The sequence below is a fragment of the Paenibacillus endophyticus genome, from assembly GCF_014192395.1.
GTDB classification, from domain to species: domain Bacteria; phylum Bacillota; class Bacilli; order Paenibacillales; family Paenibacillaceae; genus Pristimantibacillus; species Pristimantibacillus endophyticus.
In genome coordinates, this window is sequence record NZ_JACHXW010000005.1 from 1 (window position 1) to 115,343 (window position 115,343).

At 48.1% G+C, this 115,343-nt stretch carries 112 protein-coding genes and 1 riboswitch (1 of these 113 running past the window's edge); of the genes, 17 read left to right on the top strand and 95 right to left on the bottom strand.

Annotation, left to right across the window (positions count from 1 at the left end; translation table 11 throughout):
• Positions 1-317: 317 nt before the first annotated feature.
• Together FHS16_RS09665 and FHS16_RS09670 are read right to left on the bottom strand one after the other, a co-directional pair.
• Positions 318-713: a GNAT family N-acetyltransferase gene (locus FHS16_RS09665; protein ID WP_246431693.1), complete on the bottom strand. Its 396-nt coding sequence runs from the start codon at positions 711-713 to the stop codon at positions 318-320.
• Complete coding sequence (locus FHS16_RS09670) at positions 714-1,238, bottom strand: YfiT family bacillithiol transferase (RefSeq protein ID WP_183561424.1); 525 nt, start codon at positions 1,236-1,238, stop codon at positions 714-716.
• A gap of 270 nt (positions 1,239-1,508) precedes the next feature.
• On the opposite strand from FHS16_RS09670, the gene FHS16_RS32245 reads away from it, so the two are divergent.
• From FHS16_RS32245 to FHS16_RS09685, 3 genes are read left to right on the top strand one after another with little or no spacing between them, the layout of a single operon-like run.
• Entirely contained in the window at positions 1,509-2,108 is a 600-nt protein-coding gene (locus FHS16_RS32245) for a collagen-like protein (protein WP_221226311.1), read from the top strand.
• Positions 2,109-2,125: 17 nt separating this feature from the next.
• Positions 2,126-2,338 (top strand): hypothetical protein, encoded by a 213-nt coding sequence (locus tag FHS16_RS09680; RefSeq protein ID WP_183561426.1) that lies wholly within the window; start codon positions 2,126-2,128, stop codon positions 2,336-2,338.
• Positions 2,339-2,368: 30 nt separating this feature from the next.
• The gene (locus FHS16_RS09685; RefSeq protein WP_183561428.1) at positions 2,369-2,590 is read left to right on the top strand and encodes a hypothetical protein; all 222 of its coding nucleotides are present in this window, start codon (positions 2,369-2,371) and stop codon (positions 2,588-2,590) included.
• Between the two features lie 65 nt (positions 2,591-2,655).
• Here FHS16_RS09685 and FHS16_RS09690 read toward each other — a convergent pair whose 3' ends face one another.
• The 5 genes from FHS16_RS09690 to FHS16_RS09710 all read right to left on the bottom strand — a co-directional run bounded on the left by FHS16_RS09690 (position 2,656) and on the right by FHS16_RS09710 (position 6,819).
• Entirely contained in the window at positions 2,656-3,090 is a 435-nt protein-coding gene (locus FHS16_RS09690) for a hypothetical protein (RefSeq protein WP_183561430.1), read from the bottom strand.
• 232 nt (positions 3,091-3,322) lie between these two features.
• Positions 3,323-4,078, bottom strand: coding sequence for a phosphoribosylformimino-5-aminoimidazole carboxamide ribotide isomerase (gene hisA / locus FHS16_RS09695; protein ID WP_183561432.1), 756 nt, complete (start codon positions 4,076-4,078; stop codon positions 3,323-3,325).
• Between the two features lie 53 nt (positions 4,079-4,131).
• Positions 4,132-4,521 carry an MmcQ/YjbR family DNA-binding protein gene (locus tag FHS16_RS09700; protein WP_246431694.1) on the bottom strand — a complete coding sequence of 130 codons (390 nt, stop codon included), beginning with the start codon at positions 4,519-4,521 and terminating at the stop codon, positions 4,132-4,134.
• A 239-nt stretch (positions 4,522-4,760) separates the two neighbouring features.
• The gene (locus FHS16_RS09705; protein ID WP_183561434.1) at positions 4,761-5,600 is read right to left on the bottom strand and encodes an aldo/keto reductase; all 840 of its coding nucleotides are present in this window, start codon (positions 5,598-5,600) and stop codon (positions 4,761-4,763) included.
• A 25-nt stretch (positions 5,601-5,625) separates the two neighbouring features.
• A complete protein-coding gene (locus FHS16_RS09710; protein ID WP_183561437.1) occupies positions 5,626-6,819 on the bottom strand; it encodes an MFS transporter in 1,194 nt (397 codons plus the stop codon).
• A 160-nt stretch (positions 6,820-6,979) separates the two neighbouring features.
• Between FHS16_RS09710 and FHS16_RS09715 the strand changes: the two genes are divergently transcribed.
• Positions 6,980-7,342, top strand: a complete 363-nt coding sequence (locus FHS16_RS09715; RefSeq protein ID WP_246431695.1) for a winged helix-turn-helix transcriptional regulator — start codon at positions 6,980-6,982, stop codon at positions 7,340-7,342.
• A gap of 51 nt (positions 7,343-7,393) precedes the next feature.
• On the opposite strand, the gene FHS16_RS09720 is transcribed toward FHS16_RS09715, so the two are convergent.
• Entirely contained in the window at positions 7,394-8,590 is a 1,197-nt protein-coding gene (locus tag FHS16_RS09720) for an oxalate decarboxylase family bicupin (RefSeq protein ID WP_183561441.1), read from the bottom strand.
• 222 nt (positions 8,591-8,812) lie between these two features.
• Between FHS16_RS09720 and nagZ the strand changes: the two genes are divergently transcribed.
• Positions 8,813-10,108 (top strand): beta-N-acetylhexosaminidase, encoded by a 1,296-nt coding sequence (gene nagZ / locus FHS16_RS09725; protein ID WP_183561443.1) that lies wholly within the window; start codon positions 8,813-8,815, stop codon positions 10,106-10,108.
• Between the two features lie 93 nt (positions 10,109-10,201).
• On the opposite strand, the gene fabI is transcribed toward nagZ, so the two are convergent.
• From fabI to FHS16_RS09830, 21 genes are all read right to left on the bottom strand, one after another.
• The gene (gene fabI / locus FHS16_RS09730; RefSeq protein ID WP_183561445.1) at positions 10,202-10,978 is read right to left on the bottom strand and encodes an enoyl-ACP reductase FabI; all 777 of its coding nucleotides are present in this window, start codon (positions 10,976-10,978) and stop codon (positions 10,202-10,204) included.
• 167 nt (positions 10,979-11,145) lie between these two features.
• Positions 11,146-12,018 (bottom strand): DinB family protein, encoded by an 873-nt coding sequence (locus FHS16_RS09735; protein WP_183561447.1) that lies wholly within the window; start codon positions 12,016-12,018, stop codon positions 11,146-11,148.
• A 36-nt stretch (positions 12,019-12,054) separates the two neighbouring features.
• Positions 12,055-12,513 (bottom strand): GNAT family N-acetyltransferase, encoded by a 459-nt coding sequence (locus FHS16_RS09740; protein ID WP_183561450.1) that lies wholly within the window; start codon positions 12,511-12,513, stop codon positions 12,055-12,057.
• A gap of 122 nt (positions 12,514-12,635) precedes the next feature.
• Positions 12,636-13,586 (bottom strand): ADP-ribosylglycohydrolase family protein, encoded by a 951-nt coding sequence (locus FHS16_RS09745; protein WP_183561452.1) that lies wholly within the window; start codon positions 13,584-13,586, stop codon positions 12,636-12,638.
• 165 nt (positions 13,587-13,751) lie between these two features.
• The gene (gene add, locus FHS16_RS09750) at positions 13,752-14,813 is read right to left on the bottom strand and encodes an adenosine deaminase (protein WP_183561454.1); all 1,062 of its coding nucleotides are present in this window, start codon (positions 14,811-14,813) and stop codon (positions 13,752-13,754) included.
• A gap of 65 nt (positions 14,814-14,878) precedes the next feature.
• Entirely contained in the window at positions 14,879-15,262 is a 384-nt protein-coding gene (gene uraH / locus FHS16_RS09755) for a hydroxyisourate hydrolase (RefSeq protein WP_183561456.1), read from the bottom strand.
• Positions 15,259-16,218 carry a factor-independent urate hydroxylase gene (gene pucL, locus FHS16_RS09760; protein WP_183561458.1) on the bottom strand — a complete coding sequence of 320 codons (960 nt, stop codon included), beginning with the start codon at positions 16,216-16,218 and terminating at the stop codon, positions 15,259-15,261. The genes uraH and pucL overlap by 4 nt, the downstream gene beginning before the upstream one ends.
• Before the next feature lie 17 nt (positions 16,219-16,235).
• The gene (gene uraD / locus FHS16_RS09765; RefSeq protein ID WP_183561460.1) at positions 16,236-16,736 is read right to left on the bottom strand and encodes a 2-oxo-4-hydroxy-4-carboxy-5-ureidoimidazoline decarboxylase; all 501 of its coding nucleotides are present in this window, start codon (positions 16,734-16,736) and stop codon (positions 16,236-16,238) included.
• Complete coding sequence (locus tag FHS16_RS09770) at positions 16,733-17,218, bottom strand: nucleoside deaminase (RefSeq protein ID WP_183561462.1); 486 nt, start codon at positions 17,216-17,218, stop codon at positions 16,733-16,735. Before FHS16_RS09770 ends, uraD begins: the two co-directional genes overlap by 4 nt.
• Complete coding sequence (locus FHS16_RS09775) at positions 17,215-17,715, bottom strand: (2Fe-2S)-binding protein (RefSeq protein WP_183561464.1); 501 nt, start codon at positions 17,713-17,715, stop codon at positions 17,215-17,217. Before FHS16_RS09775 ends, FHS16_RS09770 begins: the two co-directional genes overlap by 4 nt.
• A complete protein-coding gene (gene pucD, locus FHS16_RS09780; protein ID WP_183561466.1) occupies positions 17,702-19,999 on the bottom strand; it encodes a xanthine dehydrogenase subunit D in 2,298 nt (765 codons plus the stop codon). The genes FHS16_RS09775 and pucD overlap by 14 nt, the downstream gene beginning before the upstream one ends.
• A gap of 23 nt (positions 20,000-20,022) precedes the next feature.
• Entirely contained in the window at positions 20,023-20,949 is a 927-nt protein-coding gene (locus FHS16_RS09785; RefSeq protein WP_183561468.1) for an FAD binding domain-containing protein, read from the bottom strand.
• A 20-nt stretch (positions 20,950-20,969) separates the two neighbouring features.
• The gene (locus FHS16_RS09790; protein ID WP_183561470.1) at positions 20,970-21,899 is read right to left on the bottom strand and encodes an ABC transporter permease; all 930 of its coding nucleotides are present in this window, start codon (positions 21,897-21,899) and stop codon (positions 20,970-20,972) included.
• Positions 21,900-21,916: 17 nt separating this feature from the next.
• A complete protein-coding gene (locus FHS16_RS09795) occupies positions 21,917-23,047 on the bottom strand; it encodes an ABC transporter permease (protein WP_183561473.1) in 1,131 nt (376 codons plus the stop codon).
• Positions 23,044-24,579: an ABC transporter ATP-binding protein gene (locus FHS16_RS09800; protein ID WP_183561475.1), complete on the bottom strand. Its 1,536-nt coding sequence runs from the start codon at positions 24,577-24,579 to the stop codon at positions 23,044-23,046. Before FHS16_RS09800 ends, FHS16_RS09795 begins: the two co-directional genes overlap by 4 nt.
• Before the next feature lie 113 nt (positions 24,580-24,692).
• Positions 24,693-25,850 (bottom strand): BMP family ABC transporter substrate-binding protein, encoded by a 1,158-nt coding sequence (locus tag FHS16_RS09805; RefSeq protein ID WP_183561477.1) that lies wholly within the window; start codon positions 25,848-25,850, stop codon positions 24,693-24,695.
• A 299-nt stretch (positions 25,851-26,149) separates the two neighbouring features.
• Positions 26,150-26,812, bottom strand: coding sequence for a nucleotidyltransferase family protein (locus FHS16_RS09810; protein WP_183561479.1), 663 nt, complete (start codon positions 26,810-26,812; stop codon positions 26,150-26,152).
• The gene (locus FHS16_RS09815) at positions 26,757-27,782 is read right to left on the bottom strand and encodes an XdhC family protein (protein WP_183561481.1); all 1,026 of its coding nucleotides are present in this window, start codon (positions 27,780-27,782) and stop codon (positions 26,757-26,759) included. Before FHS16_RS09815 ends, FHS16_RS09810 begins: the two co-directional genes overlap by 56 nt.
• A gap of 66 nt (positions 27,783-27,848) precedes the next feature.
• On the bottom strand, positions 27,849-29,174 hold the full coding sequence (locus tag FHS16_RS09820; RefSeq protein WP_183561483.1) for a 5'-deoxyadenosine deaminase: 1,326 nt from the start codon (positions 29,172-29,174) through the stop codon (positions 27,849-27,851).
• A 470-nt stretch (positions 29,175-29,644) separates the two neighbouring features.
• Positions 29,645-30,616, bottom strand: a complete 972-nt coding sequence (locus tag FHS16_RS09825; protein WP_183561485.1) for a serine hydrolase domain-containing protein — start codon at positions 30,614-30,616, stop codon at positions 29,645-29,647.
• A 17-nt stretch (positions 30,617-30,633) separates the two neighbouring features.
• The gene (locus FHS16_RS09830) at positions 30,634-32,040 is read right to left on the bottom strand and encodes an MDR family MFS transporter (protein WP_183561487.1); all 1,407 of its coding nucleotides are present in this window, start codon (positions 32,038-32,040) and stop codon (positions 30,634-30,636) included.
• A 554-nt stretch (positions 32,041-32,594) separates the two neighbouring features.
• Here FHS16_RS09830 and FHS16_RS09835 point away from each other — a divergent pair.
• A complete protein-coding gene (locus FHS16_RS09835) occupies positions 32,595-33,212 on the top strand; it encodes a DedA family protein (protein WP_183561489.1) in 618 nt (205 codons plus the stop codon).
• A gap of 271 nt (positions 33,213-33,483) precedes the next feature.
• Positions 33,484-34,935 (top strand): SulP family inorganic anion transporter, encoded by a 1,452-nt coding sequence (locus FHS16_RS09840; RefSeq protein WP_183561491.1) that lies wholly within the window; start codon positions 33,484-33,486, stop codon positions 34,933-34,935.
• A gap of 158 nt (positions 34,936-35,093) precedes the next feature.
• On the opposite strand, the gene FHS16_RS09845 is transcribed toward FHS16_RS09840, so the two are convergent.
• Entirely contained in the window at positions 35,094-35,375 is a 282-nt protein-coding gene (locus tag FHS16_RS09845; RefSeq protein ID WP_183561493.1) for a hypothetical protein, read from the bottom strand.
• A gap of 16 nt (positions 35,376-35,391) precedes the next feature.
• Positions 35,392-35,832, bottom strand: coding sequence for a DUF6376 family protein (locus tag FHS16_RS09850; protein WP_183561495.1), 441 nt, complete (start codon positions 35,830-35,832; stop codon positions 35,392-35,394).
• A 122-nt stretch (positions 35,833-35,954) separates the two neighbouring features.
• Between FHS16_RS09850 and FHS16_RS09855 the strand changes: the two genes are divergently transcribed.
• Entirely contained in the window at positions 35,955-37,367 is a 1,413-nt protein-coding gene (locus FHS16_RS09855; RefSeq protein ID WP_183561497.1) for a hypothetical protein, read from the top strand.
• Here FHS16_RS09855 and FHS16_RS09860 read toward each other — a convergent pair.
• The gene (locus FHS16_RS09860; RefSeq protein WP_183561500.1) at positions 37,351-37,938 is read right to left on the bottom strand and encodes a hypothetical protein; all 588 of its coding nucleotides are present in this window, start codon (positions 37,936-37,938) and stop codon (positions 37,351-37,353) included. The genes FHS16_RS09855 and FHS16_RS09860 overlap by 17 nt on opposite strands.
• A gap of 143 nt (positions 37,939-38,081) precedes the next feature.
• The gene (locus tag FHS16_RS09865) at positions 38,082-40,307 is read right to left on the bottom strand and encodes an MMPL family transporter (protein WP_183561502.1); all 2,226 of its coding nucleotides are present in this window, start codon (positions 40,305-40,307) and stop codon (positions 38,082-38,084) included.
• A 133-nt stretch (positions 40,308-40,440) separates the two neighbouring features.
• On the opposite strand from FHS16_RS09865, the gene FHS16_RS09870 reads away from it, so the two are divergent.
• Positions 40,441-41,064: a TetR/AcrR family transcriptional regulator gene (locus tag FHS16_RS09870; protein ID WP_183561504.1), complete on the top strand. Its 624-nt coding sequence runs from the start codon at positions 40,441-40,443 to the stop codon at positions 41,062-41,064.
• Positions 41,065-41,081: 17 nt separating this feature from the next.
• Positions 41,082-41,369 carry a DUF3817 domain-containing protein gene (locus FHS16_RS09875; RefSeq protein WP_138751472.1) on the top strand — a complete coding sequence of 96 codons (288 nt, stop codon included), beginning with the start codon at positions 41,082-41,084 and terminating at the stop codon, positions 41,367-41,369.
• A gap of 109 nt (positions 41,370-41,478) precedes the next feature.
• On the opposite strand, the gene cysI is transcribed toward FHS16_RS09875, so the two are convergent.
• The 6 genes from cysI to FHS16_RS09905 all read right to left on the bottom strand — a co-directional run bounded on the left by cysI (position 41,479) and on the right by FHS16_RS09905 (position 49,250).
• Positions 41,479-43,203 (bottom strand): assimilatory sulfite reductase (NADPH) hemoprotein subunit, encoded by a 1,725-nt coding sequence (gene cysI, locus FHS16_RS09880; protein WP_183561506.1) that lies wholly within the window; start codon positions 43,201-43,203, stop codon positions 41,479-41,481.
• Between the two features lie 54 nt (positions 43,204-43,257).
• Positions 43,258-45,120 carry an assimilatory sulfite reductase (NADPH) flavoprotein subunit gene (locus FHS16_RS09885; RefSeq protein ID WP_183562102.1) on the bottom strand — a complete coding sequence of 621 codons (1,863 nt, stop codon included), beginning with the start codon at positions 45,118-45,120 and terminating at the stop codon, positions 43,258-43,260.
• A gap of 389 nt (positions 45,121-45,509) precedes the next feature.
• Complete coding sequence (locus tag FHS16_RS09890; protein ID WP_183561508.1) at positions 45,510-46,298, bottom strand: undecaprenyl-diphosphate phosphatase; 789 nt, start codon at positions 46,296-46,298, stop codon at positions 45,510-45,512.
• Positions 46,299-46,348: 50 nt separating this feature from the next.
• Entirely contained in the window at positions 46,349-47,662 is a 1,314-nt protein-coding gene (locus tag FHS16_RS09895; RefSeq protein ID WP_183561510.1) for a hemolysin family protein, read from the bottom strand.
• Positions 47,663-47,695: 33 nt separating this feature from the next.
• Complete coding sequence (locus FHS16_RS09900; protein ID WP_183561512.1) at positions 47,696-48,055, bottom strand: Lin0512 family protein; 360 nt, start codon at positions 48,053-48,055, stop codon at positions 47,696-47,698.
• A gap of 46 nt (positions 48,056-48,101) precedes the next feature.
• Positions 48,102-49,250 (bottom strand): DUF3900 domain-containing protein, encoded by a 1,149-nt coding sequence (locus FHS16_RS09905; RefSeq protein WP_183561514.1) that lies wholly within the window; start codon positions 49,248-49,250, stop codon positions 48,102-48,104.
• 327 nt (positions 49,251-49,577) lie between these two features.
• Here FHS16_RS09905 and FHS16_RS09910 point away from each other — a divergent pair, with 327 nt between their 5' ends.
• Positions 49,578-49,826, top strand: coding sequence for a hypothetical protein (locus tag FHS16_RS09910; protein WP_183561516.1), 249 nt, complete (start codon positions 49,578-49,580; stop codon positions 49,824-49,826).
• Positions 49,827-50,391: 565 nt separating this feature from the next.
• Here FHS16_RS09910 and FHS16_RS09915 read toward each other — a convergent pair.
• The 16 genes from FHS16_RS09915 to FHS16_RS09990 all read right to left on the bottom strand — a co-directional run bounded on the left by FHS16_RS09915 (position 50,392) and on the right by FHS16_RS09990 (position 67,800).
• Entirely contained in the window at positions 50,392-51,474 is a 1,083-nt protein-coding gene (locus tag FHS16_RS09915) for a nitric oxide synthase oxygenase (RefSeq protein WP_183562104.1), read from the bottom strand.
• A 5-nt stretch (positions 51,475-51,479) separates the two neighbouring features.
• Positions 51,480-52,328, bottom strand: coding sequence for an EcsC family protein (locus FHS16_RS09920; RefSeq protein WP_183561518.1), 849 nt, complete (start codon positions 52,326-52,328; stop codon positions 51,480-51,482).
• A 202-nt stretch (positions 52,329-52,530) separates the two neighbouring features.
• The gene (locus FHS16_RS09925; protein WP_246431696.1) at positions 52,531-54,606 is read right to left on the bottom strand and encodes a HelD family protein; all 2,076 of its coding nucleotides are present in this window, start codon (positions 54,604-54,606) and stop codon (positions 52,531-52,533) included.
• 80 nt (positions 54,607-54,686) lie between these two features.
• The gene (locus FHS16_RS09930) at positions 54,687-54,983 is read right to left on the bottom strand and encodes a DUF1294 domain-containing protein (RefSeq protein WP_183561520.1); all 297 of its coding nucleotides are present in this window, start codon (positions 54,981-54,983) and stop codon (positions 54,687-54,689) included.
• A 47-nt stretch (positions 54,984-55,030) separates the two neighbouring features.
• Positions 55,031-57,544 (bottom strand): ATP-dependent helicase HrpB, encoded by a 2,514-nt coding sequence (hrpB, locus tag FHS16_RS09935; protein WP_183561522.1) that lies wholly within the window; start codon positions 57,542-57,544, stop codon positions 55,031-55,033.
• A gap of 28 nt (positions 57,545-57,572) precedes the next feature.
• Positions 57,573-58,397: a hypothetical protein gene (locus FHS16_RS09940; protein WP_183561524.1), complete on the bottom strand. Its 825-nt coding sequence runs from the start codon at positions 58,395-58,397 to the stop codon at positions 57,573-57,575.
• A 29-nt stretch (positions 58,398-58,426) separates the two neighbouring features.
• Positions 58,427-59,377: a magnesium/cobalt transporter CorA gene (gene corA, locus FHS16_RS09945; RefSeq protein ID WP_183561526.1), complete on the bottom strand. Its 951-nt coding sequence runs from the start codon at positions 59,375-59,377 to the stop codon at positions 58,427-58,429.
• 98 nt (positions 59,378-59,475) lie between these two features.
• On the bottom strand, positions 59,476-60,186 hold the full coding sequence (locus FHS16_RS09950) for an adenosylcobinamide amidohydrolase (protein ID WP_183561528.1): 711 nt from the start codon (positions 60,184-60,186) through the stop codon (positions 59,476-59,478).
• A 207-nt stretch (positions 60,187-60,393) separates the two neighbouring features.
• Positions 60,394-61,482, bottom strand: coding sequence for a threonine-phosphate decarboxylase CobD (gene cobD / locus FHS16_RS09955; protein WP_183561530.1), 1,089 nt, complete (start codon positions 61,480-61,482; stop codon positions 60,394-60,396).
• 21 nt (positions 61,483-61,503) lie between these two features.
• Positions 61,504-62,316 (bottom strand): adenosylcobinamide-GDP ribazoletransferase, encoded by an 813-nt coding sequence (cobS, locus tag FHS16_RS09960; protein ID WP_183561532.1) that lies wholly within the window; start codon positions 62,314-62,316, stop codon positions 61,504-61,506.
• Complete coding sequence (cbiB, locus tag FHS16_RS09965; RefSeq protein ID WP_183561534.1) at positions 62,298-63,278, bottom strand: adenosylcobinamide-phosphate synthase CbiB; 981 nt, start codon at positions 63,276-63,278, stop codon at positions 62,298-62,300. Before cbiB ends, cobS begins: the two co-directional genes overlap by 19 nt.
• On the bottom strand, positions 63,275-63,865 hold the full coding sequence (cobU, locus tag FHS16_RS09970; RefSeq protein WP_183561537.1) for a bifunctional adenosylcobinamide kinase/adenosylcobinamide-phosphate guanylyltransferase: 591 nt from the start codon (positions 63,863-63,865) through the stop codon (positions 63,275-63,277). Before cobU ends, cbiB begins: the two co-directional genes overlap by 4 nt.
• A gap of 11 nt (positions 63,866-63,876) precedes the next feature.
• On the bottom strand, positions 63,877-64,947 hold the full coding sequence (gene cobT / locus FHS16_RS09975; protein ID WP_183561539.1) for a nicotinate-nucleotide--dimethylbenzimidazole phosphoribosyltransferase: 1,071 nt from the start codon (positions 64,945-64,947) through the stop codon (positions 63,877-63,879).
• Between the two features lie 30 nt (positions 64,948-64,977).
• A complete protein-coding gene (locus FHS16_RS09980; protein WP_183561541.1) occupies positions 64,978-65,760 on the bottom strand; it encodes a heme ABC transporter ATP-binding protein in 783 nt (260 codons plus the stop codon).
• The gene (locus FHS16_RS09985; protein WP_183561543.1) at positions 65,757-66,794 is read right to left on the bottom strand and encodes a FecCD family ABC transporter permease; all 1,038 of its coding nucleotides are present in this window, start codon (positions 66,792-66,794) and stop codon (positions 65,757-65,759) included. Before FHS16_RS09985 ends, FHS16_RS09980 begins: the two co-directional genes overlap by 4 nt.
• Before the next feature lie 4 nt (positions 66,795-66,798).
• Positions 66,799-67,800 (bottom strand): ABC transporter substrate-binding protein, encoded by a 1,002-nt coding sequence (locus FHS16_RS09990; RefSeq protein WP_183561546.1) that lies wholly within the window; start codon positions 67,798-67,800, stop codon positions 66,799-66,801.
• Positions 67,801-67,939: 139 nt separating this feature from the next.
• Positions 67,940-68,081, bottom strand: a riboswitch (cobalamin riboswitch).
• Positions 68,082-68,286: 205 nt separating this feature from the next.
• Here FHS16_RS09990 and FHS16_RS09995 point away from each other — a divergent pair.
• The gene (locus tag FHS16_RS09995; RefSeq protein WP_183561548.1) at positions 68,287-68,730 is read left to right on the top strand and encodes a FixH family protein; all 444 of its coding nucleotides are present in this window, start codon (positions 68,287-68,289) and stop codon (positions 68,728-68,730) included.
• A gap of 3 nt (positions 68,731-68,733) precedes the next feature.
• Here FHS16_RS09995 and FHS16_RS10000 read toward each other — a convergent pair whose 3' ends face one another.
• A complete protein-coding gene (locus FHS16_RS10000) occupies positions 68,734-69,420 on the bottom strand; it encodes a sulfite exporter TauE/SafE family protein (RefSeq protein ID WP_183561550.1) in 687 nt (228 codons plus the stop codon).
• Positions 69,417-71,696 (bottom strand): heavy metal translocating P-type ATPase, encoded by a 2,280-nt coding sequence (locus tag FHS16_RS10005; protein ID WP_183561552.1) that lies wholly within the window; start codon positions 71,694-71,696, stop codon positions 69,417-69,419. The genes FHS16_RS10000 and FHS16_RS10005 overlap by 4 nt, the downstream gene beginning before the upstream one ends.
• 185 nt (positions 71,697-71,881) lie before the next feature.
• Here FHS16_RS10005 and FHS16_RS10010 point away from each other — a divergent pair, with 185 nt between their 5' ends.
• Positions 71,882-72,091, top strand: a complete 210-nt coding sequence (locus tag FHS16_RS10010; RefSeq protein WP_183561554.1) for a hypothetical protein — start codon at positions 71,882-71,884, stop codon at positions 72,089-72,091.
• A 90-nt stretch (positions 72,092-72,181) separates the two neighbouring features.
• On the opposite strand, the gene FHS16_RS10015 is transcribed toward FHS16_RS10010, so the two are convergent.
• The 10 genes from FHS16_RS10015 to lepB form a co-directional block, all read right to left on the bottom strand.
• Complete coding sequence (locus FHS16_RS10015; protein ID WP_183561556.1) at positions 72,182-72,586, bottom strand: hypothetical protein; 405 nt, start codon at positions 72,584-72,586, stop codon at positions 72,182-72,184.
• Between the two features lie 148 nt (positions 72,587-72,734).
• The gene (gene map / locus FHS16_RS10020; protein ID WP_183561558.1) at positions 72,735-73,481 is read right to left on the bottom strand and encodes a type I methionyl aminopeptidase; all 747 of its coding nucleotides are present in this window, start codon (positions 73,479-73,481) and stop codon (positions 72,735-72,737) included.
• Positions 73,482-73,628: 147 nt separating this feature from the next.
• Positions 73,629-73,940, bottom strand: a complete 312-nt coding sequence (locus FHS16_RS10025; RefSeq protein WP_183561560.1) for a rhodanese-like domain-containing protein — start codon at positions 73,938-73,940, stop codon at positions 73,629-73,631.
• Between the two features lie 332 nt (positions 73,941-74,272).
• The gene (locus FHS16_RS10030; RefSeq protein ID WP_183561563.1) at positions 74,273-74,584 is read right to left on the bottom strand and encodes a YbjQ family protein; all 312 of its coding nucleotides are present in this window, start codon (positions 74,582-74,584) and stop codon (positions 74,273-74,275) included.
• 80 nt (positions 74,585-74,664) lie between these two features.
• Positions 74,665-75,003, bottom strand: coding sequence for a DUF3889 domain-containing protein (locus tag FHS16_RS10035; protein ID WP_183561565.1), 339 nt, complete (start codon positions 75,001-75,003; stop codon positions 74,665-74,667).
• A 174-nt stretch (positions 75,004-75,177) separates the two neighbouring features.
• Positions 75,178-78,207, bottom strand: a complete 3,030-nt coding sequence (locus tag FHS16_RS10040; protein ID WP_183561567.1) for an efflux RND transporter permease subunit — start codon at positions 78,205-78,207, stop codon at positions 75,178-75,180.
• A 25-nt stretch (positions 78,208-78,232) separates the two neighbouring features.
• Positions 78,233-78,922: a response regulator transcription factor gene (locus tag FHS16_RS10045; protein WP_183561570.1), complete on the bottom strand. Its 690-nt coding sequence runs from the start codon at positions 78,920-78,922 to the stop codon at positions 78,233-78,235.
• Positions 78,900-80,378, bottom strand: coding sequence for a sensor histidine kinase (locus FHS16_RS10050; RefSeq protein WP_183561572.1), 1,479 nt, complete (start codon positions 80,376-80,378; stop codon positions 78,900-78,902). Before FHS16_RS10050 ends, FHS16_RS10045 begins: the two co-directional genes overlap by 23 nt.
• A gap of 171 nt (positions 80,379-80,549) precedes the next feature.
• Positions 80,550-81,458: a DUF4184 family protein gene (locus tag FHS16_RS10055; protein WP_183561574.1), complete on the bottom strand. Its 909-nt coding sequence runs from the start codon at positions 81,456-81,458 to the stop codon at positions 80,550-80,552.
• An 18-nt stretch (positions 81,459-81,476) separates the two neighbouring features.
• Positions 81,477-82,019 (bottom strand): signal peptidase I, encoded by a 543-nt coding sequence (lepB, locus tag FHS16_RS10060; protein WP_183561576.1) that lies wholly within the window; start codon positions 82,017-82,019, stop codon positions 81,477-81,479.
• Between the two features lie 168 nt (positions 82,020-82,187).
• Here lepB and FHS16_RS10065 point away from each other — a divergent pair, with 168 nt between their 5' ends.
• Positions 82,188-83,399: an MFS transporter gene (locus tag FHS16_RS10065; protein ID WP_183561578.1), complete on the top strand. Its 1,212-nt coding sequence runs from the start codon at positions 82,188-82,190 to the stop codon at positions 83,397-83,399.
• The gene (locus FHS16_RS10070) at positions 83,396-84,001 is read left to right on the top strand and encodes an HAD family hydrolase (RefSeq protein ID WP_183561580.1); all 606 of its coding nucleotides are present in this window, start codon (positions 83,396-83,398) and stop codon (positions 83,999-84,001) included. The genes FHS16_RS10065 and FHS16_RS10070 overlap by 4 nt, the downstream gene beginning before the upstream one ends.
• Here the strand turns inward: FHS16_RS10070 and FHS16_RS10075 are convergent.
• Positions 83,969-85,699 (bottom strand): ATP-binding cassette domain-containing protein, encoded by a 1,731-nt coding sequence (locus FHS16_RS10075; protein WP_183561582.1) that lies wholly within the window; start codon positions 85,697-85,699, stop codon positions 83,969-83,971. The two genes, FHS16_RS10070 and FHS16_RS10075, sit on opposite strands and share 33 nt — an antisense overlap.
• The gene (locus FHS16_RS10080; RefSeq protein WP_183561585.1) at positions 85,686-86,537 is read right to left on the bottom strand and encodes an ABC transporter ATP-binding protein; all 852 of its coding nucleotides are present in this window, start codon (positions 86,535-86,537) and stop codon (positions 85,686-85,688) included. Before FHS16_RS10080 ends, FHS16_RS10075 begins: the two co-directional genes overlap by 14 nt.
• Positions 86,538-86,659: 122 nt before the next feature.
• Here FHS16_RS10080 and FHS16_RS10085 point away from each other — a divergent pair, with 122 nt between their 5' ends.
• The gene (locus FHS16_RS10085; protein WP_183561587.1) at positions 86,660-87,274 is read left to right on the top strand and encodes a biotin transporter BioY; all 615 of its coding nucleotides are present in this window, start codon (positions 86,660-86,662) and stop codon (positions 87,272-87,274) included.
• A 100-nt stretch (positions 87,275-87,374) separates the two neighbouring features.
• On the opposite strand, the gene FHS16_RS10090 is transcribed toward FHS16_RS10085, so the two are convergent.
• From FHS16_RS10090 to FHS16_RS10110, 5 genes are all read right to left on the bottom strand, one after another.
• Positions 87,375-88,463 carry an anti-sigma factor C-terminal domain-containing protein gene (locus FHS16_RS10090; RefSeq protein ID WP_183561589.1) on the bottom strand — a complete coding sequence of 363 codons (1,089 nt, stop codon included), beginning with the start codon at positions 88,461-88,463 and terminating at the stop codon, positions 87,375-87,377.
• A complete protein-coding gene (locus FHS16_RS10095; RefSeq protein ID WP_183561591.1) occupies positions 88,456-88,959 on the bottom strand; it encodes a sigma-70 family RNA polymerase sigma factor in 504 nt (167 codons plus the stop codon). Before FHS16_RS10095 ends, FHS16_RS10090 begins: the two co-directional genes overlap by 8 nt.
• Positions 88,960-89,119: 160 nt before the next feature.
• Positions 89,120-89,614: a YlbF/YmcA family competence regulator gene (locus tag FHS16_RS10100; RefSeq protein ID WP_183561593.1), complete on the bottom strand. Its 495-nt coding sequence runs from the start codon at positions 89,612-89,614 to the stop codon at positions 89,120-89,122.
• Between the two features lie 23 nt (positions 89,615-89,637).
• The gene (gene miaB / locus FHS16_RS10105) at positions 89,638-91,236 is read right to left on the bottom strand and encodes a tRNA (N6-isopentenyl adenosine(37)-C2)-methylthiotransferase MiaB (protein ID WP_183561595.1); all 1,599 of its coding nucleotides are present in this window, start codon (positions 91,234-91,236) and stop codon (positions 89,638-89,640) included.
• 67 nt (positions 91,237-91,303) lie between these two features.
• Complete coding sequence (locus FHS16_RS10110; protein ID WP_183561597.1) at positions 91,304-91,906, bottom strand: TetR/AcrR family transcriptional regulator; 603 nt, start codon at positions 91,904-91,906, stop codon at positions 91,304-91,306.
• 188 nt (positions 91,907-92,094) lie between these two features.
• Between FHS16_RS10110 and FHS16_RS10115 the strand changes: the two genes are divergently transcribed.
• Positions 92,095-93,588, top strand: coding sequence for an MDR family MFS transporter (locus FHS16_RS10115; protein WP_183561599.1), 1,494 nt, complete (start codon positions 92,095-92,097; stop codon positions 93,586-93,588).
• Positions 93,589-93,960: 372 nt separating this feature from the next.
• Here the strand turns inward: FHS16_RS10115 and pduL are convergent, their stop codons facing one another.
• The 21 genes from pduL to FHS16_RS10220 form a co-directional block, all read right to left on the bottom strand.
• Positions 93,961-94,536: a phosphate propanoyltransferase gene (gene pduL / locus FHS16_RS10120; protein ID WP_183561601.1), complete on the bottom strand. Its 576-nt coding sequence runs from the start codon at positions 94,534-94,536 to the stop codon at positions 93,961-93,963.
• Positions 94,537-94,626: 90 nt separating this feature from the next.
• Positions 94,627-95,493 (bottom strand): 2-oxoacid:ferredoxin oxidoreductase subunit beta, encoded by an 867-nt coding sequence (locus FHS16_RS10125; protein ID WP_183561603.1) that lies wholly within the window; start codon positions 95,491-95,493, stop codon positions 94,627-94,629.
• Positions 95,471-97,228: a 2-oxoacid:acceptor oxidoreductase subunit alpha gene (locus FHS16_RS10130; RefSeq protein ID WP_183561605.1), complete on the bottom strand. Its 1,758-nt coding sequence runs from the start codon at positions 97,226-97,228 to the stop codon at positions 95,471-95,473. The genes FHS16_RS10125 and FHS16_RS10130 overlap by 23 nt, the downstream gene beginning before the upstream one ends.
• Positions 97,229-97,511: 283 nt before the next feature.
• Positions 97,512-98,453, bottom strand: coding sequence for a dipeptidase (locus FHS16_RS10135; RefSeq protein WP_183561607.1), 942 nt, complete (start codon positions 98,451-98,453; stop codon positions 97,512-97,514).
• Between the two features lie 209 nt (positions 98,454-98,662).
• Positions 98,663-98,923, bottom strand: a complete 261-nt coding sequence (locus FHS16_RS10140; protein ID WP_006036664.1) for a stage V sporulation protein S — start codon at positions 98,921-98,923, stop codon at positions 98,663-98,665.
• 137 nt (positions 98,924-99,060) lie between these two features.
• Positions 99,061-99,855, bottom strand: coding sequence for a TIGR00282 family metallophosphoesterase (locus tag FHS16_RS10145; protein WP_183561610.1), 795 nt, complete (start codon positions 99,853-99,855; stop codon positions 99,061-99,063).
• 91 nt (positions 99,856-99,946) lie between these two features.
• The gene (rny, locus tag FHS16_RS10150) at positions 99,947-101,488 is read right to left on the bottom strand and encodes a ribonuclease Y (protein ID WP_183561612.1); all 1,542 of its coding nucleotides are present in this window, start codon (positions 101,486-101,488) and stop codon (positions 99,947-99,949) included.
• A gap of 181 nt (positions 101,489-101,669) precedes the next feature.
• Positions 101,670-102,374, bottom strand: coding sequence for a RecX family transcriptional regulator (locus FHS16_RS10155; RefSeq protein WP_312890828.1), 705 nt, complete (start codon positions 102,372-102,374; stop codon positions 101,670-101,672).
• 80 nt (positions 102,375-102,454) lie between these two features.
• Positions 102,455-103,507, bottom strand: coding sequence for a recombinase RecA (recA, locus tag FHS16_RS10160; protein WP_183561615.1), 1,053 nt, complete (start codon positions 103,505-103,507; stop codon positions 102,455-102,457).
• Between the two features lie 252 nt (positions 103,508-103,759).
• Entirely contained in the window at positions 103,760-105,010 is a 1,251-nt protein-coding gene (locus FHS16_RS10165; protein ID WP_183561617.1) for a competence/damage-inducible protein A, read from the bottom strand.
• 91 nt (positions 105,011-105,101) lie between these two features.
• Entirely contained in the window at positions 105,102-105,677 is a 576-nt protein-coding gene (pgsA, locus tag FHS16_RS10170; RefSeq protein WP_169083019.1) for a CDP-diacylglycerol--glycerol-3-phosphate 3-phosphatidyltransferase, read from the bottom strand.
• A complete protein-coding gene (locus tag FHS16_RS10175; RefSeq protein WP_183561619.1) occupies positions 105,674-105,817 on the bottom strand; it encodes a hypothetical protein in 144 nt (47 codons plus the stop codon). The genes pgsA and FHS16_RS10175 overlap by 4 nt, the downstream gene beginning before the upstream one ends.
• 154 nt (positions 105,818-105,971) lie before the next feature.
• Complete coding sequence (locus FHS16_RS10180; RefSeq protein WP_183561621.1) at positions 105,972-106,466, bottom strand: YajQ family cyclic di-GMP-binding protein; 495 nt, start codon at positions 106,464-106,466, stop codon at positions 105,972-105,974.
• A gap of 30 nt (positions 106,467-106,496) precedes the next feature.
• Positions 106,497-107,411, bottom strand: a complete 915-nt coding sequence (locus FHS16_RS10185) for a helix-turn-helix domain-containing protein (protein WP_183561623.1) — start codon at positions 107,409-107,411, stop codon at positions 106,497-106,499.
• A gap of 18 nt (positions 107,412-107,429) precedes the next feature.
• Positions 107,430-108,197, bottom strand: coding sequence for a DUF3388 domain-containing protein (locus FHS16_RS10190; protein WP_138751528.1), 768 nt, complete (start codon positions 108,195-108,197; stop codon positions 107,430-107,432).
• A 190-nt stretch (positions 108,198-108,387) separates the two neighbouring features.
• A complete protein-coding gene (locus FHS16_RS10195; RefSeq protein ID WP_183561625.1) occupies positions 108,388-108,639 on the bottom strand; it encodes a DUF3243 domain-containing protein in 252 nt (83 codons plus the stop codon).
• A 108-nt stretch (positions 108,640-108,747) separates the two neighbouring features.
• A complete protein-coding gene (ymfI, locus tag FHS16_RS10200; RefSeq protein WP_183561627.1) occupies positions 108,748-109,494 on the bottom strand; it encodes an elongation factor P 5-aminopentanone reductase in 747 nt (248 codons plus the stop codon).
• Positions 109,491-110,777: an EF-P 5-aminopentanol modification-associated protein YfmH gene (gene yfmH, locus FHS16_RS10205; protein WP_183561629.1), complete on the bottom strand. Its 1,287-nt coding sequence runs from the start codon at positions 110,775-110,777 to the stop codon at positions 109,491-109,493. Before yfmH ends, ymfI begins: the two co-directional genes overlap by 4 nt.
• Positions 110,778-110,779: 2 nt before the next feature.
• Positions 110,780-112,072: an EF-P 5-aminopentanol modification-associated protein YfmF gene (gene yfmF, locus FHS16_RS10210; protein ID WP_183562111.1), complete on the bottom strand. Its 1,293-nt coding sequence runs from the start codon at positions 112,070-112,072 to the stop codon at positions 110,780-110,782.
• Between the two features lie 129 nt (positions 112,073-112,201).
• Positions 112,202-112,987 carry a spore cortex-lytic enzyme gene (gene sleB, locus FHS16_RS10215; protein ID WP_183561631.1) on the bottom strand — a complete coding sequence of 262 codons (786 nt, stop codon included), beginning with the start codon at positions 112,985-112,987 and terminating at the stop codon, positions 112,202-112,204.
• A gap of 118 nt (positions 112,988-113,105) precedes the next feature.
• Positions 113,106-115,343, bottom strand: partial view of an FtsK/SpoIIIE family DNA translocase gene (locus FHS16_RS10220; RefSeq protein WP_183561633.1) — the 3' portion only. 444 nt of this gene lie beyond the right edge of the window; only the last 2,238 of its 2,682 coding nucleotides appear in the window; its start codon lies off the right edge, out of view; its stop codon occupies positions 113,106-113,108.

Genomic DNA, 115,343 nt, shown 5'->3' on the forward strand with positions numbered 1-115,343 from the left:
CTCCTGTACAAAATGGTGGTGTGGTAACTTCCATTTTACACGAAGCCTTCATGGGCCTTTTGTTTTTTTAGGTGTCGCACTTCATTTTACAATCCATCATATCAAAAAATAATGCTATGTAATATGCCGTCAGTTCCATATTAACCTTTTGGCGGAGTTGTTCAAGTATTTTCTACTACTCGTTTACTATAGAAACGAACAGGCAGCTTCGATATAAGAATGAAGCCACCTGCTTGTTTCTTGGCGATTAACGTACACCATTCAGCTTCATAAAGAAATGCACATTTCCTAATTAAGGAGAGAAACATAGGCTAAGCTTAGCTCTCTCTTGGGATAAGAAAACATTTGTCTGTGTTTGTAAATCCGATGCGCGGATAATATTCCGTTGCGGTAGGTGCCGAAAGAAGGACAACCGATACGGATGGACCAAGCGCAGCTCTTGCATGCTCAACTAATTGCTTCCCGATACCTAGCCTTTGATAAGCGCGGCTCACGGCAAGGTCCGAGAGGTAACAGCAATAGACAAAGTCCGTTAAGCACCGAGCAATGCCCACTAGCTTGCTGCCATCCCAAGCCGTTATGATCAAGTCTGCATGCTCAATCATCTTCTCCAAGCGAGCTAAATCCTGAAAAGGTCTTTTTATTCCTGAGTTCTCGAACACTAGTGATAAATCAGCAGCCGTAATCATTCGATCTGAATAATAGTTGATCAATTATTGATCCATCCTTTCCCTAGCAGCAAGGATATGCGCAACATGGTGATTGCCATGCCAAGCATAATGGCCAAGCGTATAATCTAAGTGCAACGTTTCTTTCGATTCCGGATGATAAAAAGCTTTTTGAAAATCTTCTTCTGTCAACGACTCAAGCAACGTGACCCATTTTTTATGCAATTGCGTAATGAGAATAAGGGACGGATCGATATCAGCATCCACAGAATCAGGCAGCTCTGCGAAACGATCCTCGTAATAAGGCCTTATTGTAGGCGTCTCCTCCGTCAGTGCAAGCTTGAACCGAATATAGCTATTCATATGACTATCAGCGATATGATGGACAACTTGGATGATGCTCCAGCCTCCCGTACGATAAGGTGTTTGCAGCTCCGAGCCTTGCAGACCTGCAACGCTTTCTCTCAATCGCTTAGGCAGCTGTTCGATTTGGCTTATCCAGGCCCGTCGTTGGTCTGCCGTTACTTTTCCAATTAAGCTGTATTGGCCAATGGGGTATTTTTCATCCATATGAATCCTACTTTCTCCACATTATTTTTGTTCGTCTTCCTAATCAGCCTCATTATTTTCATGATTATACAGCTTAAACCGTTTTCTGAATAGTCCGTCTTTTAAGTTATCAAAATGCTGCCTTGTCCAAGAAAAGGGTATTGTTTCAAAACTATGAAATAAGGCCTAACTATCGCAGCAGCTCCTATAATTGGTGTAATCCCTAGTCCGTTTCAGGTCTCTTTCGGATACATATATAGAAGGCAGTAGCGATTTAGGAGGGATAATATTTTGATAGCTTCATCCAAATCTACGCGGGTCCAGCGCCGAACCTCGGGATTGAACAAGAAAAAAACGGCATGCTGCAAGAAAAATCTAAAACCGAAATCATGCTTGAGACACAAACGCCGCTTTGTCGTAGGACCAAGAGGATTACAAGGACCAGCAGGGGCTGCGGGCAAGAGTGGACCGCAGGGCGCAATCGGCCCAGCTGGCACCCCCGGAACTTCAGGCACAAACGGACTAAGTGGTGCTGTTGGAACACAAGGGATACAAGGCTTGCAGGGTTTGGCTGGAGCAGCTGGAGCAGTTGGCCCTCAAGGTCCGCAAGGTCTTCAAGGACCACAAGGTATTCAAGGTGTACAGGGGCCGCCCGGAACGCCCGGAACGCCCGGTTCAACCGATTTCACCGAGCTGATAGCTGTCCTTAACGGATTTTTGGAGCTAGGCTCCGTCATTAACGTGATGACACCAGGACAGCCTACCGGATTTGCCGGAACGGTTGCTGCCGTACTGGAGACTATTGTTCGGATCGCATCTCTTTCTGGTACCCAAATGACGATTCCACTTGGCTACATTACGAATATCGAGCTTTTAACCCAGCCCACCTAGAAAAGAGGTATCCTCGCATGTCGACAACGCTTTCCGGCGATTTGCTTCCCTTGCTGGGCAAGGAGGTTTTCGTTATGACCAACGGTTATGGCCAAGTTGCCATCATTGGCAGGCTGGATCAGGTAGGAAATGACTTCATACTTGTGTCCTTCGAGCAAGAAAAATTCCTCTACGAAATCCGTATCTTTTATGCGAACATCGTTTATGTTCACGAGAATCCTGTTGAATGATACGGAGCATCATGGAAAGGAAGACGGATTATGGCGATTATAACGAACGGACGTCTCATTCTCCCAGGCACTGCATTTTACGGATTGTTAAAAAGCAATCAAGGCCAAGCAATAAAAGTCACGACATCAAACGGGATAAAATCCGGAGCTTTACTTGCGTTTAATGCTAATTTCCTTACATTGGCTAATGCAACGGGTGAAACCACCTACGTGTTAACATCAGAGTTAATCACATTTTCATTCCCCTCATAAGCGAAAGGCTGGTAAAGCAGGTGATTAACCTAGCTGAACCAGCCTTTTTATGAAATAATGTCCATTCATGACAGCATTTGCTCAGCCACATAATTAGCTATGGCAAGATGCAAACCATCGAACAGTCCTTCGCTCTCCCAAATAACTTTAAATCCCATTGAAAGAGCAGCTCCCAGCTCACCTTCCAGAGGATGCCTCAACCATTCTTCCCCTGCGACGCCGTAATCAGCATCGATGCCGCTTGCGTATACGGCTTTGATCGATGAGAGCATCCCATGCTCTTCTACGGAAGCTTGCTCGAGCGGTTCGAATGGGAATTGATGAAGAATCGCTTCAATCGTCTTGTTCTTTTTGTCCGTAATGAGCAAGAAGCTCAAATTCGCATTTTCCTCGTTTTCGTCGTCAGCGCATGGTCCAACCAAAGCGATTCCTTCGATTTGTGATTGCGTCCCTGCCCACTGTACGAATTCATACATGAGCTTGTAATGATCTGGTCTCACCGCTTCATCACCTTCCTGCTTGCCCCTACATTATTCAAAGCCAAACATCTTTATAGTCGATTTTGTCCCAAGCATTCAGCGAATTGCCTTGAAGACTCTCATTATGTCCTACGATTTGAACAGAATTACATCCACTATCCATTTCTCCCTCGCTACCAAAGCCGATATGAAAAACTAGCCAACCAGAAGGCAGCTAGCGAAGAGGCTTAGCGCAATGGGATCCATCGACCATTTAGGCTTGCTTATTTTTGCTGTAAGCTACTACTTCTTGATAAGGCAAATGTCCGCCAAATATATCAAGCGCACTGCCGATTGTAATGTCCAGCTTCCCATTCGACAGCTCATCGAATTGGTCCATATCCTCGATGGATCTGGCTCCTCCTGCGTAAGTCGTCGGAATGCCTACCCAATCTGCCAGTGCGCTTACGAGACTTTGCTGAATGCCTCGCTGCTTTCCTTCCACGTCCACGGCATGTACCAAAAACTCGTTGCAATACTGCTCAAGAAATCGAATATTGTCTGAGTTTACTTCGAAGTCGCTGAACTGTTTCCATTGATTTGTTACAACGAACCATTTGCCGTCCTTCTCTTTGCAGCTAAGATCGATAACTAAGCGGTCAACCCCAACCTCCGATACGATCTTAGAGAGATGCTCCTCGTTAAGTTGTCCATCCTTAAAAATATAAGAAGTCACGATGATATGGGATGCCCCTTTTTCCAAATAAAAAGCAGCGTTGTCCGCTGTAATGCCGCCTCCTATTTGCAAGCCGCCGGGGTATTGCTCCAGTGCGCGAACGGCCGCTGCCTCGTTGCCGCCTCCGAGCATTATGACATGCCCTCCCGTCAACGCATCCTTCTTGAAGAGCTCTGCATAAAAAGCCGAATCCTGCTTCGAAACAAAATTTTCGATGATTTCCGTATTTAATGTCTCTCCGACAATTTGTTTTACTTTGCCGTCATGCAAATCGATACAAGGTCTAAACTTCAATGTCATTCCTCTATTCTTTATATGCTATGTACGCTTGTTTTCTAGCCGCCTGCTTATTTCAACATCGCAATAAACTTCTTTGGTGCTCTCGTTAGATAAGCTTCCTGAATGACCCCAACAAGCTCATCCCATCCGATGCTTCGATCTAATCTAACGCCAATCCATCCCAAATGCCCGACATAGGCTGGACGGAAATATACGGATGGTTCCGAATCGATTAGCATAGCCTGCATACCCGGCGGTGCGGCGCACCAAAGGGCAACTTTTCCATCGTTGTGGTGATTATGGCGATATTGCACGAATGACTTTTTCTCGGCAACAAAAAAGCTTGGAGCTCCATGGCTCAATTTTTCACTCGTGCCTGGGAATGACATACATAACGCCCTCACGCGCCCCAGTATTTCACTATACGCATCAAGCTCGCCAGCATCATCATGCTTCAAGCGGAATCCCTCCATACGAATCGATGAGTCATGAACATATTTTATCACATGAAACAAGCTTTGCGCTTCTTAATTCAAGCCACTTGCCAGATTCACATACAAAAAAGCCAAGCAGGGTTAGAAAGTGACCCCTTTCATAGATTCCGAGGCCACTCCCATTATTACCTGCCAGGCTTTTTGTTTGTTACTGAATACATCGTTCTCCTCTTACTTGTTCCATTTCCATTGTTCCATTTCCATTAAAAATCAAAATGATCAGGATCCGGTCCGACACGGACATTTTCGTTCATGCCGGCGATAAGCTCCATATCTGCTTCTGATAGCTCAAAATCGAAAATAGCCGCATTTGCCATAATTCGCGCTTCGTTGGTCGATTTCGGTATAGTCACAACACCGGTTTGCAAGTCCCATCGCAAAATAATTTGCGCAACCGATTTATCGTATTTTGCTGCAAGTTGGAGCAGAAGCGGGTTATCGAGCAATTGGCCCTGCATAAGCGGCGACCATGCTTCTAGCTGAATGCCCTGCTGCACGCAATAATTTCTTAGCTCAAGCTGCGCCAGCCGCGGATGATATTCCACTTGATTGACCATTGGCTTAATGTTGGCAGCCTGCATGAGCGTTTCAATGTGGTGGGGCTGAAAGTTGCTTACACCGATTGCCTTTACGCGGCCTTGCTCATACAGATGTTCCAATGCTCGCCAAGCTTCAACGAACCTTCCTTCTACGGGCCAGTGGATCAAATACAAATCAAGATATTCTAAACCTAGCTTGCTTAAGCTTGTCTCATATGCAGCCAGCGTGGATTCATAACCAAGATCGGCATTCCATACCTTTGAGGTAACGAAGAGCTCGGATCGATCAATCCCTGCTTGACGCAGCCCTTGCTCAATGCCACGCCCGACTCCTGCTTCGTTTCCGTAAATGGCCGCCGTATCCATGCTTCGATAACCGTTTTGAATTGCTGTGGCAACGGCAATCTCAAGCTCAGCCCCTTCCTCCACTTTGAAGACACCTAGTCCAAACCATGGCATGCGGACCCCATTGTGCAGCGTTGTCGTTGATTGTAAGTTTTTCATTGCATATGAACCTCCTAAGTTATGTTTAAACTGCTTTTGTTCTCTCTTTTTGTTCGAGCTTCATGCTCCAGCCTGTCAAAATAACGGCAGCTACTACCATAATGCCGCCAAACCAAGGGGTATGAATCAATCCCATTGCATCGGTAACGACGCCGCCTAAATAAGCGCCGATCGCGATTCCTGCATTAAATGCTGCTATATTAATGGCGGAGGCAACATCCACCCCGCCAGGCATAATCCGCTCAGCCAGCATAACCACATAAACTTGAAGTCCAGCCACATTCATGAAGTGAAAGAGTCCCATCAATATGATCGTAAGCAGCGCCGCAACCTTGAACGAGACGGTGAATGTTAGTACAAATAGAACTATCGCTTGAATGATGAACATGTAGAACAATGCTTTAAGCGGATTTCGGTTAGCAAGTCTGCCGCCGATCATATTGCCAATTGCGATTGCAATACCGTAGACGAGCAAGATCAACGTGACATGCTTCTCTTGAAAGCCGGATATTTCTTGGAGCAACGGGGCTAAATAAGTAAAGACGGCAAATGTCCCGCCATAGCCTAGCGCCGTAATTAAAAACATGAGCAAAAGCCGCCCGTTCGTGAACAGCTTGAACTGCTCGCGCATCGTAATTGGCGTTCCTTTCCGCAAATCAGACGGAACAAGTATGCTGTTGGCAATAAAGGCTATAAGACCTACAATGACAATCGCTACGAAAGCGGCCCTCCAGCCGAGCTGCTGCCCAATATACGTTCCGATTGGAACGCCGGTAATCGTTGCAACGGTTAAGCCTGTGAACATGATAGCGATTGCGCTTGCTCTGCGATTCTGAGGAACCACATCAGCAGCGATCGTGGAACCGATTGACATGAACACGCCATGTGACAAAGCTGATATTATTCTCGCTATAAGCAGCAGCTCAATGGTTGGCGCCGCCGCCGCAGCCGCATTGCCAATCATGAAGATCACCATGATCCATAGCAGCAGCGCCTTCCTCGGTATTTTTGTCGATACGGATGTAAGGATCGGTGCGCCAAAGGTAACGCCTAAGGCATATAATGTAACCGTTAAACCTGCTGTCGTAACCGAAATATTCATATCCTCCGATATAAGCGGCAGCAGGCCGACGCTAATAAATTCAGTCGTTCCGATAGCAAATGCGCTGACTGCCAGTGCAAGCAAGGCTAACGTACTTCTTCTTTTCTCTAATGTCATGATGCTTCTCCCCAATCCCTTTCTAATGATGCAAAAAGTTGTAGCTTAGATCGGCCGATGAATGTTATTATCGTTTATGCAATGAAAAATAACCAGTACGTACTTAAAAGTACTATAGGTACTTATTAGTACCTGTATCAAGCTATAGGGGAGAATGACATTGATCAAGAAGAAGTACAACGTACCCGTGGAAGCAACACTCGAGGTTATAGGCGGCAAATGGAAGTGCATCATTCTCTGCCACTTAACGCATGGCAAAAAACGGACGAGTGAGCTTAAGCGTCTGCTTCCGGAAATTACCCAGAAAATGCTTACTCAGCAGCTTAGAGAGCTTGAAGACGACAGCATTATCGAAAGAATCGTATATAATCAGGTGCCTCCCAAGGTCGAGTATCAATTGACTCCTTACGGGCAAAGCTTAAAAAGCATTTTAGATTCGCTTTCCGCATGGGGAGAGCATCATTTGATCAAGGTTTTCGGTGATAAGCATGATGTCCTCGAGGAGAATATCTTCAACAAATAAAACCATTTCCTGCATGCCTTCGGGCAGCTGGAAATGGTTTTAAAAAGCGCATTATTTGACGGGGTAGCCGTACCCCGGGTATTTAACGACCGGCCATTTTTCTTTTCGCAATGCATCCAGCAATTGATCACCGACATTCAAATTGCTTTGAACGAGCTCTCGTGGCGTCAATGCCATCCATTGGTTCAACGATACATCGACAAAACGATCACTTTTGAACATTTCCAAAAACCATAACGATTGATCGCCTGTGTTCTGAATGTAATGACCAAAGGCGAAAGGCACGTAGCCGACATCTCCCGCTCGGTAATCAAAGGTTCGGGCAGCTCCGTTTCCAGCAAAGACCGTCATGCGTCCTTGACCGGACAAGTAATACTGCCACTCGTCATTGTTGGGATGCCAGTGCAGCTCCCTCATCCCGCCGGGTTCCACCTCTACCAAGGCCGCCGCAATCGTCTTTGAGATCGGGAAATTAGTCGAGTCCACGATGCGCACGGTCCCGCCAGACGTTCGTAGGGGTGTTTGCGCAAGCAATCTATGCTTGAAGCTAAGCGGAATGGTGCCATATGGAGAAGGCACCTGCTGGCTCTCGATCGATCCTGGAATTTGATCCTGGTATATGTATACCTGATCAGGAGGAATATGCGTGAAAGCTTTCTCCGGAACGCCGAAATTTGCTGACAGCACATCCTTTGGCGTATGAGCAAACCAATCGGAGATGGACAACGTATTAAGGTCGGAGAAGCTCCCGTCATCGAATACGAGTAAAAACTCACATCCCTTCTCCAAGCCTTGAATGGAATGAGGGATGCCTGGAGGGAAATACCATAGATCGCCTTCTTCGATATCCGCAATGAAGTTCCGGCCTACTTGGTCGACAGACGTGATTCTTGCGCTGCCAACGAGCATATAAGCCCATTCAGCCTGCTGATGCCAATGCAATTCCCTCACACCGCCGGGAGTCAGACTCATATTGACTGCGGCGATTGTAGTCGAAATGGGAAAGTCGCGGACGGTAACCTCTCGAGACCATCCGCCATTGTTGAGCTGCATATGCGTATCCGAGAATGAAAACTTCAGGTTCGGTAAAAGCCCCGAATCGGTAACAGGCGGAACCAGCATGTTCGGATTCTCCATATCCCGCATAATGTCACGTGGACCAAGGTCTATGTTGCCCGCCCCGTCGCTCGGCCTGATTGGCTGAGGGATTTGTCCGAGCATAGCCTGTTCTCGTTCATCTTCTTCCATTTTAGTCCTCCTTTTACTCTATAAATAAGCCCCAATTTGCTTATTTGACCTCTACAACCTATGTTCGACATCATTGAAATATGCTCAGGCCATTGCTGCTCCGGCCATAATTGTCTTCATGAACCTGCAACATCCTAAATCGTCCAAGCGTCAGAATGAATGACCATGCAGTGGTATGCATACTGCCGATCAAGGGGATATTGCAAAAAGGAGGTTATATTGATGATCAAGCAACTCATTGCCAGTTTCTCGCTCCTCATGCTATGCATCGGATGCGGACAGAATAACGTTACTAATAACATGGCATCTCCAGTGCCTACCGCAAGCCCCACTACTGCACCGGTACAGTCGCCTGCCACCGTACCTACCGCAAGCCCCACTACGGCACCGGTGCAGTCGCCTGCCACCGTACCTACGGCAGCCAATGATCCGCTCAAAGAAAAAATAGCTTCGATGACGTTGGATGAAAAAATTGGGCAGCTCGTGCTGGTCGGCGTGGAAGGAACTACTTTGCAGGCTCCCACGACCGAGCTGATTGATACCTATCATGTAGGCGGTTTTATTCTCTATAAAAACAACATTACCGATCCTAACCAAACGCTTAAGCTGCTAAATGCGTTGAAGGAAAGAAATACAAAAAATGCAGCACCGCTTTGGCTAAGCATCGATCAAGAAGGCGGAAAAGTAAGCCGCATGCCTGATAACTTTGTAAAAATACCGCCTGCTGCCACGATTGGCAAAAGAGACAATGCCGCTTACACGCGCGGAGTCGGTTCGGCGCTTGGTACCGAAATTCGCTCTCTAGGCTTTAATATGGATTTCGCTCCGGTTCTAGACATTAACAGCAATCCTGACAATCCTGTTATTGGAAACCGATCCTTTGGTTCAGATGCCAAGACGGTTACGACTCACGGTATCGAAACGATGAAAGCCATCCAGTCTGAACAAGTGGCAGCGGTAGTGAAACATTTTCCAGGGCATGGCGATACTTCTGTTGATTCCCATCTAGATTTGCCAGTCGTAAACAAATCTATGGCCGAGCTTAAAGCATTCGAGCTGCTTCCGTTCGTGGAGGCAATCAACCAGCGAGCCGATGCCATCATGGTCGCTCATTTGCTCATTCCTAAACTCGACAAAACGTATCCCGCTTCCTTATCCAAAACCATTGTAACCAATCTGCTTCGTGAGGAATTAGGTTATGACGGAGTCGTCATTACCGATGATATGACAATGGGCGGCATAACGGAGCATTTCGACGTAGGAGAATCAGCGGTCAGATCGATCCAAGCGGGTACAGATATTATCCTGATCGGTCATGATTACGACTTGCAAATATCTGTAATCAAAGCATTGAAGCTTGCCGCACGCGATGGTGCTATTGCTAAGGAAATGCTCGATAAAAGCGTGTATCGCATATTGAGCCTCAAACAAAAATATAAACTGCAGGACAAGTCCATCGCCTCTGTTGATCTGAAAACGGTCAACAGCCAAATCAATCAGGCTTTGCAAGCCAAATAAACCAAACAGGCACAGCCCGCTGATGAGGGCTGTGCCTGTTTTTCACCTCGTTCTCTGAGGATTGCGATTCAAAGAAACGATGTAACCAATCTTCTATAATCCAAGGATATGGTAGCCTGCATCGACATGCAGCACCTCGCCTGTTATGCCTCGGGACAAGCTGCTCAGCAGAAACATCGTTGCATCGCCAACCTCATCCTGATCAATGTTGCGGCGAAGCGGGGCTCTTTCTTCAATCGTAGACATTATGTCGTTAAAGCCGGAAACGCCTTTAGCAGCAAGCGTGCGAATCGGACCTGCCGATATCGCATTTACACGGATTCCATACTTGCCCAAATCCTCGGCAAGATACATGACGCTCGCTTCTAGCGCCGCTTTCGCTACGCCCATTACATTGTAATTTTTCACTACGCGCTCAGCGCCGATATAAGTTTGAGTAACGATGCTTCCGCCCTCGGTCATCAGCTTCTTCGCTTCGCGAGCGGTTGCAACCAATGAATAGGAGCTTGAATTTTGCGCCAGCAAATAACCGTCTCTAGTCGTATCAACGTATTCACCCTGAAGCTCGTCCTTCTCTGCAAAAGCAACCGAATGCACAAGTCCGTGAATCATCCCTGTGGTTTTCTGAATTTCGTCAAATGCGGCGATAATGCTGGCATCATCAAGCACATCACAAGAAACCTTTTGCAGCGCTTCGATTTGATGCTGCTCGAGCAGCTTATTCAGCTTATCCAAGGATCTTTCCTTGCGATACGTGAAGATCAGCTTTGCTCCTTGCTTATGCAGCGCTTTAGCAACTCCCCAAGCGATGCTTCGATCATTGGCCACTCCCATAATTACAACTACTTTGTCATTCATTAAGTTAGACATGCTGCTCCTCCTAGTCTTTCGTCCTAACGTTGGAATCGTATATGTTTAACCTTCGCAATAGCGCAGTTATACGCTTTCGTAAGCCTGATCCCTATCTTGTTATCTCTGCCACTGTTCTATACTACCGATTCGGGGAGTGATATTCAACATCGAATTCAGATCCAGCTTCATATTTGCCGGACATACGTGATGTAATCGGTATTTACGGGAATGCCGCCAGCCTGTTTAAGAAGCGTTGCAATTTGTCCGCGATGATAGCTCCCGTGCAGTGAAACATGCGCCAATATATCCATAATCGTCGTCGAAAATGATTGTCCTTGGCTGTTGAAGTAAGTGATTTCAGAACAAAAATCCGAATCCTGCAGTCGATTTAACAATGCAGTATAACCGTCTTTATTCTCCATGGCCATTTGCTCGCACTGCTCCAGCGTATATGCCGGCCATATCGCGATTGCCGAAGTACTCTCGCCCTTAATCCGGGCAAGCCATATTTTCTCAGCCGCAACAATATGATTCAGCAAGCTGATCGGCTTCTCCAATTGAAGCTCGCTGCTGCTGCGAATGGAATCTATTACTCTCAAATTTGCCCATGCGCTATAGCTGCCGATTTTTTTATATTGTACGGCTAGCGTGGACAAAGGCTCTTGCTTTGAAACTTCTATTGACTGAATATGATAAGGCATCGCGGTTATGGATGATACTGTAATAGATAACTCCTGCCCTGGCTCAAGCTTGTTTAACACATCATATTCAAAAATGTGATATTTCTTCAGCTTGCCGTCATTTCGCAGCACATAAATCGAATGGTTATGTTTGCTGATTAGCTTTACGCGTATGATTCGATTATTTTTAGTTACTAATTCTAAGCATGATATAACGAAGAGGCTCAATACAACGATGCCCGATACGAAATAAAAGGCAACTAACGCGTCGGATACACCATTCTTCGTTGATGAAATAAACTGAATAACCATATTCGCAATATAAACAATGCTCAGGAAAAGCCATGAATAGATCCTTTTACGAGGCTTAAGGTTCATTCGCTCTCCTCCAATATGTCAATAGGCAGACTAGCCCTAAAGCTGCTTCTCTAAACAAACGCTGCTTTCATTATCTTGATAAGGGCCAAAACGATCGATAGCCTCATACCCATGCTTCCGATAAAAGCCCAGCGCTTCCGGCTGCGCCTCTCCTGCTTCAAGCTTCATGCTTCGGAAATTCATCGATTTCGCTCTCATTTCCAGCTCCGTTAATAGCTCCCTAGCAATCCCTTTATTGCGATAGGGCTCTTCAACAAAGAAACGCTTCAGCTCAGTCGAGTGCTTATCATAGGGCTTAATAGCTCCGCAGCCTACAGGGATGCCGTTCCAATAAGCAACGAGAAAACTCACCTCACTAATATTCTCATCCGAAAAATCGAGTCCGAAAATTTCTTCCTGCGGGTACCGCTGCAATAAATCCTGGTCGAGATGGCGAATCAACTTCTGAAGATCCACATGATCAGGTGATACATTCCTTAATGCTAATCCTTCCATTCTCTATTCACCTCATTAAATAGGATAATTACTTGTGTTTGTGCTACAAGTGCTGCCAACCTTATTGATCTGAAGCAAGCAGCTCCTTTATCGTATCGATGGTCTTCCATTTCATCTCCACCTTAATAAGTTGGGCGAATTGCCTCTTCGAATCGGTTGCATAGCTGTTGAATATCGTCCAGTCTAGCAAGCTTGCGAATCCAATCACTCGGAATAGCTTTCTCCCCGTACAATAATCCAGCCAGACCTCCTGCCACCGCCCCAGTTGTATCCGTATCCTCACCTAAATTAACGGCACGCAGTACAGCTTCGGTATAGCTGCTCGTCTTAAGCAAGCTCCATAGGCTAGCTTCAAGCGTATGTACAACATACCCGGAGGATTCGATATCCCCTTCATCCAATAGTGCAAGATCGCCTTTGAGCACTCGTTCGAAGGGCTTCATGTTATTCGGCTGCTCATCCTTGTATAACGTCAATACCGTTTCTTGCATATGGCTAATGCTGGCCGCCAGCGATTGGCCTTCGATCAATTGAATCGCCAGCTCCACATAAATGACACATGCGATTTTGGAGATGGGATGTCCATGCGTTATCGAAGAAATCTTGGAAACAAGTTCTTTCCGATCCATCGCTGTTTCTTGTTTGAACCAATAAGCAAGCGGCAATATTCGCATCAATGAACCATTCCCGTTGCTATTTAGGGTTATTCCTCCCGCAAGATCCGGACGAATGCACAATTCCTTGTATCGCTCGATTGCCGAAGCAGTGGCGATTCCCCTATCAAAAACTACGCCATGCGGCGTCCATTCATTTTTATCCAACCAATTGACGAAACGTTCTGCGATGTCGTACAGATCGACTTGAGGAAAGGCTGCGGCACTCTCCATCAGACAGAAGACCAGCGAGCTATCATCCGACCATGTGCCTGCGGGCTGGTTATGCGTACCGTAGCCGATCATGTCTGTCAAAGGTTTATTGCGCAGCGTATGACGTGATTGGAATTCAACAGGCACGCCAAGCGCGTCTCCCACGCATAGTCCGATAATTCCATCGCGAACTTTTGATTGTAGCATTGAAGCAAAACCTCCCGTTTTTTCCGTCTAATCCCTGCAATTCCTATAAGTATAACAATTAAGCTATTAATTCGAAACCTAAAACCGCTGTGCACATCAAAAAGGCTTCACATCACGTATCCGATGTGAAGCCTTTTATACATGTAATTTGATTTATTCAGGCTGTTACACTTGCAGTCCTAATTTCGTTAATTCCGCTTCAACATGTACGATTAAACGCGCCTTCTCACGTTCCTCCAAGAAAGCAGCTTTGAAGCCGTTCATAATAATCGTACCGATATCATTTATGGTAAGACCGCAATTTGCGATCAAACGTTCATACTCCTTCTGCAGGGTCGTATCCGAGACTGTCATATTATCCGTGTTGACCGTAACGACGATCCCCTGCTCCATGTACTGCCGCAATGGATAAGCCGCCCAGCCAGAGACGGCTTTGGTCTGCATGTTGCTTAATGGACACATCTCAAGCGGAATCTGGCGTTCCTTGACGAGTGCTACGACACTCGGATCCTCCAGCATCCGCACGCCATGCCCAATCCGCAGAGCTCCTAAGTCAGTGACGGCTACCTTCACATTCTCGGCACCGGCTGCCTCTCCAGCATGGATCGTAACGGGTAAGCCTAATTGCCGCGCATCAGCAAACAGTTGAAGAAACAGCTCCGCCGGGAACGATGCTTCATCACCTGCCAAGTCTACGGCAACGACGCCCTTATTATAGAATCGCCCTGCTTCCTGCACGACATCCTTATTCATCTCATACGGATGGTTTCTCATACAAATGATGATGGCTCTTGCTGTCGTTCCGAAAGCTTGCTCACCGCGACGCAGCCCTTTAAGGACAAATTCTATCACTTCATAAATGGACAATCCCATTTGGCGGTGAAGCTGTGGCGCGAATCGAACCTCGATATATTTTACCCGCTGCTTGGCAGCTTGCTCAACAACCTCAAAAGCTATTCTTTCAATCGCCGCAGCGGTTTGCAGATAAGGCAAAACGAAACTAAATTTACTCAAATATTCCTTTAAGCTTTGACAATCCTCGCTTACTTGCATATGGGACAGCAATTCAGAATCCGTATTGAAATTTATCGGATTTCCTTGCTCCCTCGCAAGCTGAAGCAGCGTTTCAGGCTTCACGCTTCCATCAAGGTGTACATGTAGATCGACCTTTGGCAGCTGGGACAATAACGTCCCCACAGCTGTCGAATGTTCATTGATTAACGTCATTGCCAGTCCCCTCTCGGTATATTCATACACATCCGCAATCGATCGTATACATCAAGGCGCTGCAGTTAACTCCCCCGGTAAGTGCTGTATCCGCCTGGAGCAACCAATAACGGCACATGGTAATGGCCAGCAGCATCCTTGATATGGAATCGAATTGGAATAAAATCAAATATGCTATCCTTAATAGCAGACAAATGCTCCATTTGCCTAAAGTAACGGCCTGCCGCGAATATAAGCTCATATACGCCTGGCAGAACAGCTTCTCCTTCAAGCAAAGGAGTATCCGCTCTGCCATCTGTATTCGTCTGGTAGCATCCCATTAATTGAGGCATTTCTCCTGCTTCCATGCTTTCTGCTTCCTTGCCCAAGTACCATAGCTCCATCGTCATCCCATTGACAGGTTTCCCTCCAGCCAGATCCAGAACATGCGTCGTAATTCGGCCGCTCACGCTTTATCCCCTCCATCTCCCAGATCAGCTCGGGACAAGGTGAATCCCTGGAAGCCATAAGGCGGGCGCGGCTCAGTATATACACCTGCGCCAGCTGGTTGCTCAGGCTCAACAACCGTCTCCCATGTCCGGTTGTTGGACTCGAACCGAACCTCTGCAAGCTGAGGGAAATGAGTGAGAATGCTCATGCCGATCCGATAGATTAAATGTTGAATCGAAGGGGATTGCTCGGCATGGAACTGCGTATGGGCAAGATCATGGATTTGTTCGGAAGGAACATAGTTCCCGCGCGTACTATCGAATGCATCTTCCGCATCTTCATAGGTCCAAAAAATATCGAGGAAAATAAACAACGGACGGTCGAAGCTCTCCGGTAACGTCGTATATTCATCACGGACAAATCCGTAAAAGGAGCTTCCGCTTACCTTAATCAATTGGATATGCGACAACGCGCTTTCATGCTCGGCAAGAATGCCGGCATCTCCGTCGCGGTTCCACTTCAGCGACGCGCTGGCATGCTCGTTATGAGATCGGCGAAAAACAAGCTGGCTATCCCTCCAGCCGCTATCATCAGCAACGGAGACTGCACTGAACGGAAGACGGTCTGCTTGAATTTCTATCGCATCAATATGCGGATAGCGCTTCATGAAACGTTCGCTAATGAAGGCAAGGAGCCCTTCCGTGGTGCTTCCCCCATATTCGGCCGTTTGTCGCAAAATAAAATTTTTCATCGAGTCCGTGGCAACGACCTGCGTGTTATCGCCTTCCGTAAAGGAGGAGAGCAGTACCTCGCTGCTGACCGAGAACGTAATGTTGTGAGCAAATATAATATTGCTTTCGCCTTTATACGGCGAGACTTCAATAGGACGTACAGTAAGGGGCGCGGCATATGTCCGGTAGCTTAGCACATCTCCTTTTCCATAATAAAGGGTGCGTCCGCTGCGTAATTTTAGCATAGTTATCCGTCCCTTCTCTACTCGATGATGAGATCTCTTAACCGAAATCCGGATATCTTTTCAATTTCAAGCAATGCCTGCTCTATTTCTTCACTGCTTGTATGCCATATCCGCGATTCCATCGCCGCTAGAATCTGTTCTTTGTTTTTTCCTTTCACCGCCAGAATGAACGGAAAACCAAACGTTTTCACGTAGATTTGGTTTAACCCGGAGAACTGCTCGTATTCTTCGTGCGAGAGCTGGTTAAGTCCAGCACCTTGCTGTTCTTTGGCCGAGTATTCCGCGACCGCCAGCCTCGTTCCAAGATCGGGATGCGCCCGGAACAAATCGATGATCGTCTCCATTCTTGATTCACGTACGACATTTATCATTACGGCATGCAGCGCTTCTATTGAAGCGAAAGGCTTTGCACCGAAAGCTGAAGCTGCAATCCAAGGCGAATGCTCGAATACAGCGCCTAGCTTCTCGATGAACTGCTCACGGCTGCTAGCATTAAGCTCCTCCAACGTGATGCTCATGTCCAGTACCCCTCGTGTACGGCAACCGCTGCTTCCTCAACCTCAGGAATGGGACCGATCACCTGAATCGGCTTCCTTCCCTGAGCAAATACGATGCGGCAGGGCAAATCCAGCGTCGGATTCTGCTCGTCATCTCCCGTGAGCTCGGCAAGCCGTTTTTCAGAAATGCCATATACGACTGTTCCCACATTGCCCCAGTAAATGGCGCCAGCACACATCGCGCAAGGCTCAGCCGACGTGTAGAGAGTAAAGTGCCAGAGCTCTTCCCGGCTATACCGTTTGGACGCCTGCTCCATCAACGTTCGCTCCGCATGACCTGTACAATTCGATTCTGTCAATTCCACATTCCCCTGAGACAGTACGATATCGCCAGCTGCGTCAACGAGAATGGCACCAAAAGGGGTATTTCCCGCTTTCCTTGCCTGCTTGGAGACTGCAATGCTTTCTATTAAATACTCGATGTGCGAACGTTTGATTTTCATTTGGCCAGCATCCTCCCTTCAATGGCTCTTGTAACCGCGCGCCGAATGCCGCCATATCCCGTGCACCGGCATATATTTCCGGACAACGCTTCTGCAATTTCATCCTCCGAGGGGCTTGGGTTGCTATCTAACAAACCTTTGACCGAAACGATCATCCCTGGCGTGCAATACCCGCATTGGAACCCGCCTTCTTCTAGAAACGCCTGCTGAATGGGATCAAACCCGCCTTTGCTAATGCCCTCAATTGTCGTTATGCTTTTGCCTGCGCATTGATAAGCCATCGCCAAGCAGGAGTTAACGGCTTCACCCTCCATTAATACCATGCAGGCACCACAGCGCCCAATATCGCAGGAACGCTTTGTTCCCGTTAATTCGAGTTCGTCTCTGATAAGGGTTAGCAATCTCGCGGATGCGGTCGTTTCTATCGTTTGTGCTTCCCCGTTGATGACACATCGTAGCGCGAACGTCGATTCCGCTTGTTTGCTATGTTCGGTCATTGCCGCTCGCCCCCGTTAGAAAAAATGGCGTTTCCTGCAAAAATTCAGGCTCGATCGGCAGCTTTGTCACCCATTTGCCGCTCGCTTGCCGAACGGCAGCCGCGATGGCAGGTGCTAGCGTAACCGAGCCCACTTCTCCAATGCCCCTTGGACCGTATTCATCCTGCTCCGGCAGATGCTCGATCGGCTCAACCTCTACCAGACCAAGCTGGTCTGCAATCGTCGGAATCAGATACGTATCCAAATTACGCGTCATATAATGTCCTTTGTCCATGACGGCATCCTCCAGCAGCGTAAAACCGAGCGCCATGCTGCTGCCTCCCTCGATTTGGCCTAGGTAGCCTTGCGGATTAATAACCGGCCCAGCCGCAACCGCATGGTACTGCTGAAGCACCTTGACCCTGCCCGTTAACGTGTTTAGCTCTACCTTCACCACTACAGCCGAATAGGTATACATGAAATGCGCTCCAACCCGTTCCGTAGGCGAGGTCGGAAATGAAAAGGAGGTTTCGCTGCTTATTGGAAATATCGCCTTGCTGGCGAGGTCTGCATAAGATAACAGCACTTGATCATTCGTTTGCTTGCCTATTCCGCCTTCTCTTAGCTGCAGCTCCTCTGCCTGGCACCCCATTATAGCTCCCGCTTCCTTTAATAACTGATCTGTAAAAGGTTTTTTCAACCGTTGCAGTGATTTCCACATCATGGCGGTTGCACGCGAGGCCGTCGTCGATCCGCTATCGGGCACGATATCCGTATCTCCGATAATCATTCTGATATCTGCTGCACCGAAACCGAATTGCTCGATAAGCATCTGTTCGAGTGAGGCAAGCAGCCCTTGACCGAATTCCTCATAACCGAACACCGCTTCGATCTTCCCATCCGCTGCTAGCTGCAGCCGGCCTCCCGCAGGATCTGGAATGCCTACTCCGAGACCTGCTCCATGCATCGTGAAGGCGGCACCGATGCCTATTTTGAGCCATGGATCTGTGCTGACTGCAATCGCGCTTTGCTCCAAAAGAGTCTTTTCCTGCCATAGCCGGCTCTTCTCCACGGCTGTCCACACCCGTTCGGCGCCTTCGGTCATCGCAATCGGCTGATCGAAGGGTCCCAAATCTTCTTTTTGCCGCATGTTCAGCTTTCGGAATTGCCAAGGCGACATACCGAGCCGTTCTGCCAAGCGATCCATCTGCCCTTCGAGTGCAAATATCGCTTGGTTGCCGCCAAAGCCGCGAAATTCGCCCGACATTCCGTTATTCGTGAAAACCGATATCCCCTTCACATTCAGATTCTCATATTTATAAGGACCAATCACATGCTCGGTCGCGAAATTAAGCACCTCAGCCCCTAGCGTAGAATAAGGCCCCGTATCCGATAAAATATCGACTTGGTGCGCAAGCAATCTGCCCGCAGCATCTACTCCCGTTTTCATTGCCATTCTCATGGGGTGCCGCTTTAATCCCGCCCGAACCGATTCTTGCCGGGAATTGTGCATTTTAATGGCCCTGCCTGTCTGGATGGCTAGCAATGCGCCATATGGCTGGACGTTCAACTCATCCTTGCCGCCGAAGGAGCCGCCTATCGGGCTTGAAACAATCCGTATTTGTTCCAGCGATACCGCGAGAATACGGGCTAGCTGCATTCGGTCCATAAAGCCATGCTGTGTGGGCGAATAAACGGTCAGGCGCCCATCCTCGCCAGGAACGAATAAGCCTCCTTCCGTTTCCATGTAGGTATGCATTTGGCGTGGCGTATAATAAGTTTCTTCCACAACAATAGCGCATTGCTTAAACGCTTCATCGACATCGCCTCTCGCGAAAGCAGTGCGGTGCATGGCATTGCCGCCTTTGTGAAGCTGCGGCGCATCCGCGAGCAGCGCTTTCTCGGGATCTTCCAGTATTTCAAGAACCTCATATTCAATTTCAACGAGCTCAAGCGCTTCCTGAGCAAGCTCCATTGATTCGGCCGCTACCGCAACAAGCGCATCACCGACATAAAGCACGGTGTCCGCGCATAGAACAGGCTGATCCGGATGGGCAATCCCGAAGGCATTCAGCCCAGGAATGTCCCGGTGCGTGAGCACGGCATGAACGCCTTTGTGCTGCTTTGCTCTCTCCGTTTGGATCGAAATGATGCGGGCATGCGGATGCTCACTGCGAAGCACGAGCCCGTAAAGCATCGGCTGCGCGGTCATATCCGTGAGATATACTAAGCCGCCTGTCACCTTTCCTGCTCCATCTGGCCGAATCCGCCAACGCGATCCGCTGTTTTCACGGTTTAAGAGCATATGGGCCCCTCCTCTCGTCCTGTCTATTGATGCGCTGCTTTCCACAGTTCAGATGCAATTAAATGGGCCGCTGTAGTTTTGCGATAAGAAACAGATGCGAATAAATCCTCGCGCGGTTTATAAAGCTGCATAATGCGATTGTACACATGGCGTAAAAGTTGAACATCGATTACCTTTCCTAGCAACTCCCGTTCGAGCTCTTCGAGTCTTTGCGCGATCATCTGACCGCCACCGAGCGCTATTCGGATTTCATTTACTTCCTTCTTCTCCGACAAGGAACCGGATACGGAAGCTGTTACAACCGACGGCGTAAAAGCTTCGCGACGCCCGACTTTATGGTAAGCGCTAAAACGCTTTGTTTTCGAAATAACCGAACGCAAATGTTCGACCTCATGGCCTTCAAGTGTTTCATCCGCTTGGAAAGGCAGTTGAATCTGGAGAAGAAGCCGCTCCGTATGAAGCATGCCGGCGATTTTGAGCCACTCCGACAAGGTGATTTGTAGATCCTCCATGCCGTTATACCAAACCACATGGGCATTGTAACCAAGCAAAGCAGGAAGGGAATCGCCAATATTGGAGGCAATATTGCCTCCAATCGTCCCCAACCGCCGAATGGAAGGTGCCGCTGTTTGCCGCAAAGCTTCAGTAACAATTGGGAAATGACGCTGAATGATCGGATGAGTGCGGCATGCTTCCAAGCTGACTTGACCTCCAATCACAAGTCCCGTTTCACCGATTCTTATTTCACCCAAACCGCGGATCGCACTTAGATCGATCAAATGCTTCGGAATCGCAGCGACGCCGGATTCCCATTGCGTCCGCAGCAAAGTACCTCCGGATACATAAACGCTGTCCGTCCCGAAGCTTTGTTTCAAATGCCAAGCCTCTGCTGCCGTTTGCGGATGCCATACTTGAGGAAACGCCATGCTCCCCTGTGCATTCATTCCCATCGTTCTCCTCCTTGCCTTGATTAGAACCTCTGCTCCCGAATATAAGGCACGCCAAGCGCTTCAGGCGATCCGGAAGGCTTGTTGCGATTCCGCCAACCGAGAAACATCAGAACGAGTATAGTGACGATATACGGAATCATTTTTAAGAAATAGGACGGTATCTCGCTTCCGATCAGCTGGATTCGGAAACCGAGCATGTCTAAGGCACCGAAAAAATATGCGCAAATGAGAGCGCGAACCGGATTCCATCTCGCGAAGATAATCAGAGCAACTGCAATCCATCCTCTTCCCGTCGTCATGCCTTCCGTCCAGGTTGGCGAGTACACGAGCAATAAATCCGCGCCTGCAATCCCGATTAATATGGAGCCAGCGATAATATAACCGTACCTCAGTGCATGCACCGGAATGCCCATTACATCTGCTGTAGCTGGGTTGTCGCCCATTGCCCGCAGATGCAGGCCCCATGACGTTTTGTGGATGAACATATGCAGCGCGATGACAAGCACAAAGCTAAACCAAGTCAAATAATCAAGATGGGCAAATATTCGGCCAATGAAAGGAACAGCTTCAAGCCATGGCATATCCAGCTTCGGTACGGCTCTTGGAACGGGCAGTCCACTTACGGGCTTCCCGAGATACGCGCTAAGCCCCGCCCCGAACAAGGTCATCGCCAAGCCGCATACGATTTGGTTAGCCCGAAGCGATACGCTCAGAAAGGCGTGAATCATGCCTAATACTATGCTTATTCCGCACACGGCCAGTAAAGTAACCGTTAAGCTTCCCGTATGAATAAAAGTAAGGCATGCTGTCACGGCACCCATAAGCATCAAGCCTTCAGCGCCCAGCTGGATGATGCCGGACCGTTCGATGAGAATGCCGCCAAGCGCAGCGAACAACAACGGCGTACCAGAGGAAATAGCTGCAAGCAGCATTTGATAGACGATTTCCATCGCTCAGAAGCTCCTTTTCATCCCGTTTGACGAATCCGAAATTTGCTCAACGTGCCGCCTGCAATGAGGAAAAACAAAATAGCTCCTTGAAGCATTTCAGAGATAGAAGATGGCAAACCGATCGTCTGTACGCTGAACCCGCCTACGATAAGCCCACCAAATAAAAAAGACGAAACGACTAGTCCAGCAGGATGTAATTTCGCAAGCCACGCAACGATAATTGCTGTATAGCCATATCCTGGTGAAATGCCATACATGAGCCGGTGAGTCACTCCTGAAACCTCTGCCATGCCTGCAAGTCCCGCCAAACCGCCGCTAATCAGCATGACCAGAAGGATATGCCTGCTGATGCGAATGCCCGCATTCCTAGCTGCTTCGGGATTTGCTCCAATTAGGCGAAGCTCGTAGCCCGTACGCGTGTATTTCATAAAAAAACCGTATAACGCAATCGCAATGACGCCGAACAGCAGCCCGAGATGAAGTCGCGTATCGTTGAACACGGGAAGCGACTGCGCCGCCGAGAACACTTTGGTACCTGGGAAATTCATGCCGTCTGGATCCTTCCACGGGCCAAACACGAAATAATCCATCGCCAGAAGCGCAACGTAGTTCAGCATTAACGAGGTGACCAGCTCATTGACTTGAAAATAGGTTCTAGGGATAGCTGTCAGAAGGCCCCAAATGCCGCCAGCTGCGATACTGAACACAATCATTGTGGGAATTACGAGCAGACTCGGCATATCCGGCAAATAAATCGTAACCGCGGTGGCAGCCATTGCTCCTGCAGCGAATTGCCCTTCCGCACCGATATTCCATACCGATATACGATAGGCTATGGCTACGCCTAGTCCGCAAAGCAGCAGCGGGATGGTTTTCACGAGTGTTTCTGTCAAGCCATAGGCCGTACCGAAAGCGCCCATAAACATCTTCTTGTATACCGGGAAGGGATTCATGCCGTTTGCCGCGATGAATATTCCGCAAACCAAGAGGGCGAGAACTACGGATATAAACGGAAGCCACCATGTATTCTCTTTTTTGGCACTGTCTATTTCGATACGATAGGAACGCCATTTCCCTTTGTCCTGCTTAAGCGCGGATTCGGCTGATATCGCTCCCTCCGAATGAAGCGCTGGCTTGTTTTCATTCATCCGGCTGCCCCCTCCGCGTTCTGGAGACCTGCCATATACATCCCTATCTTCTCTCGATCAGCTTGTTCTCTCGCAACCTCGCCAACCATTTGCCCGTTAAAGATGACAATAATTCGATCGGATAGCTTGATCACCTCATCCAGATCCTCCGAAATGAGCAATACGCTTTTGCCGTTTTCCCGCATTTCACTTAGCAGCTGATGAACGCCTTCCGTAGCGCCAACATCGAGGCCCTGCGTCGGATGCACGGCCACCATTAACAGAGGCTGCTGGTGAATCTCTCTGGCAAAAAGGAGCTTCTGCTGATTTCCCCCGGATAATTGCTGAACCGGCGTATCCAGATTCGGTGTCTTGATGTCGAATTGCTGCACCAAGCTTGCTGACCAAGCCCGATTTTTGCTTATTCTCAGCATGCCGAATCGCGAGCGCTCCACATTGCGGTAGGATTTGAACAGCAAATTATCAACAATACCCAAAGTGCCGGCAAGACCGCTTTTCATGCGATTTTCAGGGACATGGGCAATTCCTGCCTCGATCGCCGACCGAACCGAGCCGTTTGTTAACGGTTCTCCGTTAAAAGCAATGGCCCCATTCTTCCACGTCTTCAGCCCTGTAAGCATTTCGGCAAGCTCCTTTTGTCCGTTGCCTGCCACCCCGGCTATCCCAACGATCTCGCCTTCATCGACATGAAAAGAGAGACGGTCAAGTGATTTCCTTCCCTGCTCCGCATAGACGTCAACTTCACTCACGTCGAGCAATCGTTTGCCTGATGTCCTTGCAAGAAGCGGCATGCTTTCTCCAAGCTCTTTTCCGACCATCAGCTGTGCAAGCTCACGCTCATTCGTAGCTGACTTTTCCATGCTGTGAATGAGCTTTCCTTTGCGCATAACCGAGATATGATCCGAGGAGGCCATCACCTCCTTGAGCTTGTGCGTGGTCAAGATTACGGTTTTCCCTTCATTCTTCATATGCTGCAGCGTCGTGAACAGCTGCTCAGCTTCACCTGGAGTAAGCACGGAGGTTGGTTCATCTAGAATGATGAGACTTGCTCCGCGATATAGTGTCTTTACAATCTCCACGCGCTGCTGCTCCCCGACGGACAGCTGCCAGATCGGCCGATTTACGGGAAAGGTTAATCCAAATTGCTGAGCGATAGCTTCGATTTCTTCCTGTTTATTTTTCAGCCATCTGCCGCCTCGCCAGAACGATGATTTATCGCCAAGCACGATGTTCTCCGCAGCTGTCAGCGTCTGAACGAGCCTGAAATTCTGAAAAACCATTCCGACTCCATGCCTTATTGCATCCTTTGGCGATTTAATCTTAGTCATTTCACCATGTAAAAGAATATCGCCGCTTGTTGGTTTGTACACGCCGGACAGCATGCACATCATCGTGCTTTTCCCTGCCCCATTCTCGCCAAGCAGCGCGTGGATCTGGCCTGCTTTTGCCCGGAAATCAACGAGATCATTAGCCATGACAGAACCGAATTGTTTAACGATTTGACGCATCTCTACCGAATATTGGTTATGCATGCCATCCATCCTTTCCCAAGCATCCATCATCGCATTTACCAAAAAGCTTCGGATAAATCAACAAATCCCTTCATTCAGGGATTTGTCGATTTTATCCTATGAGAGAGCAGCGATTATTTCGGTATTGTCCCATCAACTCCGCTAACGAACCAGTCCATGACTAATATCTCTTCCAGCGTCAAGGTTTTTCCTGCTTCCACCTTTACTGCGCCAGCGGCATCCTTGATCGGTCCGGTAAACACGCTGATTTCACCGTTTATTAGCTTTGTTTTCGTATCGTTAACGAGCGTCCTGACTTCTTCCGGCACGTTTGGACCGAGTGGTGCGATATCTACCATGCCATCGGCTAATGAACCAGAATACTGCTCACTTTTCCATGTCCCGTCTATAACCGACTGTACGGTCTTCGTATAATAAGGGCCCCAGTTCCAAATCGGATTCGTTAAGTAGGCTTCCGGAGCGAATCTTGTCATATCCGAATCATTGCCTCCGGCCATTGCGCCACGCTCTGCAGCGGCTTGAAGCGTTGCCGGCGAATCCTGATAGGCGAGCAGCACGTCTGCCCCTTTGTCCAGCAGACTTACTGCAGCCTGCCTTTCCGTCGTCGGATCATACCAAGTATTCGTCCATACTACGCTAACCTTTGCTTCTGGATTTACACTTTGGACACCCAGCATAAATGCATTTATGTTATAAATCACTTCCGGTATCGGGAAAGCTCCTACATAGCCGATGACATTTTTCTTCGTCATTTTGCCGGCTGCAATTCCGCTTAAGTAACTGGCATCGTAATTTTTACCGAAGAAGGTACCCATGTTATCATTCGTTTTATAACCTGCCGTATGAAGGAATTTCACGTCAGGAAATTTCTTGGCAACGTTGAGGGTGTAATCCATGTACCCAAAGCTAGTCGTGAAAATGATGTCGTGATTCTGGGCTAGCTCCGTAATGATGCGTTCTGCATCTGCGCTCTCAGGCACGTTTTCTACCGTATCAGCCTTGATGCCCAGCTTTTCTTCCATGAACAGCCTGCCCTTGTCGTGCTCGAAGGTCCATCCTCCATCGCCTGGCGGCCCGATGTAAACAAATGCAACACGTGGCAGCTTTGCCGTCGTCTCCGCGGCTGCGTTTCCGGCGGCAGTCTCAGCAGGCGTTTTTGTAGAATTGTTGCTTACATGGTTCGTTTTACTACTGGAACAGCCGCTTATTACGAATACGAGAGCTAATAAAAAGGCTGCACTTGCGGCAACTGCTTTTTTACGATGCTTCATCCCATTCCACCCCGACTCTCTGTTTTGTAAGAACTGTCAGCATACAAGTCTAGCATTGACGCTCCCTTCTCTCATTGCGCTATCCGCTATGCAAGCCTTCGCTTGCAGCCGAAGGCTGCTTCGCCCGTCTTGTTTTCAACCGATAACGTAATCCCAATATATGATCATGTAATCTATATGTCAATATATATAACATTAATAGTTTGAAGATATCCATTCAATGCGAAATTTGTGTTTTGTGCACAAACGCATTGTCAATTATGTTATATATATTCACACGATAACATTCTAGCACCCTCTTACTTGCCCGAAAATCGCTTTTTGGCCATATCAAAATCAGCAGGCGTGTCCACGTCAAACAACGCCTGCTCATCTGCAGCAACTAAGCCAAATCCTTTGAATGTAGGGGAATGGAACAATTTACGCGCTCCGGTGTCTCCGTCTAACGCTAGCATTGCAGGGAACATAGTCTTAGATAATAAAGCAGGAGGGGTTAACACGATTGATTTCTGTGAAAAGTCCTGGCTGGCTGTCGCGACAAAATCCAAAACAGGCTGCGCTCCCCAAAAATGGACTAGCTCCGCGAACATATCGGGTGTAACGAAAGGCTGATCTGCTAATGCAACTAGTACACCATCAAGCGAAGGATTTTGATCCATCATATTTTGAAGACCGGCGCGTATGGAAAATGACATGCCGCATTCTGCTTCCGCGCATGTCACCACTGACACCTTTTTACTCGCCGCCAGGCCAGCTGACTTTGCCAAGTTATACTCTGCCGCAATCCACTTGGCTTGATCATCTGGGCTCACAACTACAGTGATACCGTCAATTGGACTGGTTAATAGGGCACGCAGTCCCAAGCTTGCGAGCGGTTTGTTCTTCGCGAGCTCGAGCGTTTGTTTTCTAATGCCCATTCGCCTGCTCTGTCCTGCTGCCAAATAGAGGGCTGTAATATTCATCCTGCCTCCGCTCCTTCCGCAGTCTCTCCTTGCGACCTGCACGTATGGCGATAAGCTCCGCAGCTACACTCACAGCAATCTCATAAGGCCCATCCGCCCCTATCGCAAGACCGATTGGAGCTCTCACATTCGACGGGATTAAAAATGTTTCAAATAACATTCGAATTCTCTTTTTCGAGCCTAGAATACCGATATAAACAAGCTGCAGAGGAAGCGCTACGCGAATCATCTCTCTATCCCGCTGCAAATGATGGCTGCAAACGATCAAATAATCACTTGATCGGAATTGCAGCTGCTCAGCGATTGCCTCAGGCGATCCTGTAATAATTGCCGCTTCAGGAAACCGTTCCTGCGTGCATAACGCCGGTCTCCAATCGACTACAATGACCTGGAATCCAATTTGCTTGACCAGCGCGTAAATCGCTTCCGCATCCTTACCCACTCCGAATATGACGAGCCTTTGCCTAGGTGTGATGTCAACGAACAAATGATAGCGCTCGTCTACCTCTTCCCAGTAAACAGCATCTGTCTCGACATTCGCAAGATCATGCAGCACGTAATCGATTCCAGCGTCATCCCAGCTTCGCATCAGCCTTACAGTTATGCCTGCTTCCAACTTTTCTCTTGCTACCAGCAGCAGCTTCAGCAGCTGCCCATGAACCGGCTCAAGCAGCAATCGAATCTCGCCGCCGCAGCCTATAGCATCTCCCCAAATGGCGTCCTCGTCAGCATTCATATTGTAGCTAATAAGGGAGAACTGGCCCGAAGTACGCACAACATCCGCGATTTCCTGTAAATCATGCTCCAGACAGCCCGGGCTAACCGCTCCAATTTGCTTACCATTCGGTTTGAACAGCATCGAAGCACCTGCCTTCCGATATGAATGACCCTCTACACAGAGGATCGTAGCCAGCACGCACTGACTCTCATCTTGCAGATGCAGAGCCTCCAATATTTCGTGCATATCCATAATCCTTCCCCCTTATGGAGCAGCTCTTTTCTTCTCACAGCTTAGCAACTGGTGCATGCTACAGCTTTACAAACGTTGAATCAGCCTGCGGAGCGCTTGATCCGCTTCCTTCAAAACGATCTTTTTGTCTACCGACCTTACAAGCTTGTTTTCCATTACGATCCGTCCATCGATCAATACCGTATCGACGTCCCCCCTTGTCGCGGCATATACGACTCTTGAATACCAATCCGCGTCAAAGGATGGATATACGTGAAAGTCCTCCAGGTCCAGCAGCTGCAAATCTGCAAGCTTCCCTACTTCAATACTCCCGATGCTTTTGTCCAAGCCAAGCACCTTGGCACCGCCTATCGTCGCCATCCGAAGCACCGTTTTCGCATTCATGACGGTTGGCCCATGCTTTACCTTCTGCATATAAGCCGTTAACCGCATTTCCTGAAACATATCCAAATTATTGTTGCATGGAGCTCCATCAGCACCAATCCCTACATCAATCCCTTGCTCCAGCAGCAATGGAATTTCGGCAACTCCGGATGCCAGCTTCATATTCGATCCTGGACAATGGGTAACCTTCACCCCCCGGTCACGGATGATTGTTTTTTCTTCGTCATCCAGCCATATACTGTGTGCCAAGATTAAGTTAGGCTTTGCCAGACCGATGTGGTCCAAATATACGACGTTTCGCATCCCCCTTTCCGCTTCAACCATCGCGATTTCGCCTACATTCTCCGATGCATGGGTATGAACCATTACACCGTAAGCCGCCGAGAGATCACGCACGCCAATGAGCAGCTCCTCCGTGCAGGAAACGACGAAGCGTGGGCAAAAGGCATATTGAATTCTGCCATTTTCCGCACCATGCCATTTCTCCAGCAGATCGACGCTGTCCTGCAGCGATTTCTCCGTCTTCTCTTGCAAGGCAAGCGGAACCTCCGTCCCGTGATCCATCATGACCTTGCCCGAGATCGCTCTTATTCCGCTTTCCTTAATCGCTTGAAACGCCGATTCCGTATAATGAACGGTTTCCATATCGAGGATGGTCGTCGTTCCGCTGCGTATGAGCTCCCCAATACCAAGCAACGCGGAGTAATAGACGGAATCCTCGCTATGCGCTGCCTCAAGCGGCCATATTTTTTCCTTTAGCCAATCTATTAGCGATAAGTCGTCAGCTCTCCCTCGAAAAAGCGTTTGGCATAAATGGATATGCGTTTGTACGAATCCGGGCAGCAAAACTTTACCTTCCGCATTTATGATACGATCCGCTCGAATTCCCTGCAGTCCAACACCGATCTCTGTTATCCGATTGCCTACTATTAATACATCACCTGTAAAGATATCGTTTTGTTCATTCATGGTCATAACGACGGCGTTCTGAATAAGTATGGTTGTCATGTTCAATCCCCCTAAAGCGCGTATAACTGCTACTTATTAGCTTATTCAGGCCAACGGTATTGCAGGCTTATTCTTCAATTCAAATGCAATTCATTATGTCAGAATTTTCTGAAAATAATCTTTAGAGAATTGCATGTAACCATAAGGGAAGGAAAACGCCTTTCTTGCTTTCGTTGTGTAAGTTTATATAACATGATAAAACACATTTGTAGGTTACGCAAGACTTCTTACGAAATATTTATATGCAGAATGACTTGCATTGGATCACACCTGACATATAATTAACATTTAAAATAGATAAGTAGAAACGCCTGACGGCGTCCTTACAATAGACGCCATCGTTTCAGCGGAGCGTATAGAGAAAGTAGGAGCAAACCCATATACTTTCCTATACGTCAAAAAAACCAATCAAGCCGAATGATTCCGCTTGATTGGCATCCTATCCCTAAATCCATTAACGTTCACTGTTGTTAATCCTTCAATAACTCCGAATGCTCTCGGTTTCTCTTTTTCCCTGACCATACAGGAATAATCTGTTCAAAAATGAGTTTTCTAGACCACTCCGCTTCATTTCGCTTCGTGATCTGCTTCCGGACAACGACGGTCAGCTCATACTCAGGTGCTATAAGCAAATATTGGCCTCCATGACCGAAAGCAAAGTAACAATCGCACTGCGAGTTGTGTTCCTCGGGCGAATGCCACCAGTGGTAACCATAGCCGCCATAAATCGGCGGCTCATAATGCAATAATCCGCGATGATGAAGCTGTGTTGATTCGGTAATCCATTCGGATGAAACGAAAGATTTCCCGCCATAACATCCATTCTGAACAAGCAAACTGCCTATGTTGGCTAAGTCTCTGCTATATAAGAAAAGACCTGTGCCGCCCTCATTTACTCCCCCTCGTTCCATCCAACGGGCACCTTGAAAGCCGAGTGGCTCGAATAAATGCTCCTTGGCAAATGAAAGCGCCGAGATTCCTGCCGCTTTCGTGAGAATAGCGGACAGCAAATGAGAACCGCCGGAGTTATAGGCAAACGCCGTGCCTGGGTCAGAAATTAACGGCTGCTTAAATACGTACTGTACAGGGTCTTCCGAAGCTCTGAAGGCTTTGTAAGGCTTATCGAAATCAGGCCAATCAAAACCCGACGTCATTGTAAGCAGATGCTTAATCGTTATGCGGCTGAGAGCTTCTTTGATTTCAGCGGGATGGTCTAAAAAGTCCGTAATCGGCTGATCCACGTTTTTCAGCAATCCTTGATCAATGGCCATTCCGATCAGCAGGGACAGGACACTCTTCGTACAGGAGTAAAGCGGTCCGATTATGTCCTTGCCGCTCGCATGCCATTCCAATATGCTCCTCGTCCCTTGCCGCACAATGACCGATTTGATTTTTCTTTCGGCAAGAAAATGGTGTTCTAATTTCAGCTCATTCGCATGCATGTCCTAATCGACCTTTCCTAAGAAGCATTTCTTTGCTGATGTTCAGCCTGCTTAAGCGCCGGCATACTCATAGACACAAGCACAACGAATACGGACAATACCGCTACCCAAACAAAAATCGTATGCAAGCTTCCAGCAAGCACGGAGGCTTCGATCTGTTCAGCGCTCCCTGTATGAAGCAGCAAGCCAAATACGGTAATGCCGATGGTTTGGCCTAACGTTCGGATGAAATTGTTGCTTGCCACAGCAGAACCGCGCAGCTCCCAGCCTACTGAAGAAGATACGGCTACGGTTAAAGAGGTAAGCGACAGACCAAACGACAAGCCAGCCAGAAAGGTATAAACAACAAATAAGGCAATCGAAGTAGACGCATTCATGAAAGAAAAACCGATGCTGCTCGCGAACAGGAAGCATGATCCGGCAACCGCGATGAAGCGCAAGCCTTTTTTAGAAATCCAATTTCCTGCCAGAATGGAGCCAAGCGGCCAAGCAACCGAGAGCGGAATCATCGCAAGTCCGGAATACGTGGCAGGCTTCCCATAAACCCCTTGTATCCATAAGGGCAAATAAAAGATAACGACAACGTTAATGACACATAGCAAGAAACTGTCCAGATTAGCCATACTTATCATTCGATTCCGAAAAAGCTGGAATGGAATAATCGGTTCAGGGGATTTCATTTCTATACGGGCAAATATCACGAAAAATAAGACAGAAAAAACAAATAGCGCTCCGATAAGCCATGCGCTGCCGGTACCGCTTCCATCTTCATTACGGATAAGAGTCATCGCATACAACAGGCTGAACATCGCGATCGTAAAGGTTATAATGCCAGGATAATCAATATGTCTTTTTCGCTTCTCCAGCGTTTCCTTCAAGGAGCTCGCCAGCAAATAAATCGCCACTATGCCAAATGGAAGGTTCATGTAGAAAATGGCTCTCCAAGATATGTAGTCAACCAGTAATCCGCCGAACAACGGACCGGAGATTCCAGCAATGCCCCAAATGCTCGACATCCAGCCCTGTACCTTGGCTCGCTGCTCGAAGGAATACATGTCCGCGATAATGGTATAAGGAATCGTGGTAAGCGCACCTGCGCCTAAGCCCTGCAGAGCCCTGAACCAGATCAGCTGATTCATCGTTTGCGCTACGCCGGAGAGCATGGAGCCCGCAAGAAAAATCAAGGCGCCGATCACAAACATTTTCTTGCGCCCATACAAATCGGATAGCTTGCCGTACACAGGCGTCGTAATGACGGTTGCGAGCAGATAAATGGAGATAATCCAGCTATATTGCCGGATACCTTGCAATTCCCCCGTAATGCTGGGCATGGCCGTACTTACAATTGTACCTTCTATTGCTGCGAGAAATGTAGCTACGAATAAGGCAACGGTTACTTTTTTGCGAGTCTGCGAAGCGTTCATGGTTCATCCTTTCGGAGAAAATAATCTAGAATTACAATCCATGGCAAAATGGATCTTTTCTATTATGATCGCTGCAAGCTTGAAATATCAACGTTTTTATTATGACTACGATGATTTCGACAATACTTGACCCTTCCAGTGAATGCATTCCCTGGTACATAGCCGCAGTAAATAGCTGGATCGTTCGGTTTCCGGCTTTTGCCAAAACTCTAGATCTTCAAACAGCTTGCATAATGTTTTTTCGGCAGCTTTGCACGCTGCTTGTTCTTCTATGAGCAATGTAAGGCATAATGTATAACAAAGCGATTCGTATCGCCGTAATGCCTCAACCTTTTGTTGGAAATCAAACATGAGAATAGCCGCCCCTTCATACAGATCAAACCTATCCCTTATTGTAGCTCCTCCATTCATGCAATTAGTTACGAAATGGTTAAATTTGAATCCTTTCGGTTTGATAAGCGTATAGATGGTATCCAAATAGGGTGCAGATATGATAACCTATTTGGAGTGATTCTATATAAATTCTAATTATTGGTAGGTTAGGATGTTGCTAAATGTATGACATATTGTTGAATATCATTGAAGAAGTCGGATATTTCGCATTGTTTCTTGTCTTATGCCTCGGACTCATCGGGTTGCCTATACCGAACGAAGCCGTTGTCATGACAGGCGGCGCTTTATCGGAATCAGGCGTATTGCTGCCCGTACCTGCGTTCATCATGACATGTCTAGGCATTTGCTCAGCCATGACATTCGGATACAGCATCGGAAGATTCGCTGGAAGCAAATTATCCAACTGGTTCAGCAGCAAAAAAAATATTGGCAAATTCGTTACGAAGTCCGAGCAGCTAAGCGAGCGCTACGGAGGCTATGCGATCAGTCTAAGTCTTTGTCTCCCTTTCTTAAGGCATGTTACTCCTTATGTGATGGGAATGAACCGAATGCCTTACAAACGTTTTGCTTTGTTCGCTTATCCCTCCGCCTTTGTTTGGACGCTTGCTTATTTTATCATTGGATCTTTCGTTGGCGATCAGGTTCAAAATCTATCGGATCATATATACAAGTATGGGATTTGGGTCATTTACGGACTTGCTGCCATCCTGCTCGGTTTTATCGTTTATAAGTATGTAAAGGGCAAACAACATAAAAATCAAGTTGAGCGTCCGATGTAAGATCGGATCCAAGGAAAACCATCGGTCACATGCGATGGTTTTTTTGCATTCAACTAATGATCGAAGATGGAGCAATTGCGTGGATTTTATCGATATCACATGATGTAAGCGCTTAATTGAAGGACTTGCTTTACATTTCTTTTTTTAATTTGTTGTATAATTACGCTCAGTGTGCATCGGCCCCGACTTTTCTGAGAGTGAAAAGTCAAACAAGAGAAAAGCTGCCGTTCCGCAGATTCTCGAGCTTATAAAAACAGGAGGTTTATTTGCTTTGCTTACTCGACTGAAAAACTCATGGTTTTCGAATGTCCGCGGTGACGTTCTCGCAGGAATTACTGTTGCCTTAGCCCTTATCCCTGAATCTATATCTTTTTCGTTAATGGTCGGTGTGGGCCCGATGGTAGGACTGTATGCTTCATTCTGTATCGCCGTTATCATCTCTATCGTTGGCGGCAGGCCGGGCATGATCTCGGCAGCAACGGGTGCCATGGCACTTCTCATGGTTTCACTCGTAAAGGAGCATGGCATTGAATATTTATTTGCTGCGACGATTTTGGCGGGTATATTGCAATACCTCATGGGTGTGCTCAAGCTAGGACAGCTCATCCAATTCGTGCCGCATTCCGTTATGCTCGGCTTTGTTAATGCGCTCGGCATACTCATATTTACCACGCAGCTGGTCCATTTTGTCGGTGCAAGCTGGATCATGTATGCTCTAGTCGCCTTAACGCTTGTTATCATCTATGTCCTGCCCAAATTCACCAAGGTCATTCCTTCGCCATTAGCAGCGATCATCATCGTCTCATTAATTGCCGTAGCGATTGGAGCCGATCTCAAAACCGTAGGTGATCGCGGCTTAGTTGAAAGCACACTGCCTATGTTCCATATACCCGATGTTTTGTTTTCGCTGGATACGCTTTGGATCATATTGCCCTATTCCTTCTCCTTAGCAATCGTTGGTCTGTTGGAATCGCTGCTCACTGCATCCGTACTCGATGAAATGACAGATACAAGCAGCAATAAAAACAAAGAGGTTCGCGGGCAAGGAATAGCAAATATGGCAACGGGCTTCTTCGGAGGCATGGCGGGCTGCGCTTTAATCGGACAATCTGTCATTAATACCAAATCAGGCGGGAGAACAAGATTATCCACTTTCGTTGCTGGCGCGTTTTTATTTTTCCTCATCATGGTGCTTAGCGATATGGTGAACAAAATCCCGATGGCTGCGCTGGTAGGCGTCATGATTATGGTTTCAATCAGCACCTTTGATTGGAAATCGGTCATCCAAATCCATAAGGTGCCTAGGGCAGATGCAGTCATCATGATCGTGACGGTCATCATTGTATTAATTACCCATGACCTCTCCAAAGGTGTATTTGCAGGAGTCGTGCTAAGCGCGTTCGTGTTCGTTGGGAAAATGGCTAAAATACGGATTTCGAAATTATCTGATTCATCCGGAAGACGAACGTACAACATCTCTGGCCAGCTGTTTTTCGGTACGACGAGCCGTTTCGTTTCCCTCTTCGATTATCAGAATGATCCTGCGCACATTACATTGGATTTCAGCCAATCACATGTGTGGGACCAATCTGCCGTCACCGCAATCGTCAAAGTGAAAAACAAATATGAACTTTTAAACAAACAGGTTGCATTCGTCGGTCTCAATGAGGAGAGCAAGCTCATTATCCGCAAGCTCGGACTGACCTCTTCGAGCGGCCATTAATGCAAAAAGCTCATGCAAGCACATTGTCAAATGTGTCCGCATGAGCTTTTTAGACGTATAGGAAAGTATATGAGATAGCTCATATTTTCTCTATACGTTTCGCCGAAACGATGGCGTCTATTGAAAGGACGCCATCAGACGTTTCTTTTTACTTGCTGCTATTCTTGTTTCTCTAATTTCTCTTTAGCCGTCTCGATTAAGAAATCAAACAGCTCATCATCCTCTTCGAGCAAATCCTCCAAGGCGAGCAGCTCTTCTTCTTTGCCTGATTCGTGCAGGAAGAACAAGCCATAACCCCATTCTTTCCCTCTTTTGCTATGAAGGGCGATCTCATATTCGTTCTTATGGCCTTCCACTCCAAAATGAACTTTGCCTACATATCCGTCTTCCTTCGAATACGTCATCGTTGCTTCTAACACATTAACGTTAATCACTTTCATTCTTCCTTCCTATTCGTTACAGTGCGAGCTGGTTAATCTGATTCAGCAGCTCATTGATTTTGTTAATCGTATCCGGGATGCCCGTTGAATCGAAAACCGCTCTACCTTGCTCGATATTAGTGAGAGCTTGATCGATTCCATTCTGCAGCGTCGCGTTATAATCCGCAATCGATTGGTGGATATCCTTGGCATAATCCGGTACTTGCAGGCTTCCGTATTGAACTACTTGATCCTTCAATGCGACAAGCTGCTCTTTCAGATTCGTTCTAGCGTCCAGATCTGTCATCGCCTGCTCTGCAAGGGTATTCATATTTTGACCAAAGTCCGTTAGCGATTGTAAGTAATCCGTCGTTTCCGTTGCAAAATTTACCGTTTGACTCACATCGTTAATAATACCACAGCCAGCGGTCATTAGCATTACCGCGATCATCAGCATCGATACGCTTCGCTTTATCATCGAACTCCTCCTTGTTATAAACGTCCCGGTTCCGAGACGAACGCCTATCTTTGATCTTGCATACAGTACTATACGAGCTCAGCAAAGGCTGGTTTCGTGTATGTCACAAGGAGATGATCAGGATGGACATTCAATTAACGGCACTTCATTGGTTATATTTGGGATTCGTGCTTGCCATTATTGGATTTATGCTCATGAGGCGGGATACCACGCTAATCTGCATTGCAGGTATATTGGGTATCGGCATACTTGCGACGACCTCGGCAAGCGGGTCCGTAAGCGGAATCTTCAACAGCTTTATTTATGCCATAAAAGAGTTGATCGGGACCATTCTCATTATATCCATAATCGTTGCCATGAGCCGAATTCTCATCCGAACGGGTATTAATGAGATCATGATATCGCCATTTACCCGGTTTCTTAGAACCCCTGCCCTAGCCTTCTGGGGAATTGGCATTATAATGATGGTGACATCTTGGTTTTTCTGGCCTTCTCCTGCAGTTGCGCTCATCGGCGCAGTGCTGCTGCCTGTAGCCATTCGTGTCGGCCTTCCTGCACTCGGCGCAGCCGTTGCCATGAACTTATTCGGTCACGGCATTGCGCTTTCAGGGGACTATATCATCCAAGGAGCTCCCGAGCTCACTGCTGGCGCGGCCGGCATTCCCGTAAGCGCCGTCATGCAAGCAAGTATTCCGCTTGTCATCGTCATGGGTGCCGTAACTACGGTCGCAGCTTATTGGATGATGAAAAGGGATCAGAAATCAGGCAAATGGCGAGACGGGCTTATCGCATCTGCTTCAACGACTTCGGCTAACTCGAACCTGAACGATACAGCAGACCGCAACGCACTGTCGCTTCGCACGAAAAAAACGCTTGCGATTGCGATTCCCGTTTTATTCGCAATCGATGTCATTGCCATGTTCATGCTGGATTTGCAAGGAGGAGATGCCACTGCTCTCATTGGCGGAACGGCCATCCTCATCATGCTGTTTATTACTATGCTGACACATCGAGGAAAAGGATTGGAGAAGACGACAAGTTATTTAATCGATGGCTTTGTATTCGGATTCAAGGTGTTCGGCCCCGTCATTCCGATCGCTGCGTTTTTCTACTTGGGAGACTCCGGTTTTCTGTCGATGTTTGGTGAAAAGCTGCCTGAGGGCTCACTTGGAATCGTCAACGATTTAGGGATAGCACTCGCGCATATCGTACCCGTTAATGGAGTTGTCGGATCCATTACGCTCACGGTCGTAGGAGCTGTAACCGGCCTTGACGGTTCGGGCTTTTCCGGCATTTCATTGGCAGGCTCCGTTGCCCAGCTCTTCGGTCATGCGATTGGTTCAGGCATAGCTACTTTAACGGCGCTTGGCCAAGTTGCAGCCATTTGGGTAGGCGGCGGAACAATCATCCCTTGGGCGCTTATTCCTGCAGCGGCCATTTGCGGCGTTGATCCCTTTGAGCTTGCTCGCCGCAACTTGAAGCCCGTACTAATTGGTCTCTGCGTTACAACAATCGTCGCTATGTTTTTGATTTAAGCCGTTTCCTTGACCTTGCCAGCGCAAATACAATTGCGGCAGCCAGTACAGCTGCAATACTCGCAATCACTATGCTGCGCGGAGATGTATCATTCTGCTGCTGAGCCTCGCTGCTCGGATGTGGCGGGAGAGATCCGCTGCCAAGCAGCGCGATATGCTCTTCAGCCTCGTGATGCAGCAAGGTTCCGCTGCAGAGACTGGCCTCTAGAGATGAGCCTGTAGCTCTGGCGTATACGAGATAACGTTCACCTTCCTTGAAGGAGTATCCGCAGCTTTCCTCTGATCCAGCGGTAAGCACTTCAATATGCGGAGCGACATGGCCCTTCCAAACTTCATTAACCTGGAAGCTTGCTTTTATACGGGACCCTGAGGAACGAAATATATCCGATGTTATCGATTTGACCGATATCGCCGTCCCTTCAAAGACGGTATCGCTCCTCTTCATCGTTTCCTGTACCGATCCAGGTTCAACGCATGAGCATGCTAAAGCTGAGCGCGGTGCAGTAAAGACGCTAACAGCAATAATGATTGCGGCAATTCCGACAATGATGCTTCTCTTTTTAATAATCATGATGTCCCCCGACTGATTCTACGTATTAGGCATGGTTAACAGCCTTATAGCTTATACGCTAATATTTGGGAAAATGTTGCATTGTTGGGATCAAAAAAAGCTGCTGTCATTGCTTTTGCAATGATAGCAGCTTTCCTTGCAGATCAGCCCTTCAACGTTTGCGTATTTTCTTCAACTAGCTCTGCCTTCGCTGGCCAGAATGCTTTTTTGCCAAGCAAAGTCGTAATCGCCGGAACAAGGAATGGACGTACGATAAATGTGTCCATTAATACGCCTATTGCAGTAATAATTCCGAATTGGACAAGCACCTGAATCGGCAATGAGGCAAGCACCGCAAAGGTAGCAGCAAGAATTAACCCTGCCGACGTAATGACACCGCCAGTCTCGCTTACACCTTCTTTAATGGCCTGTTTCAGCGGCATCGTCTTCCGTTTATTCCAAATGCTCGAGATCATAAATATGTTATAGTCCTCGCCGAGTGCAATAAGGAATACGAATGAGTATAACGGAATTGCTCCTTGAATGGCGTCAACGCCCATAAAGTAATGAAGAATGATCCAACCTAGACCGAGAGCTGCGGCATAAGAGAGCAACACCGTACCAATTAAGTAAAGGGTAGCTGTCACGGATCTCAGGTATGCCAGCAGCAGTATCATAATGAGTCCGATAACTAACGGAATAATGACAAGATTATCGCGGTCAGTCAGCTCCTTGGAATCATACTGTGTTGCTGACTGTCCGCCAATCCACACCTTTTCATCGGCATCGGCAACCTGAGCCTGCGAAAGCTCAGCTTGTGCCGCTTCCCTTAGAAGAGGTATCGTATCCATCGCTTCCTGTGAATAGGGATTCGTATTCAGAATAACGGAATACGATATCAGGTTAGGATCATCTATGCTTTGCTTCGGTTCCTGCACGTGATCGACAAGCGGTACGCTGCCCAGCTTGCCAGCCAAATCAGCATCTGCCGCCCCATTCGTTTGAACCACAACCGTGATAGGCGCGAGTTCGCCTGGCGTGAAGGTTTTGGAAATAACCTCGAATCCTTCTCTTGAAGGCATATCCTCAGGGAACGAGGAAAGCAGATCATAGGTGAATTTAATTTGAATGGAAAAGATAGCCAGAATAGCTAGAATGGCGACGGAAGAAATAACAACCGTCCATGGCTTCGCAATGACCAGGTTACCGATTTTGGAACCCAGTTTTTTCTCTGGATTAGGTTTGCGATAAGGCTTGCCTTTTTTGCCTGCGCGCACCTGCTCCATAAATTCCGTACGCGGTATAAATGGAAAGAAAGAGGCTCTTCCGATAATCGCAAGCAATGCTGGGACTAGCGTTAGACTTGCAATGCCCATGATAAGTATGGATAAGCTGAACGGAACCGCAAAACGGTCATATGCTCCGTACTTCGCCGCAAGCAGAGCCAGCAAAGAAAGGACCACTGTAAAGCCGCTCATCGCAATAGCGCCGGATGCGTCCTTGAAAGAACGTTTAAGAGCTTTCATTTTGTCATTCTCACGCGTTAATTCCTGACGGAAATGTGAGATGAAGAACAGACAATAATCGGTACCTGCTCCGAACAATAACACGGTCATAATGGATATCGCCTGTGCATCGACCGTAATCCAGCCCTCGCCTGCCATCCAGCCGAGCAGCGGGCTCGTCACGGCATATGCAAAGCCAACGCCGACCAAGGGAATAATAGCAAGAATTGGCGAGCGGTAAATGAACAGCAGAAGAACAAGTACGATGAGCACGGTTGCGATAAGAAGCGATACATCTGCACCTTTGAACAAATCGGTCGCATCAACCGAGATGCCCGCCGGACCGCTGACTCTGACGCTTAACTCAGATGCATCATCTACAGCAACCTCAAACGGTTTCTTGCCAGAAGCATCACCGATGATGACTTTGATTTCCTCAATGTTTTCTTTGAGAACCTCAGTCTCTGCATTCGCTCCAAAGGAAATAGGCTGAACCAGCGTTGTTCCATCTTCTGAAGCAAAACCCTTCAAAGCAGGCAAAGGCAATTCATGAAGAGGCACAACCTCGCCCTGTTCTTTCAAAGGGTTCTCCATGATATGCTGAGTCGTTTTTTGTATAAGGTTATAATCTTCATCCGATAACCCATCTTCGCGATGCCAGACGATTAACGCCGGGATGCCGGATGAGCTTGGAAACTTCTCTTTTATAAGCTTGTCTGCAAGCACTGAAGGGCTGTCTGCTTCCAAATTTGGCGCATTGCTTGATTCCTTCTCTCCAACGGCCGGAAGAAACACACTCAAAACTGCAGCAAGTATGATCCATGCGATTAGTGTAACCCATCGCGTACGAGGTCCAGCAATTAACCCTGCTAATTTTTCGATCATTTGACATATCCTCCATTTCACATTTTCCCTGTTATCGTTTAAAATGAAAACAAGCAATGATTTAATTATATATACCCGAAGGTTAATTAATCAATCTAAAATTATTACAATTTGATGAATGGAGGTCATGGCCATGAGCGAAGAGCAAATAAAACGCAAGCCAGGCCGGCCAAAAGGCACAGGTTCAATTCAGACCATGCAGCAGATTTTGCGCACGGCTGCTTTTCTTTTTATGGACCAGGGATTTGAGAAAGTGTCCTTGGAAGGCGTTGCACAGTCTTGCGGGATAACGAAAGCAAGCGTATATTATTATTTCAACAACAAAAGTATTCTGTTCACAGAATGCCTACAGTTTGTGTTGAAAATGGCTTACGATAATACCGCTGCCTTTCTCCTAGTAGATAGCACTCTAAAAGAAAGGTTGCTTAGCGTCGCCGTTCGCCATATGAAAAACGCACATGTCGAATTCGAGACGATGATGCGCGAAGCGTCCTCTGGCTTGTCCGCTGAGCAGATTGCAAGCATTCGAGCAAGCGAGCAAGCGCTTCATGTCCTGATCGGCTCTGAATTCAAAAAAGCTATCGATGAAGGTGAGATCGCCTCTAACGATCCGATGCTCCTGGCCCATTTGTTTACCGCGATGCTGACTGTAAAAAATCGCAAAGAAATTATCAATAGCGAAAAAACAGTGGAACAAGCCGCGTCCGAAATCGTAGAACTACTGTGGGCTGGTTTAGAACCGCGAAAGACTCAATAATAATCGGAGGTAATCACATGTTCAAAACGGCCATGGGCCGACTGCGCGTCGTTGGATTTTACGAAGGAATTTCTTTTCTGGTATTGCTGCTAATCGCTATGCCCCTTAAATATTGGGCGGATATTCCCCAAGCTGTTACTGTTGTTGGCGGTCTGCATGGGCTTTTATTTGTTCTTTATATGTTAGCGGTTCTACATGTTTGGATCGTGCATCGTTGGTCGATCTTCAAAGCCGCTGCAGCATTCATTGCCGCTTTCCTGCCCTTCGGCACTTTCGTGCTCGACAAAAAACTGCTTCGCGAATAACATGCGGGCAAAACAATCATCGTTCTCATCGCATACGATAACGAATAAAGCAGCAAAAAGACCAAGGCCAGCGCCTTGGTCTTTTTGCTGCTTTATTGAAAGCTATTTTTTAGTTATGGAATTCCTGACCATCATGGACAGCTTTCACATAACCCGCACGAATAACGAAATCTCCAAAATGCTCGCCGGAATCACGTTCTTTGGCGTACTGGTTTATGATCGGGCGAAGCGTGTCCAAAATCTCGGTTTCATCAATATTTTCACGATATAGCTTATTGAGCCGGTCGCCGGCATGGCCAGCACCCATATACATATTGTATTTGCCCAATGCTTTGCCGATAAAAGAAATTTCGCCGAGCGCCGGTCTTGCGCACCCGTTCGGGCAGCCGGTCATCCGAATGTTGATTTCTTGGTCGCGAAGTCCCGCTTCATTTATGATTGGCTCTAGCTTGTCGATAAGCGTGGGCAAATACCGCTCCGCTTCAGCCATAGCAAGGCCGCAGGTTGGCAGAGATACGCAGGACAGGGAGCTTCTACGCAGCGCAGAATGGTGTGCGCCGTCCGTTAGGCCATACTGCTCGACCAATTCTGTAATTTTACGTTTTTTCTGACTCGTTACATTGCCGATAATTAAGTTTTGGTTCGGTGTAATACGGAAATCGCCGGTATGAACTTTTGCAATTTCTCGAAGTCCTGTCATTAACGGATAACCTTCCTGATCGTCAATCCGTCCGCTTTGGATGTACACCGTCAAATTCCATTTGCCGTTGCTTCCCTTCAACCAACCATAGCGATCGCCGTTATTTACGAATTGGTAAGGACGTACATCCTCAAGCTGCCAACCCAAACGGTTTTGCAGCTCCGACTTGAACCATTCAATGCCGTGGCGGTCAATTGTATATTTGAATCTGGCGTTTTTCCGAACGGAACGGTTGCCGTAGTCACGCTGAATCATTACGGTTTTTTCGGCAAGCGCTACAATGCGCTCCGGCGGACAAAAACCGATGACCTTGCCGAGCTGCGGATAAGTAGCCGTGTCGCCATGCGACATGCCCATGCCGCCGCCAACCGAGATATTAAAGCCTTTTAGCTTCCCATCTTCAATAACGGCGATATATCCGATATCTTGTGAGAACACGTCCACGTCGTTATAAGGCGGAATGGCAAAGCCGATTTTGAATTTACGAGGCAAATATACCGGTCCGTAGATCGGTTCAACCTCAGCGCCGTCTTGCTGGCCGTCAACAACCTTCTCGCCGTCAAGCCAAATCTCATGATAAGCGCGGGTACGCGGTGCCAAATGGTCGTTAACCTGGCGCGCCCAGTGGCTTACCTCTCCATGAAGATCGGATTGAAACGGATTCGGGCTGCACATTACATTACGGTTTACGTCGCCGCAAGCAGCAAGCGTCGTCATCAGCTCGGCATTGATTTTTTTCAAGGTTGGCTTCAGGTTCCATTTCAATATTCCGTGCATTTGAAACGTTTGCCGTGTTGTAAGACGAAGCGTGCCATTGCCGTATTTATGTGCCAGACCGTCCATAGCCAGCCATTGCTGGGAAGTGGCTACACCGCTCGGCAATACAACCCGCAACATGAATTGATAGGCGGGCTCAAGCTTCTGGCGTTCACGCTCATTGCGCAAATCCCTGTCATCCTGCATATAGCTCCCGTGAAACTTCAACAGCCTATTGTCATCCTCGGGCAAGCCGCCTGTAATTGGATTTTTCAGCGTTTCTACCAATGCTCCGCGCAGGTAATTGCTTTCGATCTTAATATGCTCTACTTCACTTGGTGGCCCGCCGATTGGCTTAACCATTTGTTCCTTTGCCATTGTTGCTGTCTCCTCTCGCAATCATTCGCGAACTCTCGTTGTTTTCGTTATTTATTAATATACGTCGCGCTGATAGCGCTGCTGCTCCTGCATATCATTCAGATAAGCGGCTGCTTCCTCTGCGCTTAGCGAGCCCTCCTGCTGGATAACCGTCAACAATGCGGAATGCACATCATGTGCCATATGCTTCTCATCGCCGCAAATATAAACATGGGCGCCTTCTTGCAGCCACGCATACAGCTCTTTGCTGTTCTCAAGTACCCGCTGCTGCACATAAACCTTCTCTTGCGTATCACGCGAGAAAGCAACATCCAGCTTCGTCAGGACACCGTCTTTAAGCATCCGCTGCCAATCGGTTTGGTACAAGAAATCGGTAACGAAATGGCGATCGCCGTAGAACAACCACGATTTCCCCTCTGCGCCCAGCTCTTCGCGTTCCTCAAGGAATGAACGGAACGGAGCAACGCCGGTTCCTGGCCCAATCATGATGATCGGCGCATCGGAGTTAGACGGCAGCTTGAAGTTCGGGTTTTGTTGAATATAGATCGGAAGACTGTCACCCGGTTGGATTCGGTCTGCGCAATGAATCGAGCATACCCCGTAGCGATCGCGGCCATGCGCCTCGTAGCGGACTGCTCGGATCGTTAAATGAACTTCATCTTCGTTCGCTTTGAAGCTGCTTGCAATGGAATACAAGCGAGCCGGAAGCTTGCGAAGTATCGTTACGAAACGGCTTGCGTCTGCTTGCCATGGTCCAAAGTCCTGTACAAGATCAAGCAGATCACGTCCGCTTGCATATTCTTTGAGCGCTTGTTCGTTGCCTGGCGCAAGAAGCTCGTGGAGTGCAGGGTTAGCCGTGAGCTCTGCTGCTTGCGTAAGGAGCGGTTTAGTCAAAGCAGTAATCTCATAATGCTTAAGAAGAGCATCGCGTAATGAGCCTTGCTCATTGTTCTTATTCACTGGAACGATTTCTTCAGGGTTGAAATTCAATTCATGTATAATGGCGTCTACTAATTCAGGATGGTTCTCCGGATAAATCCCTAGACTGTCTCCTGGCTCATACTGCAGATCGGATCCTTCAAGCGACAGTTCCAAATGACGTGTTTCCCGATCAGATCCGCGGCCATTCAAGTTGAGGTTCTCAAGCACCTCTGCCTTAAAAGGATTCGTACGTGAATATGCGGATTGTACGGCAGACGATTCAGGAGCTGGCGCCTGAACAGCTGCTGCTGCAGTCGAGCCGCCGTTAAGACGCTCGTTCAAAGCGCTAATGACCCGAGCGGACCATTGTGCAACTGGCTCGTCATAATCTAGATCACAATCGACACGCGGGCTTAAGCGTTTGCCGCCAAGCTCCTCGAGACGCTGATCGAAATCCTTGCCCGTCTGGCAGAAAAACTCGTAGGACGTGTCGCCTAATGCTAGAACAGAGAAAAATAAATTGTCGAATTGGGGAGCACGCTTGCTATATAAGAACTCGTGTAAAGCGCGTGCATTATCCGGCGGTTCGCCTTCGCCATGAGTGCTGACGACGAGCAATAAGTTCTCGACTTTTTTCAAGCCGTTCGTTTTGTATTTGTTCATGGCAGCAAGCGTAACATGCATGCCCTGCTCTTCTAGCTTGCGCGCCATCCCTGTTGCGAGTCTTTGGCAATTGCCTGTTTGCGAGCCGAATAGGATGGTTACCTCGCGTGATGCAGCTGGTACATGGCTAACGGAAACCATTTCTTCTAAATTAGGCGTTTCTGAAATGGCCTGAACAACGGCCTCTGCTGATGGCGTGCCAGCAACTGCTTGACGGGCAAACATATACCCTGTCAGCCATACTTGCTGAGACTCGGTTAGTGTCGGAAGCAGGCGATTCAATAGCTCGACTTGCTCCTGGTTAAACGGACTGTTCGTTACCTGAAGTTGCAACAATATCCACCTCTCATAAACATAAAATCATCATTTTCAATCATTATCAATTCACGGTGTGCACATGGCACTTTTTCTGTAGTTCAATATTACTTAACCTAACATAATCAGACAAAACCTTCAACGACCCGCGTCCGCGAGAAATCACCTATTTTTATACAATTATCCGTTATTGACTCATAAAATAAAAAAATCAGGGCATTTCGCCCTGATTTCTTTTGGTTTATCAGAAAAATTAATAGCTTAGATATAAATTAATGATAGATGTTTTTTCATGTTTTTTTCGCCATTCCGCCTAATTGAAAACGGTTCTCGACGCTTTGAGGAAACCAATGATAATGGCTATCAATTACGCTTGATTTTCAGCTGGATCTTGAATCGTTCAGCGTTTAAAAAAGAATAAAGTAAAAGAGTGCGGCTAATGCAAATCGATAATAGGCAAACCAGGATAGCTTGATTTTTTTCATCATATTAATGAACGTTACGACTGCGATCATGCCTACGATAAAAGCTGCGATTAAACCAATCAGAAACAATGGCAAATCAGCTGTCGTGAGAAACTCCCGGCTCTTGAGAAGATCAATGCCGCTTGCGCCAGCCATAATTGGAACAGATACCAGGAAAGTAAATTCCGCTGCCGCTTTCTGGCTTACACCGAACAGCATGCCTCCCGAAATGGTGGAACCTGATCGCGAAAAGCCCGGCCACAGGGCCAAAATCTGGAAGCAGCCTACCGCGAATGCTTGCTTGTATGTAATATCATCAAGCTCTTCCGCCGTAGGCTTCTTCCGGACCCGATCGGCAATGATCATCAGTATGCCTCCTGCGACTAAGCCGATTAATACTTTTTCGGCCGCGAACAGCTCGCCTTTGATGAAGGCATGCAGCAGTACGGCACAGGCGCCAGCAGGCGCCATCGCCACAATAATATGCAAGGCATTCAGCCCCGAGCCTTTGCCTATTTTGAAATTAAGCAGGCTTGCGAACCGCTTTCGGTAAAGCACCAGTACCGCGAGCACGGCACCGAATTGAATGACGACCTCGAACGTTTTGGCCCGGTCGCCTTTGAAATTCAGCAGCTCCGCCGTCAGAATTAAGTGACCCGTTGACGATACAGGTAAAAACTCCGTCAATCCCTCAACAATACCCATAATAATCGCAGTAATTAAATCGCCCAACGCCCGATCTCCCCCTCGGTAATCCTCTTATTCTGTTCCATTGTTATAGCTTATGCATGTCCATAGGTGCCCATTTCATTTTCATGAAAATCGGTTTGAATTTCGATTCTGCGAATACGGTTATCATCACGCTCACGAATGGTGAACGTGATGTTGTCGAATACCCAAGGCTCACCGACGGGAAGTTCCGGCTTCAAGTTAAATAGCCAGCCGCCGATAGAATCTACTTCTTCGCATGCAAGCTCCGTGCCTACGGCTTCGTTCACCTCGGTAATTAGCGCTTTTCCGTTGACCATATAACGCTGCTGCTCCAAAAGCTCGATTTCCTTTACCTCATCCTCGTCGAATTCATCGCGGATTTCCCCAACAATCTCCTCGATGATATCTTCGATCGTAATTAAGCCCGCCGTTCCGCCGTACTCATCAAGCAGGACAGCGATGTGAACCCGCTCCAGCTGCATTTTGCGAAGAAGCTTGTTGATGGGCATCACCTCAGGCACTGACATGACCGTTTGCAGCAGTGAGGAGACCTCTACATGGCGGTCTTCCTCATACCGAAGGAAAAACTGCTTCGTATTCAAGACGCCGATAATGTTGTCCTTGCTGCCCTTTGCGACCGGAAAGCGCGTATACTGCTCTCTCTTAATCGTTGCCAGGTTTTCTTCGCGCGTATGGTTTGCATACAAGCACACCATATCGGTTCTTGGGACCATAATTTCACGAGCGAGCCGTTCGTCGAAAGCGAAGATGCGGTTCACATAGCCGTATTCGCTTTTGTTGATTTTCCCGCTTTCATAGCTCTCGGACAAAATAATCCGGATCTCTTCCTCGGAATGCGCCTCATGCTCGCTTGCCGGCTTCAAACCGAGCAGTCTGACCAAGGAATTGGCAGATCCGTTAAGGAGCCAAATAAACGGGAACATCACCTTGTAGAACACGATAATGATCGGCGCTGCCCATTGGCTTACTTCCTCTGGCTTAATGATGGCCAGCGTCTTAGGCGCAAGCTCGCCCAGCACCACATGCAGGTAAGTCACTAGAATAAACGAGACGATAAACGAGAGCACATTGCTGATATCGCCCTCAATATGTAAACGATCGAAGATGGGATGCAGCACAAGCTCAATCGTCGGCTCTCCAAGCCAGCCTAAGCCGAGAGCCGTAATCGTAATGCCAAGCTGGCAAGCGGATAAATAACCGTCCAGCTTGTTCGTGACCTGCTCTACGGCTTTTGCATTTTTGATCCCTTCTGTAACCATTTGGTTGACGCGGCTTGAGCGCATTCGGATAATTGCGAATTCAGTCGCGACGAAGAAAGCGGTAAATACGAGCAGCAGCGCGAATAGTCCTAGCTTTAAAACCATACTGTTCTCCCTTTTGGGCAACTGGAGATGCGATTAGTAGCCTACCTCTACCGATGCATTCACGATATAGATCAAATCGTTTTTGTCATCTTTATCAGGCAGAACAATTCCGCTGGTCGTGAGCATCCCGCCATCCATCACTTCGATCGTGACTTGGCCGTAGGGCAATACAGCCTTAACCTGCTCCAAATCAAGCAGCTCATGATCGCATGGAAGCGCGAGCCTGACGCGCACCTTCATGTTATCAAGAGACCCTCCCGGCAGCACGGACCGAAGACCAGGCATAGAATTGTGGTGAATAGCGTTCTGTACCGCACGCACCGATGCCTTCGTAATGTTCTGACCATGCAGGTCGCATCCCATGCCTATTTCTATAAAAAATAAGTTGTCCACTTAACTATCCTCTCCTTTTCGCCTTTCATTCATACCTGTTGCAGCCTTACCATGGCACGTCATCATTGCTCAGCGGCGTTTCCCCGGCAGGCGTATAGCTGTAACCCGAGTCCGCGTCTTCAGCGGGCTGCTTACTGCCGATTCGTGGCATCACGTCAACCAAATCAAGCGGCTGCACAAGCTCAACGGGCGACATCCCTTTATCGAATTGGAAGGAGTCGCCTTCTATCACGACAACGTATCTTCCATTATGTTTGGCGAAATGAATGCTGTCCCCGAAATCGGCCAATAGCCCCTTTACCGTCACATCGCCCAACTTGAACGAAAAAGGCAGATCTGGCTTTTGTTCCACCAGTGCCGCGGCGGCAGTCTCCACCTGCTCAGGCGTCCACCATTCCTGAAGGTCTCTCTTCTCGCTTGCCGCCCATACTTCAACCGCGTTTTCTTCCTCGCGCCGTTCGGAGCTCTCATCCTCCTGCCACTTATCTGCGATATATTGATGAACCATTTCAACAACCTGTTCACCCATTACTTCAGGCAGCGGCTTCTCATACGATACGTATTTCAAAAAATCCTCGAAATAACGCGCATGCGATGCTTGATGGATTTTGAGCTCCCAATGCTCCAGCATCCCTTCCTCCGGCATATGCGGATATTGAATCGATTTGATGCTCCGTGCGCTTATGGCCATCTCAACCTGCGAGATTAAATTTTTCTCATCGGAAATTCTAGCGATTTTTGGTTCAAAGTCGCATTTGAGCAAAAATAAAAACGGTTCGTCGAAATACGTATTCAGCTTCGATAACGCAATAATGAAGGCACCGCCGCGAACAGCGCTCGTATCCATGTAGATACGCACGAGCTCATCCGCTATGCCGATAAAGCGCTCTTTGGAGTCGGCATCGCGAAGTCTTTGGAACAAATTGTAGTTTTGGTTGCTGCCCAGCTCGTAGCCGGGTTCTACCATAAACCTGCCGATCTTGGTTGGTGCCCCTGCCGAATTCGGATTGCGCTCCACCTTGCGTTTTACGATCCGTTTAAATTCGTCATCCAGAAACCTTTGAATTTCGCTGTCCTCATAGGTGTCCTCCTCCAGCGTCTGGTAATGCTTGTACCGTTTGCCTGATGAGGCCGCACTCTCCTCTCCATCGGTATGAATAACGAAAAAGGACAAATATTGCATGTTAAAATCCACGTTTATAATTCCTCCAAGCGAGCTGATGTCATCTCCTTAGGATAGCATATCTCGTCCCTTCGTGACATCAGGCGTGAGAACCTCGAATGAATGTAGCGCTGCACGAGAATGCATGCCAAATTGGCCGCAAGTGTATAGGCAATCACGATAATCATGCACCCCCTTCATTCCAAAGGCTGAATAAGGGGGTCGAAAGAAGCATAATCCAATAAGCCCATTATCCGCGCCGCGTTTCGAGCATGAATTGCCGCAGGTATGACGATGTGGCCGCCGACAGATTTTTTTGGCAAATCCGCCCTTCATCCATATGTTATGGAGCTTGACTCGATGGTACCGAAAACAGAGCATAATTGGCGCCATCCGCATCTGAAGCAGCTGTTCAACTTCATGCTCATGTATATTGGTTCATCGCCTTATGCAGCACCTGCCGTACTGTCACAGCTTATTTACGTGCAAATGGGTCTTGGCTTTCACTTTGTTGAGGGCGGTATTAATATCGCACGCGGAATGTTGAAGCTGCTGGTCGAGCTCGGCGTCGAGGTTCGAACGAACAGTGATGTAATTGAGGGTAATTGAGTTCATAACGGAGGATGGCCATGCCAGCGGTGTCCGACATAACTTCCTATTTGCTAAACGGAGATAGAGCTTCAAGATATGTTTGTAAATAAAAGACCTTCAGCTGATCCTAACGTTTATGTGGGGATTTCGTCTAAAAGCGAGCCTTCCCAGGCTCCTGCAGGCAAAGAAAACTGGTTCGCCCTCACGCATGTCCCACCGCTCCGCGAAGGCGAGATTTGGACGACCTACTAAGAATCTTATCGCGAGCTCGTGCTGGATAAGCTGGAGCGAATGGGTGCGGACAATTTGCGTCATCACATTGCGTGGGAGCATTCATTTTTGCCTGATGACATTCATTCGCTATACGGCTCCAACATGGCTCCATCTACGGCGTTGTTACAGATCGCAAGCTAAATGGCGAGTTTATCATTTCATCGCGAAGCACTTTGAACGGGCAACCTCTATTTCGTCGGAGGCTCAACGCATCCAGACCGAGGTATGTATTCCGCTGGTATCGCTATACGGTCAATTAACCGCCGACTTGATTAGGGGAGACCTCTCTAAGCAGGAAGCTATTTTACCATCAATATGGCATTGGTTGTGAACGATAAATTGGCGTCCGTTCAATATCGTCATAGTTGCGGTGCCATATGCCTGTCGTTGCGGGCGACATTGGAGGGATAAGCCACGACCATCGACCCGTCACAGCCCTGCCCTTCTCTTGCTCCTGCTTCTCGAAGCGCAGAAACTGTTCAGCTGCCGTATGATGATCAACAATGCTTACGCCGTGCTTCTTATAGGAATGGAGCACGGCTATATTTAGTTCAACAAGCGCGCGATCCTTCCAAAGTGACGTATTCGTTGACATATCAAAGCCAAACAGCTTAGCGACATTAGGAAGCTGATCATAGCGGTCAGCATCTGACAAATTTCTTGCACCGATCTCCGTTCCCATGTACCAGCCGTTGAATGGAGCGCCTCCATAACAAATGCCTCCAATCTCCAGCTCCATGTCCGAGACAAAGGGAACACCGTACCATTTCAAGCCTAAATCCCCGAAGCCGTCATGGCTCGGATGCGTCAATGGCACCTCAATCACGCTCTCCTTAGGCAATTCAAACCACTTCGGCACCTCATTGCCCTTCTGGATGACAAGCGGCAATAAATCAAAGCGCGTGCCCTCGCCACGCCAACCAAGCTTTTCGCAGGCGGAGGTGAAAGCAAGCGATGATGAATCGCCTACGACTCGATCCTTTTGATTGTAACCCGCGTAACGCACGAGCTGATGATTCCAAATCCTCATGCTGTTTTTAGTGCCTCTGGCCGGTAAAATCGTAATCGCTGGACGAATTCTGCCGCGATTCGTAGCAAAGTCGATATGCTGAATAATTCGATCCGCAGCTTGATGCTCATCTACCGCATCGCGTGCATCGAATACCTCCAGCGTCTGCCAAAATAACCTGCCGATGCATCGATTATTGTAGCGCCAAGCCATTCTGGCTCCATGCTTCAGCTCTTCATAGGTATGCTCATAGCTCCCTGTTCGCTCGATTTGTTCCAGAACCTCGTCCATTCGGCGCTTTGCTTCCGCTTCCGTTTTCTCGAGCTCGTAATAAAGCTCACCTAGAAATACGGTTGCTTCCCTCGCGAGCTGAGTTTTTGTCATCGTTGTCAAGTTGTCTGCTCCTCGTTCTCATCAAGCTTAACCAATACTCTGCGTTTTCGATATAACATCGTAGCCGCTTCTGCCACATCGTTCAGCATGCCTCGATTAATGAAGGCTCCGAACAGCATGCCGGCTACCGGAATCATCTGGAACAGCTTTTTCCAGCCAAAATTATCGCGGTATACCGCTACGACTTCACGCCAGCCTTGCAGCTGCGACATCATTTGCTTGCTTCCGCTCGCATTCTCATAGGAGCTAAGCTCCTCGATGATCGCTTTTTTGCCAACAATGTCCGATGATGCGAACTGCATGACTTTTACGGCGAAAACGCGCTCTTCCTTTAGCTTCGGATCGAAGCCGTAACAGATTGCAATCTCTTGTATAACCTTTAGCGATAATCCCAGAACAGCCGGAATGTCGATCGCTAATGTGAAAATGCCGCCAATTCCCGTCGTCGCTCCTTGAAGCGTCGCCATCGTGGAACGGCTTGAGGCAAGCTGAACCGCTGTTTCATTCATAACGGCAAGGGGCATCTGCGCCGCGTGTTCAAGCGTATGAACGTGTTCCTCATCGCCTAGTATAAAACCGCTTTGCGTGGCATTCCGCTGCAGTCGCTCAATAATAGAGCGTTCTGAAATGAGGTATTTACCTCCGTTTTGAATATAGCTGCCAATCTCGTCCACGGCTTGGCCAAGCTTAGCTTGAATGAACTTCGGTGTTACTTTATCTAGCAGCATGAACGGCAGCCGTCCAAGCTTTTCCCAAAACCATAAATCCTTCTGAGCTTTCTCCCATGCTTCGATTTCCTGCAAAGAAGCCTGCAGCTGCTCTTTCGTATCGTAGACTTGTGCCATATCGCCACTCTCCTCATATGCAAATAATACGAAGCTTGCGAGAAATCGGATTCGTTGTTCACATTATTGATCTATTTGTTAATCTATAATCGCGGCAGCCAAGTACGCAGAAAACATCAATGACCGCCGCGATTGCCGCGGCGGTCATTCTGTAATCATGAATCCTTGTGCACAGCTCCCCGTTTGGGGCCCTCAGACAAGCTTATTCGCCAAGCAGCATAGTCAGCTCCCCGCGGTAATAAAGCTTCAGCTTGTGCAGCGCACGCGTACAGCCCACGTACAGCAGCTTCGCATCTAGCGGCGAATAATCCTCAGCACTCGCATCTGCGATCAGAACAGCATCGAATTCCAGCCCTTTGGACAAGTACACCGGAACGACTGACAAGCCGCCGCCATATGCCGGCTGTTTGCTTTGCACGAGTGATGCATCTAGGCCATTCTCCTGCAAATACAAGTGGATAGTCTCACACTGCAAAGCCGTCCGTCCAATGACGGATATGGTTTCGTATTCGCCTTTAGCTTGCCATTCCCGAACAGTTTCAGCAATGGACCGAAGCCACTCTTTATCCGTCACTGGCTCTGCGATAACCGGATCTCCGCTGCGGAATACCGGGACGGCAGGCTTAACCTCGCCAATCATACTGCCAAGGATTTTATTGGCGAATTCAATAATTTCCATCGTAGAACGATAGGATCGATTCAGCTCGAAATAGCCTAGCTGCTCCTCCTCAAACAATGCAGTAAGCTCACTCCAGCTTTGCACGCCCGCATAAGCGTGAATCCCTTGCTGCAAATCCCCTAATACGGTCATCGAAGCCGTTCTTTGGCATAGACGCAGCACTTCAAGCTGAAACGGCGAATAGTCCTGGGCTTCATCGATGACGATATGATCAAACGCCTGCTTCGGAAGTCCAAAAAGCTGAAGCTGGATGTACGCGAGCGGAGCCAAGTCCTCTGCCGCAGCAACTTCTTTCTTCAGACGCTCCGCTGTCGCAGCCGCGATCCGCTTTGGAATACTTGCGACCAGCTGCTTGCCGCTGAACATCGAAGCATACAGCTGCAGCGCTGTGTAGGAAGGAATCTTTTTCGTGAAGCTGTTGAATTTGGTAAGCGCTTTTGCCCGGATTTTTTTGTCTGCGATACCCTTCATCTTCAGCTCGGATTCCATCCAGCGGCGAATGCGGCTGACTAGACGGTCGCGTTTTTTCATCAGCGTTTCATCGCCATAGTCCGTTTCATACCATTCGCGCATTTGCTCTGGCGAGAGCTCCATACGATCAATCGGCGTGAACGGAATGACAGGAACGATACGCTGCTCGACATCGGCAATCCGCTCGTCTACGATTGCTTTAAAGTCCAGGCTTCCTTTAAATCGGCCCGAGGCTTGTTCGATCTCCTCTGCGGTACGGCGCTCCTCGAACCAATACGACATAGCTTCCGAGGCGTCGCTTACGGAGATGGTTTTCTCCAGAAGCTCAACCGTCCAATCGCTGAATGTCGTTTGCTGAATATCGCCTACGCCAAGCTCGGGCAATACGCCTGATATGTAGTCGAGAAACATACGGTTCGGTGCGAATATAATCATTCGTTCCGCTCGCATCCTGTCGGCATATTGATAGAGAAGAAAAGCGAGTCTATGCAGCGCAACGGTTGTTTTCCCGCTTCCCGCAACGCCTTGAATAAACAAGGCTTTGCTTCGATCCGCACGTATGATCCGGTCCTGCTCGCCTTGTATGGTCGATACGATGTCACGCAGCTTGTTGTCCTTATTCTCTCCGAGACGGTAGAGAAGGAACTCATCCGTTACCGAGCCCTCCTCCTGACCACGCACATAGCTGTCTACCAGCCTTACAATTTCACCTTGACGAATCATAAAGTTTCGTTTCAAATGAACATGCCCTTCGATTTGACCGTCAGGCGACTCGTAGGATGCAGGCGACTCCCCTCCCGTAAAGGAATAGAAAACGCTGGCGGCTGGCGCCCGCCAATCGATAACAAGCAGCTCGTTGCTGTCTTTCTTCGCGACACCGGCTTTCCCAATATATAACGGCTTCATCTCGCCATCCGGAAGTTCTTCAAAGTCTACACGGCCAAAATAAGGCTCGCGCCTCGAAATTTCCAGCCGCAGCCTCCGTTCCTCTTGCTGTAAATCAAGCATTTGCTCCGTGAAATCATCACCTTTGTAGCGCGGGCCAATCGCCTGAAGCTGTGTCATAATATCATTGAGCGATTTCGTTAATCGATCTTGTTCTTCTTGATAGGCACTTTGAACTGTCAAGTCAGTTACCTCCTAAGTTATGGTGTACGAAATAAAAAAAGAGAAGCCCCAATATACCATAGGTCGGCTTCTCAAAGCAATTAAGAGTTTAGCGCAGTCCCAATCAGCCATACGGCCCCCAGAACGAGCAATATATTCAGTCCAAACAAGAATGGAATGCCAACTGTAAATGATCGATGCTTCGTCTTGTGACGCCAAGCTTTCATTGCAAGCCAAGTACCGATGGCACCGCCGGCCGCACTAAGCAAAAAAAGTTTTTGCTCCGGAACGCGCCTGCGCTGTTTTCTGGCACTCTTTTTATCCATGCCCATCAAAGAAAAGGTATACACATTTATAACGAGCAAATAGGCAGCTAAAACATAATAAATCGCAGCCATAGGTCTCCCCCTCTCCAAGATCTCAGCTGTCACCGGAACCGATTCGATCAGCGCGGCCTCGGCTTCGTCCGGTTCGTTGGCACTGCCGCATATGGATCATCTGGCCAATAATGCTTCGGATAACGTCCTTTTAAATCCTTTTTCACATCGAAATAAGCATTTTCCCAAAAGCTTCCCAAATCACGCGTCACTTGCACTGGCCGCTGCGATGGTGACAAGAGATGGAGCGTCACAGCAAGTCTCCCTCTTGCCAGTCTTGGCGTTTCCTTCATGCCAAACAGCTCCTGTAGACGGACGGCAAGCACGGGTGACCCAGGATCACTGTAGTCAATCGGTATGCGTGAACCGCTCGGGACGACATAATGTGTCGGCACTTGCTCGTCCAGCTCTTGCTTCTGCTGCCAGCTAAGCTTGCTCTCAAGCAGCTGCTGCATAGGAAGCCTCTGAAGATCCGTTCGGCTTTTCATCCCGATAATATGAGGCTTCAACCATTCATCAACGGTTTCCAATAGCGCTTCATCTGTGCCATCAGGCCAATCCTTGCCCGCATGGGACATGAGCAGCATTCTAGCCTTTAACTGCTGTGCCGGCTTGCTCATTGGCAGGATCGCGAACCCGGCTTGCCGAACCGCGGCAAGGATGACCTCGGCCACTTTATCCTCATTCGGCTGCTGCAGAACGGATTCTTTGACGATAAGAGCACCAAGCCGAAGGCGTTTGCGAGCTCTTACTGCCTGGGCTGCAGTATCCCACTCAATAACCTCTTCATTCATAAGCTTGTCTTGCAAATAACGTTCCAGATCCGCTTGATGCAGTTCGGCAGCTATCCGAATGCGGCTTTCCCCGCCTGAATCGTCAAGCTCGCAAGCAGCCAGATAGGGAAAGAGTGACAAGGGCTGCTGCTGAGGAAGCGCCGCTCCCCTCCCATTCGCCAACAGATATCGGCCATCGCTGCGGCGCTGAGCAACCCGGTCCGGATAGGCAAACGCAAGAAGAATACCGATGGGGATAGTTTCGGCACTGCTAAACTTAGCAGTACGCTCAACATTCGAAGTAATGAGCCGCTCCCATTGTGCTGCTTGCAAAGCGATCCGTCGAACTGCCGCACTCGCAGGATGCTCTACGCTGCCCTCCCTATGCTTGGACAAATGATGCAGCAGATCCATGCGGAGCTGTAAATCAACATTACGCTCCTGACCCATCAGATCGCGCTCATTCAGCAGTGACGCCGCCTCGCAGGCTATGCGTACGGCACCGAATTCGGATGCCCGAATGATCATGGCGCCTAGCCGCGGGTGCAAGCCGAATTTTGCCATTTGGTGTCCGCTTGCCGTAGGCTTCACTTGTGAGTCAATTGCATTCAACTGCAGAAGCAGCGATGCAGCTTGCTCGTATGCAGCCGCAGGAGGCGCGGTAACCCATTCCAGTTCAGCTGGGTCTTGTACACCCCAAATGGAGAGCTCTAGTGCAAGCGAAGCTAGATCAGCTTCCAGCAGCTCGGGCTTATTATGCTCTGGCAAGTAGGGATGCTCCTGCTCCGACCATAGCCGATAGCAAGTCCCGGGAGCGAGCCGCCCTGCCCGGCCTCGCCGCTGGTCCGCGGAGGCAATTGAAACGGGCACCGTCTCCAATCGGCTCATGCCGGTGCGCGGAGAGAACCGCGGAATACGCATGAGGCCGCTGTCGACTACGATCTTAATGCCTTCGACCGTTAAGCTTGATTCCGCAATGGACGTCGCTAAAACGATTTTTCGCTCGCCAGCGGAACAAGGCGCGATTGCCGCATCCTGCTGCTCCAGCGGCAAGCTGCCATGAAGCTCCTCAACGCGAGTCGATAGCGGCAGACCAAGCTCCTTCAGCTTCCATGCGGTGCGTCTTATTTCGGCTGCGCCAGGCAGAAAGGCAAGCAAGTCACCATCATGGGAACGCAGCGCTTCAAGGATTAGGGAAGCCATTCGCGGTTCCAACGGCCCGCTCTGTTTGTGCGGAAGATAGCGCGTAATGACCGGAAATACCCGTCCTTCGCTGCGAATAATAGGTGCTTCGCCCAGCATCGCGGCAATTGGGGCAGCATCCAGCGTAGCGGACATCACGAGCAGCCGCAGATCCTCGCGCAAAAGCGTTTGCGACTGCAAGCAGAGCGCAAGCCCCAGATCGCCGTGCAAATGTCTTTCGTGAAACTCGTCGAATAGGACGGCTCCGACATGCTCGAGAGCAGGATCCTCTTGCAGCATCCGCGTTAATACCCCTTCTGTCACCACTTCAATGCGCGTGCGCGGACCTACGTTTGTATCCATCTTTACGCGGTAGCCAACCGTTTGCCCTACTTGTTCACCCAAGTTGCTGGCCATAAACTTGGCAGCTGATCTTGCTGCCAATCTTCGCGGCTCCAACATGATTATTTTTTTGCCGGACAACCACGGCTGATCCAGCAGCGCAAGCGGTACGCGCGTTGTCTTTCCCGCTCCTGGCTCCGCCACCAGTACCGCGTTCGTTCCGCTGCGAAGTGCCGCAAGAAGCTGCGGCAGTACCGAATCAATCGGCAATTGCATGGGATTCATCCTAAATGCTCCTTTGCCAATAGACTAACTACTTCACAATTCGAAGCATCTGTACAACGGGACGGTTGTCGCCTGGAAGGGCTGTTTCGCTGCTCAAAAGCTGAGAAGAGCCGTCTCCGTCAAGAAAAATGCCGTCTACAAGCTTTCCGCCGCCAAACGTCTGAACGATTGCTTCCCTAAAAACGGATAACGAGCTTTTCGTTTCGCTCACGATTAAATATAAGGTCCCGTTAGCATCGTACACTGCCGCCGAGCGCAAGCGGTCATCCTCTGGGAAAGGGGCGTTCTCTTTTGCAGCCTGCTGCATCCAGTTCGCATCGTCACCGAGACTCATGCTTATGCCTCCCTGTGCCCAAAACCGCGTATGATCCTTCAGCTTAAGCTCTGAGGCTTTGCTCGCAACCTGTACGCTGAGCTGATCGGAAGCCCCATCCCAGACGAGCGTTCCGCGAGCGTACTTCACGTTTTCGCTGCCCGTTCCGAAATTACCGATTTCTTTGTTGACTGGAATGCTGTTTACGACGCCGATGCTAAGCAATTGGTTGCCGTAGAAAAATCCTCCGTTTATGCCAACCTTGCCGGTAAGCGTTACATTATTGTTGATGGTTTCCAGCGTAACGTAAGCCGGCCGCGTCTGCAGGACATGCAGCTTTATGCCATTCTTCGAAGTTTCAGTCATATACGTATAATGCAGCGCTTGCTCAGACTTCAGTAAATTTGCCTCGTTTCGGTTTCCAAGCGCGATAATCATAAGATAGAGCATAAGAACCAATACGAGCACAATTCCAATCATGATACCCGCTATGGTTAACCTCTTTTTTCTGCTCATTCGAACAGGCTCTTTCATCTCCATAACAGACATATCTCCTAACTATCACCTATTTATTTAAACCAGCCTTTGCTGCGGAACCATGCATACATGCTGAGGCCAATCACAAGCATAACGATAATAACCGCAAAATACCCGCCGCTCCATTCGAGCTCTGGCATATTGCGGAAATTCATTCCGTAGATGCCGGCTAAAAACGTCAAAGGCATAAAGATGGTTGTAATAACCGTTAGCGTCTTCATTATCGCGTTCATTCGGTTCGAGTTATATGAAATGTAGTTATCTCGCAAATCTGCCGTCATTTCACGGCTTGAATCCATCATTTCAGAGAGCTTAAGCAAATGATCATAAATGTCATGGTAAAACGCTAAATATTGGTCCATGCCTTCAATGCGATCCGAATTGGTCAGCCTGTACAGCAAGTCGCGCATCGGAACGATCGTTTTGCGCAAACGAAGCAGCCTGGACCTTATGTTGAATATATCTGTCATCAGTGTCTGGCTTTGTCCGTCGTCATTTCCTATTTCCATATCCAGCAGCTGATCCTCGAGTTCATGGACTGCAGGGAAGTATTGATCGACAAGCTTGTCCATTACCAGGTAGGCGGCAAAAAGCTGTCCCTTCTCTCCCATTTTGCTGCTCGTTAGCAGCTTGCTTCGTGCTTCCTCGATTTCAGGCGACGGCTCATAATGAAACGTGACGATGAAATTTGGCCCTAAAAACAAATTGATTTCATTAACAGTCAGCGTTTTTCGCTCTACCTCATGCAGCACAAAAAAATGCACATCGTCATAATGGTCAATCTTTGGACGCTGCAGCAAATGATAGCAGTCCTCGATGGCCAGCGGATGGAAATGGAAATAAGAGTCGAGCAAGCGGCACTCGTTTTCTTTCGGGTTGTTGAAATCGACCCAATACCAATCAAGCTCCGTTGATTTCAGATCATCGATGGTCAGATCGGTTAACCATTCCTTTTGCTTTGTATAGCCGACAATGCGTATCAAAGGATACGTCCTCCATTCTGCTTCTCGCAGCATCTATAGCTAAGCCGAGTGCTCAACTCCACTATTTTACACGATAATAGAGCATCTGTAATCTCACGCTATTCCTCGTGCTGCGTCCGTGTCGCTTCAACGACTGTTCTGTACACGGATTCGCCAATATTGCATCCTATGGTCGTAGCCGCACCTGCATAAGCGTGAACGGCATTCCAATCGACCCGCTGGCTGACTCCGATTACAACTGCATCTGTTGTCGTTCCGGTAGCGATTTGACCTGAAGCATGCTCAATGATGCCGAGGTGCTGCATCGCAGCTGCCTTCGCTTCGGTTGCGGTAATAATGGCATTCACCATCGCGGATTCTGTCATTTGCCCATCAATGAGAAGCACCGTATTGATCGTTCCGGGGCTATAAGCCGAGAAGGTGTCACGCCGGATTCCTGCCCTAGCCGCGTTCCTCGTCCCGACCGTCGTGCAGCAGAGCAGGTTAAAGCGATCGCCTTCACTCTCCGTAATCGATGCATGCGTCAGCTTGGCAGCCGTAATCAAACCAACCGTGCTGGCTGGTTCGGATCCCCATAGGGCAAACTGATTCATCATATCGAGCACCGGATCAACACCGTTATAATCCAGCGGAACCTTCCAGTTTATAATACGGTTTGCAAACGAGAAGCCGCCTGGCAGAATGGCACTGCTTAGAGCATGCCAGCTCACACTGCTGCTTATTTCCATTCGATCCTCGAACAGTCTGATGTCTACACCGTTAAACAGCTTCGATACATAGCGAGACCCTTGCCGAAAAGGCTGTGCCATTGCGCATCCTCCTTTTAACGCACCTAAGCCAACTAGATCAGAATTCAGCTTTCACTTCGTTTATCCCTTTATGGCAAGTCAATCCCGGCACATATCCAGACTTCTTTCTGAGCGAATACATGTTGCACCGACCATTTAATTAATCTTATTAATTATATAATGACTTACGAATCGACAAGCATTTAGTTAGCCACGTTAATTATATAATCACCTACGTATCGACAAGCATTTACTTAACGCCATTAATAATTGTTCGTTTTGTGTGCGCAGCTTAATCGCAATCCGAATATAGGTATGATCTAGCCCTGGGAACCGCGACGCGTCGCGAATGAGTACGCCTTGCTTGCCCATCTCAAGCTGAAGCATGCTTGCGCTCAGGCCTGCATTCCTCGGAATTCGCACGAGCAAGTAATTGGCTGCACTCGGATTTACTTCAAAGCCTAGCGCCTGCAACGCCGAGGTAAGCCACGTTCGTTCATCTTGCAGCCATGACAGGGTACGCTCGGCATATTCGGTTTCATCAAGGACGGCTTCGCCGATTAGTTGGGCAAGGGAATTCACGCTCCAAGGAATTTGCAGCCGTTTTAATCCGCTTAATGTTCGTGGCATCCCGACGATATAGCCTAACCGAATGCCAGGGACGGAATAAAACTTCGTCATCGAACGGATAACAAACAGCCGTTCATTTCTTGTCGCTTCATGGATGAGGCTGTACTTGGCTTCATCAGGTACAAAATCCATAAACGCCTCATCCACGACGACATATGCGCCTCGGCTGAGAAGCGCGTGTATGAGCTCGGGATCAACCAATTGTCCAGTCGGATTGTTAGGCGAGCCAAGCATGAATAGCGAGCCCGCCGCAGCGGCTTCGCAAAGATGCTCGAAGTTCGAATGCAAGGTGAAATGGTTATGCTCCGACAGCTTGATTTCATAAATCGCGCCGCCAGTTTTTCGGATCGCGTCCCCATATTCATCGAAGCACGGAATGGCGAGCGTCGTTAATTTGGGCTGCAGCGCCCGTACGATGAGATCAATCAGCTCGGCAGCCCCATTCCCAACTACGATTGAATTCTCGTCGATATCATGCTTCTCTGCCAGCTTTCGACGCAGACCACGTACGGCAGGATCCGGATATTGACCAATCGTTTCCGTGTAATGATGCAGCACTTCCTTCACGCTTGGCGGTGGACCAAACGGATTCATATTCGAGCTGAAATCGACGAATTTCTGTGCGGGTATATCAAAAGCTTCCTCTGCGGTCCTTAAATCGCCACCATGACCGTATCTTTCCAACATATCAACTTCCAGCTCCTTTTTTTATTGCGCATGCAGCCAAATCACGACGACGAGCAGCAGCATAGCTTCAATCATTTCATTCATAGCGCCGTATGTATCACCTGTAAGTCCACCTAGCTTTCGATTCAGCCAAGCAGCCAAACCACCGCCTACACTCGTCGTGACAATTACAAATGCGAGCAGCCAAAGCAAAGATGCTTTCAACCCATGCCCGGCAAGCACTAGTATGACAGTGGAACTAATCGCCGCCAACAGCATTGCAGCAACAGCATGAACACCTTTAACCTCATTAAATAAAACAGCTATCCCTTCGCCTACCCGCGCAAAAGGCCACTGGGCTATGGCTGCGCTCATCCAAGCTCGGCTCCAGATCGGAAGGATCATCAGCATGCATCCATCAGAAGCAGATAGTCCATTGCTTAGAAGTTCGGCGAGCAGCGACGCTTTTAGCATGAGCAGCAGCACCGCAGCCAGCACGCCCATTGCGCCTACCCTGCTGTCTTTCATGATTTCAAGCATACGGTCACGGGATCGATGGCTGAGAACACCATCAGCAGTGTCCATCAATCCGTCAAGATGCAACCCGCCGCTAAGCGCTGTCCAAAGTCCAACCATGAGAACAGCGCTTGGCCATGCAGGCACAAACAGCGAGAACAGCCACGCGAAGCCATACAGGCATGCTCCGAGCAGCATGCCTGCTACTGGAAAATAAACCACGCTGCGCGACAATACAGGACCATGAAACGCGACGTTGACCGGGACCGGGAATCGTGTTAGAAATTGAAGAGCCGCAGCAAGCGCTTGCGCTTGCAGTTTCAACTCACGAAGAAACATCCAATAATCACCCCCGCGAACAGCAGATAGCTAACTAAGTATAGCAACTTCACACTAAGCAAGATGTCTTGTGCATCAAGCTCACGCAAAGGCCAGCCCATTCTAGCACGCTCGCTTGGCACACCTAGATAGTGATTCAAGCCGCCTAGCTCAATGCCTAGCGCTCCTGCAACAGCCGACTCCGGAATGCCGCTATTCGGGCTTGGGTGCAGATGCGCGAATGCCCGAATGGAGCGAAATGCGTCCCGTGCGCTCATTCTATGATCCAATCGTGCAGAGATCGTAAGCATTACGCCTGTTATGCGAGCCGGAATATAGTTGAAAACATCGTCTGTACGGGCTGAAAACCAACCAAAATATTCGTACTTTTCGTTGCGGTAGCCCACCATGGAGTCCAGCGTATTCACGGCACGGTACAACATGGCGAGCGGAGCCCCGCCAATCATAGCGAATAGGAATGGGGATACGAGCGCGTCGACCGTATTCTCAGCTACGGTCTCCACTGCTGCCCGCGCGGCTTCACGCTCATTCAGGTGTTCCGTGTCCCGGCCAACGATATAGCCGACAAATTTACGGGCATCGCGCAGTCTGCCTTCTGCTAACGGCCGAAAGACCTGCATAGCAGCTTCCTTGAGTCCTTTGACCGCAATCGTTGTTGAAATAAACCATGCGCTTACTGCATAACCCAGCCAGTGATGTACAGCATCCGCGGCCCATACCAACCCCCCTATCGCCGCATAGCTAACGCCTAGAGTCGTTAATGTCAAAACGGCACCTAGACCTCTTAAGACAGCAGCATTTCCCTTCCAACGCTTCTGATACAGCATTCGTTCCAGCCACCGGATAAGGCGCCCAATCCATATCACGGGATGTGTTGGCCATTTCGGGTCACCTACGATCCAATCGATGACCAAAGCAGCTGCTGCAAGCAAAAAAAGCTCCTTTATCGAATAGAGGATCATAGCTGCTCCCAGCTAAAAGCGATAGCTTTCAATTCAATCGGTATGCCCGCAGTGACCAGAAAAGCACGCTCGCAGATTGCGGCAACCTGCTGGTTCAGCCTGCCCGCTTCGTCACGAAAAATCCGGCCGAGCGGGTAGGCCGGAACGATACCATCGCCCACCTCGTTCGATACGATGATCAATGGAAAAGGGCAGCTTTGAATGCTCTTAAGCAGCTTCGCAATTTCGATGCCCAAGCTTGATTGCTTTGTTTCATTATCGTCCAACCGAATCAACCAGTTTGTCAACCATAGCGTCAAGCAATCAAGCAGGATGACAGGCAAGTCCATCCCCTGCGCTTCAGAGGCTGACTGCTCGCCAACGATTTGTTCTAACCGTTCAGCGACATCATAAGGCTCCTCAATCGTAGTCCATTGAAATCCAGAGTCCCTACGATTCAATTTGTGCTTGGAGATGCGCTGCTCCAGCTCCTCATCAAACGGCTGACAGGTTGCTATGTATATGCCTTTTGTTGCGACCTTCATTGCGTATTGCTCCGCAAAGCTGCTTTTGCCGCTGCGTGCTCCGCCTGTGATGAATACTGCCAACTTCCCCTCACCTAGCCCTTGGTAACGCCTGCGCTCTCGAATGTAGCCATCTCCTGCATCAGCAGCAGCGCAGCGTCAATAAAATGAAATGCCAGCACGGCGCCTGTTCCTTCGCCTAGCCTCATATCCAGTTGAATCATTGGTGTCAAGCCAATCGCATCAAGCAGCTTTGCATGTCCCTGCTCTTGCGATTGATGGGAAGCGATCATATACGGCAAAGTCTTTTCGGTAATTCGTGATGCGACAAGAGCAGCCGCAGACGAGATGTATCCGTCAATAACAACCGGGCAGCCGCTTGCCGCAGCCCCAATGATCACGCCAACAAGGCCAGCGATTTCAGCGCCGCCTACTTTTGCCAATACGTCAATGGGATCAGCTCCAGCTGCATGCAGCCCATTGACTTCAATCGCCCGCTTAACAACCTCGACCTTCTTCATCCAGCCTGCTTCATTTATTCCAGTCCCTCGGCCCACCGACTCCTCAGGCGGCAACCCGGTCAGCACGGTCGTTAAAGCCGCGCTTGCCGTCGTATTGCCAATTCCCATCTCGCCTGTCGCAAACAACCTGCTGCCGCGGTTTATTTGCTCATTGACGATTTCGATGCCCACCAATATGGCGTCAAGCGCATCTCCCCTGCTCATGGCGGCTTGTTTTGCCATATTCGCTGTTCCGCGTACAATCTTTCTGCTTACGAGCCGTTCATGCTCGATATGTCCAATGACGCCTATATCTACACATACAACCTCTGCCCCTGCTTGTCTAGCAAGCACATTGACAGCCGCTCCGCCGTTCAAGAAATTAACTACCATCTGAGGGGTTACAGCCTGCGGAAACGCGCTGATCCCTTCTTCGCAGACGCCATGGTCTCCCGCCATAATGATAACGGCCTTTCTGGACAAATCCGGCCATAGCTTACCTGAAATCCCGGCAAGCTGTGCCGCGACCGCTTCTAGCTTGCCGAGGCTTCCCGGCGGTTTAGTTAAGGAATCAGAATGCTTTAACGCAAGCTTTGCGGCTTCATCATCGAATGGATGAATAGCTTGAATAACGTCTAATAGATGATTATATGCTTGGGTTTCCATTTCATCGGCCCCTTCCAGTAAATGTGATCATCATCCTTTGAAGTTAGGCTGCAGCATCATTTGCGGCACGCCTGTGATCGGATGCGATATGACAGTCGTCTTAGTCTCATATACCTGCTCAATAAGCGACGTAGTAAGCACCTGCTGCGGCGTACCGGCAGCTTCAATTTTCCCTTGATGCAATACCACAAGCTCATCGCAGTATAATGCGGCGAGATTCAAATCATGAAGCACCGCGATGACGGTCAGCCCGCTCTTTCGCTGCCATGCTCTTACGGTATCCATAAGCTGTGACTGAAAGCCAATATCCAGATAGGTGGTCGGCTCGTCCAGCAATAATATCGCCGGACCTTGCGCCATGAGCTTGGCCAGTGCCACTCTCTGGCGTTCCCCGCCGCTCAGCTGATCCATTGTGCGCAGTTCCAGCTCCTTCAAGCCCATTGCGACAAGGGATTCTTCGACCAGCTTCACCGAGTCCTCATCTTCGCTTCCGAGCCAGTTCTGGTATGGATAACGTCCCATGCTGACGACTTCCCGCACCGTAAAGCCAACTGGCGGAAGCCCGTTTTGCTGCAGAACTGCCATCTGTTTTGCAATCATTTTACGGGGATATGACGTCAGCGGCCGACCACTTAGAAGCACTTCTCCCTGCTTTGGCCGATCAACGCCGGACAGCAAATGCAGCAACGTTGATTTACCGACGCCATTCGGTCCAATGATGCCATACATACGGTCTTTTTGAAACGTAAAGGATACACCTTTCAACACTTGTCGACCGTTCACATCCTGGATCACTTCGCGAACCTCGATCATAAAGCGCCACCTTGTCCTTTCTTTCGCCGATGCAGCAAATAGGCAAAAAATGGCGCACCGATTAAAGCGGTTACTACACCTAACGGTATCTCCTTCGGCGTCAACGCTATACGCGCTACCGTGTCTGCCCATAACACGAATATACCGCCTCCGATAGCCGACAGCGGGGTAATTAACCGATAATCAGGTCCAACGAGCAGCCGGATCAAATGCGGCACAACAAGGCCAACGAAACCAATGACGCCAGACACGGATACGGCAGCCGCGGTAAGCAGCGTAGAGCCGATCAAGACGATCAGCTTCGTTTGCTCCACATGAATGCCTAGATGGGCAGCATGCCTCTCACCTAATACAAATAAATTGAGCGGACGCCCGTAGGCAAGCAATAAGGGCAATCCAATCAGTAGAAAAGGAATAAGCATATAAACATGATCCCAGCCCCGCATGGCTAGAGACCCCATTAACCAGAACAAGATTTGGTTGACGATGCCGTCTGACATCGAAACCATAAAGGAGACAAATGCACCTAGGAAAGATTGCAGAATGACGCCGGAAAGTATGAGTGTTTCCATATGTATAACGCCTTTATGATTGGCAAGCCAAAACACGCCAAGCAGCGTAGCCATTCCTGTTGCGAATGCAACAATCGGGATAGTCCACATTCCCATCGCCGCCTGCAAACCAAATAAAATAATAAATGCCGCTCCCACCGAGCTGCCTGATGCAACGCCAAGCGTATATGGATCAGCCAAAGGATTGCGGAGTACACCTTGAAAGCCTGTTCCCGCCAGCGCCAGACATGCGCCTACCAGAACAGCGAGCAGCACGCGGGATAATCTGACTTGCGTTACGATTGCGATTTCGCCCGCCGAATAAGAGCCTGCTTCCTTCGAGAACAACGGCAGCTGATGAAGCAATATGCCCCACACATCCCGTACCGAAATGCCCGACGAGCCAATCGTTAAACTCACCACGATAGAAACAGCAAGAAGGAGCATGGCTGCTCCTCCGTACCAAACCAATTTATAGGTCATCGCTTTATTTCACGAGATCCGGATGAATGACTTTAGCGAGTTCCAGCAAGCCGTCCGCTAAACGCGGTCCAACGCGCACAAGCGGATTCTCCGTCACTGCATGCAGCTGTTTGTTTTTCACTGCGGCAATGACATCCCAGCCTGGGCGGCTTTCGATGCCAGTGACGATCGGATTCGGATCCTCCTTCAAATCAGGGTATATAATCAGCTCTGGGTCCTGAGCAACGACTTCCTCTGCACTGACCTCGAACCAGCCTTGCGATGCAGCAGAAATATTAATGCCGCCGGCCAGATTTAAAAGCTCATCAAGAAAAGTGCCGGAGCCGACTGTCCAGCCTGGTGAAAACTCCATGTACACTTTTTTTCGCTCCGCGTTTTTCACCGCATCCGTTACTTGCTGCCTCACCTGCCGCATATGATCTGCAATTTCAGCCGCATCGGCAGGTTTATTCATAATATGACCTAAAATTTCTAATTTGGCAATAACGGCATCATAGGTAAGCGGGTCTGATGCGTACACGGGTATTTTAAGCTCTCTCAGCTTTGCGATTGCATCTGTGTTCAATGTGGACGAAGCCAAAACTAGATCCGGATTCAATGCGACTACAGCCTCAATATTGGTGGTCATATCCCCAACCCTTGGCTTTGCCGCCGCTTCCTCAGGGTAATCGCTCCATTGATCGACGCCTACTACTTGCTCTCCAGCACCGATCGCATAGATCGTTTCTGTTTCACTAGGCACGAGCGTCACAACCTTAGTTGGCTGCTGCTCAAAAGTAATCTCAGTCCCTGTATCGTCTTTTATCGTATAGGGATATACCGTTGCCTGTGTGGCTGCATCTTTGGTTTCTTCCGGCTTATTGGCAGCCGAATTCGCAAGGTTTGTTTCTGGAGGTTGCTGGTTTTCTGCTTCTTTGTTTACTCCACATGCACTTGTGACAACAAGCATCGCCGCAAGCAACAAGCCAAACAGTGTCTTCATTAAGTTACGGTTATTTCTTACCATGGTTTCTGCACCTCTTTTTAAGTTTGTCAAAACAAAAAAAGCATCACCGGCAATTGTGCCAGAAATGCTCCCATACGCTCTTCCATGACTTGCAAAGCGACAAGCTTCCCGAGCACCCTCCCTATTTCCACGTAGGTTTAAGCGCATGTAAGGACTGGCAGATTTTCTGACTCGGTCGTAACGAAGCCTTAAGCGTCGCTATCCAACCTTACAGTGGCGGGTCCGTGCCGGAATTGCACCGGTCTTCCCTTTTAAGCTTCAAAGAGCAATGCAAGATGTTGATACCTTGCAAGACGATCTCCTATCCGCACCTGTCCGTTTACGATTGATTAATCAGTAGTTAATATACACCGACATCGCGTATTTGTCCATTAAACAGCCGCAATTCATTCCAGCTAGCCGAGTTCTGCTTCACACGATTCCCGCATAGGTAACTTAAATGAGCATCCTATTAAATAAAACGAATCAAGGAGGACAAACCATCACATGCAGCCGAATGACAATGTCCGCACCTCATATTTGAAATTTTTCCTCATTTTCTTCTTGCTCGCGCTACTTATCGGTTTCGCTTTTTGGTGGTTTCAACAGGATGAAGCTGACCCTCCGCAAACGACGGAGCATGCCTTCGACAGCGGTACGATAAGGTGGACCATTGAGGATTACCCCGCCAAGGTTTTGCACGATAATCAATTCACGGTTGAGATAAAAGATACACAGGGCTTTCCGGTTCATGATGCTAATATAAAGGTGAAGCTTGACATGCTGAGCATGGTTTGCGGTGATTATGTGTTCGAAATGACAGAAGTAGCCACTGGCAAATATGGAGGAGATGGCATTCCCCTAATGGCAGGCATCTGGAAAGCAACGTTAACGCTTGAAAGCAATGAGCAAACTTATGAAATAAGCAGATTGCTGAAAGCAATCCATTAGAGGCTACCATAGCCATGGATTTACGGTCGGAATGAGACCATTGACGGCAAGCCCGCGCAGTATGGAAATCAAACCAACGGCAATTGCCGTAACAAAGCTTGCCTTACGCATGAAACGGCGCCATTGTTTGTTGGCAAACGCAGCGACCGATGCGGCTAACGCCAGTGCTGGGAAAGTAGACAAACCGAACAAGGCCATGACGGCAGCCCCTGTTAAACCGGAGCCGGTAGAGGCTGCTGTCATTTGCATGGCATAGGTGAGCCCGCAGGGAAGAAATCCAAAAGCTATGCCTGTGGCAAGCAGATGAATGGTCTCCTGCTTGTTCGACTGTTTCGCGCCATGAACCAGCTTCTTGTATAAAAAAGAAGAAAGACGGTTCATAACCGGCAGCTGGAATCGACGCCAAAGCCAGAGAAGGAGAAAGCAGCCGCCGACAATGGATGCAAGCCCCTGCATCCCGGCAAACCTTCCAGCTACGTCGACAAATGAGCCTACGGTCCCCATTACGCCTCCCAGCAAAGCATAGGAAACGATACGTCCTGCGTTGTAAAGCAGCATCGATTTCTTCACAGAAGCTGTAGAATTCAATGAAACAGCGGATACGATTCCTCCGCACATTCCCATGCAGTGCGGCGCGCTGAATAAACCAGTAAGAATAATAAAGCCGATAAGCTGCCAAGTCAACGTCATGAATAGACACCGGCTCTTCGCTTCAGCAAGCCTTTCAACCGCAGTGCATTCCCTACTACAGACACGGAGCTGAGCGCCATTGCTGTTCCTGCCATCCATGGCTCCAGCAGTCCCATTGCCGCAAATGGAATGACGATCACATTGTATGCAAATGCGAATGTTAGATTTTGCCGAACGTTTCGAATCGTCAGCCTGCTGATTCTAATCGCTTCCGGGATCGCTTGCAGCCGCGAGAACAGCAGCGTCATATGGCCGGCTTGAAGCGCACCATCCGTACCTTCACCCATGGCAAGACCAACGTCGGCGGCTGCAAGCGCCGGCGCATCATTCCAGCCGTCACCTGCCATTGCAACCCGAATTCCTTTACGCTTCATTTGCTCAACGAGTTTGAGCTTTCTCTCAGGCAGCATGGAAGCATGAACCTGCAAGATGCCTACAGCCTTAGCGGCAGCATGCGCTGGCGCTTGATGGTCCCCTGTGGCAAGTATGGACGATACACCCAGTTCCTTCAGCTGCTTCACCGTCTCCCTGGCATGCGCCTTCACGCTGTCGCTGAAAGCCATGACGCCTATGCCTTTACCAGCTACCGCTGCATAAAGCACCGTCTCCCCAAGCTCCTCGCGCTGCTTGGCAAATGCGAGTAGGTTGTCGTTCAACGACCATTTGCGATGATGTGCAAAATTTGCGTTTCCAATGCCGAAGCGATGCTCTTCGACGATCGCTTCGACGCCTCCACCCTCCGTAAATTCATATTCACTGGCAGCAGGTATGACAAGCCCAAGCCGTCCCGCTTCATTTAAGATGGCAACAGAAAGCGGATGCGTCGATTGCAACTCTGCAGCTGCTGCCATTCGAAGCAGCGCAGATCGGCTGATTTGATCAGACAGTACAGCACTTACACGCGGCCTGCCTTCAGTCAATGTTCCTGTTTTATCGAAAATAACCGTTTGAATGCTTGCTAGCCGCTCCAGCGCTCCAGCTTCCTTAGCAATAATGCCTTGCTTGGCTAGTCTGCCAGAAGCAATAACCAAGGAGATCGGGGCAGCCAAGCCAAGCGCACAGGGACAAGCAGCCAATAGCACCGCAATGCCGCAAATTAATGCTTTGCTCCAGTTGCCAGGCTCTAGGAAAATGCCCCATAAGACAATCGTACTCATGGCGAATACAAGCATAGCCGGCACGAACCAGCTTGCTGCCGCATCCACGTTTCGTTGGATCGCAGACTTCGACCGCTGTGCTTGACGAACAAGCTCCTGTATGCGGTTCAGCATCGTATCATGTCCGGCAGCTTGCGTGCGAATCCGCAGCAAACCCGTCTCATTGCGCGTCCCTGCCCACGCCTGATCTCCCTCGACCTTCGACACCGGCAGGCTTTCTCCCGTGAGCAAGGATTCATTAGCTGTAGATCGTCCGGCTGTTATTCTACCATCAACAGGGATGACCTCGCCTGCCTGCACGATTACGATATCGCCTGCCCTTACGAACTCTGCCTTCATTCGTATCCATTCTCCAGCCCGTTCAACAACAGCATTCTGGTTATGCAGCTTGTCATAACCATCCGTTCCACTCAGCGCCTTAAGGGAGGCAGAGGTCTCAATATATTTTCCAAGCAGCACCGCTGTCATTACGACTGCTGAGGTCTCGAAATATAGAGGTGGAGCATGCGGTGCTGCATCCATATTGGAATGAAACAAGCCATTCTGGAAAACTGCATAGTGGCTATATAAGTAAGCAGCCGTTGTTCCGATCACAACGAGCACATCCATATTTGCGCTGCGCTCGCGTACCGCATGATAGGCTCCGAAATAAAAGGGCATACCGATCACAAATTGAATAACCGTAGCGAATATCAACTGCAGCCAAGGAAAACTTAACCAAGCAGGCAAATAATTAATTAACGGTGTTAATAGCGGCATATGATGCAGCATGGTGATCAATAGCGGCAGCGTAAGAATGGCTGAGATAATCAGGCGCAGCTTCAGCACGCGATGCTCTTTATGGAGCCCCTCCTTCGCCGTTTCATTCAGCATGGCTATGAATCCTAACTGATTGACTCTCTCTGCAATTTGCTTTGCATGGATTTCAGCAGGCTTGAACTGTACCCACGCAGTCCGGAGCGGAAAGCTCACGGCAACCATTGCCACGCCGTTCAGCTTGCTTACTGTTTTCTCTATTCTTGCCGCGCATGCAGAACAGCTCATGCCCTGCACTGCGAAATCTATCGTACAATCGTTTTCAAATCCATGCTCGATTCGCTCGCCTATCAAGCTAAGCACCGCCTTCCATCCATCGCCTTCTCATGCCTGTACCTCTCTGCGTTTATCTATATGACAGGCAATCGAATTGCATGAATGGAACCTGCATGTGTACAGCTATTCAATCCCATTGGCTATTTATAGGCAAATGGTGTATGATTTGTCCTTGGTATACTAAACATATAGATGTATGGAGGCAACCTAACATGCTAGAAAAAATCAAGCTTACACCTGGACAAAAACTGATTACAAACAAAGATTTTGAAGTTGCGATTGCAGCAAAAGCAAAAATTAAACCGATGCAAAACGGCATGCAGATCAGACCCGCTTCAACCATTATCGGATATAACGATGATTCAATCCGCATGTCTGATGGAAGTATCATCCATAGAGCTGCCAATACGTTTTTCGTGTAAAAAGGTTTGACCGATACCTCAATCGGTCTTTTTTTATTTCCGGCGTTTCTAAATCGTTTCCTTTAGCCTTTTACTCGCCTTGCTTAATGCCTAATAACACCTTTGCTCGTTTTTGGAAATGCCGTCATTATCAATTGTGATTGCAGTCCGACCCGTTAGCGACTCCGTATACCCGCAAGCAATCGTTTCCTTGGTGTTGCCCTGTGAATCCGTATATTTCAAATAGACAGCTCCTTCGCCAGACATGCTGAGCTTCGGCTTAATAACTGCGCTTGCGCCGGCTTTGATGCGGCGATCGACGATATCCTTCTCGCTGCTCGACACGATTCCCGTTTCAATCGATACGAGATCGAAATCCGATTCATTATGAACGGTTATTGCAAAACGCTGGAAATAGGCAAAATGATCCGTTTGTGCACTCACAGCCTCCCATATTAGTCCCATTAGCAATACAGCTGTCACCGCCATTAGGATATATGCATTTCTTCTACTCATCACAATCCCTGCTTTCTCCCTATCATTTCAATGCAAAGGAATAAATGAAACGACTCCTACAATTAATAGACAACCTGTTGAAGCGAAAAGTGACAGGCAAAAGAAAAAACAGGCGTCCGTCAACGACGAAAGCCTGTTTTCTCCAATCTTATTGCGCTGTCAAAATAATGGGTCCGTCCTCGGTTATGGCGAGCGTATGCTCATATTGCGCAGAAAGCCCACCGTCAGCCGTTCTAGCTGTCCATCCGTCTTGATCAATCTTGCTGTGATACTTGCCCGTGTTGAGCATTGGCTCAATCGTGAGTACCATTCCGGCTTTTAGGCGAGTACCTCTGTTAGGCGGGCCGTAATGGGGAACTTGCGGCTCCTCGTGCATTTTTTGTCCTATTCCATGCCCAATAAAGTCTCGGACGACCGAGTAACCGTGAGCCTCTGCATACACTTGGACAGCATGTGAAATATCGCCTATCCGATTGCCTACCACCGCCTGTTCAATGCCTTTGTAAAGCGATTCCTTCGTCACTTCAAGCAGCTTCTTAGAAGCTTCGGAAATATTGCCAACTGCATAGGACCATGCGGAATCGGCTAACCAGCCGTCCAAATTAACGACCATGTCAACTGTGACAATATCTCCTTCCGTTAATACGGTTTGCCCAGGGAAACCATGGCAAATGACATCGTTTACCGACGTACAGGTTGCGAATGGATAGCCATGATAGCCCTTCTGCTCCGGGATCGCACCTTGCTCCTTCAAAAACTGCTCCACGTAATCATCGATTGCTTTCGTTGTGATACCCGGCCGTATAAAAGTCCGCAGATCGCGGTGACAAGCGGCTAGAATCTCGCCCGCTTTTTTCATTTTCATTATTTCTTCATTCGTTTTTATGACAATCATTGTAATCACCCTATCCTTTGCCTCTTAGCTGTCTTATCTAAATGATACTGTCTATCTTATGATATTAAGGATACCTCAAAGCGCGCCAAAAATAAAAAAAGCCCCGGAACCGAGGCTTTTACAATCATCAATGAACCCATAACTGCTTTAGCTGCCGAATGCAACCTCGCCTGACCATTGCAGCATGCCGCCTGTTACATTGACTACTTTATAGCCTTGAGCTTGCAAAAAATCGCATGCCTTCCCGCTGCGTCCGCCGCTGCGGCAGATCAGGACGATCTCTTGGTCGCCTTGCTGAAGCTCGCTGATTCGATCCTGCAGCTCTGACAATGGAATGCTGCGTGCCTCTTTAATATGGCCTTCCTGCCATTCATCCGGCTCGCGCACATCAATGAGATTAATGGATTTCCCGTCCTTTAATTGTGTTTCTAGTTCTGCTGCCGATATTTCTGGATACATATTGCCCATTCCCTTCAAGCGTTGATTATAGTGAACTCACATACAAACATTGTACCCTGCAACTTTTGGCATGTCTATCTTGCGTACATTTGACTGCAGGAGAATGAACGCTTCCTTTTGTTTTTGGCAGCCAACAACCGATTGATCGTAGCATCTGCCGAAGCTTCATTCAGAAGTCCGAGTCTGGACTAATCTGTTTTTCGAGACTTGCTTGGGTTGTGTAGACGACATATTTTCCATTTCGGGTGATCTTAAAAAAAGACAAAACTCTGATTGTCTTAAGCATCGCTTAAGCCTATCGAAGTTTTGTCTTTTCAACTTTAAACAACGGGTTAGAGTCGGACTGCTGTTCCGCTCACTGCAACCATCAGCATACCCTCGCGAACGACCTCGTAATCAATATCAATGGCAACAATGGCATTGGCCCCGAGTCTTGCTGCTTGATTTTTCATTTCATCGAAAGCAACATCGCGCGCTTCCTTTAGCTTGCTCTCGTAGGCACCGGATCTACCGCCGACTATATCCGTAATAGATGCGAAGAAATCCCTAACGACGTTGGCTCCCATAATCGCTTCACCCGTAACGACACCTATATACTCTTGAATGGGATGTCCCTCAATTGTTGGCGTAGTTGAAACTATCATACATCTACTCCTTCCTCTTCATTTCCTGAAGTCTATATCTGTTTTTCTTTATTACGACAACGATAAAGCAATGTTTCAATTTATTCGGCATTAATCTCAGTTAGCTTTAAGCTCACTAACTGGTCCGTGCTTGGTTCAATGGTCATAACAACTCGAACGCCAAATTCCTTTGTATCCTTGTGCACCCACAGCACAAAACTTTCATTTGCTTGACCACTAGGCAGCATTTTTCTTCCCTCGTACTTATAGTCCACGATCGAAGCATCCTGGTACATTTTTTTCGTTTCCAGAACGGCAAGCTTTCCCCATTTGGCGTAGGACGGCTCCGAGAATAGAGCTGAAGATTCCGTCGAGGCAACCTCGGTATGGGCAAGACTCAGCAATACAAATACGGCCTTCATCACGATATGACGCAGCATTTCAACACCACCTGTCTGCATGGAAAGAGATAGGTATAGGTTGGCCTAGTTCTAATCATCCTATCCCATTCCGGTGCATAGTGGCTTTAGCGCTGAATTGTGCTGGGCTCTCTGCTGCGGTAGGGAAATAAAAAAACGGTCACCAAGGCGCTAGGCCGGTGACCGTATCTTATATTAAACTTCTTCAACTGCACGATGCTTGCGTTTGCGGTTCAAGAATTCATACACGACTGGAACAATGATTAGCGTCAATAACGTAGAGCTTGTTAGTCCGCCGATTACGGTAACAGCCATTCCCTTCGAAATTAATCCTCCTGATTCAAACCCGAATGCCAAAGGAAGAAGCGCGCCAACGGTAGCAATAGCCGTCATTAGGATTGGACGAAGACGCGTGCCTGCCGCTTCGATCAACGATTCGCGAATGGATAGGCCTTCTTTTTCTTTCTGGATGACGCGGTCCACGAGCACGATCGCATTCGTAACGACAATGCCGATCAGCATCAGCGCTCCGATCATCGCTGTCACGCTTAGCGTTTCGCCAGCGATAAGCAGCCCGACCAGCGCACCGATTATCGTGAATGGCAAGGAGAATAGGATAGCAAACGGCGTCATTGCACCGCCAAAGGTAATGACAAGCACGAGATAAACGACCGCTATAGCAGCTAACATAGCCAGACCAAGCTGGGTGAAGGATTCATTGATTTGTTCGGTTACACCGCCCATATCAATATCAATACCCGCCGGAAGGTCCGTTTCATCAATCATCTTTTGAATTTCAGCTGAAACTTTGCCTACATCGGAAGCAGTAACATCCGCGGAAACCTCCGCATAGATACGGTCATCACGCCTTGTTACCGTGTTAGGCGCTTCGCCCTCCTCGATCGTCACGACGTCTTTAAGAGCCACTTCCGTCCCCATTGGCGACATCAATTTCACGTTTTCAAGATCTGTTTTATTCGAATAGGTTTTCGTTTCAACCTTGACGTAAACATTGAATTGCTCGCCATCCTTTTCGATGGTTGTCAATACCGGACGCTCGCGTACCGGGCTTAATGCCATTGCAATTTGTCCGGCGGTCAAGCCGTTTTGGCTTAATTTTTCTTGATTGGCTACAATTCGGTACTGATCATATGTTTCCGACAAGCTGGAATCAATGTTCTTCACGTTTTTGTTATCGGCTAGCTTTTTCGTTAGATCATCTACGACTGGCTGCAGCGACTTCATGTCAGGTCCGAATACGAGCATCGATACGCCAGATCCGCCAAGTCCCCCGCCTGTGAAATCCTGCTGCTTCCATTCGCCTTTGCCGCCCAGTTCTTGAAGGAGCGGGATAATTTTTTCTTTCTCGGCGTTGAAATCTTTGTAATCCTCGTCATAGCTTAAGTTGAACAAAGCTTGCTTCGAAGCTCCCGGACTAAACGGGTTTTGCCCACCAACCGCATACTGTACAACTGTAAGGCCTTCGCGTCCAAAAAGCTTGCTCTCGGCTTCAAGCGCCATGGCCTCTACTTGCTCACGCGTTTCACCTGGAGCAGGGTTATACGAAACAACCATCATTTTCTGCTCGTCTCCGGCTAAGAAGCTCGTGCCGATGACAGGAACTAGGAATAAGCTGCCTACCAATAACAGAACGGCCAAACCAAATGCAACTGCTTTATGGTCAAGCGACCAACGCAGTACGCCTTTGTACCATTCAGCTAGGCGGCCTGGCTTATCATGGTTTGCTTTGCCCGCTTTCATCCCTTTACGGAACATCATATGAGCAAGCATTGGAACTACCGTAATCGCAACGAGCAGCGATGCCAGCAAAGCGAAAACGATCGTTAGCGCAAACGGCAAGAAAATTTCGCCAATCATGCCTGATACCAGGCCTAGAGGCAGGAATACCGCAATCGTAACAATGGTTGAAGCTAGAATGGGTACGAACATTTCTTTTGTGGCATCTAGAATTAATTCTTTGCCCTTTAGCTTTTCTGTCGTTAAAGCCATCCGTCTATATACATTCTCGATGACGACAATCGAATCATCGATAACCCGGCCAATCGCAACTGTCATTGCGCCGAGCGTCATAATATTCAACGTAATATCCATTTGGCTTAGAATAAGCATTGCAATTAGAATCGATAACGGAATCGACACGACTGCGATAATCGTGGACCGAATATCACGCAAGAAAATCATAATTATAATAACTGCGAACAAAGCACCTATAATAGCTTTGCTTAGCATCGTGTGAACCGAATCCTCAATCGGTTTCCCTTGGTCAAGCGTCATGACGAACGATAAGCCTTCATTTTTGCTTTCGAGCTCTTTAATTTCGTCCTTAACATTATTAACAACGTCAACCGTATTCGAATCGGCAGATTTCACGATGTTTAGCCCAATCGCATCTTTTTGGTTCGTACGGGAAATGGACTCGGCTTTGTCAATAATGCTTATATCCGCAATATCACTAAGCTTGACGCCTGGCACGATGACCATTTTGTTCAGGTCTTCTTCCGTAGAGATATTACCGTCAACCACGAGTGCTTTCTCTGAATCGCCAAACTCATAAATGCCAAGCGGAACCGATACAGCGGATGCTTGAATGATCCCCTTTACCGTGTCCTCGGTCAATCCGAGCTCCTTCAGCTTTTCTTGGTTGAACGCAAGCTCTCCTTCTTGCACGTTCTGGCCTGAAATTTGGACGCTTGCAACGCCCTCAATTCCTTGCAGACGCGGAAGCACGTTATCCTGCACTTCCTTTGTGAGCTGTTCCAAGTTCAAGTTGTCGTTAGATAAACTTAATGAAACGACTGGAAATGCGTTTAAGCTAATGCGGGATACGGATGGATCCTGCGCGCCTTCCGGCAGCGATACCTCAGCGAGGATGTTTTTCACCTCTGCTTCCGCTTTTTCCATATCCGTTTCATAGGTGTATTCAATAACGACCGACGATGCATTTTCGTAGGAGGTTGAGCTGATAATTTCTACGCCTTTTAAGTTTCTAGTTCTTTGCTCAATCGGCTTCGTAATTTTCTCCATAATTTCTTCCGGCGCAGCGCCGGGATAAACCGTAGTGACACTGACGATAGGTACCGTAATGTCAGGCAAGGTTTCCATTTTCATGTTCAAACCGGAATAAAGGCCTGCAAATAAAACTAACAATGTCAAAATCCATAACGCAAACTTGTTGTTCAATGAAAACCGGATAATGCTCTTCAAGTTATTCCACTCCCTCATCTTCTATCTATACTTTGAAACGGTAACCGACTCCCCATATCGTCTCGATATATTGAGGTTTTGACGGGTCATGCTCTATTTTCTCGCGCAGCCTCCGAATGTGAACCGTGACCGTAGCTGCGTCGCCATTTGATTCCAAGCCCCATATTCGCTCGAACAGCTCTTCTTTTTCAAAGACGCGATTAGGATTCGAGGCAAGCAGAAGCAGAAGCTCGTACTCCTTGGAGGTTAACATCGCTTCCTTCTCATGGATCATCACCCGTCGGGAGAGCTTGTCAATAAACAAGCCGCGAATACGAATATGCTCGCCTCGTTCGCTCTTGTCTGCCGTTAGACGCTCATACCTCGCCAAATGGGCCTTCACTCTGGCGACAAGCTCACTCGGGCTGAACGGCTTTGTCATATAATCATCCGCTCCAAGCCCGAGGCCTCTTATCTTGTCTATATCTTCCTTCTTAGCCGTCACCATGAGCACCGGAATGTTAATAGACTGTCTGATTTGACGGCAAATCTCGAAACCGTCTACCTTAGGCAGCATCACATCCAATATAACGAGGTCGAAGCTCCCTTCCAACGCTTTCTGAAGGCCGATATCGCCCCTGCCTTCAATGTGTACGCCAAAACCGTAACTTTCCAAATAATCGCGCTCAAGCTCGGCAATGGCTTTCTCGTCTTCAATGATTAGTATGCTCTTCATGCTCATCCACCGTATGGACGGTCGTGGATTTAGGCAGCTTCAGACAGAACCTGGCACCTCCCTGTTCTGCATTTTCTGCCCAAACCGTACCGCCATGCCCTTCGATTATTTGTTTGACGATGGCAAGTCCCAACCCGCTCCCACCTGTTTCCAAGTTGCGCGATTGCTCCGCTCGATAGAAACGATCGAATATGAACGGCAAATCATCCTCTTCAATACCAGGACCAGAATCTTCAATCACAATGAGTGCATACTGCTGCAGCTCCCTAACCCTTACAAAAACTTGCTTATTGAATGAGTCGGCGTGCTGCCCCATATATTTGACACAATTGTTCAGTATATTGGTCAGCACCCTGCTAAGCTTGTCTGGATCAGCTGCGATGAGCAGCGGTTCTGACTCATGGGTGAGATAGATTAATTCCACCTCAGATTTCTCCAAATCAAAGCGCTGCTCGTCCATGAAATGCTCCAAATAGCGGCGTATATCTATCATTTTGAAATCAAACGCCACGGTCTGGAGATCCAGCTTCGAGAAGAGGAACAGCTCATCGATCAATTGATCCATATCTGATGCTTTGCGATAGATCGTTTCCATATATCGGATGCGCTTCTCGTCGGTATTCGCAATGCCATCCATTATTCCTTCAACGTAACCCTTTATGGCCGATATCGGCGTTTTCAAATCATGGGAAATATGTGACAAGAGCATTTTTCGGTTTTCTTCATATAAAAGGCTCTGGTCAATCGAGTGCTTCAGTCTCACTCTCATATCCTCGAACGCATTGCTTAGCTGCCCGATTTCCCCCTTTGTGGTTGCTTTTACTTTATGAGAGAGATCGCCGTCCTTGATTTGAAGCGCAGCTGCTTCCAGCTCTTTAATGGGCCTTATAATGCTCCTGGATACAAAATAAGTGAGCAGCAAGCTGGTTAAGCCGATAAAGGCGAGGCTAAAAACCGTTCCTACAGGACGCCAATAGATAGGCACGGTATCGATGCGCCTAAATATCAACGCACTTCCTTCACCGCCGTCAGGATAGTTGAAATCCAGCGAGCTCACCTCGAATTGGAAAGAGTTGAACGTTACCTTCGATGGCCTTTCTTCCAAGAAACGTTTCCAATTCTCGTTCGGTGCTGTCTGATCCAGAAACGGCGCGACAGATTTGATCTGTCCCTCTCTGGAGATGACGAGCCCAGCCCAATGCTCTCCCAGCCTGTGTTGGATTTCCGCGACGTACTCCCTTTTCTCTAGCTGTCCGGCATCATTGCGCAGCACGTAGGATAATTCGCCATATACCAAGGCTTGAAGATAAGGCTCTTTGCTTTCCTTTTCAAAATATTGCCTGACATCCTCGACGCCGCGAGCATAAAAGACGAATATCATAAAAAGACTCATTAATATGAGCGGCAGAAATACCATCGCTAAGTAAGACATATAAAGCTTTACCCGTATCGACAATTCTGCTCACGCCTCACTCATCAATATCTTATAACCTATGGTTTATCATAAAGGACATTTCTAAACGAACTTGTAACCAATTCTTACAAAATTATTACGTTTGGTTGCCTGATGCTTAATAATTCAAACAAATAATTATTTTATGTAATTAATCATTAATGTGATCAACCTTTATTTGTTTTGACAACGAAGTGCACTTACCAGAATAGACGCCGTCAACAGCCATATATACATGATCCAGACAGCAGTTGATACGGCAGCGAAAGAAGCAAGACATTTAAATAATATAATGAGGCCAGCTATTGTACATACCGAGTAAATAGCGTTAGCTCTATGCCCGTTTGCTGTCGCTTGATTAATTAATGTCATAAAATAAATGCCCACTAAACCAGAAGTAATCGGTGCCACAACCCAAATGCTTATTGAAAAAAAACTGCCAGCACTAAGAAGCTTGGCTGATAGAAAAACAACAGCCACTACAAAAACAGACCCCCAATTTATTTTGGGGCTAATTGTCTGTCTTGCTGCCTCAACCTTTTTGTTGCGTTTTTTATAGGCAAAGAAACGAAACATCAAATATAAACATGGCATGCCTAACCCGAGCGCAGACAGCGAAAGCTGAAGAATATGAAAAACGCTGTCGCCCAGAAACACGCTTTGCAAAAACGGCAGTCGAACCACGAACCACCCTCCACTGTGTGTGAAGTGGTCTAGCGTGACATGCGATAGGAAGCCGATAAGCAGTGAAATTGCAAACGCAGCCCCATCCTTAATACTGCTCATCTGCCAAGGCTGGTTTTCGTGTAAGGCAAACCGGTCAATGCCAGCAATATTCGGAAGAAGCTTAGGCAGAGAGGGTTTTAGTATCAAATGGAACGCAAAGGCAAAAGCGATGCATGTCGGCAGCGAGAGCAGAAAAAAACCAAGCATGTCATGACCGATTGAACGGAAAGGCTGCATCGCAATAAAATACTCAATATCCGGTGACATGCTCCCAAGTATTAATCCGGTTGTGCTTAAAGATGGTATTATTTTTTTGAGCGGGGCAGCAAACAATGGATGCGATAGCGTAAACGGCATTTTGGAAATCCATCTCCCTTACTTGCTAAGTGCACCGAACTTCGGTAGCGGCCAAATCCGTAAGACCGCTTTTCCTTCGATACTCGATCTTGCTATCGGCCCAATCGCCCGACTGTCCAAGCTATGCTCGCGGTTATCGCCCATGACGAACAGCTGACCCGCTCCTACTGTGAATGGCACGGCTACGCTGCCAGCAAATGTTTGTCCTTTGACGTATTGCTCCTCGATTTTCTCATTGTTCAAGTATACTTCTCCATCACGAATATCGATGATATCGCCTGGCAGACCAACCACTCTTTTAATTAACCGAAGGTCGCTTTCAGGCCCATTAATGATTACAATATCTCCATGGCGGGGCTCATGAAAGTGATAGGACCATTTATCTTCAATTAATCGCTGCCCGGCAATAAGCGTGTTTTGCATGGAAACATTTTGAACCTCGGATTGCGCATACACATAGTTTTGGAACAACATAGCTACCACAACCGCAATACCAAGCGATATTGTCCATTCTTTTATTTCTTTTAGTAATCCTTTTGAATGGCTGTTTTTTGTTTTCATCTGCTTTCACCTCATTAATTAGTGGATATTGCCGTGTTTAACAAACCTACCGCCGTTGGTTTATACGTTTCAATTTGGGCAAAGTTTCCAAGCGATGCTTTGAAAATAGGAAGTGACAATGCAAGCCGCTTTGCGCTAAAGTGAAAAAGAGAGGGGATTTCAACAACTATGAATCAAATTACGGCTGCACAGCGAGTGCTTTTCACCGTTATAACCATTTTATACTGGACTTCGATGTACGTATACGTCCCAACCTTATCGCCATATCTTAGCGATCGCGGACTGTCCCTGCCCTTTATCGGGATTGTGCTCGGGAGCTATGGATTCGTGCAAATGTTCGTCAGGTTCCCGCTTGGCATTCTGTCTGACCGATTCGGGAAGCGAAAGCCATTTATTGTGCTCGGCATGCTCACCGCAGCGATTAGCTGCCTGCTCTTTCTTATTCCCGGATCATGGCTATGGCCGCTGGCCGGCAGGCTTATGGCAGGTGTATGCGCATCTACTTGGGTCGCATTCACCGTGCTGTACGCCAGTTATTTCGGAGCTGGACAGACCGGGAAAGCGATGGGCAATATAAGTGTCATGACCGTTTCCGGGCAAATGGTCGGCATGCTGCTCAGCGGCTGGCTCACGGACGGTTTTAGCGAAAATGCACCATTTATTCTCGGAGCTGTCATTGCTGTTATTGGGCTTGGACTTGCCTTTCTTATCAAGGAACCGCAACAGAAGCTGCGCAACCAACCGGGAATGTCTTTTGCGATGATCAAAAATGTGGTGCGAACGAAAACACTGCTGCAAGTGTCTTTGCTCTCCATTCTAGCTCATGGTGTTTTGTTTATCACGATGTTTGGCTTTACACCCTTAAAAGCGGAAGAGCTAGGCGCTACCGGCTTGAATCTAACGATACTTGTCTTCGCGTTCATGCTGCCCCATGCATTCGCTTCGCTCGTAACCGCTAGATGGTTCACGCCAAGGTTCGGCAACTGGGGTACGATTGGAGCCGGCTTTCTATTAAGCACGATTTGCACGGCCGCGATGGTATTCGGAGATTCATTCGGGTTTCTTATCTTCACTCAGGCGATCAACGGATTCGCGCAAGGCTTGCATATGCCTCTGCTCCTCGGACTTGCTATTCGAGACGTGGCGCTGCCTGGACGTGCGACTGCAATGGGCTTGTACCAAGCCTTATACGCAATCGGAATGTTCTCTGGACCTTTCCTTGCAGGCTGGTTGAATGAGAGCTGGGGATTAAATGGAGGCTTCCTATTCGGTTCATTATTAGGGGCTGCTGCTTTTATTCTCGTAACGGTGTGGGCAAGATCGGAACGGAAATCAGCCAATCGATTGCAGCAATCCACAGCAAAGGAGATTAGCGGATGACCAAGCCTCAGCTCGTTCTCGATATCGGCGGCGTACTTGCCACCAATTTATCTCCGTTGCTCTGGCAGCTGTTAGCAATTGAAGCGGCTGTTTCCGAAGAACATCTATACTCCGCTTACAAGCGAGAAATAAGTGAGTCTTTATGGCGCGGCCATCTTTCAGAAGAGCAATTTTGGGAGTGGATTATATCTCATGTACCGACGTTAAACAAAGTGCAGGGTCGTGCTTTTGTTGACATGAGCTTGAAGCCGCTTCCCGCTCTCGCGTACATACCGGAATGGCAGCAGCTTGCCGACATTCATATACTAAGCAACCATTTGTCTGCATGGGTCGATCCCTTGCTCTCAACGATTAGACCTTTTTTGAATACGATCACGATATCCAGCCAAATAGCTTTGAAAAAGCCTGATCCGAGCATCTTTGAATCGGTAATTTCATTGTTGCCTTTAGGCTCACCAGTCTTATTTGTCGATGATCAGCAAACAAACTTAAAGCAAGCAGTTTCGCACGGATGGCGGACGCTGCTTGCAGATGACGAGGGTCATTGGATGAATCAGGTTTCTATGCAGCTAAAGCAAATAAGCCACAATCAACAGCAATGATCCGCTTGCTATCCCAATGCTGATTAAAACCGCGTCCGCCTTTTGGAATGTGAGGCGGAACGCATACACTGGATTGCGCCTCGCATAGCCGAAACCCCTTGCTTCAAGCGCATCTGCCATTTGCTCCGCCAAACGGAGAATAGAGCGTACATATGGAATCAAGATCGGAATGATCTGCTTAATAGGTACCGATTTAGGCGGCGCTGCCGCCTTTCCTCTCGCATGCGCAAGCTTCGCAAACCTCTCCCATTCCCCTGTAAGAAGGGGAATAAACCTAAAAATTAGCGTAACGATAAGTGCGAAGCTATGAATAGGCAGCTTTAGCCTCTCAAGCCAACCAAATGTTTGTTCAATGCTGCGCTGGAGCCGGTAAGGCGTCATAAGCTTCAGCATAGGCATGCCTAACACCATCACAAGCATAAGCTTGCCAAACCTCATTGCAACCGGCCATGCCTTTTCCACATCGAAAGTAAAGGGATTCAGCTCGATGCCTCCAATTATGCAAAACACGATGATCATAATGGCATACGCACGAATGACACGAATCCACTGCCATATCAGCGCGCGAAACGGTATTGACAAAACTGCCGTAACGGAAGTGGCAACGACTACTTCCAGCATCGTTTTCTGTGCTAATATGCACGCGGCAAGAAACAGATAAACGAGTACAAGCGCGCGGGGATCAAATTGGTCGTTCCGAGATATTGTTGTTCTCTGGTTCGACCTTTCTATAGGGAAGTTATTCTGCTCATTGAGGCGTGCAGCAGCAGTTTGCTTGGTTTGGGCCTGTTGCTGGCAAACGTCGCCAGCATGGGCTTCGCTGCTAGAATGATCCTTACGCAGCTTTAATTGCGCTGCAATGGCCGCCGCCGTCTCACGCGGCGTCGGCCACGGCGCCCCGCTTCCCGGCGCCGGAACCCCAGGCGGCAAAGCCGCCTCCGCCCGCAGCGCTGCCAGCGCGCGCAGCGCCTGCGGCGCTTCTGCGGCCTCCGCTACCGCCGCCGCAGATGCCGCTGCGCGGACCGTGCCGCCGCTGACCACGGCGACCGTGTCCGCCAGCGGCAGCAGCGCGTCGAGGTCGTGCGTGGCAACGACCGCTCCGCGCCCTGCCGCCCTGTGCGCTTCAAGAACCGCGCACAGGCGGCGAATGCCGACGGCGTCAAGCCCCGCCGTCGGCTCATCGAGCAGCAGCCATTCCGGCTCGCACGCCAGCAAGCAGGCGAGCGACAGCCGTCGCTGCTGACCGCCACTGAGCGTCCATGGATCGCGCTCCAGCAGCTCCAGCGGCAAGCCAGCCTCGTTAAGCGCTTGCGCTATTCTCGAGCTTGATTGCTCTTTTAATACGCCATAAGGCTTAAGTGAATACAGCAGCTCTTCACGGACTGTCGGGGCGAACCACTGCGATTCGGAACTCTGCATCGCGATGCCGAGGCGAAGCGCGACATTCTGATTTAATCGTTTTTTTCGCTTCCCCTGTATCCATAACGGCTCGTCGCCAAGCCTAATTTCGCCAGCTGCAATCGTTCGTAGGCCAGCCATTGTCTCCAGCAGCGTCGACTTCCCCGCTCCATTATGTCCGATTAGCAGAGTAATTTCGCCAACTTTGAAAGTCATATCAATATCCTTCAGCAGCGGCTTTCCATCATTCCCATCTGCGTTAACGGAAACCTTGTCCAACCTCCAATCAGCGTTCAACATGATTCACCGCCCTAGCCAGCATCTCTGCCGTCAATGGAAAGGGTGACAGCTGAATCCCCAACTCGGCCAGCTCCCAAGCAACTTGTGCCGCATAAGGAGCTTCAAAGCCAAGCCGTTCGCACCAGCTGTCATTTATGCCTGCTTGTGATCTTTCAAACCAAGTGTCAGCATTCCCATCGAACGCGATTGCTCCTTCTTCCATCGCAATAATGCGATCGCCAGTCCGAAGCTCTTCCAGCTTTTGCGTTATCCATACAACTGTGACACCTTCATGATGAAGGGCTCTTACGTGCTCCAGCACCATACTGGAAGCCTCCGGGTCCAGCATGGCCGTTACCTCGTCGAGAACCAGCATTGGTGATTTAGCCGCCAAGCAACCGGCAATGGCTACTAGCTGCTTTTGTCCACCTGAGAGCGTTTCGATCGGCTGATGGAGCTTTTCTCCCATACCTACGCGCTGAAGCGACTTTTCCGCTTCTGCGGGTATGTCCAACCCCGAAAGCTCATTCTGCTCTAGCAACAACACAACGTCCTCCCAAGGCGTTGCCCCAACTATTGCAGCTTCCGGCTGCTGCATCACAATCGGTACTGGCCTGCCTTCTGCAGCCGTATGGATCTTCCGAATGATTTCTCCTTCCAATCCGGCAACACGAAATCCCGCCGCTACTTTGGCCAACGTGCTTTTCCCGCTTCCGTTGCGGCCTAACAAGGAGAGCCAAACGCCATGATCAATGGTTAATGAGATATCCATTAAAATGGACTTGGACTTTGCACCTTCTCTCATAGAAGGTGGGGTAACGCAAACATGCTTTAACTCCACTTTAAAATCGGCATTCAAAAAAATTCACCCAACCTCTTCCCCAAATCGATCGGCTATGCTACAATTCGAACTGTTAACCTCTTTTAAATATATAGGGTTAACAATTAAATCGCAACTACATAAAGGAGTCGTTCAATCGTATGCAAAGCAACAATATCCGCTCGCTCGTATTTATCGCCTTATTCGCAGCCTTATTTATTATCATGAGTTCACTTACGATTAAGCTTGGCGGTTCACTCGTACCGATCACCCTGCAAACACTGGGCGTTGTATTATCCGGTTTGTTCCTATCTCCGCGCAATGCCTTTCTCAGCATATTCGTCGTCATTGTTCTTGCGGCAATCGGTCTGCCTTTGTTCAGCGGCGCGGGAGGAATCGCCCATCTAACGGGAGCAACAGGCGGTTTTATCTTTGCATTCCCGTTTTGCGCTATGCTCGTCAGTATCGCGATCGGAGCTTTTCTGCGAATGAGCAGTTCCAAAGCGAATAAAGGATTAGCCGTTGTTGTATTCTTCCTTATTTTCGAACTTTTCAGTTCACTTTTCTCTTACCTGCCAGGCATACCATGGCTCATGCATATAACTGAATTCTCATTCCAGAAAGCCATGGCTGTAGGCTTCTTTCCATTCATAATTGGCGATGCATTAAAGTCGCTTGTTGGCGCCATTCTGGCTATCTCATTAACACCTTACATCGTCTATATTCGCTCGTCAACCGTCAAGCGCAGCAACCAGAATTTAACCATTAAAGGATAGAAACCGTCCTATCGCAATAAAAATGCGTATTCCAATTGACTCTCGTCAATAGAGACTGACCGACTTTATAAAACAGTGGTCAGTCCCATCGGAATACGCATTATTTTTGATTCCAATTCCACAACCGTACCTCACCCAGTCGAATGGCCTTTACAAAGCTAACCTCCTGCAATTTCAGAAGCTCCTTGACTGGTCCCGTCGCTACGACGCCGTAAATCTGAACGCCATTCTCATCCGCATAATCCAAAGCGTCCTTAACCAGTTCAGTCGAGACAACAGACCTTGTTATTGACTTGTATTTGAGCAATAGCTGCAGTGTTTGCTTGTAATCATCCGTTTGCAAACCGCTTTTATCATGATGATACAATGGTATGGACGGAAATCCTAGCGGATTCCAAACCGCTTGCTCACCAGTTTCAGAACCCTCGACCGCCGTTCTAACGGCATACCACACTAGCTCCATCTCTTTCCCATCGAATTTGGATAGTACATCACTCTGCTCGTAATAATGATCCAAAGAGACGTACGCTTCGGCCACTGACCCCTCAGGTAGCTTTTCTAATCGTGCCCATTCATTACTACTCCTTACTGTTTCCGTTGCGCTCGGCAAATAGAAAAACAAATTCAATCGATTTTGTGTATCAAGATACGTATCCACTCTTGAACCGATCCATTGATTAAATCTGAATGTCTGTGAATAAGTGCCTACTGTTTCACTCTCGCTGCCAATCTGCTTGCTGATGGTGCCAAAAAATCGGGTAGCCAAAACATTAGTTGGCGTGCTGCTAAGTGATACCCCAATATTAGGACGCGATACCGATAGCGCTGAACGCAAGACATCGCTATAAACGCTCTGGCGCATAGGGCTGCCTGTCGTGTAATAAAGGGATGTCAGGCTCGAATTTAATAAACCAAACAGGAGCAGCATGCCAAATACCGTTCCCACGCTCCAAAATCGTGCTTTTCTTTTCCCCCGCTTCATCAGCTTTCTTGCCTGTTTTGGGTTTAACTCCATAGAACTGCGCAGCACACCTAAATCAGCAGGATTATTCCCTCTCTCGAGCATCTCATCCATATAGGTCTGATAAACCTCAAGCTTCTTCAGTTCCTGCTCCACTTCCGCCCGTTCCTCTGCTGAGAGCTTATCGTCTTCATAGTCTCTCAGTAACTGTTTAAAACGTTCAGACATCATACGCCTCCCTCTGCAGCTGCCTAAGCGTCTGCCTTGCCCGAAATAAAAGCACCTTATAATGAGATAATCCAACCCCCATAATGTCTGCCGACTCCGCATACGACAGCTCATGCCAGTCATGCAAGAGCAATGCCTGCTTTTGTTTTTCCCGAAGCCTATCAATCAGAATCCCTAGCTCGCTAAGCCGCTCTTTGTGCAGAAACAGCATTTCCGGTGTAACTCGGCTTTGCAAATTCTCGAAATAAGCTGCCTCCTGAGGACTCGTTCGCTTCTCTTTCCGTTTATAGTCAATGAGCGCATGATGGGCAGTCCGGAATAGCCAAGGCTTTACTCTCTCACCCTTGTAGCTGTCCAAATACAAGTACGCTCTATAAAACGTTTCCTGCACGATATCCTCTGCAGTATGGCGATCCTGGCAGAGGAACAATAAATATCGATAAACATCTTTCATATACAACATATATAGCTCATCAATACTATTCGGCGCTGCCATCTCCCCCTTGCCCTGCCGAATGGCTCCTCAGCATACCCTTATGCCTATACACGTTTAAGCTCTGGAAAAAGTTACAAACCGCGATCGATATCCATAAAAAAACGCCTGCCCCGTTCGGCAAGCGCATCTTAATATTCTTCTATTGTTTGCTAGTGCGAGCTTAGTCGCTGCATTCCTCGGGAGCCGGCTCCGATGCATCCTCTACGCTGATTTTCTCGGAAACGGTGTCTCGTACGATCGAGATGACTAGCTGCAGCAAGTAGTTGATATCCGTTTGGCTTTGTTGAAATTCGGATACGATTGGAATGCCGTCAAGCTCGTCCTGCAGCGTTTCCATTTCGCCTTCGATTTTTTTAACCATATCGGCGTTTTTGAACGTCGTTTCGAACGCAACGACTTCCTTTTGCTTCTTTTTAATTTTCGTAATTAATTGCTGAACGCGTTCGTTGCCATTAATTTGTTGTTCGGCACGGCGGTAGTGCTGCACTTCCTCCGATGTGAAAATGAGATCCGCAAGCTCTTTCGCTTTTGTCGTAATATCGTCGCGAACGATCAGATCGCGTGTATGGAAGCTCGGAATTCCGCAGCCTTCTCCATGCTCATGATCATGGTCGCAATGTGCGCCTTGGTTTTCTGCCGTTTGCTGCTCTGCCATTTGTCATCTCTCCTGTTTTGCCGTTAGCTTACGGCTTCTTGTGCATCCTGTTCGATCGCTTCTGCTTTTATATACCAGGTTTGTGCTTCTGTCACTTTAGCCATTATGAATTGGCCGATCCATTCCTTGTGGCCTTCCAAATGAACTAATTTGTTCGTGCGTGTGCGTCCTGATAGGATGTTCGCATTATTTTTGCTTTCGCCTTCGATAAGAACCTCTACGATTTGCCCGCAAAGCTGCTCATTCTTCTCTCTTGCATTTGCTGCAAGCTGAGCATTCAGTCGTTGAAGTCTAGCCTTCTTCACCTCTAGCGGCACGTTGTCTTCCATTCCTGCGGCAGGCGTACCTTCGCGCGGGGAGTATAGGAACGTATAAGCGGAGTCAAAGCCGACTTCCTTCACCAGCGTCATCGTATCTTCAAATTGCTCGTCTGTTTCACCAGGGAAACCAACGATTATATCCGAAGTGAGCATCGCGTTCGGAATGGCTTTCTTTATCTTGCCTACCAGCTCCAAATACATCTCACGCGAATATTTGCGGCTCATTCGTTTCAAAATCTCCGTGCTGCCCGATTGCACCGGCAAATGGATATGCTCCACTAGATTACCGCCCGTTCCAAGCACCTCGATCAAATGGTCATCGAAATCACGCGGATGGCTGGTCATGAAGCGAATGCGCGGAATATCGATTTTGGACATATCATGCATAAGATCGCCGAAACGATAGCTGATATCCTCGAAATCCTTCCCGTAAGCATTTACGTTCTGACCAAGCAGCGTAATTTCTTTGAAGCCTTTCCTAGCGAGCTCGCGAACCTCCGCAATGACATCCTCTGGGCGCCTGCTGCGCTCCTTGCCTCTCGTATACGGTACGATGCAATAGGTGCAGAACTTGTCGCAGCCGTACATGATATTAACCCAAGCACGCATGCCTTCGCGTTTTTTAGGCATATTTTCTATAATATCGCCTTCCTTGGACCAAACCTCCACAACCAACTCTTTACTGAAGTAAGCGTTTTGGAGGAGATGAGGCAGGCGATGAATGTTATGCGTTCCAAAGATCATATCCACAAAAGCATGCTTTTGCAAAATACGTCCGACAACCGACTCCTCCTGCGACATACAGCCGCAAACGCCAAGCAGCAGGTCTGGCTTCTCGGTTTTGAGCGTCTTCAGATGGCCAAGCTCGCCAAACACCTTATCCTCAGCATTCTCGCGAATCGCGCATGTATTCAATAAAATGACATCTGCTGCGTTGCGGTCCTCCGTAGCCGTATAGCCCATCTCTTCGAACATGCCCTTCATGACCTCTGTGTCATGCTCGTTCATCTGGCAGCCATAGGTTTGGATCAAATAATGCTTGCCAACCCCCATAGTCCTCAGCTCATCCGGAATAGCGAAGTCATAATGCACCTCGATATCCTCTTTGCCGCGCTTTTTCTCATCCTTATGGCTAGGTGCGGCGTTTATGTTGACGATCCTTCCTTTAATGCGGTAGGTCGTTGAATTCTCGTCTTGGTCGATCACTTTCGCATCGCTGAAATCAAAATATTTGGAGTAATCCTTTAGCAGCCCTTGCTTCTTATCCGAAGCGAGCTGATTTGTATCCTTTGTCACTGCCATTTCACTTCCTTATGGGTACTAATAGTTGCTTAGTATGCTTGTATAGCCCAATTCAGTATTATACCAGTTAACGGAATAAAGGGTCAATAAAGGTCAAACAAAAACGGTCTTGAATTTCCTCGCATGAATAGCCCATAACAATTCTTAGCTGCTTGAACGTATGCGGCGACTGAATCGAAATAAAAGAATGAGCCGCATAACAGGGATCAATGGAGGTGATTTCGTTCTTCTCTAACGCTTCTATAAAAAGATTTTTGAGCACGCTATGCAAATATAAATATGGCGGGGATTGAAAGAAGTCCGGCTTTTGATTCTCCATTTTATTAAAAGACTGCATGACGCCAAGCCATCTCGATTCCTTGTCAATAAAAGCTATGATTTTTCGCATCACGCTGCTGAGTCGTTCTTGAACGGAGTGCTGAACGGCTGATTCCAAATATACATCGATCTCCGAGATGAAGATATCAAAGTTCTCTTTCATCATATCCATACATAAATCGCCTTTGTTTGAATAACGCCGATATAAAGTTCCTTGTCCGATTCCTACCGATTTCGCGATTTGATGCATGCTGACCGATTCTACCCCATGCTCCGTAAACAAACAATTGGCAGTATGCAAAATTGCTTTGCTCAATGCTTGCTTCGTCCTGCTGTTTTCTGGTGCAGTCATCGTTCTATCTCCTTTTTCCGCTTTTACAAATGTAACGATTGACAATTGCCCGTTTCGTCTTTATTATTCAGTAGTGCGGACAATTGTCCGCACATAGATGCGGTCATCTTTTTATTGTAGCCTGATTCCTTATGGCAGGTCAACAATAGGAAGAATAGACCCCCCATATACGGATAGGAGGAATTGAAATGGCTTCCGCTTCACAGAAAGCAGCGCCTACCGGCGATCCCATGTCGATTCGCAATATTATTGCCCCGCTAATCGCCATCATTGTCGGTATGTTTATGGTCATTTTGGATGGTACAGCAATGAACGTTGCCATGCCTGGTTTAATGGAGGATTTCAAAAGTTCGATGTCAATTGTCCAATGGACGATCACGGGCTATGCACTTGCACAAGCCGCTGTCATTCCGCTCGCGGGATGGATGTCGGATCGTTTTGGAGCCAAGCAGGTTTTCTTGTTCTCCATCATTATGTTTACACTTGGCTCTGCTCTTTGCGCACTCGCAACGACGGCTGAGCAGCTTATTGTATTCCGCATCATTCAAGGCCTTGGCGGCGGTATGGTCGCTCCAATTGCGATGGCCTTCACATTTAGGCTGAGCCCTCCAGGCAAGCAAGGTGCTGTTATGGGCATGATCGGCATTCCGATGCTGCTCGCTCCTGCTCTTGGTCCTGTAGTAGCTGGCTACCTTGTTGATTATGTATCCTGGCACTGGATTTTCATTATTAATCTTCCGATCGGCGTCATCGCTGTTATCGTTGGTCTTCGTACACTGCCTAATATTGAGCGCAAACGCGTACCTTCCCTTGATTTCCTCGGGATGATATTCGCTCCACTAGCATTTGCCATGCTTGCTTACGGTGTAAGCTCAGCTGGCGGCGGTGAAGGCGGCGGCGGAAGCGGCTGGACATCACCAGAAGCGCTAGTCGGCATGATCGTTGGTGGCGTAGCACTCATTATTTTCATTATCGTAGAGCTTAACCGCAAAGAACCCCTGCTGGAACTTCGCGTTTTCAAATCCAGCGATTTCACACGGGGCATCATTTTGCAATGGATCGTGCAGATCGCTTTGTTTGGAACCTTGTTCCTTGCACCGATTTTCTTGCAGCTTGCAAAAGGCTACTCAGCGTTTGACACAGGTCTTATCTTGCTGCCACAAGCTCTTGCAGCTGGTATTTTCATGCCGATTGGCGGCAAGCTGTTCGACCGTTTCGGAGCGCGTCCTGTCGTCCTATCGGGATTAGCCATCGTTACGGTAGCCGGTTTTATTTTAAGCCAAATAACTGCCGAAACGACGCTTCTTACATTGATGATTCCACTTGCCATGCTCGGAGCAGGCATGGGCTTGTCCATGATGCCGCTTAACACGCATATCATGCAGTCCGCTCCTAGGGAGCTTGTAAGCCGTGTCACTTCGCTCACGGCAGCTGCGCAGCAGGTCATGACTTCCTTTGCAATCGCAGGCTTATCAACTATTCTTGCGAGCAGGGTTGAGCATTATAGTGCCACAAATCCTGGCCCGAATGTTGTTTACTCCTCATACGGCGACACTTTCTTCATTCTCGCTATTATTTCGATCGTTGGTGCAATTGCTGCTTTGCTGCTTCGCAGACCGAAGCAAGAGAAAGGCACCAGCATGGATGAGAAGCCTGAAATGTCCATGATGATGGGCCACTAACAAATTTTACTTACCTTTGTAATGCAAAAGACAGCTTCCGAATCGTCATTGACGACAAGGAAGCTGTCTTTTTATACATATAAGACTTTATATGTTTCACGCGATAAAGAATTCTTCTATTTCTACGAGAAACGGATACCCACCGGCGAAGCCGTTTCTACTTGCCGTATTGGAAAGTGTATGGGTTTGCTCATTCTTTCTCTATACGTTTCACCGAAACGATGGCGCCTATTGAAAGGACGCCGTCAGGCGTTTCTTCTTAAAATATAGGAAAGTATATGATATCGCCAACTTTCTCTATATTTCTACGCGAAACGAAAGCTTAGCCGCCAGTGGATGGCTTCAGCCGTTTACGCTTGATAGAAGACTTTATCAATCGATAATTTCGGCTTTGTCACCGTTTTTGACGCCTGCGGCATTTGCTTCGTCCGTATCAATATGCATGTCAAGCGCATATTGGTCAGAGACGCGCGCAACCACCTGCTCGAATATGACGCCACGCTCTCCGGGGAAACGCACGCGAAGCAGCTGCTTGTCCGCAACGCCATAGCGCTCTGCATCACTTGTGTGGAAATGGATATGACGGGCAGCTACGATGACGCCCTCTTCGATTTCAAGCTCTCCAGCAGGCCCTTGAAGCTTGATCCCCGCGGATCCTTGAATGTTGCCTGACTCTCTTACTGGCGGATTAACGCCTAATGCAAAAGCATCCGTACGGGATACTTCCAGCTGTGTTTGTTTGCGGGCAGGACCTAAGATTCTAACCTTCGCGAAACTCCCTTTGGGACCCGAAACAGCTACCGTTTCATTAGCAGCATATTGTCCTGGCTGAGACAATGGCTTCATTTCTGTCAACTCATAACCTTTACCGAACAAAAGCTCGACATGCTCCTGTGATAAGTGAATATGTCTTGCGGATACTCCTATCGTAACTTCTCTATGTATCATGTTGTCACTCTCCTGTTATCCTGTTGTATTTATGGGTTCTTGCGACAAAAATAAGCACACGGCTATTAAACCGCATGCTTATCATACCACTTATTTAAATTCCGCTACAAGCTTGTCGAATTCTTCCGGAGTAATCTTGATATTCTGTTTTGCAAGGGCTTCCGGCTTGAAGCCTGTAATCATATCTTCGTAAGATTTGCGCGTTTTGTTCTGATAGATCAATCCCGTCACCAACCCATTCGTTTCCATGATCTTATTCATGGCCTGCACGCGGTTAGATGGATCATAATCCGGGAATTGCTCGAGGTTCACGATATTTTCCTTAAACCAATCGTACGTATTGATTTTATTGAAGGTTACGCATGGGCTGAACACATTGATCAGCGAGAAGCCTTCGTGATTGATACCCTCTTCAATCAACTTGGTCAATTGCTTCAAATCGCTGGAGAACGATTGAGCAACAAACGTAGCACCCGCAGACAAAGCAATTTCAAGCGGAGACAACGTTGTTTCAATGGATCCCTCCGGCGTTGACTTTGTTTTGAAGCCCTCTGCACTGCGCGGGGAGGTTTGGCCTTTTGTCAATCCATAGATTTGATTGTCCATGACAATGTAGGTCACGTTCAAATTTCTGCGAATGGCATGTACGGTGTGGCCCATTCCAATTGCGAAACCGTCGCCGTCGCCGCCTGATGCGATTACCGTGAGCTCCCGGTTTGCAAGCTTAACGCCTTGTGCAATAGGCAGCACGCGTCCATGAATGCCATGGAAGCCGTATGCGTTAATATACCCGGAAATTCGGCCGGAACAACCGATACCAGAGATGACAGCCAAATTTTCAGGCTCTAAGCCTACATTGGCCGCAGCGCGTTGAATAGCAGCTTGAATGGAGAAATCTCCGCAGCCTGGGCACCAGTTAGGCTTGACATTATTTCTAAACTCTTTGAACGTTGCCATCTAGACTCAACTCCTTGCAAGCTTTATAAATGTCCGAAGGCAGGAATGGATTGCCATCATATTTGAGCAAGCTCTCGATTTTTTCAGCGAAGCCGGCATTCATTTTGATCTGAGCTGCCAGTTGTCCAGTGGCATTGTTTTCAATCACGATTACTTTTTTGGCGCTTTGCAAATAAGGCAGGAGCAGCTTTGTAGGGAAAGGATGAATTTGGCGAATCGTTATGTGGTTCGTTGCTATTCCGTCCTTAGCCAGCATGCTTCTTGCTTCATCGATCGTTCCGCCGGTCGATCCCATCCCGATAATCAGCTGCTCAGGCGTTTCATGAGGAGCATCGATGCGGATCGCGTCGCGAATATACATATCATTCAGCTTGTTTAAGCGTTTATCCATCATATTCAGACGGTTGGTTGCATTCTCGGAAGGACGTCCGGTCTCATCATGCTCAACGCCCGTTACGTGATGCAACCCGCCCTTTTCACCTGGCAATACACGCGGTGAAACGCCGTCTTCCGTTAGCTCGTAGCGTTTAAAGAGGTCATGGCCTTCAAGCTCTGGCACATTTTCCACCAGCTTGCCACGTTTGATCACAATCTTATCGTAGTCAAACGGCTCGCATGATTGCTTGCCTAGAGACAGCTGAAGATCAGTCATTAGAATGACCGGCACTTGGTATTCCTCGGCAAGGTTGAACGATTCAATTGTATCGAAGAAACAATCCTCGATTGAAGCCGGCGCAATGACAATTTTGGGAATTTCGCCATGTGTTCCGTATACCATTGCATTGAGATCAGATTGCTCTTGCTTTGTCGGCAATCCGGTAGACGGGCCGCCCCGCTGCGTATTTACGATGACAAGCGGCGTTTCCGTCATACCTGCCAGACCGATGGCTTCCATCATCAAGGATAAGCCGGGACCTGCCGAAGCTGTCATCGTGCGGACACCTGCGTAGTTTGCGCCGATCGCCATCGTTACCGCTGCAATCTCATCTTCGGTTTGAACAACCGTTCCGCCGAATTTTGATAGCTTTTTAATTAAATATTCCATAATCTCTGACGCTGGAGTAATCGGATAAGCTGCCATCAGCCTGCAGCCTGCAGCAATGGAGCCAAGTCCGATCGCTTCATTCCCAATCATGAACAGCTTCTGCTGGCCATCTGCCTCGTCAAGCTTGAATTCATCAAGCGGGCCGCCAGCTTGCTCAAGGACGAACTCCGCCCCGCGTTTAACCGCTTCAATATTTTTCTCGACGATTGCAGCGCCTTTGCGGCCGAACTCTTCTTCTACCGCCTTGTTGAAAACTTCGATTGGCAATCCTAGCAACGCCCAAGATGCACCGGAGGCAACCATGTTTTTCATAAGCGATGTACCGAGCTCCTCGGCCATCTTCGTAATTGGCACCGCGAACAATCTAGCTTCTATGCCTTCTGGGACCGTCGGATTGAACTTCGCATCTGCAACGATTACGCCGCCTAAACGCAGTTCCTTGGCGTTCAAGTCGATGCTCTCTTGGTCGAACGCGACCAGAATATCCAAATCATCAGAAATAGCACGAATAGGCTTCGTGCTTATACGAATTTTATTGTTGGTATGACCGCCTTTAATACGTGAAGAAAAATGCCGATACCCATATAAATAATAGCCCAAGCGATTAAGCGCCGTGGAAAAGATTCGGTCCGTACTCTCTACGCCTTCTCCTTGTTGGCCCCCGATCTTCCAAGACAATTGACTAATCAAAATGCCCAACTCCTCTTTTTCTAGAACGTACTTGTATAAGGTGAAACAGCTATCGCCGTCTTTTGCGGCGCGGCGCGTTTCATTCCGAGAAATATAGAGATTGTATCGCCTAAGGCATATACGTACCTATAATTTAAAATATATCATCTTGTAATTATATCGTAAAAAGCATGACAGTCACAACAATTTTAAAGCGCGCACCGTCAAAAATCAAGTTGTAAACGCTTAATTGAAATATAGTTGTTTGCGATCAAAACGATACCGCAAACAGAATGAACCATTTTCAGCAAACTGGTAGATTGCTTCTTAGAAATCGCAGCGCATTTCCGGACATGAACTGCTCCGTTTGCAGCGAAGTATAACGTTTCAGCAGAGCATCCGTAAGCGAGCTCAGCTCCCCAGGGTGTGATAGTCCGCCAATATATCGATCAATGCCGTCGAAATCCGACCCTAGCATTATATGTTTCTCACCGCCAAGCTCGCATATATGTTCGATATGCCGGAGCAAGTCATCGATTACGACGGTCTCCGCGCCGGATACAAACCATGGTACAAACGTTATGCCGAGCATTCCATCTTTATTAATGATCTCCACAATCTGCCTGTCGTTTAAATTCCGAGGGTGATCGCAAATCGCTCTTGCGTTTGAATGGGATGCGAGGAACGGTTTTTGTGAAAGCTCGGCAACATCCCAAAACGCTCGCTCTGACAAATGCGATACGTCCACCATGATGTCCAGCTTATTGCACTCCTCAACAAATCGTCTTCCCGCAGCCGTTAAACCTCCGCCGCGAGGCTCCATTGCTCCGTCAGCAGCCCAATTCGCATGATTCCATGTCAAACCGGCAGCGCGAATACCCAATTGCTGCAGGATTCGAAGCATAGATATCTGCCCTTGAAGCCCATCAACGCCTTCAAGCGATAGCAATGCTCCTATTTTTCCCGTTTTCAAGCATAATTCCAAGTCCTGAGCGGACCGAACTAACATCATGTCTTTACAGGCAAGCACCTGTTGATAAAAGCGATCCACACTCTCCAGAATGGGCTCTAAACGTCCATTTAACGATTCGGGAATATAGATCGCAAAGGTCTGCAAAACCGTCCCTGCCGCCTTCAAGCGCTCGTATGTCACGTCCAAGCTGCCCGGCTTGCTGTCTTGAAACGTTAAATGCTCGTCTAGCAACAGCTTGCAGAGCACATCGCAATGAAAATCTACCACTTTCATAGACGCACCACCATTCGTTATGCTCACAGTGAGAGGAAACGCCTGACGGCGTCCATTCTATAGACGCCATCGTTTCGGCGAATCGTATAGTGAAAGGATGAGCAAACTCTTATCCGTTCCTATACATCAAAAAAACCTGTCTACGTCGTAAACAGGCGAATCGTTTCATTTGATCCAATTGGCTTGCAACTTAACGCCGCTTGGACTTGCTACCGAGGTTCAACAATCAATTTGATTGCTGTTCGGTCCTCCCCGTCAATAACAATGTCAGTAAAAGCCGGAATACAAATCAGATCCACCCCGCTGGGAGCCACGAAACCTCTTGCAATCGCAACCGCTTTGATTGCTTGGTTTAACGCACCAGCTCCAATGGCTTGCAGCTCCGCACCACCACGTTCACGAAGAACGCCAGCTAGCGCGCCTGCAACGGAATTAGGATTGGATTTTGCTGAAACTTTTAATACATCCATAAAAAGAACCTCCCCTTGGACTGTTGGATGGATTCCACTTTTAAATAGTATTCGAGGGAGATTAAAAAATTCCTGCTTTTATTCGGGATATTCACAAACTGTTCTGAATTGTCGGAACTTTTCAAAGATTCAAAACTTTACATAAGCAGCCATTCGTCTTCCGTGAGCCTTATTTTTTCGATTTTGCGCGCTTCGCCTGTCGCATCGTCAATCTGCACAGAAATGGCGTGCAAATGCCACTTTCCTTCATCCACTACAAAGCGAACCGGCAACTGCGTGATGAACTTATGCAGCACTGCATTTCGCTCCATTCCCAGCACGCCTTCCTTCGGTCCGACCATGCCCACGTCCGTGATATAAGCCGTGCCTGCAGGCAGAATCGTATCATCATTTGTCTGTACATGTGTATGCGTTCCAAGCACGATTGAAGCTCTGCCGTCCAAGTGCCAGCCCATCGCAATTTTCTCTGATGTCGCTTCAGCATGGAAATCGACGAGAATGTTATTTGTTTTCTCCTTGGCCGCTTCGATTAATTCATCCGCCTTGCGGAATGGACAATCGATCGGAGGCAAAAAGGTTCTTCCTTGCAAATTAATAATTGCCAGCTGTTTCCCGCCAGCCTTGATGAACGCCATGCCTTGACCGGGTGCGCCTTCTGCATAGTTGGCCGGTCGCACAATTCGAGGCTCATCGTCAATCCATTCAAAAATATCTTTATTATCCCACGTATGGTTGCCCATTGTGATGCCGTGGACGCCCCATTCGAAAAATTCCTTCGCTATGGCTGCCGTTATTCCGCGTCCAGCAGCTGCATTCTCGCCATTGGCGATAATAATATGCGGGTTATATTTACTCTTGAGAGCCGGAAGTACCCGTTTCAGTGCACTTCTGCCAACATTGCCTACGATATCGCCGATAAATAATACATTCATAAATAAGTACACTTCCTTTTTTGTACGCCTGCAAACAGAAAAGTGGCTAACTGGCAGCCACTTTTCTGAAAAGCCGATATTTTATTGTTGCTTACTTCGCATATTCAACCGCGCGAGTTTCTCGAATGACCGTAACTTTAATATGTCCCGGATAATCAAGCTCGCTTTCGATTTTTTTCGTAATATCACGTGCTAGGCGGAATGCTTCGGTATCATCGATTTTTTCTGGCTGCACCATGACGCGCACTTCGCGACCAGCTTGAATCGCGTACGATTTCTCCACGCCTTCAAACGATTCGGAAATATCCTCAAGCTTCTCCAGTCGTTTGATATACGTTTCAAGCGTTTCACGGCGAGCTCCAGGGCGCGCAGCGGACAATGCGTCAGCTGCACCTACGAGCATCGCGATAACGGAAGTTGCTTCCGTATCTCCGTGGTGAGAAGCAATACTGTTAATAACGACAGGATGCTCCTTGTATTTCTTAGCAAGCTCCACACCGATCTCAACATGTGATCCTTCTACTTCGTGATCCAAAGCTTTACCGATATCATGCAGCAAGCCTGCACGCTTCGCGAGCGTGACGTCTTGGCCTAGCTCTGCTGCCATCAATCCAGTCAAGTATGCAACCTCCATAGAGTGCTTCAGCACGTTCTGACCGTAACTTGTCCGATATTTCAATCGTCCCAAAATCTTGATTAAATCCGGATGCAAGCTGTGAACACCAACCTCGAAGGTAGCCTGCTCACCGTATTCACGGATGCGCTCGTCCACCTCTTTACGAGATTTTTCAACCATTTCTTCAATGCGGGCAGGGTGGATACGACCGTCAGCCACAAGCTTTTCCAAAGAAGTGCGGGCAATTTCGCGTCTTATCGGGTCGAAACCTGATAAAATGACCGCTTCCGGTGTATCGTCGATGATTAGATCGATACCAGTCAATGTTTCCAAAGCACGGATATTACGGCCTTCTCGCCCAATAATGCGGCCTTTCATTTCTTCATTAGGCAATGTTACGACGGAAACCGTCGTTTCTGCCACATGATCCGCCGCACAGCGCTGAATAGCAAGTGATATAATATCACGGGCTTTCTTATCGGCTTCTTCTTTCGCTTGCTGCTCGATCTCTTTAATCATTTGTGCTGTTTCATGTCGTACTTCCTGCTCAACATTAGATAAAATAATCGATTTCGCGTCTTCCGTTGTCAGACTCGATATCCGTTCCAATTCGCTTAGCTGCTGCTTATAGATGGAATCGATCTGCTCTTGCGTTTCTTCGATCCGTTTTTCTTTGTTGGCTACAGTTTCTTCTTTGCGTTCTAGCGCTTCTAACTTTTTATCCAGCGACTCCTCTTTTTGGAGTAAACGTCTTTCCTGACGTTGAGCTTCGTTGCGACGTTCACGAATGTCTCTCTCGGCTTCGGAACGAAGTTTGTGGACTTCATCTTTTGCCTCTAGCACGGTTTCTTTCTTCTGAGCTTCCGCTTCTTTCTTCGCATTTTCTACGATAACAATAGCAGCTTGCTCAGCGCTCGAAATTTTGGCCTCTGCAATCGATTTTCGAATAAAATAACCAATCCCAAAGAAAATTGCGCCAACAAAGAGACAGATCAAGATCCAAATGATCTCAGACATCTTGTTCACCTCCTTGTTGCATACACCAAGGCACTGCTTGGGATGATATTAGGTTTTCAACCGGCTTCAAACCGTTTCAACAATTACTAATTTGACGAAAATAATCGTATTGAATCAACTTTTGGAAGGAAAATTGATTCAATATTGAAGGAATACAACCTCATTTTATCTTTTCGTAAAATCAATTGTCAAGCAAAAGCCCATCAACTTCCTCGAATGCGTCTTCATCCCCGTTTAGATCTATCCATTTTATTGCCTTCTTGACGATATCTCCCGGAAAGCCTCTGCGCATTAAATAGCCCATAAGCTTGCGCTTTTTCTCGAAAGTCTCTCCTTTTAGCGATCGCCATTTCTTCTCTGCAGCCTTCTTCGCGGACGCAAGTTCGATTTCCTCGTCCAATGCATCAATGGCTTCCGCAGCGGCCTCTTTCGACACGCCCCTCTGCTGCAGCTCCTGTTTAATGAAGCGTCGGCCCTTCAAGCCGTTCTTCAATCGCCCTGCAGCGAATTGACGTGCATATTGTTCATCATCCACAATATGCTCCCTTTCTAAACGGTCTAGCGCATATTGAATATTGTCATTCTCAAACTGCTTCCGGCTCAAATATTGCTCAATCTGCTTTCTCGTTCTCGGTTTAGCGCCTAAATAGCCGATTGCTAGTATATAACCACGGTAACGTTCATCTTCCGTTCTTATTTCTTCGATTTGAATTTCCGTTAACAGTTGACCTTTCGCCAAACGGAATCGTATCAATATATCCTCATGGACAGATAGCAACGGTTCCTCGGACTCAGCAAAGAGATGATATAATTTTCGTTCTTTTTTATCAAGGCGAACAGACAAAATCATCCATTCTTCTTCATTCTCGACATTGCTTGGAGCCACGATTTACATCCTCTCTAAACACAGCTTCGCCGCCCCAAACAGGGCGGCGAAGCATTGGTACGTATGATTTCAGTGCCGATCTATTCCAGATCTTCGAACTCTTCGTCGTCTTCTTCCTCAGCTTTAAAGTTAGCTTGAGTCGCTGCTGCCGACAAATTGCTCGCTTCCCGAATCTGCTTCTCGATCACTTCGGCAATATCTTTATGGTCTTTCAAGTACTGCTTCGCATTCTCACGGCCTTGGCCAAGACGCTCCCCATTATAAGAGAACCATGCGCCGCTCTTCTGTACAATATCCATTTCAACGCCTAAATCAACAAGGGTTCCTTCTCTCGAAATTCCCTCTCCGTACATAATATCGATTTCGGCCTGTTTGAACGGTGGTGCCACTTTGTTCTTAACAACCTTAATACGGGTCCGGTTACCAACCATGTCATTGCCTTGCTTCAAGGTCTCAATACGGCGTACATCCAGACGTACGCTGGAATAGAACTTCAATGCTCGGCCGCCTGGTGTTGTCTCAGGGTTACCAAACATGACGCCAACCTTCTCGCGAAGCTGGTTGATAAAGATTGCAATCGTCTTCGATTTGCTGATTGCACCAGATAGCTTACGCAATGCTTGTGACATCAAGCGGGCTTGTAGACCGACGTGAGAATCACCCATGTCACCTTCAATCTCTGCTTTCGGTACGAGTGCGGCAACGGAGTCGATAACCACGATATCAACTGCACCGCTGCGAACAAGTGCTTCTGCGATTTCTAGAGCTTGCTCACCCGTATCCGGCTGTGATAGCAGCAGCTCATCAATGTTTACACCAAGTTTGCTTGCATAAAGCGGGTCTAGCGCATGCTCCGCATCGATAAATGCAGCTTGTCCGCCAATGCGTTGAACCTCTGCAATCGCATGTAGCGCAACGGTCGTCTTACCTGATGATTCCGGTCCGTATATTTCAATAACACGTCCACGCGGCAAGCCGCCTATTCCTAAAGCGATATCAAGAGCAAGTGAACCGCTAGGCACGGTTTCAACTTGCATGTGTGTAGATTCTCCTAATTTCATGATGGAGCCTTTACCAAATTGTTTCTCAATTTGACGCAAAGCCATTTCTAGTGCAGCGCGACGATCCGACAAGAAACTCACATCCTTCTTTATTTATAATGTTATGATACCTTTTTTCTTTCGGGATGACAAGCATTTTTTCGAACATACATTCGCCTTTTTGCTTCACCCCTAGTTATGGACATAAAAAAACCGCAGCAAAGTATTCTTCGCCACGGTTCTTCCGGTAACTGTCTTTTATTATAACGGGCTGTCCGGCAATTGACAAACATTATTTATGGCATAGAACCGGAAGCAAAAGCAGGTGAATGTTAATATGCTCGTTTATTCTCTATTAAGAGCGAGCCATAACCGGTACAATGCCGATTTCACAGCACGTAGCCTGATCATGCTTCTGCCGCCGCTAAGATTTAACGTAAACACCTCAGTAGCCCTCCCGCGCTGCGAAATCCCCACATACACCAGCCCGACAGGCTTGCCCTCGGATTCAGCCGGACCAGCTACGCCAGTCAACGAGACACCGAAGTCTGCATCGGAGAGCTCCCGAACGCGTTCTGCCATGATCGCAGCCGTCGAATCGCTTATTGCGCCGGGCGCCCCCTCGCCTTCAAGCTGCGTAAGGGGAATGCTTAATAAGTGATGCTTCATTATATTTGTGTAAGTCACAACACCGCCTACATACTCCCCACTGCTCCCAGGAACGTTCGTAATGAGCTCCGCCAGCAATCCCCCGCTAATGCTTTCCGCGCTCGCTAGCTTGCGTCTTGAGGCTCTTAGAAGGTGTATAACCTCTTCCTCCAGGGGGATATCCTCCTGCGCATATAGGAATTCGCCTACCAAGGCTTTGATTTTGGCAACCGTTTCGTCTATTTTCTGATCAGCGTCGATAGCCGAGCCCGCTTTGGTGGAAACACGTATAGACACCTCGCCTTCCTTCGCATAGGGAGCGATGGTTGGATCGATCTGCCCGTCAATCAATGGAATCAGCTTCGCTTCCAAATTCGATTCGCCAATACCGGCGAACTTCAGGATGCGTGAATAGAGAGGATCCGCTGCCCCGAGTTCTGCGCGCAGCCATGCTTCGCCTGCGCCGTCCATCATCGGTTTCATCTCGCGGGGAGGACCAGGCAGCAGCAAATATAACGTTCCATCAACGGATAACCCGTTGCCGACAGCAAGTCCTGTCGTATTCTCAAGCGGCTCTCCACCTTCGATCATCAGCGCCTGCCTGCGATTGCTCTCCACCATATGAATGCCTCGGGAGCTGAACATATGCTCGATTTGAGCCATTGAAGGCTCATGGATGAGGAGGTTGCGGTTTAGGTATTCCGCCAGTACATCCTTTGTAAGGTCATCCTGCGTCGGACCTAACCCGCCTGTAAATACAAGCAGGTCAGCACGGCTTCGACCAATTTCAATCGCTTCCCGCAACCGCCCGGCATTATCGCCAACTACCGTTTGAAAATAAACATCGACGCCGAGACCGGCTAATTTCTGGGACAGGAACTGCGCATTCGTATTTACGATTTGACCGAGCAGCAGCTCCGTCCCGACCGCTATAATTTCTGCTTTCATGATTCGATATCTCCTCCACGTCCAATTATGGGCTGGCTTAATGCCATATAAGCAAAAGCATCTCCCCGTCAAACGGAAAGATGCTTTAACATTATTCTACCGGAATTAAATGCTTGTTCTTCAAGAAATAATCGATGCCTGAGTATACGGTAATAGCCGCAGCCACCCAGCTGGCAATGACATCAAATGGAAAATCAATAAAATTAAACGGGAAGTTGTTAATCAATAACGCGATAATCATCGTGATTTGAATCGCGGTCTTCCACTTGCCCCATGTGCTGGCTGCCATAACTGAGCCTTCCAGTAGCGCAATTTGGCGAAGACCTGTCACAGCAAATTCCCGGCTAATGATAACGATCGCAATAAGCGCGTTCAACTTATCCATCTCAACAAGCGAAATGAGGACAGCGGCAACGAGCAGCTTATCTGCCAGCGGATCGAGCAGCTTCCCTAGATTGGTTACGATTTTGTTTTTGCGGGCAATGTAGCCGTCTAACCCGTCTGTGCTTGCCGCCACAATAAAAATGAGTGCCGCTGCGATTTGATTGTATGTAATGGAGAAGTCTGAAATGCTAAACGACCCCAAATCCACTTTGATAAGCAGAAAAAACATAATAACCGGCACCAAAAATATTCTGGCAAGTGTTATGCGGTTCGCCAGATTCACGCTATTCCCTCCTCGGATCGATCTAACTCATAGGTGTGCGATACGCGAACCATTTGTTCAAGAATATGACCGGAAATCTGCTTCGGCTGTAGACCGAGCGCAGAGCAACCTTGAGCGTCTGCTTGTGTGCTTTCTCTCATTTATGTATCCCCCAGATCCTTCTGTAAAGCTATCTCAACAAGTATAATACATGCAAATACACGTGTCAAAAGCGGCTAAAGCCCCATTTCCAACCATGCTTCACCTAAATGAAAAGCTCCGTTTCTCGAATTCCGACGAAACGAAGCTTCGTTATTACGAGCGATAATTGGTAAATTGCAGTTCTACTGGAAGATCTGCTTCGCGAAGAAGCTTCATGACCGCTTGCAAATCATCCAGGCTTTTGCCCGAGACTCTAATTTGATCGCCTTGGATCAAGCTTTTAACTTTAAGCTTCGAATCGCGAATGAGGATATTAATCTTTTTGGAAACATCCTGCTCGATGCCTTGTCGAAGCTTAATCCGCTGCCGAACGGTATTGCCGGAAGCACCTTCAATTTTACCGTAATCCAAGTTTTTGATTGGAACACCACGTTTAACCATTTTTGATAAAAGAATATCCAGCACGTTTTTCAGCTTGTAATCATCCTCTGACGCTACGACAAGCTCTTCCTTCTCAAGCGCAATGGAGCTTTTGCTACCTTTAAAGTCAAAACGAGTCTCAATCTCCCGCTCCGCCTGCTTGATTGCATTAACTAATTCTTGCATGTCAACTTTTGATACGATATCAAATGCATTTTCTGAAGCCATAAAAAAACCTCTCCTTTGTTACAGTGTTCATTATTGTGATTGATTCGCATCGTTTGAGGGCGTGATAGTTCCTTCAGGTGTTTCACTGCCGCCGGATAACGGCTGCAGCAAAACCTTTTTGGATGTCGCACGATCACCGTCAGGAACCAATACGCCATCTACCTTTATTTCGATTAGATCAGCCCTACCCACATTTATGTAGATAACACCGTTTAGATCAAACGATTCGGTTGTTCCGTCTTCAGCATTTTTGGAATAAAGCTTTTCTCCTTTATTGCTTTCCGTACGAACCTCCAGCCAGCTTCTGCCGCCTGCAACTTTCACTTCAACCTTGTGAAGCTTGCCGATTGGGCCAATATCGTATTGATCCGCCTTGCCAACCTTGCTGCCGAATACGACCGTCGTTGGCGCTTCAGTCGGAGTTGGAGCAACTGGCTCGTTTGTTGGCGCATTTGTACTGCCGCCGGCAACCCCATCCTCATTCTTGACAGGAGGCTCCGAGGCGTCTGTAATATTCGTGCTATTATCGACTTGTTTCGGTCCATCCGAATCTTTATTGATCACATAAACCCAAATAACGACCACGATGAGAATGAGAAAAGACCACATCATCACGTTAAAGCCGATTTTGCCCAACCGCTCTGAGGATTGAGACTTCACTCGGCGCGGCGACCTAACGACCATTGGCTCGGCAATTTGCTCAACTGGGGCTGCAGGCACCTCATGCTGATACAAACGAAGCACTTCATCGGGATCGAGACCAACAGCCTCTGAGTAATTTTTCACAAATGCCCGTACGTAAAACGGACCTGGTAAAACCGTATGGTCACCACTTTCGATTGCTTCCAAATACCGTTTTCTGATTTTTGTTGTTTCTTGAATATCGTCCAGTGTTAATCCGCGTTGGTCTCTCGCCTTGCGAAGTAATTCTCCCAAATCAGACATGAGACGGCCTCCTTCCAATTAGAAATCGTCTGTATAGTTAGCGGTAAAAGATTCGTAGGATATTTCTTCATCTGGCGTATTGCGCAGTTCCACAATAATGTCAAAATGGCTGTAATCGAAATTGGATTCCTTAATAAAAATATCCGGATGCTCAATAACCTTTGTGGACGGCATAGCCATAATTTCTTGCAGCAGGCCATAATGCTTCTCATTGGAGCGAATGGTACTTACGATTCCATCGATGATAAAAATATTGTTTGGCTGCATTTCATCCTCGGACAGCTGACTCCTAACCGTTTGACGCAGCAAGGTGGACGACACGAATGTCCAGCGCTTATTCGAACACACGCTGCCAGCTATAATTGACTCTGTCTTGCCAACGCGAGGCATCCCACGTAATCCAATAACCTGATTGCCATCACGTTTAAACACCTCGCCCAAAAAATCAACTAAAATGCCGAGCTCGTCGCGCGTAAACCGGAACGTCTTGCGATCATCTGAATCCCGTTCGATATAACGTCCATGACGAACAGCCAAAATATCAACGATTGTAGGCGTTCTCAGTTTATTAACCGTAATATTATCCACTTTTTGGAGCATTTTACCAAGTAGCTCGATTTTCTCGTCATCATCTGTTTGAAGAAGCATACCCCTTGTCCGATCCTCAACGCCATTGATAGTCATAATATTGACTTCCAGCATACCAAGCAATGACGCGATATCTCCAAGCAAGCCAGGCCTGTTCTTATGTATTTTATATTCCATATACCACTGTTTCGACTCCAAAGCTGTCACCGTCCTAAACCTGTTCTTATAGAAGTATGTAAATGATGGATATGTACGTCATGAAACATAATTCTACAATTTTCGTCACAATCCTGCAACCCAAAAAGAAACATTGCAGAAAAGCCTCCTGTTGGGAGGCTTTCCTGCTTCTGCTTCTACTTGAGGAGAATGACGACTCGTTAAAAGACAACTACGATTTCTCGACGAGCTTGACCATAAGGCAAGAAAGCGTTTTGCGTTCTGCCTCGTCACCGACATCCCATAGCTGTTTCAATACGCGTTCTTCCTCATTTTTCGGATCTACCTTCTCATCGAGAAAGGTACCGATTTCGTAAGCCAAGCTTGAAATCGTTTCTTCCGTCATGCCGATCTTTTTCGCTTGTGATACACGGTCTGCCAAGAAATGCTTCCATGTAGCAAAATTAGAAAGGACAGTTGACATGTTCTCTCGCCTCCTAAAGGTATAGAAAAGAATCATCAACAGTCATATCATGCGTAAAAGCATCTCATATTATGCAGCTGGCTTGTCCGAAATCAAACTTGTTTGGACTTAGGTATGCCAGCCGCCATTCGGACTAATGACTTGGCCCGTAATGTAAGAAGACTCCGGCAGTGCAAGAAAATATACGAGTGATGCGATTTCTTCGGTAGAGCCGAATCGTCCAACAGGAATTTCTTGTTGAATCGCAGCCTTTTCTTCGGCATTGAAGCTATCCATCATCACGGTATCAACAGCGCCGGGGGCAACGGCATTAACCGTGACCCCCGTTGGCGCGAGCTCCTTGGCAAGTGCCTTCGTGAATGCATTCATTCCGCCTTTTGTTGTAGAATAGAGCACCTCGCAAGAGGCGCCCGACATTCCCCAAATGGAAGAAACGTTAATAATTCGTCCATATCGCTGTGCGACCATATTCGGCATAAATAGCTGCGAGCATAAAAACATGCCTTTAAGGTTAACGGACATGACATTATCCCATTCCTCTTCCGTAACATCCATCAGCATGCCGTAATGGGAAATGCCGCCGTTATTCACCAAAATATCAGGAAGCATCTGATGGCTCTCCAATTTGTCTCGCATCCGCGCGAGCTGCTCTTTTGAGCGCAAATCAGCAGAGATCGTTAACACATTGGCGCCTAAAGCCATGCATGTTCTGGCGGTTTCATTAGCTGTCTCGTGAGACTCCAAATAATGAATGACGATATTGACTCCTTCTGCTGCGAAACGTTTGGCAATCGCTGCCCCTATTCCGCGGCCTCCCCCCGTAATCAACACCGTCATTTGTTGGAGCGTCTTCATGCCGTTGGTTGTTCCACAATCGATACGGCCAATTGTTCAAAGTCGAAATGCTCGCGAAGGCGGGCATTCACGTCTTCAATGGTGCATTTCTCATAAAAATCCAGAACGTCGAACATATCGCTGTCTCGGAATCGATATCTCGTAAATTCACCGGCGATCGCTTCTGGGGAGTTAAGCATCCGCAAATATCCGCCGATCTTTTTCCTTTTGGATCTCTCGAACGCGGTCGGTTCGATGCCGCTAGCCAATGCCGCTTCCACCGCTGAACGGAACTGTTCAATCAATTCATCCGGGCTGCGAGTGTCGCCGCCAATAACGGAGAATGAATAACCCGTGCTAGAGTTGTATTCATGTCCGAAGGAATCAGATATAAGGTCCGCTTCGTACAGCTGCTGGTAAAGCTTAGAGCTAGGACCAATTAAAGCTTCCAGCATAAGCTTTGTCGTCACTTCCTGCCGGAGAAGGGCTTCGCCGGTCAGTCCCGCCCGTTTATCTTTAAAGCCAAGCATGCATTTAGGAAGCGAGACCGGCAGCTCGGTTACTTTCCGCTTTATTTTGACCGAATCCGGCTCATCGTCAAAATAACGGGAAATCGCATCCTGCGGCTCGAAGTTTTTGGCCTTTTGGTTGTCGCGAACCAGCTGGAACACTTCTTCCGCTTGAACGCCGCCAACGACGAACAACAGCATATTGGAAGGGTGGTAAAAGGTTTCGTAGCATTGGTAAAGCATTTCCTTATCAATCTGCCTGATGGAATCAACCGTGCCGGCAATATCAATATGAACCGGATGCTTATGGTAAAGCGCGTCAATCAACCCGAAATAAACTCTCCAATCCGGATTATCGCGATACATATTGATTTCTTGCTCGATAATTCCCTTTTCCTTATCCACGTTAGTATCCGTGAAATAAGGATTCTGAACAAAATTAATCAAGGTTTCCAAATTCGCATGGATTTGCTCGGTTGCCGAGAACAAGTACACGGTGCGATCAAAGCTCGTAAAAGCGTTGGCAGAAGCCCCTTGGGATGCAAAGACTGCGAATATGTCACCAGTAGGCTCCTCGAACATTTTGTGCTCAAGGAAATGAGCGATTCCGTCAGGTACCTTGGCAGGTGTTTGGCTGCCAACTGAAAAATGATTGTCTACCGAACCGTATTTTGTTGAGAACGTCGCATACGTTTTATTGAAGCCTTCCTTCGGCAGCACGATCACTTCAAGCCCGTTATCAAGCACCTCGCGATATAGCGTTTCCTGCACGTTAGGATAGTTAAGGGTTTGCATCGTTATGCCTCCTTCCGATCACGCAAAAAGTAAATCGTATCCAGCTGCACGCCTTCAGCTACTTTTACAATGTCGGCTGGCGTGACCGCCTGTACCTGCTCGAGCAGCTGGTCTGCGCTTCTGTGCTTGCCCGTGAGTACGCCGTTGAAATCGTAGGCAATCATTTCATAAGCAGAGTCCTGAAGCTCCCTAAGATGATTGGAAATCATCGCTTTCGTTTGATTCAACTCCAGCTCCGACAAGTTGCCTGCGCGCATGCTTTCAAGCTGTTCTTTAATAATGACGACGGCACGGTCATAATTAGCAAATTCAATGCCGGATTGAATCGTACAAAGTCCCTTATGGCCGTCTAGCCGGGAAGCGGCGTAATAGGCTAAGCTCTCTTTTTCCCTGACATTCAGGAATAGCTTCGAATGCGGATAACCACCTAAAATACCGTTATACATCAGCGCAGCAGGATACTCGTCATCAACGTAGCCTACTCCCGTGCGAAGCCCTAAATTGAGCTTGCCCTGGCTTACTTCCATGCGCTCCGTTACTTGCTTTACTTCTTTGACTTTATGATGAACATTAGGTGTTGCGTAAGTCGAGGGAGAGCCTTCCTTAAGCTTGAATGCGTGCGTAACGAGCTCCGTAACTTCAGCCAGCGTTGTATCTCCCACGACATACAAATCAAGCGCAGCCTGATCCAGCCATTGCTCATACTGCTCGTATAACGAAGCCGGTGTAATGGAATCAATCTCCGCCAGCTTGCCAAGCGGATGTAAGCGATATGGCTCATCCGCACACATTTCTTCAAGGCAGCGCTCGGCAGCATACCTTATTTTATCGTTCACGATTGCTTCCAAACGTTTTTTAAGCGTGACTTTCTCGGCTTCTACATATTTTGAGTTAAAAGCATCCTTCTCAAGCAAAGGATCCGTTACGACATCGCCTAGAAATTGCAGCGATTCAGCAAGCAACGGCGTGCTCGAGGAGACGAATGCGTCATTTATAACGTCCATGCGGAACTGGACAATTTGGGAATCGCCTCTTTTATATACATCAAACCCGAAGCCCGCTCCATATAAATCGTCAAGCTTTTCTCGGAAGCTTATGGTTTCAGGCAAATCGGCAGTGCCTCTTCTCAGTACAAAAGGAAGTAAAGCAACCGGCGTTACCGTTGCTTCATCAAGTGTCAGTCCCGCAAATAAGGAAATAGCAAACGTTTTGAATCGTTTTGTAGGCAGCACATGCAGTCTTATTCGCTGCAGCTGTCCTCTTTCGAATGTGGTCACTCGGTTTGCTCCTTTCATCGGCGCGTTATAGAGTAAATCTATTCCATTAGACAAATCACTATACCATTCTACCCTATAGGAAATGGAAGAAGCAACCACTGCTGCTTATGGCAGTAACGGCTGCTTCCTCTCGTAAGTGTCCTATAGTTACATACAAAAAATATGTTTGCCGATCGTCTTAATTTGTGTCCTTGTCCATATCCATTTCGATGTTGCGGTGTCAGGGTTAAAGTAGTAAATGCAGCCCCCGGATGGATCCCAGCCATTGATTGCATCTTCTACCGCTTCCCTAGCCTTTGCATTTGGCGTGAGCCAAATTTGTCCGTCTGCAACCGCAGTGAACGCGCCTGGCTGGAAAATAACGCCGTATATCGTATTAGGGAAGCTCTGCGATTTCAGTCGGTTGATAATAACAGCAGCAACAGCAACTTGTCCTTCATAAGGCTCGCCGCGCGCTTCGCCATAAACGGCGTTGGCCATCATCTGCAGGTCATTCTCGGTCAAGCCTAGACGGTTGGACTTGGCTATTGTCGTCTCTTTGCCAGCTGAACTTGCTGATTCCTTGCCGCTCGCTTCCGAATTAGATGCTGGCGGGGCAGCTGCAGTAGGCTTCCAGCTCTTTGTAGCTTCCCAAAGCTTAAGCTTTGTTTTTGCGCCGACGACGCCATCTGACTTCAGACCAAACTTCCACTGAAACCAAGTTACTGCGTTTTTAGTTCCCGTTCCGAACTTCCCGTCTACTTCTCCTTTGAAATATCCGAGGTGCTTCAGTCGTCCTTGAAGCTCGTTTACGTCTTGTCCGGATGAGCCTACGGTCAAGGTAGCATTGCTAAACGTCTCCGCTGCCTTCTCCCGATCTCCGTACAGCATCGTAAAAGAGCCAAACAACAACAGCACGATAATCGAGGTTGCCAGAATCAAACGATTTCTCATGATGGGATCTGCCTTTCTCTTGCAAGTTAGTTCGCTTAAGGTAGCGTTACCTAACTTTAGTATGAGAAATTCAATCCGCTTCTATGCACTTTATTCCGTATTCGGCATACGACAGGGATTACGAGCTAACTTTCCCAGCTTGGAATTGATCCATTGTGATCAGAACTTCCCTTGGCTTGCTTCCTTCGTATGGACCCACGATAGAGCGTGCCTCCATCTGATCGATCAACCTTGCCGCCCTTGTATATCCAATTCTCATCCTGCGTTGCAGCAGCGACACAGATGCTTGCTTCGCTTCAATGATAATCTGAACGGCTTGATCATAGAGTTCATCAAGCATTTCATTTCCTTCCGCCGATTCTTCTTCAACCTCAGGCACAAGATCTTCCTTGTACTCAGCTTCTGCTTGACCACGGGCGAAATTAACGAGCGTCTCAACTTCCTGATCCGATAAGAAAGCACCTTGCACCCTGATGGGCTTAGACATGCCAACTGGTAAAAACAGCATATCTCCACGGCCCAGAAGCTTCTCGGCTCCGACCATATCCAGAATGGTACGAGAATCGACTTGGGAGGATACGCCAAACGCAATGCGCGAAGGTATATTTGCTTTGATTACGCCTGTAATCACGTCGACAGAAGGCCTCTGCGTCGCAATAATCAGATGAATGCCGGCAGCACGAGCCATTTGGGCTAAGCGGGCAATTGAATCCTCAACGTCATTGGCAGCAACCATCATCAAATCGGCTAACTCATCCACGATTACAACGATATATGGAAGAACAGCCGCAGGGTTATCCGCCATTAACGTGTTATAACCCTCAATATTACGCGTAGCAGATTTCGAGAAAAGCTCGTAGCGGCTCTCCATCTCCACGACGATTTTTTTAAGCGCAAGCGATGCTCTTTTTGGATTTGTAACGACAGGCGCCAGCAAATGCGGAATGCCGTTATACACATTAAGCTCGACCATCTTCGGATCGATCATCAGAAACTTTACTTCATCCGGAGCCGCTTTGTACAAGATACTCGTTATGATACCGTTAATACAAACTGACTTACCAGAGCCCGTGGCTCCAGCTACGAGCAAATGGGGCATTTTCGCCAAATTCCCGACAATAGTCTGACCCGAAATGTCACGTCCGAATGCAATGGACAGCTTGGATGCAGCATTTTGGAAAGTGGCCGTTTCCATTACCTCGCGCATCGTCACGACGGATACCTCCATATTCGGAACCTCTATGCCGATAGCCGACTTCCCGGGGATCGGAGCTTCCATACGGATATCCTTAGCGGCGAGCGCTAAAGCGATATCATCAGTTAAACCCACAATACGACTAACCTTTACCCCTGTCGCTGGCTGGACCTCATAGCGTGTAACGGCTGGTCCTCTAACAACATCGAGCACCTTCGCGCGTACGCCGAAGCTTTCTAATGTAGCTTCCAGCTTCCTTCGGGAGTCGTACATATCCGTTGCATCAGCATTTTTGCTCATTAGGTTCGGCTTCGTCAGCAAAGAAAATGGCGGCAGCTGGTATGGCTTAACGGTCACAGCTTCCTCCGCAGATATTGGACGACGCGGTACCGCTTGCACGTGATTCTCATCCACTTCTAGTGCCTCTGAACCTGCTTGTAAATTTTCTGATGCTTGCTCGGATGCATCAGGCTCTTCGTTAATATCCGCATCGTCTTCCCAATCATCTGAATCAGAAGATTGCATTGACTCCTCAGCTCTAATTGGCGCAATACCGTTCTCAATCCAAGGCGCTTCATCTACGACTTCTGGTATATCGGGGTCAATAATGAAGCCTTTCTCATCGTTAACCCACGGTTCTGATTGCGTATGTTCAAGCTCATTTGGAACGGGAGCATTATGTATATCAGTACCTGATTTTTCCCAAGGCGCTTCTATCTCGTTCAGCCATGCCGGCTTGCTCCCTATTGCTGTATCAGCACTGTTTGGCTCAAATACCCAATCATCAAGCCCTTCCTCTTTGGTATCCGATTCCACTTTGTCAGCGGTAGACCGCCATGAGAAAAACAAGGATCTTCTTTTCTTAGGAGGAGCGGCTACGTAGTCGTCATGCTCGTCATCAATCGTGTCATCGTCGTCCAATTCACCTTGTCCAGTGCTTCCACTTGCTGCAGCTGACGCTCGTATAGTAGATCGCTTGGCCCATTTGGACGCCAGCAGCTTAAACATGCGCGTACCACGGCTGCTTACTACTCTCCCCAGCTCTACATAAGACTTGCCAGTCATGAGCATAATCGAAATCGCAAACATCACGAACATAATGAGTTTCGCACCATAATAACCGAATAATGAGAAAAACATGGCGTATTGAATTGCGCCTAC

Coding starts and splice junctions, on each gene's coding strand:
- FHS16_RS09670 (WP_183561424.1), bottom strand. CDS start 1,238: ATGGATGAAAAATACCCCATTGGCCAATACAGCTTAATTGGAAAAGTA.
- FHS16_RS09680 (WP_183561426.1), top strand. CDS start 2,126: ATGTCGACAACGCTTTCCGGCGATTTGCTTCCCTTGCTGGGCAAGGAG.
- FHS16_RS09685 (WP_183561428.1), top strand. CDS start 2,369: ATGGCGATTATAACGAACGGACGTCTCATTCTCCCAGGCACTGCATTT.
- FHS16_RS09705 (WP_183561434.1), bottom strand. CDS start 5,600: ATGAAAAACTTACAATCAACGACAACGCTGCACAATGGGGTCCGCATG.
- FHS16_RS09710 (WP_183561437.1), bottom strand. CDS start 6,819: ATGACATTAGAGAAAAGAAGAAGTACGTTAGCCTTGCTTGCACTGGCA.
- FHS16_RS09720 (WP_183561441.1), bottom strand. CDS start 8,590: ATGGAAGAAGATGAACGAGAACAGGCTATGCTCGGACAAATCCCTCAG.
- nagZ (WP_183561443.1), top strand. CDS start 8,813: ATGATCAAGCAACTCATTGCCAGTTTCTCGCTCCTCATGCTATGCATC.
- fabI (WP_183561445.1), bottom strand. CDS start 10,978: ATGTCTAACTTAATGAATGACAAAGTAGTTGTAATTATGGGAGTGGCC.
- FHS16_RS09735 (WP_183561447.1), bottom strand. CDS start 12,018: ATGAACCTTAAGCCTCGTAAAAGGATCTATTCATGGCTTTTCCTGAGC.
- FHS16_RS09740 (WP_183561450.1), bottom strand. CDS start 12,513: ATGGAAGGATTAGCATTAAGGAATGTATCACCTGATCATGTGGATCTT.
- FHS16_RS09745 (WP_183561452.1), bottom strand. CDS start 13,586: ATGCTACAATCAAAAGTTCGCGATGGAATTATCGGACTATGCGTGGGA.
- add (WP_183561454.1), bottom strand. CDS start 14,813: ATGACGTTAATCAATGAACATTCGACAGCTGTGGGGACGTTATTGTCC.
- pucL (WP_183561458.1), bottom strand. CDS start 16,218: ATGCTAAAATTACGCAGCGGACGCACCCTTTATTATGGAAAAGGAGAT.
- uraD (WP_183561460.1), bottom strand. CDS start 16,736: ATGAGCATCACGTTGGAGGAGCTTAATGCTAGCAGCCGTGAGCAGTTC.
- FHS16_RS09770 (WP_183561462.1), bottom strand. CDS start 17,218: ATGAAAATCAAACGTTCGCACATCGAGTATTTAATAGAAAGCATTGCA.
- FHS16_RS09775 (WP_183561464.1), bottom strand. CDS start 17,715: ATGACCGAACATAGCAAACAAGCGGAATCGACGTTCGCGCTACGATGT.
- pucD (WP_183561466.1), bottom strand. CDS start 19,999: ATGCTCTTAAACCGTGAAAACAGCGGATCGCGTTGGCGGATTCGGCCA.
- FHS16_RS09785 (WP_183561468.1), bottom strand. CDS start 20,949: ATGGGAATGAATGCACAGGGGAGCATGGCGTTTCCTCAAGTATGGCAT.
- FHS16_RS09790 (WP_183561470.1), bottom strand. CDS start 21,899: ATGGAAATCGTCTATCAAATGCTGCTTGCAGCTATTTCCTCTGGTACG.
- FHS16_RS09795 (WP_183561473.1), bottom strand. CDS start 23,047: ATGAATGAAAACAAGCCAGCGCTTCATTCGGAGGGAGCGATATCAGCC.
- FHS16_RS09800 (WP_183561475.1), bottom strand. CDS start 24,579: ATGCATAACCAATATTCGGTAGAGATGCGTCAAATCGTTAAACAATTC.
- FHS16_RS09805 (WP_183561477.1), bottom strand. CDS start 25,850: ATGAAGCATCGTAAAAAAGCAGTTGCCGCAAGTGCAGCCTTTTTATTA.
- FHS16_RS09810 (WP_183561479.1), bottom strand. CDS start 26,812: ATGAATATTACAGCCCTCTATTTGGCAGCAGGACAGAGCAGGCGAATG.
- FHS16_RS09815 (WP_183561481.1), bottom strand. CDS start 27,782: ATGGATATGCACGAAATATTGGAGGCTCTGCATCTGCAAGATGAGAGT.
- FHS16_RS09820 (WP_183561483.1), bottom strand. CDS start 29,174: ATGACAACCATACTTATTCAGAACGCCGTCGTTATGACCATGAATGAA.
- FHS16_RS09825 (WP_183561485.1), bottom strand. CDS start 30,616: ATGCATGCGAATGAGCTGAAATTAGAACACCATTTTCTTGCCGAAAGA.
- FHS16_RS09830 (WP_183561487.1), bottom strand. CDS start 32,040: ATGAACGCTTCGCAGACTCGCAAAAAAGTAACCGTTGCCTTATTCGTA.
- FHS16_RS09835 (WP_183561489.1), top strand. CDS start 32,595: ATGTATGACATATTGTTGAATATCATTGAAGAAGTCGGATATTTCGCA.
- FHS16_RS09845 (WP_183561493.1), bottom strand. CDS start 35,375: ATGAAAGTGATTAACGTTAATGTGTTAGAAGCAACGATGACGTATTCG.
- FHS16_RS09850 (WP_183561495.1), bottom strand. CDS start 35,832: ATGATAAAGCGAAGCGTATCGATGCTGATGATCGCGGTAATGCTAATG.
- FHS16_RS09855 (WP_183561497.1), top strand. CDS start 35,955: ATGGACATTCAATTAACGGCACTTCATTGGTTATATTTGGGATTCGTG.
- FHS16_RS09860 (WP_183561500.1), bottom strand. CDS start 37,938: ATGATTATTAAAAAGAGAAGCATCATTGTCGGAATTGCCGCAATCATT.
- FHS16_RS09865 (WP_183561502.1), bottom strand. CDS start 40,307: ATGATCGAAAAATTAGCAGGGTTAATTGCTGGACCTCGTACGCGATGG.
- FHS16_RS09870 (WP_183561504.1), top strand. CDS start 40,441: ATGAGCGAAGAGCAAATAAAACGCAAGCCAGGCCGGCCAAAAGGCACA.
- FHS16_RS09875 (WP_138751472.1), top strand. CDS start 41,082: ATGTTCAAAACGGCCATGGGCCGACTGCGCGTCGTTGGATTTTACGAA.
- cysI (WP_183561506.1), bottom strand. CDS start 43,203: ATGGCAAAGGAACAAATGGTTAAGCCAATCGGCGGGCCACCAAGTGAA.
- FHS16_RS09895 (WP_183561510.1), bottom strand. CDS start 47,662: ATGGTTTTAAAGCTAGGACTATTCGCGCTGCTGCTCGTATTTACCGCT.
- FHS16_RS09910 (WP_183561516.1), top strand. CDS start 49,578: ATGGTACCGAAAACAGAGCATAATTGGCGCCATCCGCATCTGAAGCAG.
- FHS16_RS09915 (WP_183562104.1), bottom strand. CDS start 51,474: ATGACAAAAACTCAGCTCGCGAGGGAAGCAACCGTATTTCTAGGTGAG.
- FHS16_RS09920 (WP_183561518.1), bottom strand. CDS start 52,328: ATGGCACAAGTCTACGATACGAAAGAGCAGCTGCAGGCTTCTTTGCAG.
- FHS16_RS09930 (WP_183561520.1), bottom strand. CDS start 54,983: ATGGCTGCGATTTATTATGTTTTAGCTGCCTATTTGCTCGTTATAAAT.
- hrpB (WP_183561522.1), bottom strand. CDS start 57,544: ATGAATCCCATGCAATTGCCGATTGATTCGGTACTGCCGCAGCTTCTT.
- FHS16_RS09940 (WP_183561524.1), bottom strand. CDS start 58,397: ATGGAGATGAAAGAGCCTGTTCGAATGAGCAGAAAAAAGAGGTTAACC.
- FHS16_RS09950 (WP_183561528.1), bottom strand. CDS start 60,186: ATGGCACAGCCTTTTCGGCAAGGGTCTCGCTATGTATCGAAGCTGTTT.
- cobD (WP_183561530.1), bottom strand. CDS start 61,482: ATGTTGGAAAGATACGGTCATGGTGGCGATTTAAGGACCGCAGAGGAA.
- cobS (WP_183561532.1), bottom strand. CDS start 62,316: ATGTTTCTTCGTGAGTTGAAACTGCAAGCGCAAGCGCTTGCTGCGGCT.
- cbiB (WP_183561534.1), bottom strand. CDS start 63,278: ATGATCCTCTATTCGATAAAGGAGCTTTTTTTGCTTGCAGCAGCTGCT.
- cobT (WP_183561539.1), bottom strand. CDS start 64,947: ATGGAAACCCAAGCATATAATCATCTATTAGACGTTATTCAAGCTATT.
- FHS16_RS09980 (WP_183561541.1), bottom strand. CDS start 65,760: ATGATCGAGGTTCGCGAAGTGATCCAGGATGTGAACGGTCGACAAGTG.
- FHS16_RS09985 (WP_183561543.1), bottom strand. CDS start 66,794: ATGACCTATAAATTGGTTTGGTACGGAGGAGCAGCCATGCTCCTTCTT.
- FHS16_RS09990 (WP_183561546.1), bottom strand. CDS start 67,800: ATGGTAAGAAATAACCGTAACTTAATGAAGACACTGTTTGGCTTGTTG.
- FHS16_RS09995 (WP_183561548.1), top strand. CDS start 68,287: ATGCAGCCGAATGACAATGTCCGCACCTCATATTTGAAATTTTTCCTC.
- FHS16_RS10000 (WP_183561550.1), bottom strand. CDS start 69,420: ATGACGTTGACTTGGCAGCTTATCGGCTTTATTATTCTTACTGGTTTA.
- FHS16_RS10010 (WP_183561554.1), top strand. CDS start 71,882: ATGCTAGAAAAAATCAAGCTTACACCTGGACAAAAACTGATTACAAAC.
- FHS16_RS10015 (WP_183561556.1), bottom strand. CDS start 72,586: ATGAGTAGAAGAAATGCATATATCCTAATGGCGGTGACAGCTGTATTG.
- map (WP_183561558.1), bottom strand. CDS start 73,481: ATGATTGTCATAAAAACGAATGAAGAAATAATGAAAATGAAAAAAGCG.
- FHS16_RS10025 (WP_183561560.1), bottom strand. CDS start 73,940: ATGTATCCAGAAATATCGGCAGCAGAACTAGAAACACAATTAAAGGAC.
- FHS16_RS10030 (WP_183561563.1), bottom strand. CDS start 74,584: ATGATAGTTTCAACTACGCCAACAATTGAGGGACATCCCATTCAAGAG.
- FHS16_RS10035 (WP_183561565.1), bottom strand. CDS start 75,003: ATGCTGCGTCATATCGTGATGAAGGCCGTATTTGTATTGCTGAGTCTT.
- FHS16_RS10045 (WP_183561570.1), bottom strand. CDS start 78,922: ATGAAGAGCATACTAATCATTGAAGACGAGAAAGCCATTGCCGAGCTT.
- FHS16_RS10055 (WP_183561574.1), bottom strand. CDS start 81,458: ATGCCGTTTACGCTATCGCATCCATTGTTTGCTGCCCCGCTCAAAAAA.
- lepB (WP_183561576.1), bottom strand. CDS start 82,019: ATGAAAACAAAAAACAGCCATTCAAAAGGATTACTAAAAGAAATAAAA.
- FHS16_RS10065 (WP_183561578.1), top strand. CDS start 82,188: ATGAATCAAATTACGGCTGCACAGCGAGTGCTTTTCACCGTTATAACC.
- FHS16_RS10070 (WP_183561580.1), top strand. CDS start 83,396: ATGACCAAGCCTCAGCTCGTTCTCGATATCGGCGGCGTACTTGCCACC.
- FHS16_RS10075 (WP_183561582.1), bottom strand. CDS start 85,699: ATGTTGAACGCTGATTGGAGGTTGGACAAGGTTTCCGTTAACGCAGAT.
- FHS16_RS10085 (WP_183561587.1), top strand. CDS start 86,660: ATGCAAAGCAACAATATCCGCTCGCTCGTATTTATCGCCTTATTCGCA.
- FHS16_RS10090 (WP_183561589.1), bottom strand. CDS start 88,463: ATGTCTGAACGTTTTAAACAGTTACTGAGAGACTATGAAGACGATAAG.
- FHS16_RS10095 (WP_183561591.1), bottom strand. CDS start 88,959: ATGGCAGCGCCGAATAGTATTGATGAGCTATATATGTTGTATATGAAA.
- FHS16_RS10100 (WP_183561593.1), bottom strand. CDS start 89,614: ATGGCAGAGCAGCAAACGGCAGAAAACCAAGGCGCACATTGCGACCAT.
- miaB (WP_183561595.1), bottom strand. CDS start 91,236: ATGGCAGTGACAAAGGATACAAATCAGCTCGCTTCGGATAAGAAGCAA.
- FHS16_RS10110 (WP_183561597.1), bottom strand. CDS start 91,906: ATGACTGCACCAGAAAACAGCAGGACGAAGCAAGCATTGAGCAAAGCA.
- FHS16_RS10115 (WP_183561599.1), top strand. CDS start 92,095: ATGGCTTCCGCTTCACAGAAAGCAGCGCCTACCGGCGATCCCATGTCG.
- pduL (WP_183561601.1), bottom strand. CDS start 94,536: ATGATACATAGAGAAGTTACGATAGGAGTATCCGCAAGACATATTCAC.
- FHS16_RS10125 (WP_183561603.1), bottom strand. CDS start 95,493: ATGGCAACGTTCAAAGAGTTTAGAAATAATGTCAAGCCTAACTGGTGC.
- FHS16_RS10135 (WP_183561607.1), bottom strand. CDS start 98,453: ATGAAAGTGGTAGATTTTCATTGCGATGTGCTCTGCAAGCTGTTGCTA.
- FHS16_RS10140 (WP_006036664.1), bottom strand. CDS start 98,923: ATGGATGTATTAAAAGTTTCAGCAAAATCCAATCCTAATTCCGTTGCA.
- FHS16_RS10145 (WP_183561610.1), bottom strand. CDS start 99,855: ATGAATGTATTATTTATCGGCGATATCGTAGGCAATGTTGGCAGAAGT.
- rny (WP_183561612.1), bottom strand. CDS start 101,488: ATGTCTGAGATCATTTGGATCTTGATCTGTCTCTTTGTTGGCGCAATT.
- FHS16_RS10165 (WP_183561617.1), bottom strand. CDS start 105,010: ATGAAAGCAGAAATTATAGCGGTCGGGACGGAGCTGCTGCTCGGTCAA.
- FHS16_RS10175 (WP_183561619.1), bottom strand. CDS start 105,817: ATGAGAGAAAGCACACAAGCAGACGCTCAAGGTTGCTCTGCGCTCGGT.
- FHS16_RS10180 (WP_183561621.1), bottom strand. CDS start 106,466: ATGGCTTCAGAAAATGCATTTGATATCGTATCAAAAGTTGACATGCAA.
- FHS16_RS10185 (WP_183561623.1), bottom strand. CDS start 107,411: ATGTCTGATTTGGGAGAATTACTTCGCAAGGCGAGAGACCAACGCGGA.
- FHS16_RS10195 (WP_183561625.1), bottom strand. CDS start 108,639: ATGTCAACTGTCCTTTCTAATTTTGCTACATGGAAGCATTTCTTGGCA.
- ymfI (WP_183561627.1), bottom strand. CDS start 109,494: ATGAAGACGCTCCAACAAATGACGGTGTTGATTACGGGGGGAGGCCGC.
- yfmH (WP_183561629.1), bottom strand. CDS start 110,777: ATGCAAACCCTTAACTATCCTAACGTGCAGGAAACGCTATATCGCGAG.
- yfmF (WP_183562111.1), bottom strand. CDS start 112,072: ATGAAAGGAGCAAACCGAGTGACCACATTCGAAAGAGGACAGCTGCAG.
- sleB (WP_183561631.1), bottom strand. CDS start 112,987: ATGAGAAATCGTTTGATTCTGGCAACCTCGATTATCGTGCTGTTGTTG.